This is a genomic window from Catenovulum sediminis (assembly GCF_007289895.1).
In the GTDB taxonomy this organism is placed as follows: Bacteria; Pseudomonadota; Gammaproteobacteria; order Enterobacterales; family Alteromonadaceae; genus Catenovulum; species Catenovulum sediminis.
In genome coordinates this window covers 3,690,977-3,806,319 of sequence record NZ_CP041660.1, presented here as the reverse complement: position 1 = coordinate 3,806,319, position 115,343 = coordinate 3,690,977, and the positions used below count along the sequence as shown (strand labels likewise).

Below are 115,343 nucleotides of genomic sequence, written 5' to 3'. Positions count from 1 at the left end.
TCGCTACCTTAAATCAAGCGGTAACGCGTATTGGTTTAAGGCAAATTAAGAATATCGCAACCGCATTGGCAATGGAGCAATTATTCGTCTCTAAAAACGATACGGTTAAAGCTGCTTTAGATAAAGTCTGGGGGCTCACGGTTGAAGTTTCATCAGTTGCGATGGCGCTGTTAAAACATTATATCAGCCGTAATAAACACACATCTTTAAATTTAGATACCATTACGCTAGCTGCGATGGTTCATAATATTGGCGTATTACCGATATTAACTGAAGCGGAAAGACATCCAGATGTTTTTGCGAACCCAGCGTTTTTAGAAGGCGCAATATCCAGATTAGCGGGACGTGTTGGTGGTTCTATTATGCGAGCGTGGGATTTTGGCCCTGAATTTGTGACAGTTGCAGAGCGTTGGAATGATAAACGTTATGAGCCTGAGTCAATTGCTTATATTGATTTTGTTAGGGTAGCTGCGATATATGCTGATGTCATGCCAGTAGACGGTGAAAAGTCTGAAGTCTACGCTTCGTATGTTGCCAAAGGGGTTATTCCGGATGTTGAGTATATGGAATCGGAAGAGTTTATTGAGCAATATACAATTGCAAAATCTATTTTTGCTGATTAATTTAACAGGATAAGTTGTTTTTGTGGGTCAACATGGTTGGCCAATAAAATATCGCGGTGTTTATTGCAGTCGGTAGTACTGCAATAAACAAACACTGCGATATCTTAATCATCAAATTGTATTATTCTGGGGTTGTAAGCTCTAATACTTCAGTTAAACGTTCTATAAACCTTGTTAACTCACCGGCCATGAGCGCGAAATCTGCATCTAATCTTGCCAGTTTATCTTCATCCGTGATGTCTTCGTTCTGCTCTTTCATTACATCGCTGAATTTAATGCGCTTTATAGAGTTGTCTTCACATAAAATGCATGAAAGGGTTTCACCCCAGTCAACCGCGATTTTAGTTACGTGTTTTCCATTATCTAAATGATTTTGCAAATCTTCAGAATCGAGTGCTAGGTTTTTACACCTTAAAATGCCTTCATCTTCAGCAAAATCTTTTAACTCAACTTCAGTACCTAAGATAAAGTCTGAAGGGTGGTTGCCACGCATCCATTCGTCAAAGGTGAGCATTAAAGGTTGTTCTGCTTCTGGCGGAACGACGGGTAAAGTACCTAAGCACTTTCTTAAATAGGCAGTTAGCTCTTCTGCCTTATTTGGGCTGGAAGCTTCTACAATAATCCAACCACTTTCTGCTGCAATATAAGCTTTGATAAAACTGGATTTAGTAAAAGCTTGAGGCAAAAGTGTATGGATGAGCTCTTCTTTAATGTTCTGCTTTTCTTTACCTTTTACTTTTCTGCCTTCCGCTTGTTCAATTTCTTCTAGCTTTTCTTCCAGCATTTCCTTTACGACAGATGCTGGCAAGACGCGCTCTTGCTTTTTCAAACAGACTAAGTGAAATTCACCAGCACTGTGTACTAAAGCATTTGCTTTTGGGCTTAAAGCGGGCGACCATCCAATGGTATGCATTTCTGTTTTGCTAACGGGTTTAAAGCAAAATTCTTGTAATTTTTCTTCCAGTTGTTCAGCTGTGAACTCAAATTTTTGACTAAATTTGTAGTACAAGGCATTTTTAAACCACATTGTTTTAATCCTTACTCGATTGATATTTTGTTTATTTGCGCTTTTCTGCTTCGATCACTAAATCACTTGAAGGTTCGCTGCAGCAAGGTAAAAATTCTCCACGGCGAATAAATGCCAAAGGCTCTTTGGGATAGCTGACTTGACCTTCACACAGTACGGTGCGGCAGGCACCGCAATAACCATCACGACAATGGTAATGTACTTCAAGGTTTTGCGCTTCGAAATATTCTAGGAGGCTGTTTTTGCCGGATGATTGATAGTCAGAATAATCAATCCGGCATTTTATTGGTTGACTCATTGACGCTGCGATTACAGCTCAAATTCGCCAAAGTCGTCGGTGTTGACTTCGCTGTCAATTTGGCCAACTAGATATGAACTTATTTCTGCTTCTTGCGGGGCAACCTGTACGTTGTCACTGATTAACCAAGCATTAATCCATGGAATTGGATTTTGAGTTTGAGAAAATATAGCCGGTAAGCCAATTGCCATCATGCGAGTATTGGTAATGTATTCTACATATTGGCTTAATATTTCGACGTTCAAACCAATCATAGAGCCATCTTTAAATAGGTACTGAGCCCATTCTTTTTCCTGCTCGGCTGCACTGCGGAAAATTTCAATAATTTCTTCGCGGCACTCTAGTGCAATTTCTGCCATCACAGGATCGTCCTGACCATCAGCCATGATGTTTAACATGTGCTGAGTGCCAGTTAAATGTAATGCTTCATCACGCGCAATCAGCTTGATGATTTTAGCGTTACCTTCCATCAGTTCGCGTTCAGCAAATGCAAAACTACAGGCGAAACTGACGTAAAAACGTATTGCTTCCAGTACATTTACTGCTGCAATACATAAATAGGTTAGGCGTTTTAGCTCGCGCACAGTGACAGTTACTATTTGATCGCCGACTTCGAACTCACCTTCACCGCGAGTATGGTAAAGCTGACAGCACTGTATTAGATTATCGTAATATTGAGATATGTCTTTCGCACGTTTTAAGATATGTTCATTAACGACAATATCGTCAAACACTAGACTCGGCTCATTTACAATATTTCGGATAATATGTGTGTACGATCGGCTATGGATCGTTTCGCTGAATGCCCAGGTTTCAATCCAAGTTTCCAACTCGGGTAATGAAACAATCGGCAACAAAGCGACATTGGGCGATCGGCCTTGAATACTATCTAATAAGGTTTGGTATTTTAGATTGCTTAAAAAGACGTGTCTTTCATGCTCAGATAGCTTTTGAAAGTCAGCTCTGTCGCGGCTTACGTCTACTTCTTCCGGTCGCCAGAAAAAGCTGAGTTGTTTTTCAATTAAGCGCTCGAATATCGGATGTTTTTGTTTATCGTAGCGCGCTACATTGACTAGGCTGCCAAAAAACATAGGTTCAGACAGGTAGTTCGTGTTGTTTTTGTTAAAAGTAGTGTAACTCATAGGCTCGACAAATTCTCAATGAAAGACAAAAAGGCCGTTGCTAAAACGGCCTTTAAATTATACTTATTTAACCCTGAATTGGATTAAATTTTACATGCACCGCCTGCGCAGTCATCATCTTGTGCTGCAGCTTTGGCTTCTTTTTGCGGATCTTCTGCACCATCACGCGTGTTGTGATAATACAATGTTTTTACCCCTAATTTGTAGGCATACAGCAAATCTTTTAATAATTGTTGCATTGGCACTTTGCCACTTGGGAATTTATTTGGATCATAATTGGTGTTTGCCGAAATTGTCTGATCAACAAATTTCTGCATCACTGCAACCAATTCCAAATAACCTTTGTTGCTAGGTATATTCCACAATAATTCGTATTGATTTTTAAGTGTCTCAAACTCTGGAACAACCTGTTTTAAGATACCGTCTTTACTGGCTTTAATACTGATATACCCACGAGGTGGTTCAATACCATTGGTTGCGTTAGAAATCTGAGAAGAGGTTTCAGACGGCATCAATGCAGACAATGTCGAGTTACGTAAACCAAACTGCTGAATACTTTGACGCAGCGCTTCCCAATCTAATTTTAATGATTCACTACACACAGCATCCAAATCTTTCTTGTAAGTATCTATTGGTAAAATACCTTGAGCGTATGTTGTTTCATTAAATTTAGGGCAGGCACCTTGTTCTTTGGCCAATTCATTTGATGCTTTCAACAAGTAATATTGAATAGCTTCAAACGTTCTGTGGGTTAAGTCATTAGCACTGCCATCTGAATAACGCACACCATTTTTCGCTAAATAATAAGCGTAATTAATAACACCTATGCCTAAAGTTCTGCGGTTTAAACTTGAGTTTCGAGCCGCGGGTACCGGGTAATCTTGATAATCTAACAAGCAATCAAGTGCCCGTACGGCTAGTCTCGACAATTCTTCAAGCTCATCTAAGCTTTTAATCGCACCTAAGTTAAATGCAGATAAGGTGCAGAGTGCAATTTCAGCGTCTTCGTCGTTGATATCGTGTAATGGTTTAGTCGGTAGCGCAATTTCTAAACACAAATTACTTTGTTTAATCGGTGCAACTTTGGGGTCGAATGGACTATGCGTATTACAGTGATCAACATTTTGTAGATAAATTCGACCCGTACTTGCGCGCTCTTGTGCAAATAAGCCAAATAATTCAGTGGCTTTAATCGACTTTTTACGAATTGACGGATCGTTTTCGTATTTAACGTATAACGTTTCAAACTCAGCTTGGTCAGCAAAAAATGCGTCATACAAGCCAGGTACATCACTTGGGCTAAATAAGGTGATGTTTTCATTTTTAATTAACCTATGGTACATCATGCGGTTAAATTGAACACCATAATCTAAATGGCGAACACGGTTGTCATCGACACCACGGTTATTTTTTAAAACAATTAAAGATTCTACTTCTAAATGCCATAAAGGATAAAACAGGGTAGCAGCACCACCACGTACACCGCCCTGAGAACAGCTTTTAACGGCCGTTTGGAAATGCTTGTAAAACGGAATACAACCTGTGTGGAAAGCTTCACCTCCACGAATTTCACTGCCTAGTGCGCGAATTCGACCAGCGTTTACGCCAATCCCCGCTCTTTGACTGACATATTTAACAATGGCACTTGACGTTGCGTTGATAGAATCAAGGCTATCCCCACATTCTATCAAAACACATGAACTAAACTGACGGGTAGGGGTGCGCACACCAGACATAATAGGTGTTGGCAAAGAGATTTTAAATTGAGAAATAGCATCATAGAAACGTTGAACATAATCCAATCTAGTTTCTTTTGGATAATTGGCAAACAAACAGGCTGACACTAATACATAAAGGTATTGAGGACTTTCATAAATTTGTCCAGTCACTCGGTTTTGCACCAAGTATTTACCTTCTAACTGTTTTACGGCGGCATAAGAGAAATTTAAATCGCGGGAATGATCGACAAAATCATTCATTGCATCAATTTCTTCTTTGCTATAATCCGCTAATAAATGCTGGTCATATTTTCCAGCTTCACATAACTTGACTACGTGATTGTATAATTGCGGCGGCTCAAATTGACCATACGCTTTTTTACGTAAGTGGAAAATGGATAAGCGAGCCGCTAAATATTGGTAATCCGGAGATTCTTCCGAAATAAGGTCGGCAGCAGATTTAATAATTGTTTCATGAATATCTTCAGTTTTAATGCCATCATAAAACTGTATATGTGACTTCATCTCTACTTGAGAGACGGAAACATTATTTAGCCCTTTAGCAGCCCAAGAGACAACTTTATGCAGTTTCTCTAAATCAAGAGGTTCTTTAGATCCGTTTCGCTTAGTAACAAAAAGCTGGTCAGTCATGCGAGTCTATTATCCTGTTCTTTTAATTATTGCCCAGTGGACATTGTTTAAATGTCATACACTACATATTGGGGCTGATTTCAGAATCAACACAAGATAATGAGGTTTGTTCCTGAAAGCAAGTTGTGATTTTACTTATTCTGTATGAAAATTTTATCGCAAACAAGGCTTGTTAGTGCCTGCTCACTTTGTCGAATCTAACGAGACTTACAATTAATTTTTTTCAATCAGTTTTGCTGTTTAGTTTATATTCAGAAATTTGTATATTTTATCTTGAGCTGCTTTATTTAAAAAAAATATATGAAATTTGTTGCCTTCTCAATTGCGATTAATTGCTGTGCATATTGCTTGAATTTAATGCAGTTGGCGGTTATTTGTATTTGTCTATAATTTCTAACGGGTGCTCGATGATATAATCAGCCTGCCACTCAGAAACTGGGATAGGGTCATATGTATAACCCCAGTTGGCAACCAAAGTGGTCATTCCTGCTCGGTTACCTGCTTCGATATCTCGTTGTGCATCGCCAATATACCAACAATCTTTGGCATCTATATCCATTAATTTACACGCGTGAGTTAATGGTGCAGGATCAGGTTTACGCACTGGGAGTGTATCTCCGCTTATATTGGCACCCGACAATGAAAATTCAGGATAATGAGCTAAAAGTTGAGTCGTTAAAAATTCCGGTTTGTTGGTAACTACGCCCCAGCGGAGCTGATCTTGCTGTAATTGCTTTAAACACTCACGCATACCGTCAAAGAAACGTGTATGTAAGTTAATATTAGCCTGATACGTACTGAGAAACTCTTTTCTCAAAACTTCGATATCATAGGCTTTAATATTATCACCAAGCCCGAGCTTAAGTAGCCCCATTGCGCCATGAGATGCAACTGGACGATAATCATCATAGCTGACGGCCGGTAAATCTAACTTTTTCAATATTAGATTGAGTGTTTCGCCCAAATCTTTGGCTGTGTCGAGCAAAGTGCCATCTAAATCGAACAAGATTGCTTTTGGTTTAGTTACAGTTTTTGTGCACATAAAATATAGTTTACACCTAGGTCGGAATTTAGCTTGAATGTGTCGAAGATTGGATTGTAATGAATGCCGCTTGCATTTTGTACTTTACAACCTTTAGATTCAATCATATCGATTAACTCGGATGGCCGAATAAATTTTTCGTGCTGATGGGTGCCTTTGGGGACAATATTTAAAATGTATTCAGCAGCGACAATACCTAAAAGGTAGCTTCGCATATTTCGGTTTAATGTGGATGCAAACAAAAAGCCGCCGGGTTTTAACATTTTGATACTGGCAGCGATAACAGAGTTTGGGTCAGGGACATGCTCTAACATCTCCAAACAACATACAACATCATAAGCTTGAGCCTTTTTTAATGCATGTTCTTCTGCGGTGATTTGTGTGTACGAAATTTCAAGTGATTGTTGTTGAGCGTGTTCTTGGGCGACGATTATAGAGTCAGGAGCCGCATCAATGCCTTCGGCCAATGCGCCTTTTTGAGCAAGAGCTTCTGTTAAAATACCGCCGCCACAACCCACATCTAAAACTTTTTTAGCAAATAAACCTTGGCTTTGCATTTCAATATAATTCACTCGGTGGGGGTTCATTTTATGCAAAGGTTTAAACTCGCCAGTTAGGTCCCACCATTTACCAGCGATGCTGTTAAATTTTTCTATTTCACCATCATCTACGTTGTGAATTGAATTGCTCAAAATTTACTCTCTTTTGCCAATTGATAATGCATTTTTATACCCATTATAAAAAGATACAGCGCTTCGACAAGCTAAAGCGTATTTTTTCAATGGTATGAAACTGGGTTTGTGGTAGAATTGCTGGCTAAAAAACGGTTATGCAAAAAATCGTGATGCAATAACAAGTATTACAAATTAGGGAATTGTCCTGTTTATGAGCGATTTGGCGAAAGAAATTCTTCCAATCAATATAGAAGATGAATTAAAAGAATCTTACCTTGCTTATGCAATGAGCGTAATTGTCGGGCGTGCTTTACCGGATGTGCGAGATGGTTTAAAGCCAGTGCACCGCCGCGTTTTGTTCGCGATGAACGAACTAAAAAATGACTTCAACAAGCCTTACAAAAAATCAGCACGTATTGTTGGTGACGTAATCGGTAAATATCACCCACATGGTGATAGTGCTGTTTATGACACTATAGTCCGTATGGCTCAGCCATTCTCTTTGCGATATATGCTAGTGGATGGACAAGGTAACTTTGGTTCGGTCGATGGTGATTCTGCGGCTGCAATGCGTTATACCGAAATTAGAATGGCAAAAATTGCACATTCTTTACTGGCTGATTTAGAAAAAGAAACAGTCGACTTTGTTGATAACTATGACGGCACTGAGCAAATTCCAGAAGTTTTACCGACTCGCGTTCCCAATTTATTGGTCAATGGCTCTTCAGGTATTGCGGTTGGTATGGCAACAAACATCCCACCTCATAATTTAAATGAAGTGATATCTGGCTGTTTAGCTATGATAGCCAATCCGGATATTAGCATCGAAGAGCTGATCGAAATTATTCCGGGTCCAGACTTTCCAACAGCTGCGATTATCAGTGGCAGAGCGGGTATAGAGCAGGCTTATCGCACAGGGCGTGGCAAAGTATATATTCGCGCTAGAGCTGAAATTGAAGTTGCTGACAATGGTCGTGAAACCATTATCGTAAACGAGATCCCTTATCAGGTAAATAAAGCACGATTAATTGAAAAAATAGCCGAGCTCGTTAAAGAAAAGCGTATTGATTCGATTTCTGCGCTGCGAGATGAATCCGATAAAGATGGGATGCGTATCGTAATTGAAGTTAAGCGCGGCGAGTCGGGTGAGGTTTTATTAAACCACTTATATTCATTGACTCAAATGCAGGTTGTATTTGGCATGAATATGGTTGCTTTAGAAAATAACCAACCTAAAATTTTCAACTTGCCGGATATGCTCAAAGCATTCCTTAATCACCGCCGTGAAGTTGTTACCCGTAGAACCATTTTTGAACTGAGAAAAGCACGCGAGCGTGCACATATCTTAGAGGGTTTGGCGATTGCGTTGGTTAATATCGACCCTATCATCGAACTTATCAAACGTTCAGCATCGCCTGCCGATGCGAAGAAAGGGTTACTCGCACAGCCTTGGGCTTTAGGTGACGTGGCGGATATGCTAGAGCGTGCAGGTACACACGCGGCTCGTCCAGAGTGGTTAGAAGATCAGTATGGCATTCATGATGGTATGTACCATCTGACAGAGCAACAGGCTCAAGCCATTCTAGACCTTCGTTTGCACAAGTTAACAGGTCTTGAACACGAAAAAATTCTGGACGAATATAAGACATTATTGGATGAAATTGCTGCGCTACTACATATATTATCTAGCGCAACACGTTTGATGGAAGTTATTCACGACGAGTTATTGGCGATTAAGGAAGAGTTTGGTGACGAGCGCCGCACCGAAATTACAGCCGCAGCGCACGATATCAATATGGAAGATTTGATCGCAGAAGAAGATGTAGTCGTTACTTTATCACATGCGGGTTATGTCAAATATCAACCACTGACAGAATATGAAGCGCAGCGACGTGGTGGTAAAGGTAAAGCTGCAACCAAAATGAAAGATGATGATTTCATTGAGAAATTATTGGTTGCAAACACGCATGACACGATTTTATGTTTCTCTGATTTAGGCCGTTTGTATTGGTTGAAAGTTTATCAATTACCACTTGCTACGCGTACTGCAAGAGGTCGCCCAATTGTTAACTTATTGCCACTAGAAGAAGGTGAGCGTATTAGTGCGGTATTACCGGTTCGTGAATACGAAGAAGATAAGTTTATTATCATGGCTACGGCTAATGGTACGGTTAAAAAGACAGCCTTAACAGAGTATTCGCGTCCACGTAGTAACGGTATCATTGCATTAAACCTAAATGATGGTGACCATGTTATTGGTGTTGATATCACACATGGTGATAGTGATATTTTATTGTTCTCGAATGAAGGTAAAGTTGTGCGCTTTAACGAGCAACAAGTACGCTCTATGGGACGGACCGCAACAGGTGTTCGCGGCATCAAACTAGGGGATGAGCAAAAAGTCGTTTCCATGATAGTGCCGCATGGAGATGGTCAAGTCTTAACTGTAACCGAAAATGGTTTTGGTAAACGTACGCCTTTAGAAGAGTATCCAGCCAAGAGCCGAGCTACACTTGGGGTTGTTTCAATTAAAGTGAGCGAGCGAAATGGCTTGGTTGTTGGTGCTGTCCAGGTTAACGATGGTGACGAAATCATGTTAATCAGTAATAAAGGCACTTTGGTTCGTACACGTGTCAGTGAAGTTTCCAGCGTGGGTCGAAATACGCAAGGTGTTAGATTGATCAGAACTGGCGAAAATGAACTGGTTGTTGGTTTAGAGCGTATTGATGAAATTGAAGAAAGTGAACTGATTGAAGAAGGTATTGTCATCGAAGGTGATAGCGGTGAAAACGAAGCTTCATCGGCAGATGACAATACACCTGATGCAGATAATAACGAGAATCTAGATGACTAAGCAGATTTATAACTTTTGTGCCGGTCCTGCAATGTTGCCGCAGGACGTAATGCAAATTGCACAAAAAGAATTTGTGAATTGGAAAGACATGGGCTGCTCTGTGATGGAAGTCAGCCACCGCGGTAAGGATTATGTTGCATTAGCTCACGAAGCTGAACAAGACTTGAGAGATTTGATGAATATCTCTGATGAATATGCGGTATTGTTTATGCACGGTGGTGGACGAGGTCAATTTGCCTCAGTTCCAATGAATTTGTTGCCCGAAAATGGTGAAGCAGATTATGTTTTGACCGGCTCTTGGTCAAAATCTGCATTAACAGAAGGTCGTAAATTCGGTCAGATCAATGTTGCAGCTGATATGCATGTTGAAAATGGCATGCGCTCAATATTACCTCAATCAGAGTGGAAGTTGAGCGATAAAGCCGTATACGTACATTATTGCCCCAATGAAACGGTCGATGGCGTTGAATTTGATTTTATTCCTGAAACAGATAAACCGCTCGTTGCGGATATGTCATCTTGTATCTTGTCACAAGAAATAGATGTCTCAAAGTTCGGAATTATTTATGCCGGCGCACAAAAAAATATTGGGCCATCTGGTTTAGCTATAGCGATTGTGCGAAAAGATTTGATGGGTAATGCGAGAAGTGGAACACCATCAATTTTCGACTACGCATTGCAAAATCAAAACGACTCAATGTTTAATACCCCGCCGACATATGCTTGGTATCTAGCCGGGTTGGTATTTAAGTGGTTGAAAAAGCAAGGCGGTATTTCTGCTATACAAGCCATAAACGCAGCGAAAGCAGAAATGTTATACAGCTTTATTGACAATAGTGATTTTTATCATAATCAAGTTGTTGCGCGTTATCGTTCAAAAATGAATGTTCCGTTTATGTTAAAAGATGAATCTCTCAATGCAGTTTTCTTAGCAGAAGCAGAAAAAGTAGGTTTATTGGCATTGAAAGGACATCGTTCAGTTGGTGGTATGCGAGCAAGTATATATAATGCTATGCCATTATCTGGTGTTGAAGCATTAGTCAAATTTATGCAGAGCTTTGAAAAAGCACATGCATAACAGTTAACGTTAAAAAATATGAGGTTAGGGATGGCGGATCAGATTCCGGTCATAACGATAGATGGACCAAGTGGTGCAGGTAAAGGTACGATCAGCAAACATATTGCTGATAAACTTGGTTGGCATTTTTTAGATAGTGGCGCAATCTACAGAGTATTGGCACTAGCGACCATTCATCACGATATCGACCCGACAGATGAAGACTCTGTCGCTCCTTTAGCATCTTGTTTAGATGTACACTTTGCGTCTTCTAGTGAATCTGATGATACTCGGGTCATTTTAGAAGGGGAGGATGTTTCAGGTTCTATTCGCAATGAAAAAGTCGGCGCGGTAGCATCAAAAGTAGCTTCTTTACCTAGGGTTCGAGAAGCCTTATTAAGACGCCAACGTGCATTTAAAGAAGCGCCAGGTTTAGTTGCAGATGGTCGGGATATGGGAACAGTTGTCTTTCCAAACGCCGAAGTTAAGATATTTTTAACCGCATCTGCACAAGAAAGAGCAAAAAGACGCTATCTACAGTTGAAAGATAGCGATCCTACAGCTAAAATTGAACACCTTTTAGCCGATATCCAAGCACGGGATGAAAGAGATGCAAACCGTAGTGTTTCACCTTTAGTTCCGGCAGACGATGCGCTAGAAATAGATTCAACATCAATGTCAATTGATCAAGTTGTCGATAAAGTTTTTTGCTATATGCAAGAAAAGTTAGGGCAGTAATTAATATTTTTGTATGAGTCTGGAAGCTGGCTAGGGAGGCCGGTTATTTTTAACAACCCTGAGTTAGCCGGATATAACTCGGATTATTATTCAAGAAAACTTTATATATGACAGAAAGTTTTGCACAGCTTTTCGAAGAAAGCTTAAACGAAATCGAAACCCGTCCTGGTGCCATCGTTAAAGGTACTATCGTAGCAATCCAAAAAGACGTAATTTTGGTTGATGCTGGTCTTAAGTCTGAAGCAGCTATCCCTGCAGAGCAATTTTTCAATGCGCAAGGTGAAGTAGAAGTTAGCGTTGGTGATCAAATCGACGTTGCTCTAGATGCTGTTGAAGATGGTTTCGGTGAAACTATCCTTTCTCGCGAAAAAGCGAAGCGTCACGAAGCTTGGATCCGTTTGGAAAAAGCTTGTGAAGATAACGAAACTGTTACTGGTTTGATCAGTGGCAAGGTTAAAGGCGGCTTCACTGTTGAAGTTGAAGGCATTCGCGCATTCTTACCAGGTTCTTTAGTAGACGTACGTCCAGTACGCGATACTACTTACTTGGAAAACGCTGAGCTTGAGTTCAAAGTTATTAAGCTTGATCAAAAGCGCAACAACGTAGTTGTTTCTCGTCGTGCAGTTATCGAGCAAGAAACAAGCGCAGAGCGTAGCGAATTGTTGTCTAACCTTGAAGAAGGTCAAGAAGTTACAGGTATCGTTAAAAATCTTACTGACTACGGTGCATTCGTAGATTTAGGCGGTTTAGACGGCCTATTACACATCACTGATATGGCTTGGAAGCGTGTTAAACACCCAAGTGAAATCGTGAATGTGGGTGATGAAATCACAGTTAAAGTATTGAAGTTTGACAAAGAAAAATCACGTGTTTCTCTAGGTCTTAAGCAATTGGGTAGCGATCCTTGGTCAGAATTGGCTGCGCGTTTCCCAGAAGGCACTAAGCTTGAAGGTCGCGTAACTAACTTAACTGATTACGGTTGTTTCGTTGAAATCCAAGAAGGCGTTGAAGGTCTTGTTCACGTTTCTGAAATGGATTGGACTAACAAAAACATCCACCCATCAAAAGTTGTTAACTTAGGTGACAGTGTTCAAGTTATGGTTCTTGAAATCGACGAAGAGCGTCGTCGTATTTCTTTAGGCCTTAAGCAATGTAAACCAAATCCATGGGAAGAGTTCGCTAAGAACTTCGCTAAAGGCGATCAAGTTTCTGGTAAGATCAAGTCAATCACTGACTTTGGTATCTTCATCGGTCTTGATGGCGGCATCGATGGTTTGGTTCACTTGTCAGATATTTCTTGGAATACTGCAGGCGAAGAAGCTGTTCGTAACTACAAAAAAGGCGAAGAGCTTACTGCTGTTGTATTACAAGTGGATGCTGAGCGTGAGCGTATTTCTTTGGGTATCAAGCAAATTGATGAAGATCCGTTCACTAACTACCTGACTGTCAACAAAAAAGGTGCTATCGTTACTGGTACAGTTACCAATGTTGATGCAAAAGGTGCAACCATTGAATTAGCTGATAGCGTAGAAGGCTACATCCGTGCAGGTGATATTTCACGTGAACGTGTTGAAGATGCATCTACAGAGCTAAACGTAGGTGATGCAGTTGAGGCCAAGTTCATGGGCGTTGACCGTAAAAACCGCGTAGTAAGCTTATCTATCAAAGCTAAAGACGAAGCTGACGAAAAAGCAGCAGTTGAATCTGTTAATAAACAGCAAGAAACTGCGGTATTCAGCAGCGCAATGGCTGAAGCATTCAAGAATGCTCAAAAAGGCGAGTAATTTCGCTTAAAAGAGAGTAGATATTCTACTCTCTTTTCTCCCACCTTTGTTATACTTTGGTAGTTGCAATAATTTATACGGACCGGAGTATATAGCATGACCAAATCTGAATTAATCGAGTTAATGGCAACTAAACAGCCTAGCCTACAATTGAAAGATGTAGAAGCGGGTGTAAAAGAATTGCTTGAGTATATGGCTGAATCTCTATCGGAAGGTGATAGAATTGAAATCCGCGGCTTTGGTAGTTTTTCATTGCATTACCGTGCACCTCGAGTAGGGCGTAACCCTAAAACGGGCGAGACTGTTCATTTAGATGGTAAATACGTACCCTATTTTAAGCCGGGTAAAGAGCTTCGAGAACGCGTCAACGCTAGCTTATAGAGTGTAAATATTGTGAGAGCAGCAATATCATTGATACTCTTGTTTATAGTGGCTGCCATTTTATTATTGTTGTCGTCCTATAATACAAGCACAATCGAATTCAATTATTTATTGGCAGTTCAATCAATGCCATTGGCCGTTGCGTTAGCGATTTGTCTCTTTGTAGGGATTATATTGGCCAGTTGTGCATGGTTTTATTACCTTTTTAAACTTAGGTATCAACTGCAGAAAAAAAATTGGAAAATCAATAAACTTAATCGAGAAATTGAACTGCTTAGATTGCAGCTAAAAGACCAATAAATGCCTGAATTACTGTTTTTACTCTTACCTGTTGCTGCTTTGTATGGTTACATTATGGGGCGCAACAGTTATCGCCAAGCCCAATTAAAACAACACGAAAAAATCAACCAAGACTTTTTATCAGGGTTAAATCTTTTTTTAAACAATCAAAGAGATAAAGCTATTAATGTTTTGATTGAAAACCTTGAAGTAAATAATGAGACCTTCACGACCCATATTGCACTGGGAAAGCTGTTTAGGGCGAAAGGTGAAAATGATAGAGCGATAAAAATACATCAATTTTTAGCCAAACAAGATATCTTAACCCCTGAACAAAGACGTACTTCGATAATGCAATTGGCTCGCGATTATATTGATTGCGCATTATATGATAGGGCAGAAGCACTACTATTGCCGCAATTAGACGATCAAATTTGTGCGCGTGAAGCAAGAGTACTGCTATCGCGGATTTATCAGGTGTTTAAAGACTGGCAAAAAGCATATGAGGTGATAGAGCCTGTCGAATCAATCGAAGGTGAAAACTTAGACAATACTAAAGCGTATCTATTGTGTGAACTGGCATCGGTTAAATCTGGAGAAGAGCGAGAAGCAATGCTTAAGCAAGCACTGCAATACAAAACAGATTGCGCGCGCGCTTATCTTGATTTGATAGAGTATTATTCAGTCAACCAACAAAAAGATAATGCCCAAGTGATGGCCAAAGCCTTGGCTGAAACCTGTCCTAAATTTTCCACTATGTTGGTTGAACGGTTAGACAAAATCTTTGAATCGGATGAACAACAACTTGCCTTTTTAGAAGCGATTGCCGATAAAACAAAAAGTACTTCCGTCATTGCCTCTATTGCGCGCATTTACGAAAAGCAGTCGCGCAATACAGATGCCAGAAAAAAAGTTATCGCTTTATTAGAAAAACACGCGACCATTGCCGGCTTTGCAAATTTACTCAGTTTAAATGCGAAAAAAATTGAAGCGCCTGAAGCACAGCAAATGATGATCAATTTAGAAGGCATGGTTCGCAATAAGATTAAACAATTACCTAAATACGAATGCGAGCAGTGTGGCTATCAGGGCAGTTTATTATTTTGGCAATGCCCGCGTTGCAAGTACTGGGGAAGTGTAAAACCGATAGTTGGACTAACTGGAGATTAATATTAAATGCAAAATTGTAACTCACCCGTTGTTGTCGCACTAGATTTTAACGATGCGCAAAAAGCACAACAACTCGTTTCACAATTAACCCCAGCAGACTGCCGCCTGAAAGTGGGTAAAGAGATGTTTACTTTATTTGGTCCTGAATTTGTCAAATCACTCACTAGCAAAGGCTTTGATGTTTTTTTAGATTTGAAGTTTCATGATATCCCAGCAACTACAGCCAAAGCCTGTTTAGCGGCTGCTAACTTAGGTGTGTGGATGCTGAATGTGCATGCAAGCGGCGGCGTAAACATGATGCAAACCGCCAAGAATTTATTACAGGACAATTTTCAAAATCCGCCTCTTCTAATTGGTGTAACCGTATTAACCAGTATGGATGATCAAGACATACAGTCGTTGGGTATTCAACGCAGTGCGGGCGAGCAAGTGATTCATCTTGCAGGTTTAGCTCAACAGGCCGGTTTAGATGGTGTTGTTTGTTCAGCTCAGGAAGCCAGTGCACTTAAAAGCGAATTTGGTCAAGATTTTAAATTGGTCACACCCGGTATTCGCCCTGAAGGTGCAGATGTAGGAGACCAAAAACGCATCATGACACCTAAAAAGGCTATCTTATCGGGCTCTGATTATTTAGTCATAGGTCGACCTGTTACACAGGCAGACAACCCTAAAGCCGTGTTAGATGCAATAAACCAAAGTTTAAATATTGCTTAATTCAATAAAATTAGGTTTTTGTGCTTAAATCTCAAGCTGATTTGGGCACGCATTATTTTCATTTAAGCATTTAATATTTTCTAAAGTCGTTGTTGCAATAGCGGTTAAAGCTTCTTGAGTGAAAAAGCCTTGATGTCCCGTGATTAAAACATTTGGAAAAGTCAGCAGCCTTTGAAAAATATCATCGTCTATAATTTCGTTAGACAAGTCTTCAAAAAATAAATCTGATTCTTGCTCGTAAACATCTAACCCCAAATAACCAATCTTTTTGCTTTTTAATGCTTGAATTGCAGCTTTGGTATCTATTAGGCCACCGCGACTTGTATTAATCAACATTACGTTATTTTTCATCATTGAGATAGCTTTGTCGTTGATTAAATGCTGTGTATCCTGTGTTAGCGGGCAGTGCAATGAAATAATATCAGCTTGAACGATTAAACTATCCAACTCTACATATTTAAAGTGTTCATTCTCAAGCTTATTTTGCGGGAAAGGATCGTACGCGAGTACAGTACAACCAAACCCTTGCAGTATTTTACTGGTTGCTTGGCCAATTTTTCCAGTACCAATTATACCTACTGTTTTTTTGTGTAAGTTAAAACCGAGTAAGCCGTTTAACGCGAAGTTATCTTCTTTTACTCTGTTGTATGCTTTATGAAATTTACGGCTTAATGTGAGCATTAAACCAACCGTATGTTCAGCAACCGCTTCGGGACTATATTCAGGTACTCGGACAACTTTAATGCCCAGTCTTTTTGCAGCGTTTAAATCGACATTATTGTAACCAGCACAGCGCAAAGCCAGCGCTTTAACGCCTTGTGCTTTTAACTGTTCTAAGATTGGCGCATCTACATTATCATTTACAAACACACAGACAACATCAAAGCTTTTTGCTAAAACCACCGTTTTTTGATTTAATTCACAGTCAAAAAAGCTAATGTTAAATCCATATGCATTATTAGCTTGTTCAAAGAATGTTTTATCATATGGTTTAGTACTAAACAGACACAGTTTCCACGGGCTCATTTTATATACTCTTTCAGATCTTGGCCGATTTTTTCAGGTTTAGTGGTTGAAGCATACCGCTTAACAACATCGCCTTTAGGCGAGATAAGAAACTTGGTAAAGTTCCATTTAATTGATTCGCTGCCCAGCACACCTTTTTGTTGGTGTTTTAAAAATTGAAACAATGGATCTGCATTCTCACCGTTTACATCTACTTTTGCAAAAACCGGAAATTCAACCTTAAACATCAAATTGCAAAAGTCTTGGATCTCCTCGTTGTCTCCAGGTTCCTGCTGGCCAAATTGATTACAAGGGAAAGCCAGTACCGTTAATTTATCTGAAAATGCCTGATATAAATTTTGTAGCCCTTCATATTGCGGGGTAAAACCACATTTACTCGCGGTATTGACAATAAGCAGCCACTTTCCTTTGTATTGAGCGAGTGAGACAAGCTCGCCTTGTGCATTTTTAACACTAAACTGGTATATATCAGACATAATATAGCTAATAGATTAAGAAGTTATATTAGTTACTATGCCTGCTATTGGCTAAAAATCAACCTAGGGCGTGTTTATCTTTGCTGTATGATTTTGCAGCGAGTTGTGCGGTATTTATACAACAAAGCACGATTGTGGTGTAGTTGATCTACATAAATGAGTGCTGAGGCAGTAGAAATGCCGCACAAACGCTGCCCGAAGGGTTCGTCCTAAACGCTTTTTACTCTTTGTTGCTGATTTTTGACTTAGCCCACTAGGCCTACAACCCAGCGCCGCGATTAAAAAGCGTTTAGTTAGAACAAAATTTATACAGCAAAGGTCAACACGCCCTAGCTTTAAGCTGATTTTTTTAATGTACGTTTACGACGAACTTTTACATATTCAAACGGCGGGTGACCTTCGTTATAAAGGCGCACTTTTTTCCATTTTTTATACTTTTCTTCGTTCATATCGTTACCGAGCATATCCCACTCAGAACGAAATTGAATCGCAGTGCGATAAGCATGCAGTTGCAATTCTGGCCCGTACTCGGTGTAGCCTAATGAAAATGTTTTGACAGCCGGTTTACCATTTTTGCGATAACTTACCCAATAAAAACGTTCAACTTCATCTCGTCTTTTATCCAGTTTTTCGCGAAAACCGACGCCGTTAAAGCCACAGCTGGTATTGGGGTTGGGTTTATGTTTACGTTTTATTAAGTGGCTGGGGTAGAGCGCTTTAAGCTGCTTATTTCGATTCATTGCAGCCTTTATCGCTTTTTCTACACTTCCCCATTGCTTGTAGGAATAAAAGCCACCTAAATCTTGTTTATTGCGAATAAACCGCATTTGGCAGCCAGAGTTACAGGGGAAACTAATTCCATGCGGATCTTCATTCAGTATCACTTTCAGATGATCTGGGATGTAGTCAGGTACAGGCACAGTGGTTACTCATCAATGTCTAAAACGAAATACAAAAACCAACGGCGACTTTTACAATCGGCGCATGATAGACGCGTGAATAGCAAAAAATTTACAAACAGTTTGTTTGCAGGGCTAATCATTTCACGAACACTAAAATTTTAGTCAATAGATGGGGGTTATGTCTAATTTTTTAGCCTTATATTTCCTGAACAAAGCGAAAAAGCGCCTTTAACACGTTCATGTTGCGCTCATTGCTTGAATTTTCAACAGCAAGCGTATCTAGTTTGTTTATAAATTGGTCAATAGTCAGTCCCGCATAATTTTGCTCGCCGGTTAACCGTGCCTGACAATGAGCCCTCCATGCTTGCACTTCAGCAGGAGACAAAAATTGTAAATAATTTCTTGCTTTAAACCTAAACCACAAGGTTGCATAACGCTCGTCTTCAAAACTGGGGGTAAACTCAGCCAATGCAGGTTCACTTAATTGTTGTATTTGTTCCATTTGCGCTTGGTCGTGTGAACTAGCAAACCCGTCATACAAAGCAAAATCAGGGTCAGTTTCTGAACTAAAGTCCATTTGTTCGTAGAGTTGAGTGAGTTTTTCCCGAATAATTGGGTTCTGTTTGATTATTTTTAAATGGGCTAAACAAGCTTCTCTATCAATTTTTAAACGCTCAGCGTTCTCAGGCAGTAACGTTTTAGCTGTGGCCAAAACAGGGCATTTATTTAGCTGAATCAGTTTAATGGGAAGTCGCTCTTCGTTTTCTGCCAATTGACTTGTAGGGGTAAACATTTTTTCTTTAATTTGTTCTACCGTCATATTCAATAAGGGGCTGGGGTCTTGCATCAAATTAAGTGCTATGACGGCATTATTATTGGTTGGGTGCCAAGCTATCGGGCATATCCAAGTGCAACAACCATGCACAGATTTAATTTTAGAAGAAACGTGCACCAAAGGTGTCATATTATTGATATCAATTAACTCAGCCACTTTTCGTTTGTTGCGAATACTAAATATGTACTGGTACAACTTGGGCTGCTTTTCTTTGATCAATTTTGCCATGGCAATTGTCGCGCGAACATCTGAAACCGCATCGTGCGCACTTTCGTGTGCTAACCCATTTGCTTTTGTTAAATCTTCTAGTTTAAAACTCGGCGAACCATCTTCTTTTTTAGGCCAGTTAATGCCCTCTGGTCTGAGCGCATAACAGGTGCGCACTAAATCAATAATATCCCACCGACTGTTACCATTTTTCCATTCACGTTCGTAAGGGTTAAAAAAGTTACGGTATAAACTATAGCGGGTTACTTCATCATCAAAACGTATTGTGTTGTAGCCTGCGCTGCAGGTATTGGGTTGAGCCATTTCCTGCAAAATTAGACGCATAAATTTATGCTGATTAAGCCCTTTGCGCTGCGCCTGCTGTGGCGTTATACCGGTAATTAAACAGGCTTCTGGATTTGGTAAATAATCTTGTGGTATCTTGCAAAAAAGCTCAACAGGCTCACCAACTTCGTTTAAATCCAAATCGGTACGAATGGCTGCAAATTGCGCTGGGTGATCAATTTTAGGATTGGCCCCCCAAGTCTCAAAATCATGCCAGAGTATTGTTTGTCTTTTTAAATCATTCATATTTATTCGTTGGCTTTCTTAAATCTCTTTAATATCATTTGATTAGATATTCATAGTCATTCGCTTTTATCCGCTTTAATTCTTATTTGTGTTTTAACATACGGCGTAAATCGTGTAAATTAATGTGTATATAACTCTTACATGCTGTGTATATACGTTTATGCCGCTAACTGATGCAAAACTAAGAAGTCTTCTTAACAAAAAAAATGACTCTGTAAAAACGGTTGCTGATCGCGATGGTATGTCAGCGCGGGTGTCAAAGCAAGGTACCATCGCATTTCAATACAGATATAGAATAAACGGCAAACCCGTTTGTTATACAATCGGCCGATATCCAGAGCTAACACTAGCAGAAGCGCGTGAGCGTTTGTTACCGCTGCGTAAACTTGTTATGGATGGCGTTGATCCGCGTTATGCGAGCGAAACGAAGCCCAAGAACAACATTGACGATTGCTTTAAAGCTTGGTTTTCAATTCATGTAAATGCTAATTTACGCAAATCAACAGTTGGCGTTTACAAACAAATATACAATAAATATGTAGTTGGGTTATTTCCAACTAGATCGCCGTGCAAAGTGCGAACAGACGAATGGCTGCAATTTTTTGATAGAATTTCTATACAAGAAAATAAGCCGGTTGTTTCATACAATGTACTGCGTGTAATGAAAAACTGTTTAAGTTGGTGTTACAGGCGTTCTATGATCCAAAGGCCCGCGCTGTTAGATATCCAGCCCCGCGATGTTGGGCAAACGCCCAAGCAGGGCGACAGGGTTTTAACACTGCCTGAGTTATATAAAATTTGGGTGGCGCTTGAGCAAACTAAATGCGGTTTAAATACTAAATCTATTGTTCAGCTTACAATGCTTTTCGGTTCGCGAGTGTCAGAAATTAGATCTGCATTAAAGTCTGATTTTGATTTAAACGCTCGAACTTGGACAGTTCCAGCGGAACGTTCAAAAATTAATAAGCCAATACGTCGGCCAATTCCCGAACGATGTTTACGAATTATCGAAACGTTAATAACTGCATATCCCGACACTGAGTATTTGTGTCCTGGGCAAAGCTACACTAAACCGTTGGATGTTCATTCTGTTCATAAAATGGTTGCAAGGCTCAGAGTAAAGTTAGATATTCAGCATTGGCGTATTCATGATTTTAGACGAACGCTATCAACTCGTTTATCTGAAAAAGGTGTTGAGCCGCACGTAACTGAAAAAATGTTAGGCCATGTTTTGGGTGGGGTAATGGCCGTTTATAATAAGCACGATTGGATTGATGAACAGTTAGACGCGTACGAGCGTTATCATGAGTTGATTTTTAAGAATAAATGTACGCTTTATAAGTAATATATACTAAATAGCATTAGTTATTCGCAAAATTGATTTCAAATCTCTTCAATTTTGCTTTAATATCCATCGCCTAACATGGGAATGGATAGAATGACTACAACGATATTTAGGAACGATGGTGACGAAGCTAGAATGGCGTCAGATAGTAGGGTGAGCCTAGTTAGTAATGGATTGCTTGTTAAATGGATAGATTCACCTGATTTTTGTAAAACTATTGTTATCAACGGGGTGTTGTATGGTTTTGCTGGAGCAAATATTGCGTTTAAGTGGTTTTTGTCGCTTTACGATGAGGTTTTACAAAATGCGGATCACGTTCTAGACTTAGTAACATATAAATCTAAATTGAATAATATTCAATTTAATATTCTAAAGTATGATGGTGAGCTAAAGTTATTCGCCAATTCACCAAAAAATGATTTTGGTCAAGACGAAATTTATAGACTTTCTACTGATGCGCCTTTAGACGTCAAAGTTTTTGCAATTGGTTCAGGTAAAAACTCAAAAATGTACAAAGCGCATAAAACGAATAGAAATATTCAACTTCCAATTTTTAAGATAAAGACGGCTAATGAGAGAGCTTGTAAGCAAAAATCTTTAAAAGAGGCCATTTCGAATATTTTAAATACTGGGCTGGATGCTGAGGTTTCGAAATCAATAGTACAAGCATGTCATAGCAAAGGCGGCGATATATTTACTGGAGGCGAGGTCAAGATGACTAACTTAAACAAAAACGTTGTAATGGGAAGTAAAACCGATGCTTTACAGCAAGTACAGGTAATGGACGAATTGGATAAAATCGCTCGTAATGCCGGGGCTGTTTGTGCTAGTCCCATCGATGCGGCTTATGAAATTAGGCAGTTAAAGAGACTAGGGCAGAGTCCAGTTTCTAAGGGAACAGTTACAATAAATGAAAAAGATAGAAAGTTGCTTAAAAAAATGGATGATATTCTTTTAAACTCTATTAATTAGTAAAAGGCGGCTAAGCCGCCTTTTTCAATATAATCTCTTTTCCTTTTAATCCATTTACAATGTAATCATCTACCTGTTCGTCTAGCCATAGTTTCGTCGTACCTATGGTTACATGTGGTTCTGGGAAATTTGGATCTTGCTTAGAGATTTGCCAAAACTTAGTAGTTCCACAGTGTAAACGCTGCATAAATTCTTTTTTATCAAGTAATTTAGCCATTTTCATCACCTTCAATAATTTCAGCATCTTCATACTGAACAAAATTAATGTAACCCTCGGGTTCTTTGCTTTTGTATTCGGTACCAACATCACCCAAAAACGGTACAGTTTGTCCGATTAACCTTCGGTACCAGCGAAGCGGATCAGGGCATTGTTTGATTAATAGTTTTTTCACATCAAAAATCCCAATTCAAATTGCGTAACATTTTTAGGTTTAAAGAATTCATCAGGCAATAAAGACGAACGCCAATTAGTGCCAGTGAACTCGATAAAGTTTATTTTTCTTTGCCAAAATAAACTTTCGTTAGAGTCATGCACATTGTATTGATGTATACAATATGCATCGGGCTGGTTACTGAATTGATGATAGTTATTATCTACATCTGAACTTTTAAGCGTTTCTCGTAATGTAAGAATATTTCCTTTTTTCATAAGCTGTATTGCTTTATTTGGCTCGGAGTAGTGAGTTGCCAAAATCGCACATATATCTTCAATGGGGCGTGGATCTAATATCTCATTTGCAGAATGCCAATAATTAGTTTTATCTTCCGCAACAATCGCAGTTAAAAACCATCGATATCGATGGTACGTGCCGTTAAATACAAAACTGTTCTGTTGATTAAATTTCATGCCACTTTACTCATTTTGTAATTCATATTTCTAACTTTTGCGAACGCTTGCAGTTTATCTTTAATAACTTTGCCGCCGGGTTGGGTCCACTCGTTTTCACCCGTGCAAACAAGACAAGCGACGCCGCAATACAGGTGGCCGTTTTTATCTTGCGCTATATCATTCGGTAAGCTTTGCTGTTGTCGGCTAGTATCTAACCGCTCTGATCTGGTGGGGCGCATCACGCGGCCTCCTTGCTGCTAGAACCTTGCAGGTTATTTAACACGTTCAAATCTTCAACAATGCTTTCTAATACATCTGCCACATCGTCACGACATGTTGTAATAAAGTGCTGCAAAACTCTTGTTTTCACGTCTAGCGAGTGTTTGTTGCTGTGTTTTGATTGTACGAGTAAGTCAACAACAAACGCTAGGCGCGAATATTCACGATACAAATCTGTTAATGTAAAACCGTTGTCTGAATTTAGCTTTTTCACTACACCTGCCTTAACTAAATTGCCGATGCACATTGCAGCTTGGTGCTGGCTCTCCAGTTCTGTTACTTCGTGAAACAAATCAGCTGTTAGCATTGGTCTGTTTGTCAATGCAGCGATTATTTTTAGTTCGAGTAGCGAGGGTTTAAAGCTCATAATAAATTCCTAAATTTCATTTGCTTCAATCTGACTGGCCGGTTCTGTCGGTTCGTCTGATTTAATAAGTTGATCACAGATTTTCATGTATCGCGATAGTTGTTTTTTGGCTGCTCTGAGTGCTGTTACTGTGTTATCAGATGCAGAAAGCTGAATCATTTCGCCCGTTTCGGTGTCCCGTATGCACACTTCGCAGTGTTCTGCTACGTCAAAAACATCTAAAACGTTACGCTGCGTTGTCATAGCGTTTTTCCTGTTTTTTCAGTTCAATGTAGCTTTCTTGTACAAGTGTTATTTCGTGCTTGGTCATGCCAGCATTAAGCATGTCTCGCGTTTCTATCAGCGATAACATTTTCAGCATGGCTTTTGTTTGGTTGGCGCTCAGGTGAATCATGCTGCAGCTCTCATTCGTTTGTCATCAACTTCAAATTGATGCGCTTTACAGCATGCAATTAGGTGTTCGTCACTTGAAAAGTAGGTCACAATTTTTACGTCGTTAATTTTCGTAATTAGTTTTGCGACATCAACGCCAGACATGGGCGCTGAGAATATTTCACCCCATATACAAGGGGCTTCATTTTCTTCTAATTGCACGTCTATTTTTGCGGATAGATTTTTCATTGCGTGTTCCCCAGTTGTTCGGTTTTTCCGAACATGTGAAAGTTGAAGGAAATCGAACTATCTGGTAATTCCGGATAGTTCGATTGGTGTTAGCTTGAAAATGTGCCGATAAACGTATGTACCTCGGCTTCGGTTAATTTGTCGTCTAGCACGTTTTTAAATTCTTCGGCCAGTTCTTCTTTTACCGCTTCAAACCCAATTACGCGGGCGACTAGCATGGGTTGGGTGCCGCCAGTTTTTAAGCTGATGCGTAATTCAAAGACGCGTTCTTCTAGCTCTGCATAGGGGATACAGCAAAAAAGTATAGTGGCGGGCAGTGTTTCGGCATTACGCGTTTCTACTCTTTCCATTGCACTGGCTGAGCTGCTAAAGTTTTGCACGTCGCTTTCTATTGAGCGGGCGCTGTCGATGGTAATTTTGCGCACCCGGGCAATCGCGGCTATTACGTTTATTTCGTCTTCTAAAATATCAAAGCACTTTATGTTGTGACGCCAATCTTCTAAAAATTCGGCAAATTCAGATTGAGTTAACGTTTCGCCGTTAAATTCAAGCAGGGCTCTGTACGGCGCTGTTCTGGGTAAATCTAAATGCGCTTTGTGTTCGCAGTGCAGCGGGTTTACACTGCCGCCTAGGTCGAATATGCAGCTGGCTGTCATACGTATGTCGTCAATAAAAACGGTGCTGTTTGTTTCTGTTTTTGCTTTTTTTGCTACGTAGTCTGTAAACGCATCTAATGACAGTGTGTTAAATTTTCCGCGAAAGCGTTGTCGAGTCGGTTGATACTGCTCAATACTTTTAATTGAAAAGTCGTTGGGTACCGCAATGGCGGCATTATCGACTAACTCGAGTAAGTCTCCATTTAGTGCTCTCGATGTTTCGCTTTTTTGAATCTGTAAAATTGCTGATTGATCCATTGACATACTGTATTCTCTCTCTTTTGGTTAGGTTAAAAAATTAGCGCTCAAACATATCGTTTTGAGTTTCACTAAATAGGGTGATTTTGCCGCCGTGGCCCACGTACATTGGTGTACTTGTGGTGTCTTCTTCGCTGAATTTCCCAGTACGTCGGGGGGCTGTGTACTTGAGTTTGTGGTCTATGTGTACGCGGTCTGAGTTGTTGATTTGTTTAAAATCAAACTCTAGTGTCACTTTGCCTTTGCCGCCGTGATTCACGACGGCTAGTGCAACTTGGCTCAGTACGTGCTGTACTTTGTCTTTGTATACACCTGCATTTAACTCGCTTAAAAAGTCGTTAATGTCGGTGTCGTTGTTTTTTGGCTCAACTTTTGGAACCGTTGAAAGCGTTGGTTTTTGCTCTGTCATTGCTGTATTCCTACTGTTACCTTTTCTTCATTTAACTTTGCGTCTATCGCTAACAGCGTGATAAGCGATAACACAACACATACGCACGTTACGTAAGCTTTTAGTATGCGTTTTAGTCGTTTGTTCATGCCGCTACACTCATTCCAATTACAACTTGGCTGTATAAGTGGCGCGCTGCAAAATCCATCGCGGCGTCGTGCGCTTGTGGTTGATTAAAATCAAACGTTTTTTCTGCAATGATTGTCCCGGGCGTTGGGCCAGCGCTTAAGCAAACGTAAATCAGTCCATCATCGACAGTGCGCACGTCTAATTGCTTGCCGTGCGGCATTTGTGTTGCTAGGCCTTGAAAGTGCTCTTTAACAGAGCGCATTTGTTGTAAATGCTTCATTTGTTTACCCCTTTGTTTTTGAACTATTCGGAATTTCCGAACAGTTGGTTATGCCGCATCACCGCCAAATGGCGGGGTTGGCGGTGTTGGTTTTTTAGGTGCTTTGCGCTTGTTTACGCAAAACACGGTGGTAACAGCAGCTAACTGTTGAATTCGGTTTTTGTTGCATGTGGGTAGTGCGATTACTTGAGCCATTTTTGATGCTCCTATGCAATTGTGTTGTTTAAGTTTTCGCGGCGGCGTGTTCTGTTGTTTCGAACGTGCCGCGAACCGATGCGAACGCGCGCCGTTTGGTTGCGTATGGGTTGGTCTGTTTGCATGTAACTAAACAGCACTAAACATATGGCGCACAGGTAGCGCATGTAACCTTGGGTTACCGCTATGTAGATGGCGTCTATGATGTTTCTTGCGCCCAGCTGAAAATAAAGTGCATCAAACAAGCTGCTAATTGAGGATTGTTTTAATCCCAATTCTTTTGCTATTTGCTTGCGCGGCATACCCGTTGCTGCAAGTGTTAATGCTTGCGCGCTGCGCGGGCTGAGTCGGTTTTTTATGTCAACTTCTACTTTGTCGTAGCGATAGCCTGTAGGTGTTCTTTCCATTACTTGTCTCTAAATGTCAATTCTTCATCAAATATAACGCAGCGTGTTATTTTATGTCAACACGAATCGTTATATTTTAGTGTTTGAATGTATTTTTTTTTGAATTTAAGCTAGGGGTAGTCTAAATAACTAAAATTTTAGGTATAAAAAAACCGCCATGATGGCGGTTTATAAGAAATTTAATGTTAGGTTGGGTTATTTGATACTCTCTAAAAACTTTAGCATTGCTGATATTTGATATTTGGGGACTTTTATTATAGATTTTTGCTTACCGTAAACCTGTATTTCGAATCCATCTTTGTTGTTTTTTACATAATCCAAAGGAACGGTCACGCCGATTGTTTCATAAACCCAGCAACCGAAAGTGCCATCACAATCCCTAACATCAGTGTCTATCTTGACTAGTTTTCTCGCTTGACCATCATCACTAATAGCCCTATCAAAATAAGACCAATCTTTTAAAGATATTTCTTTATAAACTTGAATTTGGTCTGGCTTTTTAGATAGCTCGCTGTCACTCCAAGCTCTCAGCATTAAACCATCAGTATACTTTGTTTTAATAGTCGCTCTTTTGGAGAATTTATCTATATCAACTACTGCGGTTGCTTCATACGGTGTGACATTGCTTTTTCCGTAGATAAACTGAAAGTCATTCAAATCTACTCTTGAACCGTCAGTCTTTTTAAATATTTGAGCCCCTCTTCCTAAAGTATTGTTATAGTTAACATGCCCGCTAAACCAAAATGGCTTGCAGGACTCAGTAACAACCAAACTATTTACATTTGATTTAAACTGAACGGCAACGCCGTCAACTTCTAAAACCTTAATGTATGGGTTGTGGTATTTGAATTCATTTGGAGCTAAATCCCCGGTAAATTTGAATTTACTTTCAATCAAAGGTGTGTAGTAATCCTTTCCATATTTATAATTTGAGCTATCAGGGACGACGTTAAAATAATGGTTTACATATCTCGCTTCGCCAGTGTAAGAAAATTCAGGGCCGGGCAAATTATTGTAACTTTCCGACGTGCAGTCATTTAAGTTTTTAGCCGTTGACTTGCTGGTATAAGTATTTTGACTGGTGGGCCCAGTGGCTTGACAGCCCATTAAGACAAGCCCTATCAACAGAATGTGGAAATTTTGATGCTTCAAGTGCTACTCCTTTAGTTTGATAATTTATTAAATTCTTTTTCTATAACTGCCAATCACAACTCCGCTAATCACAGCATCGGGCAGCAGTTCAATATACTTAGGTTTCCAGTCGGGATTCAGGGCTTTCAGTCGCTTTCCGTCAGTGTCAATTATTAATTGTTTAAATGTCGATTCTGTATTTCCATTTTGCCTAACAATTACGCACGACCCATGTCTAGCCTCAACTTCTGGATCAACAAATATGATTTCACCCTCTATAAAATCGGGAGACATTGACTCACCAACAACTTTTAAAGCATAGGTATAGGGACTGTGGTTTTCTGGGCATGGGTAATATTCATCTGCATCCCCTGGCTGAAAAACATCTATTATATCGTGCCATGCTCCTGCCTGCACCCAGCTAATCAGTGGGACTGAACTTTTCACCTTTGGTGTCGCCATTGCTATTGAATAATCACCAGTTAACTCTTGGATACCAACACCTAGTGCTTTACTGATTGTATATAAATCATCAACACTCGGTTGCCTAAAGTCACGCTCATAATTGGATACACGACCTTGGCCTTCATCCCATTTGCAGTGATCGGCTAATTGTTTTTGTGTCCACCCCTTTTTTTTGCGGGCAGCTTTTATGTTTTCGGAAATTTTTTTCATAAGCGAATAAAACAACAAAACGTTATAGTTGACAATAAACGTTTCGTTATGCAAAATATAACGAAACGTGTTGTATTTGGTCGGTGAAATGAACAATATTAAAAGCTTAAGAATTAAACTTAATCTCACTCAAAGCCAACTGGCGTCTGCCTGTGGATGGTCTGGTAGTCAGGCTCGAATATCTAATTATGAGCTCGGGCTAAGGACCCCAAACATGAAAGAATGCAGAAACATCGTTTCAGCATTAAACAAACATGGTGCTAATTGTGAATTAGATGATGTATTTCCACCTGAGGATGAACCAGCTAAGGCGGCTTAATTCATTTCTTTTGGTTTCGTGTGACCAAGACGCGCTCGCGCAAGCGGGATACTGCGTTGAATCGCCTGCGGTTCTTCGACCAAAATTGCCGCCGCAACAAGACGCGGCTTAACGATTTGTTTTTCATGCTGCCTCCTTTTTTCATTGCACTTAGTTTAGGGGGGCAGCATGTTTTTTATGTTTTTTGATTTGGTGTATGAATAAACAGGGGTAAGTATGAAATTCAGATTTCCAGACTTTAGAAAATTAGATTTTAGACGCTGGTTTAAGTGTCGATGTTGTGTGTGCAATCGGGAAGTTAATGTGAATTTAACGCGTCATAACGAAACTCTTTATGACGCGATTAATATCTCAATTACGGAGCGGGGACGGCGGTTGTGAAAGTCCCTGTAAGTCTTGGTTATTTAAAGCCTGATAGGCCATTTTTTGCCATTTTTAGAAACTCATTCAGTTCTGATTTAAACTCTTCTGAAACTGTTTCACTTTCTAAAAATGGAACTGCCAGCGTCTCTAAGTGTTTGTCTGTGTCCATTTTCACCGCTTTAAGCATTGCCATAAGTGACATTATCACTGTTTGGTGGACATTGGCGGTCGTTTCTAACCTTGCTAAGCGATCGCTTAGTTCTTGTATTTCGTTACTCATTTTCACCTCTTGGTTTGGGTTTTGTTGTTGGTTGGCGCTTATAACATTAGCAGACTCAAGGGGTGATCTCTATCGTTTTAAGGGGGTGCTATGAGTCAGTTTATTTTGTGGCTTGATTTAGAAACCGGCGGGTTGGATGGCCGGTTAGATAATGGCAAGTTGGGGATGGAGTTTTACCCAATTTTAGAAATTGCGTGTGTGTTAACCGATACCAATTTAAATCCGGTTAGTGCGATTCGTATTCCGCTATTTCAGCCGGAGTCTGAGTTAAATAAATTGTCTAACTGGGCCGTGCAAACGCATCATGAGTCGGGTTTGCTGGCTGAGTGTATGCAGTCTGACATTACGTTAGATAAAGCCGAGCGCATTGTTTTGAACTGGCTGGCATCGAACGGTTGTGATGCGTATGACAGAGCAGCTAAAACAGGCGCGGTTTTGGCGGGTAATAGTATTGGGTTTGACCGTAATTTTATTCGTTGTCAAATGCCAAAGTTGCATAGTTATTTGCATTATAGAATGTTAGATGTGTCGGCGGTGGCGTTAATGTGTCGATTCTCTCGGCCTGAGCTTGAGGCTTTAGCTGTGGAGCATAAAACCTATAAGCACGAGGCGTTAAGCGACATTTTTGAGTCGATTAAAGAGTATTTTGTTTATAGCCGTTTTGTTATTTGTTCCAAAGACTTCGATACAAGCCGGCTAGGCTGGCTTGCGGCGTTTAACCCTTCTATGCAGGTCGATCCTAGTGATTTTGTTAATCCTAAGCTTGAGGGGGCGGCGTGAACCAAGCTGAGATAGCCGCCGTTTGGCAAAACAATATACCGCTGGTCGATCGTTTGTTTTATCACTACTTGCGCGATGTTGTGAGCGATTACGCTACAAAAACTATTGGCGTTCATTGTGCTATTCGTCAGTCTACTATTGCTGCGGCGTTTGAGTTTATTCCAGATCGGGGCAGCAAGCTTCCCCCCCTTAAATTGACTAACAAACAGGTTGAAAAAATGTGTGAACGTGCCGTGGCGCGTGGTTGGATTAGTCGTCGGTTAGATCATTTAGGCAATGCTATTCCTATGCAGTTTAGGCTGGAATTGGTCGACTCTGCATTTTTCCGTCCAAACGAGGAAGGGGCGCGGAAGGGGCGCGGAAGGGGCGGTAATGACGGGGGGGAAGAATTTAAAAATAATCATTTAAATTCAGATGCTTATCGTAATCAGGCGAGCAATGAAGGGGGCATGAAGGGGGGCGCTAAAAACACCGATGACGGGGGCATATCTAGTATATCTAGTAATAATACTCTCTCTAACGCGCGCGAGGGTGTTTCGTCTATTTCAGTTGATGATTTTCAGATTGATGATTTGTTGTTAAATCAATTAAAAATCTCAGCGATAAATTTTGATAAAGATTTTCTTCAAACTGTTCTCGTTAAGTTTCAATCGCAAGAGAAGTTTTTTAACCAGTTAAAACCTATCCAGCATTGGCGCAAGCTTTTTGTCGGCTATTGCGCAAGTTGGAAAGCTAATCAGAGTAATCAGAGGGGTCATCATGCAAATCAAGACTTTTCAAAACACAACAGCAGTCAGTCGAACAAGCAAGCAGTTAAAGCCGCCATCTATGCCAGCAGCCAAAACAGAATCATCGACGTCAACTAGGCCTGTGTTCGCTGAGTCTAAACTGGCGGTTGATCGCTGGTTTGAGTTTTCAGTAAATTTTTGGGATGCAAAGTTCACGTCTAAATTTGATTCAGTCGAGCAGTTAGATTCTGCGAAAAGTGACTGGTTTAATACGTTAGAAAAACATCGTATTTCGATTGCTGATGTTGAGCGTGTTATTTTGATTACTCAAGCCGATAAAACAATCTGGCCTCTGTCGTTACCTGAGTTTTTGCGCGCGTGTGAGCCGGTACCTACGGATTTCGGCTATCCTTCTGTTGACCAAATCTGGAAGCAGCTGATAAATCCTTATGCGCATGATGATTGGACGAAGGTGCATTTGTTTGCGTTTTTCATCGCGTGCGGTAAAGACCCTAATTTGCATCATAGCGAGATTGTCGCTGCGGGTCGTTGTTCGCCAGACACTAAGCGCTATAAAGCTAAATTTCATGCTGTTGAGCGGGTGTATCTCTGGTATGTACGTCGGGCGATTAATGGTTGTAATTTTAATGATCCTCGCTCTAAACCTGTCGCTCGATTGGGTGTTTGTGATGATGCACATCGGCAGAAAAATTTATCTAAGATTGAAGAGTTACGGGAGAAATTTCCGTTTCTAAAAGCTAGCTGATTAGGGGGCGCTGTGGGGAATATTGGGGTGTTACTTGAGCGTTGGGCTGTTTGGGTGAGGCAAGATGGGCGCGGTTCGCTGGGGTATGGTGCGCCCATGGCTTGTTTGATTCGTGATAACGTTCATGCAAGTTCAGGTGATGTTGAGCCGCTGGGTGATGATTTGGCGATTGTTGTTGACAGGGCGTTGAATGTGTTGAAAAAACGAGATTTGATTTGTTATCAAGCGTTGTTGTTGTATTACGTTGATAAGCATTCGATGCAGTATGTCGGTAATATAATTTACAAAGAGAAAAAGATCAGTTCTTATCGTTGTCGTATTAAAGCGTCTGAAGACGTTAGAAATGGCGAGCGGTGGCTTAATGGTTTTTTATCTTGCTTTAACGAATTTGAAAATTTAGCAGCGTAGGGGTTGCATGTTGAACATGATAGTTTTAAAGTATGGCAAAATCTGAGAAGAAATGTATTTAAAGCCCTAGCAAATTGCTGGGGCTTTTTCGTTTCTGCATCACTATAAATTTACCCCTTAGCCTCGCTCGGCTTATGCCAGCGGGGCTTTTTCGTTTCTAAGGATTGTTTTCATGGCGTTAGACAGTGCGAATATGGCTTGGTTAATCCCGCTTCTAATCGCTGTGTTTCAGGTTGTTAGTAATTTTATCTCGCGAACTAAGCAGCGTGAGTATGAAGCAACTGATAAGCGTTTAAATGCGATTGAAAAGTTGGCTGATGAAAACAATCGATACATTGCAGCAGTTGAGAAAAAAACCGAAAAGCTTGAGCTCGAATTCGCCGGTACCTACTTACCACGAACCGAGTTTGCAGAGTTTTTAAATCAGTTAGATGAACGTTTCGAGCGAGACAGAATTGAAACTGTCTCTCAATTAAAACTTGAGCTAAGAGCTGCGCTTGCAGAGTATCGCGTGCAGTTTTATGACCAGCGTAAGGATCAGAGGTAACACATGAATATTGCATTGTATGGCTTGGTTGATGCAACTCACGCTGAATCTGTTGCGGTTGCGGTTTGTGATGTGTTGGGTTACGGCAGCAATAACAATGCTCATGTATTAATTTTAGAAACAGCTGCTCAAGAAACACAGTTAGGTCATTACTTAGATCATACCTGGCGAAGTGCTGGCATGGGGTTAACTCAAGTCGATTTCTCTACATTCAATTGGTTACAAAATGAAAAGTTCGAACGTTATCAAGCAAAGGTTAAGCATGCTTTTGGTGTTGATCTCATGCAAGTGCAATGGGAAGAGCTGGACCAATCACCATTGCTTGCGTTCATTGTGTGTCGTATTCGTTATTTGGTTGTGCCTAATCCCATTCCGACCAGCGTTAATTGGCGTGCCAGATATTGGAAGCAGCATTACAACACTCAAGCTGGTAAAGGTAAGCCATCTGAGTACATAGAGAATGCTAAGCGTTATGCGCATTACATCCCACAATCAGAGCAGTTGTGCACTGGTTAGTCGCTTGGGCCATGCGCTATGGCCTGTCTAATTTAACTAGGTTTATTATCGTGGAAACTATTAAAAGATTCTTAAAAACTCGTAAGGGTAAAGCGGTTGTTATTTCATTAGTGCTGGGGATTGCAGGCGTTACTGTTCCACCAGAAGCGGTTGAGGCCGCTGTAACATTCATTACGGCTCTAGGATTCTAATGATTCTGTTAGCAATCATTGAGCTGAACTTACTAATAGTTCTGCTAATGATTGTTTGTCGTGAGCTGCAGTTAAACGATGACAATAGGCAAAGGTTAAAGCGTTATGGCGATTAAGCGCCCATGCAGACAAACAGGTTGCCGTAATACTGTAAGTGGTAAAGCAAACAATGGTTACTGTGATAAGCACAAGGATAAGGCAGGCTGGCACAAGAACGAACGAGACAAGGGTAATAGACATCAAAGAGGTTATGGTAATCATTGGTCTAATGTGATTCGTCCAAGAGTTTTAAAGCGTGATGATTATTTATGTGTTGAGCATCGTAAGCTTGGCATTGCGGTACCAGCTGACTGTGTTGATCACATCATACCCAAAGAGCATGGCGGAACGGATGACGATTCAAACTTACAATCGTTATGCAATGCATGCCACAACACCAAGACAGCTACTGAAAGATTAAGATAAACCCATTTTTCAATTCAAATATAGGGGGGCGGGGTCAAATCTCTACAGCCTTTTGGCCTAGTACCGCCGCCATAATTTTTCTTACGTAAATGCCAAAACTAAAACTTTTTTTTGAGAGTTAATTTAATTATTGAGAGGTAACTAACATGGCAGGAGGTAGACCAAGAAAACCTGATGCCATTAAAGCTGCGTCAGGCACTTTAAGGGCTGATCGCAAAATTGACGAAATGAAAAGCACAGAAGGGATTGCCCCTTATTCGCATACCGAGCTTGCAGACGAAAAAGTTGTTTATAGTAAGCTCTCTGAAATGTTTCAGCATGCAGGGATTGCTGGTCGCGAAGATTCTATTGCGCTTCGCCAACTTGCCAATGCATTTGTTCAGTGGCACAAGACAAAAAAAATGGTTGATGATATGGGTGAGTTTTACGAAACCACCAGTACCAGCGGCCATAAAATTATAAAAGAAAATCCAGCCGCAAAAGCGTTGCGTGATTGGGATAAACGACTGTCCGAACATTTAGCAAAGTTTGGTGCAACGCCAGCTGCCAGATCATCTATTGCAAAAATGAATAGCGAGACTGATGCGGCCACCATGTTACTTGACATGTTTAGCAATAAATTTCAAAACACGGGTAAACAAAACGACATGTTTTCAGTTACAGCAACATTACCCGCCGAACGGGCCATTAATTAATGGACTTAATAGACAATATTGAATCTGCACTGGAAAAAAACGCAACGGTTGACGATGGTATTCAATATGCAATGGATGCCGCAAAACCAGACTCAAATCAATGTGTTTATGTTCGTCAGGCCGCACAGCGTTTTTTAAATGACTTACACCACGGCCAAGAGCGAGGATTAGCTTTTTCGCGCCAGCATGCAGAAAAAATACTAACGTATTTCCCGTTCTTTTGTGTGCATGTAGAGGGCGAGTTATCCGGTCAGCCGATCTATTTAGAGCCATGGCAGTCATTTGTCTTAATAAATGTTTTTGGCTGGTACCGGTTTGATGATGAACTTGACCGCTGGGTACGTAGATTCGACAAATTGTACTTAGAAGTACCTCGAAAAAACGCTAAATCAATGTTGCTGTCCGGCATTGGCACTTACATGACAGCGTTTGACGGTGAAGGCGGTGCACAGGTTTATTCTGCAGCAACCAAAAAAGACCAAGCCAAGATTGTGTTTGATGCTGCCGCCGAAATGGTTAAAAAAAGTCCAGCGCTTAAAAAAATATTCTCAGTTCAAAAAATTGAATTAACGGTCGAGTCGAGTTTTAGCAGGTTTAGACCGTTAGCGCGTGATGCAGACTCGCTCGATGGTTTAAACAGCCACTGCAACATTGTCGACGAACTACACGCACATAAAACCCGTGAACTATGGGACGTTTTAATCAACGGTACCGCCGCTCGAACGCAACCATTAACAGCTGCAATCACAACCGCCGGTACCAATCGTGAGGGGATTTGCTACCAACAAAGAGAATACGTTGCCAGCATATTAAAAGGCAAAATAGAGGACGATAGTTACTTTGGTGTTATTTACACCATAGACGACAACGACGATCCTTATGATGAATCAAACTGGTTTAAAGCAAACCCAAACCTGGGTAAATCAAAAAAGCTAAAAACCATGCGTTCAGAGGCCAAACAAGCGCAAATATCCGGTGAAGCAAAGATAAACTTCTTAATAAAACACTTGGATTACTGGACAGACGCAGCAGTTGAATGGATAGACAGTATCAAATGGCAAAATTGTGCACAAGAATTTCCAGAAAATGTACACGAACTACCGTGCTGGGTAGGTGTTGATTACGCCCCAATGCACGATGTGACAGCTGTAATATTGCTATACAGCGACCAAAGCAGCGGAAAATTTTACGTAAAAAGCGAGTTTTACTACGCAACAAATAGCATTGACGAACTACCTGAGGCCATTCAAACCAAATTTAAGCGCTGGGAACATTCCGGCCACTTAAAAACAGTGGCTGGTTCAATGATGGACTTAGACACAGTTGAAGCAAGAATACTTGAGCTCAAAACTCACCCCAACGTTAAAGAAATCAATCTGGACCCGTGGAATACATACCAGCTAACCGCGCGGTTAGATGATAAAGGTTTAGATGCAGTACATGTACCGCAAACGGTTAAAAACTTTAGTGAATCCATGAAATTCACTGAAGCATTGGTATTTGAGCAGAAGCTTATTCACGACAACAACCCAATGATGAATTGGATGATCGGTAATTTGCAGGTTAAGCCAGATCTAAACGGTAACGTATTTCCACGCAAAGCAGATAATAAAAGCGAAAACAAAATAGACGGCCCCGTTGGCCTATTCACCGCCATGAACAGAGCAATGATTAACGCTGCAGAAATTAGCGCTCAACCATCAATACGAGTCTTATAATGGGTTTTTTTAACAAGATATTTGGTTCAAACAACACCAAGAGCGAACCAATCAATACTTCGGCTGAGCTGTTAGCCCAAATTAATAGCGTACTAAGTGACGCGGGTATTTCAGTGACACCTGAAAATGTAAAACGCATTGCAACAGTATTTAGTTGTGTTCGTGTGCTTTCTGAATCAATCGGTATGTTGCCACTTAACTTAAAAGAGCAAAAAGGCCGAGTAAAAGAAACACTAACCGGCCACAAACTGCACAAGCTAGTTCACTCTAAACCAAATGGTTTTATGACACCGATCGAGTGGAAAGAGCTAGTCGTTACACATTTGTGTTTTCGCGGAAATCATTACAGCTACATTAATAAAATTAACGGTGTAGCCCGCGAACTTTTACCGCTAAACCCGGACAACGTCGAACCTAAAATGGACGAAAACTGGGAAGTTGAATACAAAGTTACTTTCCCAAACGGTCATGTTGAAATGCTCAGTAAAGACGAAATACTACACATAAAAATATTTAGTGAAGATGGCTTAACGGGTATGAGTCCAGTTCGCTACTGTGCAAACACGTTTGGTCTAGCAAAAGCCACCGAACGCCACGGTAATTTATTGTTTAAAAATGCGGCAATGCCGAGTGGCGGTTATAGCACCGAAGGTAAACTAACGGATGAACAATTCAACCGTCTAAAATCTCAAATGGATGAATTTAAAGGCGAGGGTAATCATAAAAACCTGATCCTAGAAGGTGGCCTAAAGTGGTTTACCGTAACCATGACAAGCGAAGACGCACAGTTTTTAGAAACGCGAGCTTTTCAGCAAGCTGAAATATGCGGAATTTATCGGGTACCACCACACAAAATAGGCATATTAGACAAAGCGACTTTCTCAAACATAGAGCATCAGGGCCTCGACTTTGTTACTTCATCACTCATGCCGTACTGCATCCGAATAGAAGAGCGTTTAAACATTTCTTTGCTTAATGAAAATGAAATTGGAAACAAATTTTTTAAATTTAATGAACGGGCTTTATTGCGGGGCGATATGAAAGCCCGAGCCGATTTTTACACAAAAATGTTTAACGTAGGTGCTTATTCATCAAATGATATTCGAGACTTTGAAGATGAAAACCCACGAGATGGCGGCGACGTCTACCTTGTTCCACTTAATATGACAAACAAACCAGGACAGCAAGATGACTCTAAAAACTAAATTCGAAGCGCCTTTTGAGGTTAAATCAGTACAACAAACAGGTGAATTTGAAGGATATGCATCTGTTTTTGGTAATAAAGACTCACACGATGACGTAATCGTAAAGGGCGCGTTTAGTAAAAGCATTGCTGAATGGAAAAGCAAAGGACGAATGCCAAGTTTGCTATGGCAACACAAGCGAGACGAGCCTATCGGGGTTTACACCGAAATAAAAGAAGACGACTACGGCCTATATGTTAAAGGAAAGCTATTAGTAGATGATGACCCGCTGGCTAAACGTGCTCATGCGCACATGAAAGCAGGCTCAATAAGTGGTTTGTCAATCGGTTATCGGTTAATGGATTGGGAATATGATAAAGAAATGGAAGCGTGGCGGTTAAAAGAAATCGATTTACGCGAAGTTTCATTGGTTACGTTCCCCTCAAATGACGAAAGCAGAATTAATAATGTAAAAAGTTCTTTTGAATTGGGCGAGATACCCAAACCCAAAGAACTTGAGCGTGCCTTACGAGACGTGGGCATGAGTCAAAAACAAGCCAAGGCATTCATGTCTGGCGGATACAGCGCAATTACCCAGCGAGATGTTGAGGATGAAACGGCGCAAGCTCTTGAATTACTAAAATCAATCAATTTCTAACTGGAGAAATAACCATGCCTGTAGAATTAAAAGATGTTCAGCTGGTCGCTGACGAAATTAAACATAAGTTTGAAGAATTTAAAACAACCAATGACAAACGTTTTGACGCAGTTGAATCTGAAAAAGGTAAACTAGCAGGTCAGGTTGAAACACTAACAACAGAGTTAAAAAGCTTTGAGAAAATTAAAATTGATCTCGAAAAGCAATTAGACGAGATTCAACTTAAATCAAATCGGATAAACTCGGGCGCAAATGCTAAATCTAAAGATGCGATTGAACATGAAAAAGCTTATACCAAGTTTATGCGCAAAGGCTCTGAAGATGGATTAGCCGAACTTGAAACCAAAGCGCTGAATTTGGGTACAGATGAAGATGGTGGCTTTGCAGTACCAGAAGAATGGAATCGAAATATACTTAAAGCAACTGAAAATATGTCTGTTATGCGTGGTGTTTGTAGTCAAATGACTATCGGCACAGAAGATTACAAACAGTTGATGGACATTGGCGGTACCACATCAGGTTGGGTTGGTGAAACCGATGCTAGACCCGGTACCAATAGCCCGCAATTAAAGCAATTATCTGCAAACTTTGGTGAAATATACGCTAATCCAGCGGCAACACAAAAATCATTGGATGATATTTATTTCAATGTTGAACAATGGTTAATTGACTCTATTCAAGAGGAGTTTTCAGACAAAGAAGATGAAGCATTCACAATCGGTGACGGTACAAACAAACCAAAAGGCTTGTTAACGCATACCATGGCAACCGAAGCGGATGGTGTGCGAGCTTGGAATGCGTTTCAGTACCGAGAAACATCCACCGTTGGTCAGGTTACCGCTGATGATATTGTTAAAGCGCCGTTTATGCTTAAACAGCGTTATCGTGGTATGGCTAAATGGATGGGCTCAACTGACTTACTTGCAAATTTAATGGTGCTTAAAGATGGTAATGACAATTACTTATGGCGCCCAGGTTTAGAAGTGGGTGAATCATCAACATTGCGAAATCGTGAGTATATCGAAAATGATTACATGCCGGGTGTTGCAGCTAATGCGAATGCGCTTGCATTGGGTGACTTCAGCCGAACAATGATGATTTTAGATCGCATTGGTATTCGTATGTTGCGCGACCCTTACACCAACAAACCATACGTACAGTTTTACACCACAAAACGAGTAGGCAACATGGTTCGCAACTACAACGCAATGAAGTTCTTGCGCGTTAAAGCGGCTTAACCAAACTTAATTAATCACTGATAAAAGCCCAGTTCCTATGAATTGGGCTTTTTTATTTTGGAGCGTTAAAGAATGACAAAAGTAGCGATAGCAGCGGCCATCTTGGTAAATGAAAAATTTGAATTCAGTGAAGACCACTGCACAGTTCAAACCTATGAACCCGGTGAGTACGCAGAAATGCCAGATGGAGCAAAAGCATACGGTATTTCTCAGGGGTATATTGAATTGTCCGGTGAATTGAGTAAATCCGACAGCACAGAAAACAAAAAACAAGATAAACCGGAAGAATAAACAATGCCTGCATTTATCACGTTGGAAGAAGCAAAACAGCAGTTAAATATAGAAGAATCTGACACATTAGATGACCCCTATATAGCAGCACTCATACCAGCGGCCAGCGAAGTTATCGAGCGAGAATGCAACCGCAAAATATATTTAACACAAGAAGAATTAGATGCAGATTCCGAAGCACCTGAATATGCAATGGTGTTAAACGAAACGCTAAAACTGGCATGTAAATTAACAGTCGGGCACTGGTTTAACAACCGAGAAGCAACCAGCGAACTCACAATTAAAAAAGTGCCGCTATCGTACGATCATCTAATCAACTTATACAGGATACCGTTCGCATGATAGGTGCAGGCAAGCTTAAAGATAGAATCAGTATAGTGACGCAATCCGGTGAAGATGATGGCTTCGGACATAAAAAATGGCAAATTATTCAAACAGTGCGGGCCAATGTAGACGTTAAAAACGGCACTGAAACTAGCGACAACTCAGCAGGACATCTAGTTTACGAAATCAAATGCCGTTTTCGAAAAGACATTACCTACAAATCTAGAATTCGTTATCAAAATAGAGACTTAGAGTTAACTCAACCCCCGCAAAACGTACGGGGTTTAAGTCGAGAAATGCTGCTAGTGTGCAAAGAGGTTACGCGTGACTAACTCTATTTCGCTGCAAATAAATGGTTTAAAACAATTAAACAAAAACCTCGAAAACATAGCTGACGAAATTGGCAGCTCAAAAGCAGCAGGTATTTTAACTTCCGCACTAAGGGTGGGTGCAAAAGAATTTGAAACAGAGCTAAAAAACACCGCGCCAGAGTCACCCGAAAACAAAATAAGAATTGTGAAAAAACGGGATAAAAGCACCGTTGAAATAAAACCCGGCTTTTTGAAATCACGAATAAAAATAAGAGCCTCAACAAATCGAAAAGGGCGAATTAACAAGAGATTTGGAAAAAAAGACATATCACTTGTAAGAGTTGGGGTTTTTAAAGTGCCGTACATCGTTCAAGTTGAATATGGCACTTCCAAACACCAACCGCAGCCATTTATGAGAAATGCTGCAAAATCGAAAGCGCAGCCCGCAGTGAAGCGAATCGAATCCGAACTCAACAAAAAAATAAAAGCGGCAACCAAGCGCATTGCTAAACAAAAGGCTAAAAAATGATAGAAAAATCAATTCGAGATTTTCTAATTTCAAAGCCCGAACTGTTAAACGTAGCAACGGGCGGTGTTTATTTAGATCGAAATCATTCAGCCAGTGACAACTATATTCAAATCGACGTGACATTTAATAACTTTGAGTATTCAAACCACGGCGAACAGTCTCAAATTGACAGCGATTTGCAAATAACCTGCTTCAGTTCAGATAAAGCAACGGTTAAAAACATGGAAAAAGAACTAAAAAAAGCGATAAACCTGGCAAGTTTTAAAGATGAATATGCCAGCGTACAGTCCATATACAAGCAATCCAGCATCCCAGATTATGAAGACGACACACGACTTTATAGCGAGACGTGTAATTATTTACTCTACTACAATGAGGTATAACCATGCCAACACCCGCAACCGAATTAGCCAACGACGTTATTGACTCGCAAGGCGCAACGCTTCAATTTTGCTCGTCAGGAATAGGAACAGTCGACACATTTTTGCCACACATCATCGGCTCAATACCGCAAATCAACTCAGGTAAAGCATACGATGACGTGACCGCAGTAGATGACGACAAACGAAAATACGGCGAACAAACATTACCGGAAGACCAAGATTTTGAACTGGTTTTTGCAGATGTACCCGCAAATTCAGATCAAAAAACATTTACAGACTTGGTAGAAGCCGGTACCGAAATAACAATCAAAATAACGCGAAAAACGGGACGAGTTCAAGAAGCTGTATTTGTACCGCACGACCACTTCAGCGGTGAGTCAGGTAAAGATGTGGGTAAACAAATGTACGGCTGTATCGGTAAACTTCAAACTGTTGCCTTTTCAACTGTACCAGTGGTGTAAATAAAATGATAACACTAACAACAATACTCGCGGGCGAAATAGCCCGCACAAAGCGCACGTTCAATGTAGACGGTATAGGAGAGTTAGAGCTCACAAAACTGCCAGTTGCACAGCAAAAACTAGCAGCACAAGCAATGGCTAAAAAACCAAAAACAGACAAAGAAGCTGAAGAAGTAGAAAAAGTAATTCTAAACTCGGTATATCAAATGTTATCTGGTGAAACTAACGAACAAGAAGCAGAAAAACTGCTCGACTCGTTAGACGAAGTACAAATAAGCCGAATTTTCTCAACTGGCTATTACTGGGCCGATCTAACCGTTAAAAATTTAGAGCAAACCGAAAAAAACTCGCAAAGCAGCCCGAAGTCGGAGCCTTAATTGAAATAAGCGCCAGTTTGGGCTGCACCTTACAAGAATTAACAGAAAAGCTACCGCCGGAAGAGTTAGAGCTCAGGCTCGTTCACCAAATGAACAAGCTTGGGTATTCGTACGATCAAACCAAACGAATAGAAGCACAGCGCAAAGCCAAAGAAGCAGAGCGCAACGCGTTTTTACAAACTTGCCCGTGGAATAAAAACAACCGCACGCAATAGAGGTTAAACAATGGGAACGCTCGCAACACTGACAATAGATCTGGTCGGCCAAAGCGCAAAATTGCGTGCAGATCTCGCAAAAGCAAGCAAGCAAACAAAAAGCTGGTCAGAAAAAACAAGATCGTTTGTAAATACAGCGGGTAAAGCCTTTGCAGCAATGGGGGTTACCGCCGTTACAGCGTGGGCTGCCATTTACGTAGAAACATCTAAAACAGCAGATTTACTCGCAAAAACAAGCGACAAACTCGGTATATTGCCCGAAAAACTACAAGCATTGCAGCATGCGGGCGAGCAAACGGGAGTAGGTGTTGAAACAACCAACATGGCACTGCAGCGAATGGTTCGCCGAGTCGCAGAAGCCGGACAAGGCACAGGTGAAGCAGTTGGCGCATTAAAAGAACTCAATTTAAATGCAACCGAACTAGCACAAATGTCGCCCGACGAACAATTTAAAGCCATTGCAGAAGCCATGTCAGGCGTTTCAAACCAAGGCGATAAAGTTCGTCTAGCAATGAAGTTGTTTGACAGCGAAGGCGTATCACTTGTCAATACATTAGATTTAGGTCGTGAAGGCTTAAATGCAATGGAACAAGAGATTAATGATCTCGGTATAGCAATGGACCGCCTTTCTTTAGCTAAAATAGAAATGGCCAACGACGCATTCGACAAAGCAACCAAGTCAACAAGCAGCTTTGGCAATGCATTAACAACGTCAACAGCCCCAATTGTTGGCGCATTGTCAGATATGTTTACGCAAGCAGCCATGGAAGCTGGCGGTTTCGGCAACATTGCACAAAACGTAATGAAAGCAACCGTCACATCAATTGGGTTTGTATCCGATGCGGGCCGCGGCTTAAAAGTTGTATTTATGTTGATTCGTCAAGCAGTTGCAGAGCTTGCAAACGAAATCATACAACTGGGTACAACTGGCTCTAAAGTAGGGGCTGCACTTGCTGAATTTTTCGGGTTTGAAAGCAGCACAATAAATCACATCAACAAATTTGCTGAAAGCTTTTCTGGCACAACAGAACGACTCAAAAAAGAGCTGCAAGATACAGTAGCAGAGCCAATGCCCAGTGAAAAAATTAAAGCATGGTTTGATGACGTACAGCAAAAATTTGAATACGAAGCACAAAAAATTGCTGATGATAAAAAGAACAACATAAATTTAGGCGCAACAATTTCTACGTCTACAAGCGACGACTCAAAAGACAACAAAAGTGACGAACGCCTCGTTGAATCAGCTCGTAATCGCTATCAACAAATATATGATGCAAAGCTACTGCAAGAAGAACGATTGCAGGAACTCGAAGAACGCAAATACGAACGATTGCAAGAAGAAATGGAGCGCGAAATTGAGCTATTGCGCAGCAAGAATTTAGCGACAGCTGAAATTGAAAGTAATTACAGAATAGCCAAAGAACAAGCAGAAGAACAACACCAGCAAAAGATAGCCGACATCGAGAAAAACAGACAGTTGCAACAAGCACAACAACGTGTTGTTGAGTTACAAAACTATTCTCAGTTGTTTGATGGTATGGCCGGAATTACTGCATCATTTAAAGGCGAACAAAGCGGAATGTATCGGGCAATGTTTGCCGCGTCAAAAGCGTTCTCTGTTGCTGAATCCATTATTAAAATACAGCAAGGTATAGCCAATGCAGCGTCATTGCCATGGCCTCAAAATTTAGCTGCAATATCATCTACTGTAGCAACTACAGCAGGGGTCATTAGCACAATACAAGGCACAAATTTACAGGGCATGGCTCACAGCGGCATCGACACTATCCCGCGTGAGGGAACCTGGCTACTCGACAAAGGAGAGCGGGTTTATACGCAGGATTCAGCGCGTCAGCTAGACGAAATGTACAATGCCACTGTAACGACCAACAACACCCCAGTAAACATAACATTAAATTACGATATCAAAACCAACTCAGCTAAAGACTTCAGACAAGTGCTAATGGAAAACAATCAGTACGTGTTTAATGCTGTTGAATCTGTAATGAATAAAAAAGGTCGTCGATTATAATGAGTGCAATACTAAACCAGTTTTGTCGAAGCATAGAGCTTAAATCAAACACCCCAAACACCTTTTTTGAATCACAATCATTACACATTGAAACGTGGAGCATACCATCGCATCGTTGGGAAGTTGAATATAAGTCTAACCCAATCAACGGAACCGAGAACCAGCGAAAAATGTGGGTGTTTTTAAACTCGCTAAAAAGCGGCTCAGTAGAATTCGATTGGGAAATACCCATTCATAGTGTGCCGCAAGGCAGTGCGCACTCAAACGCAATGGTTTTTCAAGATTACAACGCAGGGGTAACAGAGTTTAGATTGTTGGGTACGCTCGGCGACAACTTTTTAATCGCTGGCGATTTATTAAAATTTAGCAATCATAATAAAGTTTATATGGTCGTAGAAGATGTCAGCGGTACAAACCCAATCGTTAAAGTTAACTGTCCCCTTAAACACGCTGTTACATCTAGCACGATAGTAATCACACGAAATGTAGCATTTAAAATGATACTAAAGCCCAATACGCAAATTGTGAGTTACTCGCGTTCCGTCGGCTCATTTTCAGAACCTTTTTCAGCACAGTTTATAGAGAAATTATGAAAACATATCCGCAAGCTGTCGAAGACATGATCGCATCCGGCCATGTTAAACACGCATATTTACTATATGTCGATTTTGAAATACCCCTTTCATTTACAAACGCAGGGTTTGACATTGAAGCAGACGGAGTAACGTACTATTCGTCAGATATATTGCAAGGCGTAGACAGGCTGTCAAAACAAGCATCGTTAACTGTTACAGAGATTAAACTAGCGTTTTCACTTAAAAATCAACAAATGGTCAGCATTGCGTTTAGTAAAAACTGGCAAAACAGAAATGTGCAAATAAATCGCGTTTTTTTAGGGGAGCAAAACGAAGTAATACACAACGAAAATGTATGGAAAGGAAAAACAACAGAACGATCAGACAGTGATCAAGAGCTGCTCATAACATACACAGCTAAAAATATATTCGGTGCATTCGAAACAACTAATTCTTGGCGAACTACACTCGCAAGCCACCACCGCCGCCATCCAACTGACGATTGTTTTAAATATGCTCATAAAGCACAAGAGGTTCAGTATTGGGGCGGCAAGGGTAACCGAATTAATAAAACAGAAAGTAATGATTCACTGGGAGTTAAGTAAGTAATGGCTGATTTCTGGACAATTTTAAGTATTGTTTCTGCAGTATTTTCCGTTCACACATCTATAAAAGCAAAAAATGCAGCAAAAAAAGCGGCAAAGCAAAATAAATCAGCTGGTTTTCAGGTTAACCGCTTTGGTACAGATGAACCGATCCCCGTCGTTGTCGGAAAATTTAAAGTCGCGCCAATTATCACGTATCAGTCTGTTGTAGACGTGCCGGGAGATAAAAACGGTGGTATAGATAATGAGGTTTGGTATGGCAGTATGGTGTTTTCCGTTGGTAAGTGTGGTCGTGTTGAAAAAATCTTCTTTGATGATTTTGACATGGCAAACAAATTCAAATACGCAAACTGGCAGGAAATGGACGGAAACATAAACGAAGGAGTTGTAAGCGAAATAAATCCCGGCTATTGGATTAGATGGTATGTCGGGCAACACCTAAACAGCAACGGAGACAATTGGGATGAAGGCGACGGTACTAAGTATTTTTATCCAACCGCCTCTGAGGAATTTGATATCACGCCGGATTCGGGTTTGCCATGGTGGTTGGGGTACGACGGTACCAGCCAAATTTATTGGTCACCTATTGATAAATATATAGATCCGCTGGTTACCCCAATAGATCCGGGCGACGACTTTTCTAATATGCGTTACGAAGGGTTACGAGCTGCTCACGCATGGTTGATCATGGATGGCGAATACACACGTTATCCGCAGGGTGTACCCGAATTCAAAGTGGTAATGGAGGGCTACGAGTTTATGAGTCTCGCAACCGACACGCCCACACATTACCCAAACTTTGCCGACGTTATTTATTGGTATTTAACAAATGAAGAAGTCGGAATGGGGCGACCGGAATCTGAATTAGACAAAGCCGCATTTGCTGAGATGTCTCAGTTTATGAATACACTGGTACCAACACCGGATGGCGACATGACGCTAATGCGATGCAACGGCGTAATTGACACAGGCAAGCCGATTTTTAGCAACATCGAAACAATGTTGCACAATTGTCACGGCCGACCCGTAGACGGGATAAATGGCTTTCGTATCGAAATCATGCGCGAAAAGCCGGTTGTAATGGATTTACACATTGACGATTTTAAAGATGGTATCAACGTAAGCTCCAACAGCATCAATGATAAATACAACCAAGTTATCGTGCGTTATAGAGACGAACAGCTGGGTTGGGAAGTTAACGAAGTTGTTTTTCCGCCAGAAAATTCAGAATTACACGAGCAATGGTTAGCCGAAGATAACAACATTCATAATCGACTAGAAGAAGATCTAGACTTTGTCACAAACCAGCATCAAGCGCTACAGTGGGCTGAAACAACAGCAAGAACGTCACGCGAGTTTGAAATTGTTGAAGGTGCAATTGGTGCAAAAGGATGGAAGCTGGAAGAATTAGATGTTATTTCAATAACGCATCCACTGCGCGGCTGGGACAAAAAACCATTTTACGTTGACGAAATAACATTAGCAGACGACAGCGTAGAATTGGTTTTAATAGAGTACCAGCCAACGAATTATGCGTGGCATGATAAAACCAATGCGGTCGTATACCCGGATACTAATTTCACACCTATTGAAATAGAAACGCCTGAAAACGTATCGGTTAACTATAACGACAAAAAAGAGCTTGTTGTAACATGGGATAAGCCAAATTCACTTGTTAATTTCTATCGTTTTAGCTTGTATGACGAAAACGACAATGTACTAAAAACAGAGCGTGTATTCTCAAACAATTACACACTGCAAAACTTAAACTCTGGCGCTTACAAAATACAATTAGAAACCGTAAACCCCAAAGGCACATCTGATACAGTAACTCTGTCGTTTGAAATCGGGGTACCGCAGGCGCCAACGCTAGAATTAATAGCCGGTAATTTAGAATTTACGGTTATCGCGCATATTCAAGGTGGATATCTAGGTACTGCGTTTGAGTTACTCGTTAACCATGAAAACGAGTTTGAAACAGCTGAAAACTTAGGTACCGGATCGGGCCACTGGATAGTTTCCGGCAGAAAATCAAATACTCAATATTTTGTGTGGGTTAGAGTAACCACGCCCGCCGGACAATCTGACTGGGCAAACGCCAGCGTGACAACAACACACGACCCGTCAGACATAATCGACCTTATCGAAAACAACGGCGGTTTGCCCTTTAACGCAATTAACCCGCAAACGCGCGATGTTATTAACCAACTGGGCGTTGAGGTGGGTACAAACATACCCAACTTAATTACAGAAATTAACGAAAATCTATCCGCGCACGATACGCTGATAACCGATGTAGATAACAAAATAGATAGCCAAGTTGCGCAAATGCAAACCGACTTGGACAACGCAATACAAACAACCAATACTGATTTTTCGCAGCAAATATCATTGATTGATCAAAAGCTAGAAGATGAAGTATTGCAAATAGAAAGCGCGTTAAGTGGCACGAACCAATTTATTGTTGACGAAACCCAGCGCCTAGACAATGCATTTCAGCTCACCCACTCGGCCATTGAAGAAACCGAAAACGCCCTGCAAACCACACTAGGGGCCGTGTCAGAGGCGATATTAACAGACAGAGACAATATAGCGCGCGTATTAGGTCTGCAGGCAGATATTACCAACATAAACAACACCCTGTCTGTTGCACTAACAGACATACAGCAGACCGCCAGTAAAATAGAACTCACCGCATTAAGAACAGAGTTAAAAGGCGATATAAATAATGCCCTGTTTGGTGATTTATCAGAGCAGCTAAACGTCGCACTGGGTGATATAGAAGGTCGAATTGATTTAGTTGAATTATCTGTATCAGCAGACGCGATACAATCACAAGTTGACGCGATCTTGCTAGCAAAAGACTATGCCACGGTGAGCCATGTTAGCAGTGTAATCGACAGCTTAGGCATAACAAATTTTGTTACACAAACCGATTTTAACAACCAAATAAGCCGCATAAACGCCGCCGAAGAAGTGCTACACAGCAACCTGTTTAAACGCTCACTAACCAGCTTTGCAACCGTTGCAGACGAAACCCAATCACTAGGCGAGCGCTTGTTAGCAGCAGAAGCGGCCAAAACCCTATTTGAAGCCGGCACAGAAACCGCGCTCGGATCATTAGCCTATGCAAACGAGCAAACCAAAACAGCGACCGAGTTAAACAGTGCGGAAATAGAATCAACCAAAGAGCTAATCGCACTCACAAACAACGGATTAGCATTAGCATATCAGGCCATTAATGTAACCAGTAATGACATAAAACAAGCGGCCAATGAGCTAACACAATTTAAAACCGAAACGGGCGATAATTTATCGACAGTAACCAACAGCATACAATCGGTGAGCAATGCGCAAAGCGCAACGGCCAGCGAGTTAACGCAATTTAAAACTGAAACGGGCGATAATTTATCGACAGTAACCAACAGCATACAATCGGTGAGTGATGCGCAAGGCGCGACAGCCAGCGAGTTAACGCAATTTAAAACCGAAACGGGCGATAACTTATCCACAGTAACCAACAGCATACAATCGGTGAGCGATGCGCAAAGCAGCACCGCCACCGAATTAACACAATTTAAAACCGAAACAGGCGATAACTTATCCACAGTAACCAACAGCATACAATCGGTGAGCGATGCGCAAAGCAGCACCGCCACCGAATTAACACAATTTAAAACCGAAACAGGCAATAGTTTTTCAACGGTTAACAACAGCATACAATCGGTGAGCGATGCGCAAAGCGCCACGGCCAACGAATTAACGCAATTTAAAACCGAGACGGGCGATAACTTATCTACAGTTAGCAACAGCATACAATCGGTGAGCGATGCGCAAAGCGCCACGGCCAACGAATTAACACAATTTAAAACCGAAACGGGCGATAACTTATCCACAGTTAACAACAGCATACAATCGGTGAGCAATGCGCAAAGCGCCACGGCCAATGAATTAACGCAATTTAAAACCGAGACGGGCAATAGTTTTTCAACGGTTAACAACAGCATACAATCGGTGAGCAATGCGCAAAGCAGCACGGCCAGCGAGCTAACACAATTTAAAACCGAAACGGGCAATAGTTTTTCAACGGTTAACAACAGCATACAATCGGTTAGCAATGCGCAAAGCAGCACGGCCAATGAGTTAACGCAATTTAAAGCTGAAACCGGCGATAATTTTACGGCTGTAAACAGTAGCATACAGGCTGCCAGCAATGCGCAAAGCGCCACCGCCAACACCTTGTTTACAATGGCCTTGGGCGTTTCGGGGGCAGAAACCGCACAAACAACAGAGCAGCTACTAGCAAAACAGGCAGCAGATATACTTGATCAAGCCGATCAAGACGCCCAAATGCAAGCCTTTGCTGCAGTTACCGATGCGTTAAATGCAAGTGTAAGTGAAAACCTAGCCGAAATTGAAAAAACCAGCATATTGTTTGCGCAAACACAAAGCGGTTTATCAACCGCTTACGAGCGAATTAACATTGTAAGCAACGCGCAGCAAAACACCGCCAGTGCGCTAACACAGTACAAAGTAGAAGCGCAAACGTCTATTAACGAAGCGCAAGCAAACGCCGTATCAGAAGCGGTTGAATACACCAATGCAAGCGTTGGATATTGTGTAATTGATGATGTGATATCTGGGCACACAGATAAAAGCGCATGTGAAGATGCGGGCGGAACCTGGGAACGCTTGCCACTTGCAGAGGCGCAAAAAAAAGTCACGGTAAGTTTTGAAAAACCAAACGGCGATATTGTAACCGGCAGCGCGGGCAGCTTTTTACAGGCCCTAACAAACGATGTGGGCGAATTGTCGTTACGCGCGTTTTTTGGTTTAGACCAAAACGGCAGGGTATCTGGGCTGGTCGTAACTGATACAGAGGGCAACCAGTCAAACGCCAGTATTGAATTACTCGGTGACCGGGTCAGTATTGTAAAACCAGATACGTTAGAGCCTATTTTTGTATTTGATACCGAAACCGAACGCGCCCAGTTTTTTGGTGAATTGGTACTCGGTGATAATTATCCGGTACGGAGCGAGCAAGACATACGCGCGCTAGACGGTGAAAAAGGTGATAAGGGCGATAAAGGCGACAAGGGCGACCAAGGTGATCCTGGGCAAAGTGTCACGGTAACGGAAAACAGCCCCGGCGTTTACACCATTACCGGCGCGAATGGTTCTGTTGTTGTTAGGGACGGGCAAAATGCACCAGTGCCAGAATTACATGATTTGGGTAATGGCAATTATTCAATGACGGTAGACGGTGAAACAATAGAGTGGCACGACGGCGAAGCGGGCCAAGACGGCCAAGACGGCTACACACCGCAACTGGGCGTTGATTATTTTTACAATGGCCGTTTTTACAGTGTTATTTATAAAGCGGCCCTTAGCCAGCCCAGCACCCCAAGTGGCGGTAGCTTTAACGGCACAAATGAAACCATGCCGACAGGTTGGAGCGATGCCCCTGTCTATGTAAACGGCCAGATAACATACGCCAGCCGTGCAATATATACACAAAACCCCAATACAGGCGCATGGTCGCATTCGGGTTGGTCTGTACCTAAAGCGCATGTTGTAAAAGGCGACAAGGGCGACAAAGGTGACCCTGGGCAAAGTGTCACGGTAACGGAAACCAGCCCCGGCGTTTACACCATTACCGGCGCGAATGGTTCTGTTGTTGTTAGGGACGGGCAAAATGCACCAGTGCCAGAATTGTATGATTTTGGTAATGGCAATTATGCAATGACGGTAGACGGTGAAACAATAGAGTGGCACGACGGCGAAGCGGGCCAAGACGGCCAAGACGGCTACACCCCACAACTGGGCGTTGATTATTTTTACAATGGCCGTTTTTACAGTGTTATTTATAAAGCGGCCCTTAGCCAGCCCAGCACCCCAAGTGGCGGTGGTTTTAACGGCACAAATGAAACTATGCCGACAGGTTGGAGCGATGCCCCTGTCTATGTAAACGGCCAGATAACATACGCCAGCCGTGCAATATATACACAAAACCCCAATACAGGCGTATGGTCGCATTCGGGTTGGTCTGTACCTAAAGCGCATGTTGTAAAAGGCGACAAGGGTGATCAAGGCCCATCCGGGCAAGACGGCCAAAACGGGCAAGATGGCGCAGATGGCGCAGATGGCAGCAGAGGCGCAGGCCGCTATGAAACCGGCACAAGCACCGGGGTATGGAGTAATACAACAGCCACCAACGCCACGCCAAACCAAACACCGGTTGAAGGTGATGTAGTCACCATTTACAAAACAACCGAACCCGACACGCAAACGACCAAAATTTATCAATCGGGCAGCTGGTCTAATTTTGCATTGCATATACACGGCAGCGCATTAATAGAGGGTACAGTTGTAGCCGATGAAATACGTGCCAATTCAGTAGTAGGTGAAAACGCAACCTTTGCCGGTAATTTCTTTGCCGACAAAATAACGGGTGACGTAGTAGAAATGGATGCATTTCAAATACCGTCTGGCCCAACGCTGAATCACACAAACGAAGTGTTAATTTGTGAATTTGAGGTGGATACAGAAAGTTTCGATAGAACAATTCTGGCTTCATACCCGCCAATAAATTTTTTGGGTTTTAATGAAGACAAACAAAACCCACGGGTATTGAGTGAGTTAAGGTATGTAGAAGAGGGTAGTGCAACAGAAACTACCGTTTCAAACTCTAATATGTACTCAAACAGCAGTAAATCTCATGCGTTAACCAACATTCCTGCAGATTCAACCAAGAGAACCTACCGATGGTACAGCCGAAAAGTGGATAGCGGTGGTAGCGGTACACCCTATGTATTCGGCGTAATGCACATTTTGTCATTCAAAACCGCCAACACCGTTCAAGAAAACAAAATTCGTTTCGTAAATAATTAAAAACAAGAGGCTAACTTATGATAAAACTCACCAGCGTTGATTTAACGCAGGACAGCCCAATTGTATCTGTAAATGATGCAATTGATTTAAGCACATTGCGCGCCGGTTGGTCACTGCACGTAACAGGCGCAGACCTGCCACTCGAAATACAATCAGGCAGCAACCAGCAAATAACACTGGTAGCCCCATATACAGGCGTATCAATTAGCGGTCGAGAAGCCGCTATTGTGCAGACCAGCGCCCCGCTTAATGCGGCCATTGATAACGTAAACGAACTAGGCCAATGGGCTAAATCTGTATTTAATAAACAAAACGAATTATATTCAACAGAGCAAGAAACGGTTGATATAACAGACAGCAACGGGGTTACCCGCACCTACTCAACCGCGCAGCGTGTTACAAATTTAGCAGACCAAGCCCAAAGCCTAATCGGCAGCCTTGGCCTACCCACTAAAGCCGAGTTTGAAGCGCGGCACGAAGGAGTGTATGCCGGTAGTGGGTTTGATCAGTGGGGTAAGCATTCTAATAGTGCGGGAGAGGCTAGTGTTAATGAGGGCTTGTGGACTGTGCCTGCATCTGCCACTTATGCTAATGGATTTTTGCTCGGTTATCAGTCGGAATCATCCTCTGGTCTAGGGTCGTCCAAAACGAACCACCCTATTGCATACCTAGCTGCCTGTATTATTAACCTTAACGGTTCAGCAGGGCTATACGGATATTTGGACGGTAGAAGCGAAGTAAAATTACCCCCGCGCCGGATGGTTTAGATAAAGCAGACGGAACAGGGCGTTTTGCAAGTATTGCAGAGGCCGAGGCCGCAGGCGGTAGCTCATTAAGTGCCAGTGTGATTCACAGACAGGATTTATGTATTTTAGAATCCTTTGATGTGAATATTACACAAAGCGGGTTGCCCTTGTACCCTTACGGTAATGTTCAATATGGTGGTACTTGGTCTGGCATTGCGTTAGCGGATAATTTAGTTGCTCAGGGATACAGTGCGTATCATGTTGGTGATACAGTTACCAAGGGTAAAGGCTTTTTACCTGATTTAAATAACGCAGAGCATGTTAAGTTTTTGCAAAACAAGGACAACAACTGTTATTCCGACAATGGCGATATTATCCAGCGCCAATTTAGAATAAGAACCATTGCGGGACTTGAGGGGGCGTGGAGACTAACCGAAGTCAAAACAACTAAGTCGTCTGGTTATGGGCTTAGGTTCAGAACTTCCCCAAGCAAATTTGTTAGACCCCAAGGTATTAAAACAACACCGCCATCTTGGGGGCTTGAATATACTGACGCTGTTTATTACAACAAGACCACCGCACTTGAAAACTCGCCCACTAAGGATAGAGCAGACGACAGTCATTATGTTGTTCAGTGGGGTTCACAGGAAACCAGCAACATGGTCGCACATAACGGCAATTGCTGGGCCATCCCAATTTGCCTTGTACAAAGACGTAATAAAGGGGCGTATCATCTCACGTATAATGTTGCGGGCAGTGACACCTTAACCGCAAATGTCGCGCAGGGCGGGTTTAATTTCGACAATGGTAGAAAATGGTATAATTCAAACACATACCAGCCCGTAAGCTTGTCAGACTGCTTTAATGTTGTCTCTGGCAGTGCAGAGGGGGTATCTGGGTTAGGTCGTATCGGTACTGTGTCAGGCAGACCAGACGGAAAATTCTACGATGTAATTTACGCCAGCGATGTAGATGATTTACGAAAGTCAGCGCTGAAAAAATCCGCACACGACATTCATAAAGAGTACAAAGATAGGGTAAGCGCTGGAAGTACATTAAGAGGGAGGGAAGCTCAGCCCTTCACAAAACCTCTAGCTACCTACACGTTGGCTTATGACACAAATTACACTAATGTTAGATTTCAAACTGCGTTGAGTGGGGGTAATACACGGATTCAGTATAACGCGCTGAGTGGGGATGAACCTTTAAGCAAGCTGGCAGCTTACGACTATGTTTTTATTGGCGGTAAAAAGTATACGGTAATTCAAATAGACCCGGGCAATAAAGAGGTTACGGTATTGGGTGTAGTAGATGTTTCAGGATACACACTAGAAGGTAGCGCTTCTGGTTGGAATGTGTACTCGGGAGGTATGCCCGTTCTCATTACCTATAAAGTTCCTTATTTTCAAGAAGAGCCTACATGGACTGATATTATATGTACCCCTTCTGTTTTTGAGGCAACCTTTCCAGAGGGTTCGGCGGGGCAATGGATACCGCAACTTACTGGGCCAGGTACTCAAGTCTGGAACTTAAACAGAAAGAGCATACAAGCAGCAGATGTACTGAATTTAGCGAGTAGCGATAATGGGGTTAATTGGGGAGTTAGTGGGTATTCGTCTGGATCAAACACAATGAACGCTTTGAAAGCGAGTGGTGAGCCTAACATTGAGATACCAGATACGTACATATACTTGCTAACTTACAAAACCAAAGGGCGGTTTACGAGTTTCACAGCAAGAGACCTGAATTTAACTGAGAAAAGCGAAGTCACAGCGGATACTAGCGCTTTTACTTGGAATTTAGGTCAATCCATCTTGGGCAAGGTACAAACCAATGTAGCCCATCCAGCCTATGGCGATTTTCCTTGGTTGCAAAGTGTGCCTGCTTACGGGCAAAGAGCGTTGGACTCATCGGCCTTATTTACCCATAAACACGCGGATATTGGTTCTATAACAGGTGCTTCCCCTGCTATAAAATACTTTAGTTATGTAACTAATAGGTTTGGAAATTATCACTTAGATATAGAGTTTAATGAGATGGTTTGGGACGGAACTAACTATGGAGATGAGCAAGTTTTTTATTCTATAGATAGCCTATCCCTTAGAACTAACATTAATGGTGACGCTGAAATGTTTGGCACGGCCACTGTTGAGACAGAATATTGGAGCTACTAACATGCAATTTATCAGTAACCTATTTCAAACCCAAACCGAAGACGGGGACGTTGTTGAAAAACAGCGCCCCCAGTGTGAAACACAGGAAGCTTTGATTGCTGTAATTAACAAACATTACGGCAAGAAAAACCACTTAGTTAATCTGTTTGCTCAGTTTTATATAAACCACTTACAGTGGTCTGTATGGGACGAATACAAAGCCGCATTTGCTGAATACGAAGCTGAAAAGTTGCGTATTGAGCAGGAAAATGCAGATAACATTGAAGATGAAGAATATCAGGTACAAGTGCCGCCGGTTGAACCGGAATTACAGCCCGTGCCTAATTTGTCTGTTGAAGATGTACTGGCGCAAGCGCCTTTTGCTGATGTAATACAGCAAAAGAAAAAAGCGATTCGCTCAACTGAAATTGAAAACATTGTGGTGGTGGTGGATGACATGCAGTTTGACGGTGACGAAACCGCACAAACTCGTATGGCCCGCGCCATTGTTGCGCTAGACGCAGCAGGCCAAACTGAAACCAATTGGAAGTTGGCCGACAATCAATTTGCGCTCGTGAGCAAAACGCAGCTTGCACAAGCCTTGGCATTAGCGGGGCAGGCGCAAACTGATATATGGCTTGCGCACGGTTAATACTACCTAATTTGTACCGCGAAACTTAACAGCCCCGCATTGTCGGGGTTTTTTTATGGGAAAAACAAAATGAAAAACTATTTGTTAGCTGCCACATCGTTACTGGGTTATCTGCTTTGCGGTCTGGTTTTGCTGGGCGTAAACATACCGATTTTGCATCCTGATACCGTTTTAAATGCCGTTTTTAAACAGCGTTTTGAACTGATATTTATTGACATATCGGCCGTGTATTTGGTGCAGAGTTATTTTGCACTATTGGTTGTGGGCGCATTTACACGGGGTGGGTTTGGCACGTACTGCGCACAGGTTTTATACCAGTGGGACGTGTTAATTGCATCGATATGCCATGGCACAAAAAACCGTAGTATCAGTGGCTTAGTGGGTGAGCGGGCGTTAAGCGGTAGTTTAAGGTGGTTAGCCGCCGAAGCGGTGATTGATTTTATATTTATGTGGGATGAGTCGCACTGCAAACGAACATTTTACTGGGAACGCAGAATGGGGTTTGTTGCATAAATGGCAACGCTTATTCAAAAAACCGTTAGTAGCTCGTATTTAAATTTTGCGGGCTATGCACCGGTTGTTGCGGCGAATACTGAATTTGAGATTGAGTATTTGTTCCGTTTTGATAACAGCAATGATTACGGGCGTGTGGTTGGCAATGGCAGTGGTTATGTGTCTCGTATATTGCACTGGCATAACGGCAGTGATGCCATCCGCATAACTGACCATAGCGGCACATCTTACGATTTTTCGCCCAGTTATACGCATACAGATTTGGTTAAATTTAAGTTTGTGCGCGGTGCTGATATGAAAATCAGCTTGCATATTGATGATGTGTTTGTTGAAAAAAGTAACGTGGTTATCAGCGGTGAATTTAGGTTTGAATACTTTTTTAGACAGAGCAATGCGGTTGCAAATGTGCATATGTCGCTTGGGTATTTCAAGGTTGATGTAAACGGTAGCCCGTTTTTGCATTTTTCGCCGGATGATTCTGATACCAGCAATACAGGGAGTCAGCCGGTTGTTACCGAACTGATTAACGGTTATGACGCCGCGGGGCAGAGCTTTGCAACTGACGGTAGCGTTTGGCATGTGGAAAATACCGCCGAAGCGGTTACGGTAACGCTAGAACCGGCAGAGCAGCTAAACGAGGGCGCGATATTATCCGCTGTCGAGCAGGTTGGCTTAACCTTATCAGCAGGTGAGCAGCTAAACGAGGGGTCGATATTATCCGCCGCCGAGCAGGTTGGCTTAACCTTATCAGCAGGTGAGCAGCTAAACGAGGGGTCGATACTATCCGCCGCCGAGCAGGTTGGCTTAACCTTATCAGCAGGTGAGCAGTTAAACGAAGGGGGTCAACAGAAAAGCGCATTAAATCAGGTGTTTTCTATACAACCGGCGCAGCAGCTAAACGAGGGGTCGATATTATCCGCCGCCGAGCAGGTTAGTTTAACCTTATCAGCAGGTGAGCAGTTAAACGAAGGGGGGCAACAGCAAAGCGCATTAAATCAGGTGTTTGCTATACAACCGGCGCAGCAGCTAAACGAGGGCGAGATACTATCTGCCGCCGAGCAGATTAGTTTAACCTTGTCAGCAGGTGAGCAGCAAAACCAAGCCAGCCAGTTAACCCTAATAGCTCCGCTTGATCTTGTTATACAACCGGCGCAGCAGCAAAACCAAGCCAGCCAGCTAAGCAGTTTAGCAAACCAAACTTTTGTAATGCGGCAAAGTGAGCAGCTAAACCAATTTACCCAATTAACCACGGCCACAACCGGTGTTTTTGTGGCGCAGCCTGCAGAGCAATTAAACGAGGGCGGCGCGCAGCAAAGCCCCATACAAATGCAGTTTGTTATACAAGCCGCCGAGCAGCTTAACCAGGCAATTAGCGCATTGTTAAGCGAAGGCATACCGCCGGTTGTGATCACAAGCGCTAAAGTGATTAACAAAAGTTATTCAGCGAGTTTAGTACAAACAAGTTACACAGCACATTTAATTAAAAACCAACTAACAGCGAGAGTGAAATAAAATGGCACATTACACGCATAGCAAAGTAAAACGAAACGGCTACCAGTACATAAAAGATAACGGCGATTTGGTTGTCATACTAAAAGGCCCGTTAAAAGCGGATAACTGGGCGACAACCCAAAGCAAGATATTGGCGCAGTCGGCTATTGCAACCGGTGATATGTTTTTAACAGACGTGGGCGACGACCTGCAATTTACAAGCAACCCAAAAAGTGGGGTTGATCCAGATCTCAGCGCAGTCAACACAGATGATATTGCCGCCGCGATATTAGACACAGTTAATCAAGAGGTTTTAATTGTGCAAGATATTGTAGATAAAGACATTTTAAACGCCGACGGCGATACAATTACAATACCGGGTTTATCGGTATTTAGCCGCGAGTTATCACTTATATAATTAAGGGGCGCAAATGGCATTAACAATTAATGTTTATTGTGGTCAAGCGGATATTGCTGAAATAGCTGTAAATGATGAAAACGGACCCCTCGATTTTACAGCAGCGGGAATAACAAAGGTTTCAGTTGTTATTCCCGGGCTATTGACTGCAGACAGCAGCACCAACGCTGTGAATTTCAAAACGGGCCAAGTTGATCTTCAACTTGGGCTTATTACAGAGACTAATTGCATGTGGAACGGTCGATTAGTAGAGCACAGAGCAGAAAATGACGAGGGCCGAACGCTAATAGATGACATCATATTTAATTTCAAATATTAAATAAAACCTGCCAATTTATCACATCACCAAAATATTAAAATTCATAGGGATTTTTGTAAAAATCCCTTTCAAATCAGAAATATGTTGTATGTATGATACATAATGTCCCTCCTGAATGACGAGTCAATTTTGTTCTGCTAATTTGCTAACGGAAATTAGCTGGCCAGCTTTTTCATAATCGCTCTAACGAGCATCGTTTTGTTATGAAAATAGGAATTCAAAAATGACTGATACTCAAAAAATTATTGATGATTTAATTAAAGATCTGGAGAACGCGCAAAAAAACGGTCGGCTGACAGAATCAACAGTAGAACAGATTAGAAAGCTGTTGCAAGTACCTGAGCGGTAGTTTGTAATTACTGCTGCTCACACCAATTTTTTTTCGTTCGCTTTCCATCATAGCGAACTGCAAGGTTGTTGCTGATCAATAATTCAGAAATATTAACGCTGTCTACATAAACATCAGCAACAATTCTAAAGTATTTGCCGCGCCGGATATTTTTCAGCTCTATTTTTTGAGCTGAACGTAATTGATTTACAGTAAACTGTTTTGCTTTTCTAGCGAGCTGCTTTTCATTCTCACACTTACCGCGAATTTCTGGCGTATCCACACCATTTACACGAATTGGTACTCTTTTACCTATAACATCCGGCCAACTATCAATGTCAACTCGAAAAGTATCACCATCGTAGATGCTAGTTACTCTTGAAACTGTAATATTTCCGTATGTTTTTGCAAAGCTATCCATGCAGATAGCAATCAACATTATAGTTACAAATATCCGCATAAGTTAATTTATGAAAAGATTTCAGAATACTTTACACTAAATTCAAAATGAAAGGCTCAAAATGGGTTTAATGTGTTCATATATAATTTCCCTAAAAAATAGTTTAATAGGTCTGATTAAGGGGGCGAACCTCAGCTCACGTATACCCATAGATTGTTTCAATAATTTGGGCTATGTTATTCAAGTATCCTAGCTCCGATCTTCAAAAAAAGTTTTTAATTTAGTTTTATGCTTAGCCATTGAAGCTAATATATCGTCACTTTCAAATCCTTTTTTGAAAGCAATAGGATCTAGGACAAATACTGTATTTTTTGCTGTGCCTGAATATTTTTCTTGCTCGTGAATACCTACAATATTACAGTATTTATACCAGTTGTCTTTATTAAGATTTGGGGTATAAAGCTTTTTTAAATCACCTGATTTAAATGCAAATGGATATCTAACTTCAAATCTATGAATTATATCTAATGTTTCATTAACTTCAGTATATGGATCGTCTATCGCTATATCGGTTATGCCATTATTAATCTGCACTGGTTGTTGGGCTAATGGTTGGACTATATAACTCCCGTTGCTATTATGTCCTAAGTGGCAAAAAACTAGAGATTTTTTATTAAGTCTTTCTAATACTAAAAGTAAGTTTTCGAAATCCTCAATAAAGCTTAAATCCAAACGCATAGAGTGTACTAGTACGAATTCTTGTAACTCTTTTTTTAATAACTCGATTTTTGGGGAAGTAATGCGATTAATTTCAGGTGAGCTAATTTTAGGGTCAATGGACGTGATAAAGAAGCCATAAACTTTATTTGTATATTTTAGCATCAACATAAGGCCTCTCAGTTTGGCTTTGTTATTTGTTTTTTCTTCAGAAAATTTCGTGATCGCAGCGAAAAGAATTGCCACATATATTGACATAAACAAATATCCAAATATTGCTTGGCCTGCAGCCCAAAGCCTAATATGTTCGCTTGGTTGAAAATCGCCATAGCCAAGTGTTGTCCATGTAACTACGCTGAAATACAAAGCACTAAAAAAATCATGTACTTGTACCTGATTGTAAAGCAAGCCTGTGTGAGTATAAAACCAAGAATATAACCCTAATATGTAAGGTAAGTAAATAAGGGGCACTAGGAATGAGGAAATTAGGCCACTCAATTTTCCATGTCTTTTGTAAATAAAGAGAAGTGCAGGAATGCTGCTTAGAAAGCCGAAAACAATAGAAGCCTGAAAAAGCTCAATAAAGGGAAGTAATATCGAAATAGCTAGTAAAACCACGAAATAAAACTCTGGTTTTTTGCATAAGTTTAATGCCTGCTTGAATAATTTAAAGTTTTTGATTCTACTGGGCATTCCTTTGTGTCTCGTTTTATGTTCGCATTTATTAATAAATATATAATCAAATCAAATCTGTAATATTTTAGTTTATAGTTTAATTCAATTACATATTAATCAATTCCATTTGGTATTGAGAGATGGGGGAGTCGAACCCCCTCATAGCGCTCTTTTAGGGCATTGTTTGTTTATTTTCAGTTAAGAGACTCGCTCCAAATAGAATCTGCTCCATAGCATCCCTCAGACACGCCACGATTCTTTTTTTCACGCTTTTTAAAATTTTACTCGTCATATTCGCTTTCCTCTAAAATAAAATGGTTAATTTCAAATTTGAGGTTTACATCTATTTGGAGTGTCACTTCAACATCAACATTGACGCACAATGTTATTCCTAAACTGGTTTTATTTTTTAACTCGTCTACTGTTTATAACAGTTAGATACCGAGAGTTAAAAATTGTTCAATAACAAATGCTAACTTAGTGAATTGAATGTGTCAACATAGTCACGATACAGTGATGTGTATATGAATGTGTATACTATTTTTATATTTGTTTTAATGATTTGATATTTAAGGTTTTTTATTTATATCTCAAAATCATGCCAGAGGATGGTAGGTTGTATAGTGTTGTTCATAAATACAGTGTTTTATACCTGTGCTTTTTATAATTGCAAAATTGCTAAACTGAAAGCGCAATTATGGCGCTGCTAAGCGCGCTAAGCAACCGTGAATTTAGAATAGGTAATTATACAAGGCAAATTACAGACAGTTATAAAGCCTATCAGTATGATGTGTTGATAAATATTTTAGGTGACTGGGTTAGAATTTCAGTAAACTATTGATCATAAAGCGAAGTTTACGGGGTAGACAGAAAGGGCTAAGGACATGAAAAGAAATCTGTATCATTACGACGCCTTTGGCAATGCGTTGGGTAATAGCATTGTTGAGGGGATGAGTGCTGAAAAAGATTTAACGGCAGCAGAGCAAAAAGCCATTGAAGACCGAGCTAATAAGTTAATTAATTTGGACAAGCTCGGTAATATTGATGAGCCAATGGCAGATATCGCCAAAAGTACGACTGCTGGCGCTGAAAAAGAATCAACAAACAGCATCAACAAAACAGGCCAAGCGCAACGAGATAAATTTGATGCTGATTTTGAAGTAGCGCAGGTTGTTAGAAGTCAAAAAGAAAGCCAAAGACGAAGTGATACTGTTTCGTATAAACAAAATTTAGATGCAGATTTGAGCGCGAAAAAAGTTAGCGTCCCTTTGGTTGATGAGTGGGTATATCAGAATACCTTTAAGCCAGAAATTGCGCTACCAGATATGTTGTCAAACGGATTTGATCTAGAAGGCAGCATATTGTTGAACACAGAGTGGGTGCGTGATCCAGTATTAAACGATCCACGCATGCTCAAAACAGAAAACCTTACTTCTGCAGGCGAGTTGTATCAGAAATTGAATAATACAAGGTATGCTGAAACCACCTCTACCAGTGACTTTGAAAATGTTGTTTTATCAATGCTAGGTGGGGCTGCTGATAGTAACGTTCCAGCGACACAATTATTGAATACAGGCTTAGTTTCAAAAGGCGATCTGACGTATTATGCAACACTTGTAGACAAAAGAAGTTTTTCATCTTTGTTTATGGAACCAGCAAGTCAGTTACCGAACAGTTGGGATATTAATTCCGAAACTAACATGGATAGCTCTCGCAGCTTAAAACGCGGCGTAGTTAGCGCTGTTGATGCATTGTCTACTGGGGCTCACAAATATGCGAATGTTAGTCGACAAATAGCTCTGGGTAATGATCGAGTTACCACCATTGACTTCTATCGTGATTCAACTGGAGTAAACCATGCTGATGTTTCAGGTCACTTTAAGTATTCGTTAAATCCTGCACCAGGGTATTATCCAAAAGAGCACGTTAACCAAGCGGTTTATTTATCTCCGTTACAAGCGGCTTATCGAATTGGTATTCCTGAAAGCGGCAATGGAAACCCTTATATACGCCCGAGAGGACTTTTTGAATAGCAATGTATAAATTAATGAAGGTTGTTACTCTTCTACTGTCGTTGCTGTTAGCTTCTGGTTGTTCTGATTATAAAGATAAAAATCTTGAATTTGCTGAACAAGCAGAAACAGCAGTCGCGTTTTATTCTAGAGGTGATGTGTATAGTGCTAAGCGATTGGCTGAAACACTACTTAAAGAATATCCTGAACGGTTTGAACCATATTTTATGGTTGCTATTTTTAATACTGCGCAAATACAGCCAAATAAAAACTTGCAAGAGCTAGATGAAAATACCCAGAAAATTGTAAGAGCATCTGTTTTATTGGGGCGAAAGGGGTTGGACGTATATAAGAGTATCGATAACTCAGGGAAGCAACGCAATTTGCGAACATTTATGGAGTTGAATGGTTTTTCATACTTAATATCGTATGCAATTTTGTTGTATGACTTTGGTTTTTTTGAAGAGTCGATAGCCGTATATGAAAGATATTATGACGTATCTAAATATGTTGAACATCCACAATATCGGTATTACATCATCCAATATGCTGATGCGTTGGCTTATGCAGGTCGGCTAGAAGAAGCCAATGCGATCTACATCGAAGCTTTTGAAAAAAATGGCAACGATTTAGCGATGTTAGAGTCTTATATACAATTTATTGCAGACCATGGAGGTTTAGAGAGAGCAACTAAATTTGCATTAAGTTACATGCAGAATAACGGCAAATCCGGACGTGTTATGTATGCTTTGTGCGGTGTTTACGAGCAGATGAAAGATAGAGAAATGTCGAGAAATTGTTATTCCGAGTTGGTTGAATATTCGAAATCTAATATGGTTTTACCTGAACAATTAGAGCATGCTAAACAAGTGCTAGATCAGAGCTAATAATGCTTTGTAAGTTTGATTGCTTTTGGCAATGCGTTGGGCAATAGCATTGTTGAGGGGATGAAAGGGGATGGCAGTAGCAAGGCTGCAGCAAAAATCCAAGAAATCCAAAATAGTGACGCAGACGACACGACTAAGAAATTAGCCATTCAAAAAGTGTACGAAGATGAGGGGGTGTCGTTTGAGGATATCTCAGATGACATTGGCTCATCAGGCGGAAGCGATAAGCGTGGATTTAGTGGTATTCACGGTGCTTACGACAAAGACGGAAACGTTCATTTTACCCGATACAAAGATGGTAATGCTATGAGTGATATATTCCGAGGTCGAATTGACGGCACGTTTGATACTGCGAAGCAGATCCATAGTTCCTTCTTAAATTGGGCTGGTAACGACTTATCGACAAGTGGTTCGGCATTGGGGATTAGCTCAATGATGTACCACCACAGAATCGACACACAACAAAATGCCTTAGCAATTAGTTCCGCAGAGCGCCAAGCTATTTATGAAAGTAGAATGCGTAGAGTTGATCTTGGTAGGCCGACCGGTGGAATTATTGATATGAATGATTCAGCTACACGAATGGCTTTTGCGCGTAATGAAGGTTTTAAAACCACTCAACAACTTCAATCAACAGCTATTAATATCATGACTGCTGTTGCGACAGTTCCGTTACTTGGCGGCGTTAGCGTATTAGCAGGACGAGGGCTAGTTTCTTTAGGCCGAGCTTCAATGAACCTGGTTGATGATGTTGGTCGTCATGCGTACTCTCAATTTCAAGCCTACGGCTGGCGTGGTGCGGGCGGAACTCAGTTGAATGGTTTGGCTCTTAATGGCACTAGAGGTTTAAACGCAGTTAGGCTTGGCCAAGTTAATTACACAGGATTTGCTGCGACATTAAATAATGGGCTCGGAGCTCTTGCTCGAAATCCGTATATTAAACCTGTTGATTTTGGCGCAGGTATACTTTCGGGCAGTTTAAACGCAGGCTTGGAACGCATGTATAATCCCAATGCAGGTATAGATGATTTGGCTATTTCGTTTGGCTCTGGTTTTGTTGGTGGTTTTGGAGCAAATTCTACTACGCGATTATTAAATTCGAAGGGAGTTGTTGGCTCTGCATTTATAGGTGGTTTTGGTGGCGGGGCTTTAAGTAAATTTTCAGAGCAGTTAATGACAGGAGAGGGATTTAACGCAAACGATATTCTTTATTCTGGTGTTATAAGCTCACTGACCGCCGGTGTATGGGCGCCTAAATACCAATTTACTTTGCAAAATGACAAATTCAATCGTTTTTTCCCGCAGCAAGAGCTACAGCGTGTGTTGGATAATGGCTCAAGTTGGTTTCTGGGTAAAGCTTATAATAATGGTGTTTCTCAATAATGAAGCATCGACCCACCAAGCAATTGCTCGAGAAAACCTACAGGTGCCAGCCTAAGTCGTTCTGGCATTTTGTGAATCGTAATTTGATTGCAATAGCCTCAACCACAGGATTGATGATTTACTCGCTTAGTATTGAAAATGAATGGGAATTTGATGCTTTAAGTGCTTTTTTTGCACTTTTAATGTGGTGGACCGCGTGGAGTAGTTATCGACACGTAAAAAAACAAAAAATTACGCTATCAAAATCGGGTATAGATGTGCTCAAAAATGGGGAGCACTCTTGGGAAGAAGTGAAAATGGTTAAGCAGGAACCATATCAAGAATCTCGAGCCTATCATTCATTTTTCCCTGGTTACATTATTCATTTTACAGATGGAAAAACATATAAGGTTCAACAGACAATAGAAGGTTACACCGAGTTATATAGACAACTTTATTTGCGTAAAATACCGGGGACGGAAAAAGCACTTTATTTGTATGACACAACAGTGGAAGGGGAAAATGGTGCGTGGGATTTTTTATGTGACTCTGTTTACTACCCAGAAAAAGACATAATCAAAAAAGAAAAACTAAAGCCGGTTTGATGTCAATTAAATGCCTTTGGCAATGCGTTGGGGAATAGCATTGTTGAGGGGATGAGTGCTGAAAAAGATTTAACGGCAGCAGAGCAAAAAGCCATTAATGACCGAGCTAATAAATTAATTAATTTAGACAAGCTCGGCAATATTGATGAGCCAATGGCAGATATAGCCAAAAGTACGACTGCTGGCGCTGAAAAAGAATCAACAAACAGCATCAACAAAACAGGCCAAGCGCAACGAGATAAATTTGATGCGGATTTTGAAGTACTGCAAATAGCTCGTAGCCAAAAAGAAAGTATGCGCCGAGAACACACTGTTGCTGAGAGGCAGCGCATCGATGCTGACTTCAAAGCATATGAAGAGCAATACAAAGACTATCGCCAAAATAGCGATTTAGCTAACTCAGAATGGATTCAGAAAAACACTCTAATACCTGATTTAGAGCTGGATATTGCTAAATATACACCTTGGGTTGATTTAGGAATGGATACAACGAGGATGGATCAAGGTATTGATCTAGAAAGCTCTATTTTAAATGATTCATCTATTGATTGGATGTCGGTTGAAAATTCTGGGTTTACGTTTGCTGTTGGTTCTTCTATCAGCGGTGATGCTGGTATAGGGGGAGCTGGTGCCGCAGGTATTTTCTTTAATATGGATTTCTCTAGGCAGGAGGTGTCATTTGGAAGATATTGGAGTGCTCAAGGTGGCGCTACTGTTGGAGTTCCTGGGGTTGATGCTGGCATTGAATTTACCTTATTTAATACATCAGATTGGGCTAGCACTATGGAAGGTATGTACAACGCAAGTGGTGGACAAGTCGCAGCGTTATTTTCTGGGACGGTCGAAGCTATTACGACTATGCCTTCTCTAGGGCAAAAGAGCCATACCGGCATCCAGCTTACTTTGGGATTAGGCACACCTACAATCGAAGGTCATACGCAGTTTGGTTATGGCGCTCCTATATCCCCAACTACGTTGAAATATAGAGAAATACCAGGATATATCTGGGAAAAAATATGGGACTAGAAATGACTAATTTTAGTTTACATAAAGTGCTCTTCATATGCTTATGGGTTGTAGCTTGTGTACCAAATCTAGATCCATATCGCAATGTTTTAAATGGGATTTCTAGTGAGTCTAAATTTTGGTTGTACTCAGATTTGAATGAATTAAAAACTGGTGGGCGGCCATTTAAACAAGGTCTTTTAGGTAACACTTTTTATAGCTGTATGGAAGTGGCAACAATTCGCTACAATGTGGGCCATACGACAGTGAAGTATTATCTAAAGATCGAAGGTGTTGAGGATAATTATTATTTTACTGTTGCAGGCAATGGCGCTCAAATCCACTTTGCTGAGATGTGGGATGGTTATAGTAAGTATGGTTATACAGCAACAAGGCCTTTGTTGGATTTTAATTGCCTGATTAGTGATCTTGGTCAGTGATACTTTATTCATGTAGTCGCCAAGTTAAATTGACCACTACACCAATTGATTAAGATTAAAGTTTCAGGCTTGATGTATTTAGTTATTTTATTGCAAGCAGCCATTGGCTGCTTTACTTGTTTTTAGACCCTAAAAATCTTCGATTTTAGAATAGAATGATTATCACACCCTATGCAGCACCTGCATTAGGTGTTATGCATTTGAAATATATACAAAAAATGGGTTCGTTTCATCTGATATATATATAAATCGTTAGGTGCGCGTTTTTAGATAAGGTATTGAATTTAATGGCTAAATTCGAGTGCGCTTATCTAAATGTTAAGCACTACCGTTTTTTCTTAGCGGCTATCTCTTAGCCGCTTTACCTCAAGAGTTTTGCTGTATCACAGCATCTAGCATTTCACTCACAAACTTCTGTTTAGCTCGGGGCAATTGGCTTACCTGTTCAATTTGTTTTTGCAGCAAAGAAGTTGGTCCACGCTTAGTTGTTTGATTCGGCACAGGCTCTTGCAGTAATTGCTCAATACCAATGGTTAAGGTTTGTGCCAATTTACTTAATAGCTCAACAGAAATACGTAAACGTCCCACCTCGTAGTGCGCCATAGTTTGTTGAGAAATACCCAATAACTCAGCCAACTGAGACTGAGTTAAATCCGCTTCTTTCCTAAAAAAAGCAATACGTTGACCTAATTGTTGATAAAACAGTTTGTCTATGGTTGGCATATGCCGAGTCCAATAATGAATCGATGGCATGATAATAACCCCTGTTTTTAACTTGCAATTTAATGTACTCTAAAATAGAGTACTCTTCAACAGAGTTATTTTTACTCTTTAGGTATTGACAGGTTTTTTAGGAAACACCCAAAATGGCACGACTTTCAGATGAATTAATCAACCAAATCAAACAACAAGTCGATTTATGTCGCTTGGTTGAATCACAAGGCTATAAACTCAAAAGTCATGGCGTAAAAGACAAAGCGCTGTGCTGCCCATTTCATGATGATAAAACGGAAAGTTGTGTTATTACCCCATCTAAAAACTTGTTTAACTGTTTTGGGTGCGGTGAAAGTGGCTCAGTGATTGATTGGGTGATGAAAACACAAGGCGTGAGCTTTCGTCATGCAGTTGAAATACTAACCGCTTCCGATATCCATTCTCACGCGGCACTTGCACATCCATGTGCATCGCAAGATATTTCTTCCTTAGTCGCTAGTGAGGCTGAGCCAACGACAAAGGCGGTAAAATATGGCACCACACAAAAATTGCCAACGCCGTTAAGTGGTGATGCCGACTCACAAGCGACGCTTCAACAAGTGGTGGGTTATTATCACCAAACGCTCAAACAATCACCTGAAGCCTTGGCGTATTTAAAACAGCGCGGCCTTGAACACCCAAAGCTGATTGATACCTTTCAACTGGGTTTTGCAAATCGCACGCTCGGTTATCGCCTACCACAAAAAAATCGCCAAGCAGGGGCTGATATTCGCGGCAAGCTGCAACAACTTGGCATATTAAGACAATCAGGCCATGAGCATTTTAATGGCTCAATTGTGGTGCCCGTGGTCGATGAACAAAACCACATAGTCGAAATATACGGCCGCAAACTATTAGACAACTTACGCAAAGGCACCCCCAAACACACCTACTTACCAGGCCCACATCAAGGGGTATGGAATATTCAAGCACTGAGCGCCACAGATGAAATTATTTTATGTGAAAGCCTAATTGATGCCATGACCTTTTGGGTACATGGTTTTAGAAATGTCACCGCAAGTTATGGCACCAATGGTTTTATAGACGACCACTTACAAGCCTTTAAACAACATCAAATTAAACGTGTGTTAATTGCCTACGACAGAGATGATGCAGGCAATAAAGCCGCAGACAGTTTAGCTGAACAACTGATGAATCAAGGCTTTGAAGTATTTAGAATATTATTTCCAAAAGGCATGGATGCCAACGAATATGCCCGACAAGTTAAACCTGCACAAAAAAGCCTTGGCCTTGCGATAAGAAAAGCACAGTGGTTAGGAAAAGGTGTAGGGCCAGAAAAGATGTACCCAACCGAAGCGGCTGCCATACCTGAGCAAGCAATGCCCACACAAACAACGCCAGAACAAAACATGCCAGAGCAAACCGATTTAGATGAAAACGCCAGTGCATCCAATGAACTTATCATCACCTTAGACAATCGCCGTTACCGCATCCGAGGTTTAGATAAAAACCAAAGTGTCGAGCAGCTAAAAGTAAATTTACTGGTGAGTTTAGAGGATAGCTTCCATGTTGATAATTTAGATATTTACTCAGCGCGTGCCAGACATTTATACATCAAACAAGCCAGCTTAGAACTCTGCGTATCAGAAGATGACATTAAAAAAGACTTAGGCCATATATTACTTAAGCTTGAATCGCTGCAAGATAAAAAACAACAAAACAAACAAGCCCAAACCAGTCAGCATAATCATTTAACCGAAGCAGAGCGCAAAGCTGCCCTTGAACTTTTAAATTCACCTTCTCTTCTTAGCCGCATTTTACAAGACTTCGAGGCCTGCGGCGTTATTGGAGAGGAAACCAACAAGCTTGTCGGTTACTTGGCCGCGGTTAGTCGCAAGCTCGATAAACCGTTAGCGGTTATGATCCAATCTAGCAGCGCCGCAGGCAAAAGCTCATTAATGGATGCAGTGTTAAATATGACACCAACAGAAGAGCGCATCCAATTTAGCTCAATGACAGGCCAAAGCCTGTATTACATGGGCGAAACCAACCTAAAACATAAAATACTGGCCATATCAGAAGAGGAAGGAGCAGACCAAGCCGCCTATGCATTAAAACTACTGCAATCAGAAGGTGAGGTGAGTATCGCTTCAACAGGTAAAAACCCAGTCACAGGCAATTTAGAAACGCAGCAATATAAAGTAGAAGGGCCTGTGATGTTAATGATGACCACCACAGCGATAGATATTGATGAAGAACTGATGAACCGCTGCTTAGTGTTATCCGTCAATGAAACCCGCGAACAAACCGAAGCCATCCACAAAATGCAGCGCCAGCGCCAAACCATAGAAGGCCTGCTTGCTGAAAACAACAAAAAAGACGTGATACACCTACACCAAAATGCCCAACGACTATTACGCCCTTTACTGGTCGCCAACCCCTATGCCGAGCAATTAACCTTTTTATCGGATAAAACCCGTACGCGCCGCGACCATATGAAATACCTAACACTTATCCGAGCCATAGCGTTATTACACCAATACCAACGCGAGATAAAACGCATTGAGCACAAAGGCCAACTACTAGAATACATAGAAGTCACCCACAGCGACATTCAAGTGGCTAATCACCTAGCACATGAAGTACTCGGGCGCACCTTAGACGAGCTGCCACCGCAAACCCGCAAACTGCTGCATTTTATCCATAAAATGGTCTTGGATGCCTGCCAAACCCAAAAAATACAACAAAGTGATTACCGCTTTACCCGCAAAGCTGTTCGAGACTATAGCGGCTGGGGCAATACCCAACTGAAAGTACACATCAAACGATTGGAAGAAATGGAATACCTGCTTGTGCACAGAGGCAGTCGCGGACACTCATTTATTTATGAGCTGCTCTACACAGGCGAACATGAAGGGCGGTTTTTACAGGGTTTATTAGACGTTGAAAACAACAGTCAATACCAGTGTGATGCAAGCAAGTCGGGGTTGCAGGCTTTGCTGTCGGGGGAACCTTCGCACCTGTCGGGGGCTGGTCACCCCCAAGTCGGTACTAAGTCGGCAGGTAGTCACCCCACATCAAGCCAGCAACCGCAGGCAATGGCGCACACTTTACCCAAAATAGAAGAAAATGAACCTATAGGGGTAAACGGACAAATCCTGTCGTACCTACAAAAAGGAGCTGCCCGTGCCTAAACGAGAAAAACGTTTTATTAAACAGGTTGGCGACCCAACCGACCCCAATGGCCTGCTTGCCTTTATGCACCATTATTTAGATGCACTACGCATCAAACACTACACAGAGCAAACCCTGTGGAATAATGAACGCTACATACGAGATTTTATTGAATGGTGTGATGGCCGAGCCCTGCGCCAACCGCCAGAAATCACCAAACCCATATTAGAGCGCTACCAAAGGCATTTATATTTATACCGCAAAGCAGACGGCAAACCACTGTCCATCTACTCACAACGGGCTAAATTAAGCCCACTTAAAAGCTGGTTTAAATGGTTAACCAAAAGCAACTACCTGCTGTATAACCCAGCCAGCGAACTAGAGCCACCCAAAATACGCCAACGTTTACCCAAAGCCATATTAAGTGAAAAAGAAGTTGAAAAAGTGATGCGCCAAGCCAACAGCGCCGAGCCACTGGGTATTCGAGACAGAGCCGTAATGGAAGTGCTGTATTCAACCGGCATACGCCGAATGGAAGTGGTTAACCTAAGCGTATTTGATATCGATTTAGAGCGGTTAACCATACTGGTACGCCAAGGCAAAGGCAAAAAAGACCGCATGTTACCGCTTGGCGAGCGAGCCGCACACTGGATAAGCTGCTACCTAAACGAAGTGCGCCCAGAGCTGGCACTGGCCAGTGACGATGGCACATTATTTTTAACTAGGCTCGGTGAAAAGTTTAATGAAAACTGGCTGTCACGCACCATAGCCCAATATGTTGAAAAATCAGGTATACCCAAACAAGGCAGTTGCCATTTATTTAGGCACACAATGGCCACGCTAATGTTAGAAAATGGCGCAGACATTCGCTTTATCCAAGCCATGCTAGGTCATGCAGAGCTGAGCACCACAGAGATATACACCCAAGTGAGCATCAAAGCTTTAAAAGACGTTCACACACGCTGCCATCCCGCCAAACTGAAAAAAGCCTCAGAAGCCGAAGGAGAGGATATGGCCGAATTACAGCAAATGTTAGAGGATGAAGAAGATGAAATTTAATCGGGCGAAACAATATAGGCTGTCAAAAGTGACAGATAACTTCACTAACACTGTATAATTGCATACACTGAACCAAAGGCTTGAATATCGGAGGCTATAGGTATGCCCATAACCATGATTGATTACACTAAGCAATTACACGCTGAAATCGACCAAACTCCTGAAGAATACCGTCCGTTACTATTGCGGATTGTTCATTCGTTTAATGAAGGGGTTTCATCTGATTTGCCATCAGCAGAAGCCAGCTTCAAAGAAGGCTGGAAAGAGGTCGTGGCTGGTAAAACGCATCCAATAGAAACCCTGTGGGATGGCATTGACGTTGATTAAATTAAAATGAATATAGAATACACAGAAGGGTTTAAACGCCAGCTAAAACGTTTATCACGTAAATACAAACGAATAAAAACAGATGTGAGTCCAATTTTACGAGCGCTTGTCAACGGTGAAACACCAGGTTCACAAATAACAGGTGTTCCTTACACCTTGTATAAAGTTAGAGCGCAAAATAGCGACAGTAAACGAGGTAAAAGTGGTGGTTACCGAATAATTTATTACCTTAAAACAGACATACGTTGCATACTGGTGACCATATACTCAAAAGCGGAACAATCGGATATAACAGCAGAAGCTTTAAAACAAATATTAAAAGAGTTTGAGTAAAATAGAGTCGGCACTCGAACATCATCATTATCGGCAAGCCCCAGAAACAAAAAGGCAGCTTGCTCACCTTAAAGCGCAGTCACAGGCCTTGCAACAAAAGCCCTAGCAAACTTAAGCACTAAAGCAGCAAGGCCAGCGCCCACGCTTAAAGGTTCACTGCGGTTTTTTTATTTACCAAACCCCACATCTCCAGTCGCAAGCTCCTTCCAATGCGCCTTCTGTAGCTTCACAGTCCTGCTACGCAACGCCAGGCACCCTACGCCATCCATGGCTTCGGTGTTCACAGGGCAGAAGTAAACTTCTGCTAATCCTGTTCACCCCTAAGCTTAGGGCTTAACCAGCTTTAGGCAATCAAGCCCTTCGGGTTAACATAATGTAAAAAATTATAGGCTGTACCCAATAAAGTGGCCGAGCCACATTGTTGGGTACAGTCCGCTAGCGCCCTATAATTTACATTATGTATAAATTGCCTAAAGCCTACAAAGCTGGCGCAAGCGCCAACACTTTATAACCCCCAACCCCAACCCCAAGGGGCAATAGACGGTTAAATGGCTATGTTGGCCTAACGGCCAACCCAGCCATTTACCCGCCACTAAGAAAAAAAAGTGCATCTAGGGCAAAAAAGTAAGATACTGCACAAATGAACCAGATATCCGCTCACAACAACCTGAAAATAAAAGGGAAAATGCCTCTATGCGTAGGACTGCATGGCGGGGTGATTGCTTTTGGCAATGCGTTGGGGAATAGCATTGTTGAGGGGATGAGTGCTGAAAAAGATTTAACGGCAGCAGAGCAAAAAGCCATTAATGACCGAGCTAATAAATTAATTAATTTAGACAAGCTCGGCAATATTGATGAGCCAATGGCAGATATAGCCAAAAGTACGACTGCTGGCGCTGAAAAAGAATCAACAAACAGCATCAACAAAACAGGCCAAGCGCAACGAGATAAATTTGATGCGGATTTTGAAGTACTGCAAATAGCTCGTAGCCAAAAAGAAAGTATGCGCCGAGAACACACTGTTGCTGAGAGGCAGCGCATCGATGCTGACTTCAAAGCATATGAAGAGCAATACAAAGACTATCGCCAAAATAGCGATTTAGCTAACTCAGAATGGATTCAGAAAAACACTCTAATACCTGATTTAGAGCTGGATATTGCTAAATATACACCTTGGGTTGATTTAGGAATGGATACAACGAGGATGGATCAAGGTATTGATCTAGAAAGCTCTATTTTAAATGATTCATCTATTGATTGGATGTCGGTTGAAAATTCTGGGTTTACGTTTGCTGTTGGTTCTTCTATCAGCGGTGATGCTGGTATAGGGGGAGCTGGTGCCGCAGGTATTTTCTTTAATATGGATTTCTCTAGGCAGGAGGTGTCATTTGGAAGATATTGGAGTGCTCAAGGTGGCGCTACTGTTGGAGTTCCTGGGGTTGATGCTGGCATTGAATTTACCTTATTTAATACATCAGATTGGGCTAGCACTATGGAAGGTATGTACAACGCAAGTGGTGGACAAGTCGCAGCGTTATTTTCTGGGACGGTCGAAGCTATTACGACTATGCCTTCTCTAGGGCAAAAGAGCCATACCGGCTGTTGTTTACATAAATAACGTCATATTTTTTACCAATCAAAATATCGTAAGATTTGGGCAAAATATGACGTTTTTACCACACTGTTATCGAACAATTTTTTAGCGTCACCAAATTCATATCGTACAATTTACCAGTATCAATCATACAATTTCCCAAGCTGAATCATACTCTTAACCAATTTATCGTCGTATTGGATGGAGTAGGCAATTTTCCAAATAAGGTCAAGTTTCACTTCGATAAAACGTAAAACGCCCGAGTATTTAACTCAGGCGTTGGGGTATGATGCTCTGGCGCATGGGGTTTAACTATTCGTTTTTCTGCTCATTTTCTTCGAGTTTTAAGCGACTACGATGATGTTGGCGTATTTCCTCACCGTAATGAGTGATTAGCATTTCACGAATATCATCCAAGAAGTGTATGATTGGCTCGGCGTCTTGCGCACTTAGGTATTGGGTGGTTTGTAGTATTTTCATGATACCACCTGTTGCTTAATCAATTCTTCATGGCTGCGCCAATGTGGTTGAATCAGTACGTTGTTCACATGACTGATGGTGACAATCTTTTTAGCCTCGCGACAGGCTTCAATCAAACTGGCATAACACAGATTACGGCATAAACGTAAGTTACCATTTGCCGAGCGTAATATGACCTCAATGGCAGCAGAATCAAAGGTGTTGATACCCATTTTAGCGGCTTCTAATTCCTTTACAATATAGCGTTCAAGGTCACCATCATTCAGAGGTTTAATAGCTTGAGAAAAAGTAATACGCGACTTGATATCCGCATTAATATTCAGCGATAGATAGTGCAATAAATCTGGCTGCCCCAATAAAACTAAATTGTGTTTTTTCGGGAATTTCTCAAACAACAAACGCAATTTACGTAATGTTTCCATGTTCAACAAATGCGCTTCATCAATTAAGGTGTATAGCGTTTTACGTTGACGAACATGCTCAAAGGCGGCTTTAATCAGCTCAGTTTCTAAATCTTTAGCAGGCACATCTAATTTAAATGATAAGGCCAATTGCTTTAAAATATTCAAGTAAGTATGCATGGTTCTGGAAACTGAAACCACAGAGGTGTCACGCTCATTGCACCAACTTTCAATATGTTCGCGCAATACACTTTTACCGACACCAGGCTCACCAATAATGACAGAAAACCCGCCTTGCGCGGCGTGAATTTTAATAATATCAACAATGTGTTTTTGCTGCGGTAACAAAGCCAAATGCGTGCGATTAAACGGCTCTTTAGTAATGGCAAATACAGAAGAAATCATGCATCACCTCGCATATGTCTGATGGCATTGGCGTGTAAATCTAAACAACTGGCTTGCCCCATGCGTTTGTCTTGGTAATAGACAATAAACTTGTCTAGTGCGCTGCGGTTAAACCTAACCTGTATCGTTTTACCGCGTAAATCAACAGGGCATTCGAATTGTTGTTTATGAATGGAAAAGACATTGGTTTTAGACACCTTGCGGTCTTGCTCCACAAAAAACACCTCTTCGGTAAATTCATCATCGGCAATAAATTGAATGCGATTTAAGTCCAAACAAAACCTGTCCAAAGGGGTCATTTGAATACCAGAATGAAATTGACTGTTATAACAGTGTTCAACCCATTCATTGGTTTTATCATTGAGCTCATCTAGAGAGGTGATGTTAGGGTTGTCCACTAAAAACTGGTCACGAAAACGCCGAAAGAATCTCTCTATTTTCCCTTTGGCCGCACCATCTCGAATGGGGGCATGGGACAGATGAATATCCAAGCGCACACAAGCTTGTAAAATTTCTTTAGACGAATAATTACTGCCATTATCAAAGTACAGGCGTTCAGGTTTACCGCGTTTAAATAAAGCAGTTCTAAAGGCATCACACATATTGGTGGTATTGTCGGCATAGAAAAACTCGGCATGAATAATTAAGCGCGAAGCATCATCAATAAAGGCGATTAAAAAGGTTTTGCGTAGATTGCCTTGTTCATCCTTTACCCGAATACCGTGCATCGTGTCTGCCTGCCACAACTCATTGCTAAACTGCATAGCAAAAGACTGGCGCAGTTTTTGACATTGCTCACTGTCTAACAAGCCATGTGTACTGACCATTCGATAAAAAGAGGTTTGTGATAATTGTGAACGTTTAAACAACCCATTGGCTAATAAACGCCGATATAAAGCCATTTTAGGCACATGACCATTTTTACTGCGACCAAGGGTTGGCAGTACCTCATGAATGGCCTCGGCAAGCTCATTAGGTTGCACTTTGCGGTAGTGGTTTTTATCTATGCGGGTTTTATTGTCTAACGTGGTTACGCCATGTTTTTTAAAACGATACACCCAAGTGCTAATGGTACGCCAAGTAAATTGGTAGTGAATATTGGTTTGTTTATCTACAAAAGTGCGTGTCGCGACATCTTGAATACGCGCTTTAATGGTCGCGCCTTTTGCATAATCGACCGCGCTTAACACTTGCAAACGAATTTCTAATGGTGGTTTGTTGGCTTTTAACTGAGTCATAAAAGAGAAGTCCTTGTAATTGATTAAAAGATTCACGCGACCTTAATAAAAAACAACAAGGCAGCCGACTGACCGCTTATGTGGGGCAATTAAATGAAGCTCTGATGAGCAAACAATGCGACAACAATATTGGAAATTCACGGCGACAAAATCTGGAAATCAGGAAAAAAAGGCCAATGAAGAAGCTATATAAAAGCCCGTTGAGCATGAAATTGAAACTCAAGACAGACTAAGCCTGCAAATGTAGCGTACTTTTTTCCCATCATAACTTTTCCCAAATTATCGGTCATACGATCGGCTAAAAAATACACTACTTTACCGCGCTACCATCATAACAATTTTCAACTCAGCCAAATTGCTGTCATAGTTTGAACCGAATTGGCGTCGAACGCCCTGTGGATAGGGGTTTAAACTAATTTTTCGACACAAAAAAAAGGGCTTTCGCCCCTGAGTGTTTTCTGCTTAAATGCTCGCGTAGCGAGCATTTAAAAGCCCTGTTTTCTCGATCGTTCAATCACAAAACAAGGTTAAAGTTAAACGCAAGCATCAAGTCACCTGTTGTTTAATCAGTTGCTCGTGGTTACGCCAGTGCGGCTGCACGAGCACTTGATTAACATGGGTTATGGTGACCGTTTTTTTAGTCTCTCGTGCAGCCTCTATCAAACTGGCTAAACATAAGTTTCGACATAACCTCAAATTGCCCTCACTTGAACGAATAATTAACGCCATCGCATTTTCATCAAAGGTATTTATGCCCATTTTGGCTTGCTCAAGCTCACGGATAATAAAGGCCTGTAGGTCATCATCATTCAAAGGTTTAATGTGGGCAGAATAGGTAATGCGGCTCTTAATATCTTGATTCGCCGTCAGCGATAACGCATGCAACAACTCAGGTTGGCCAAACAATACCAAGTTATGATTTTTTGGAAAACGCTCAAACAACAAACGTAATTTACGTAAAGCTGCAATTTCCAATAAATGCGCCTCGTCAATTAAAATATACAAAGTTTTATGTGCTTTCACTTGGCTAAACGCGGCGTTAATGAGCTCTTTTTCAATGGTTTTATCAGTGCAATCTAACTTAAATGCTTCGGCTAATTGCCTAACAATTTGCCGGTAAGTATGCATAGTACGCGAGCAAGAAACGACAGTGGATTCACGTGTCGCGTCCAACTTTTCAATATGCTCACGCAATACAGTTTTACCCACACCAGGCTGGCCTAATACCACAGAAAACCCGCCTTGTTTGGCATGAATTTGAATGATGTCAAAAATGGTTTGCTGCTGTTTTAATAATTGGTTTGGCTCTCGCTTAAATGGCACATCACGAATGCCCCAAATTGCATTAATCATGTTTATACTCCCTTGCCAATTGAGCGTTTAAATACAGGTTCAATGGCATTGCATCGCCCATTCTCTGGTCTTTGTAATAAACAATAAACCTATCTCGGGCGCTGCGGTCATAACGAATTTGTACGGTTTTACCGCGTAAATCGACAGGGCATTCAAATTTACAACTGTTGATAGAAAACACATTCACTTTAGACACCTTGCGTTCTTCCTCAATAAAAAACACCTCCTCGGTAAATTCATTATTGGGTAAATATTGAATGCGCCGATAATCTAAATTAAACCTATCCAGTGGCGTCATTTGAATGGCCGAATGTGGCTTCGAATTATATTCATCTTCCACCCACGCTTGTGCTAACTGATTTAACTGCTCAAGCGAAGAAAACTCAGTATGCATGACTAAAAATCTATCCCTAAAGCCACGAAAGAACCGCTCAATTTTACCTTTAGCTGCGCCATCTCTAACGGGTGCATGAGACAAGCGAATATCCAATCGCACGCACGCCTGTAAAATCTCTTTCGCGGTGTAATTTGCACCGTTATCAAAATACAAACGCTCAGGTTTACCGCGTTTATACAAAGCGGTTCTAAAAGCATTAATCATATTCTGTGTATCATCACGGTAGAAAAACTCGGCGTGGGTAATTAAGCGTGATGCATCATCAATAAAAGCAATGAAAAAGGTTTTTTTATACTTGCCGTCAGGCTGTTTAATGGCGGGGCCATGCATGGTGTCCCCCTGCCATAACTCATTGGCATGCAACATCGCAAACGCCATTCTAAGCTTGTTGGTTGACTCTAAATCCAACAACTCATGCTCACGCACAAAGCGATAAAAGGTGGTGGGGGCTAACTGTGCACGGGTAAAATAGTTACGTGCCAATAATACGCGATAAATCGTACTTTTAGGCACAACACCAACCTTGTTGGCTGATAAACTCGGTAAAACCTCACTTAATGCTTCAGCGAGCTCAGCCACTTGCACTTTACGTTGCGCATTTTTATCTGCACGGGTCTTCTTCTCAAGCGTGGTAATACCATCTTTTTTATATCGGTAAAGCCAGGTGCTAATGGTGCGCCAAGTAAACTTAAACACATGATTGGACTGATGGCAGGTAAAAGATTGCTGACTAACGTGTTTAATGCGCTCACGAACCGTTGCACCTTGCGCCGCATCAACGGCGGCGAGTACACGTAAACGCACTTCTAATGACGGAATGGGCATAAAAAATCTCCTAAAAATATTAAATGCAATAAAGCATCAGGAGACTAAAACAAGGCTAACCCTCGCAAAATGACAAAATCGGTTGCAACGAAAATAAGATGAAAATTCAACAAAATCTGTGATTTAAACCAGCTTGAATAGACGAGATATTGGTAAAACGCTGAGCTAAAGTTGCCAACGTCGGCAGTAACACAGCCAAACGAGCGGAGCGAAAATGCACAAAATTACACTCAAAAAATCTTAAATTAAATCGAGCTAAGCAACTACGAAAGAAACCTAATTGAGCATACAAAACAGAGAGCCAACGATAAGCTTGCCTGTGCGAAAAGTGACAATGACCAATAGCCGAATAATAGGCTAGTTCAACGGTTGAGCCTTGTAGCAGTGACAAAACAAATGCCCAAATCACACTAAAAGAATAACGACGATTAGGGATGACATCAGCCAAGTACAAAGCCAAAGTACGACCACAACCAGATTTACCATAACGATTGGCACACAAAATACGTTTACCGACTTTCAATCCTGACTGACGATAAATAAAACCATGAGATACCCAACTGTTAGAGCACGCACAATGCTGGCAAGTTTGATTAGAATTTAAGCTATCTAACGATTGAGTAAAAACGTCCAACTCAAAAAGTGAAGAAAAAAATCGCTGCATGAAAATTAACCATTTAAGTAAAAGTTAAAATTCTACACAGAAATTCAGTTTACCAAATTACCATAATAATCATGGATTTAAAGTTGATGATAATTTGGTAAAAAATCGCGGGATCGTTCGATAGAAGTTAGGTAAATTACAGCAAACACCTGACAAAGTGACGCCAAGGTTGCAAAAATAGGATGTTGAGTGCCACTTGAGTGATGTAACGGCAAAGAAGATTGCAACAATAAACGATAATGGGTGATATTGATTTTTAAACACGCAAGCCAACGCCAAGCATGGCGGGCTTCAAATTGCTGAGTGACCTGCTGATAAGCTTTAACAACAGAGACATTAGCCAGCAATAACAGAATGAATAAACTTAAATGCAGAGCATTGTATTGTCGATTGGGTATGTGCTCAGCCAAAACCAATTGTGTAGTGCGACCACAGCCGTTGTGACCATGGCGGTTAGAGCAGACAACGCGCTTACCAACCACTTTGTGCTCGGACATCGAAAGCTGTTTGTAGATAAAACCATGGCTAATCAAATGCCCTTGTAAATCACAATGTTTGCAGCGCAAAGTGTAGTGTCGGTGACAAGGCTCTAGATAACGTTCGATAGCGGCGATGTTTCGAAAGAAAGTTTGCATCCGTACATCAAACAAAAAATATCGAATTGGCTCAAGAAAAATTATTTAGCGGTGGGACAAAAATTTTGATTTACCGAATTACGCGTTATAAATCATTGGCTGAAGTGGATTGTAGTTTGGTAAAAAATCGCGGGATCGTTCGATAGAAGTGAGGTAAATTACAACCGGCATCCAGCTTACTTTGGGATTAGGCACACCTACAATCGAAGGTCATACGCAGTTTGGTTATGGCGCTCCTATATCCCCAACTACGTTGAAATATAGAGAAATACCAGGATATATCTGGGAAAAAATATGGGACTAGAAATGACTAATTTTAGTTTACATAAAGTGCTCTTCATATGCTTATGGGTTGTAGCTTGTGTACCAAATCTAGATCCATATCGCAATGTTTTAAATGGGATTTCTAGTGAGTCTAAATTTTGGTTGTACTCAGATTTGAATGAATTAAAAACTGGTGGGCGGCCATTTAAACAAGGTCTTTTAGGTAACACTTTTTATAGCTGTATGGAAGTGGCAACAATTCGCTACAATGTGGGCCATACGACAGTGAAGTATTATCTAAAGATCGAAGGTGTTGAGGATAATTATTATTTTACTGTTGCAGGCAATGGCGCTCAAATCCACTTTGCTGAGATGTGGGATGGTTATAGTAAGTATGGTTATACAGCAACAAGGCCTTTGTTGGATTTTAATTGCCTGATTAGTGATCTTGGTCAGTGATACTTTATTCATGTAGTCGCCAAGTTAAATTGACCACTACACCAATTGATTAAGATTAAAGTTTCAGGCTTGATGTATTTAGTTATTTTATTGCAAGCAGCCATTGGCTGCTTTACTTGTTTTTAGACCCTAAAAATCTTCGATTTTAGAATAGAATGATTATCACACCCTATGCAGCACCTGCATTAGGTGTTATGCATTTGAAATATATACAAAAAATGGGTTCGTTTCATCTGATATATATATAAATCGTTAGGTGCGCGTTTTTAGATAAGGTATTGAATTTAATGGCTAAATTCGAGTGCGCTTATCTAAATGTTAAGCACTACCGTTTTTTCTTAGCGGCTATCTCTTAGCCGCTTTACCTCAAGAGTTTTGCTGTATCACAGCATCTAGCATTTCACTCACAAACTTCTGTTTAGCTCGGGGCAATTGGCTTACCTGTTCAATTTGTTTTTGCAGCAAAGAAGTTGGTCCACGCTTAGTTGTTTGATTCGGCACAGGCTCTTGCAGTAATTGCTCAATACCAATGGTTAAGGTTTGTGCCAATTTACTTAATAGCTCAACAGAAATACGTAAACGTCCCACCTCGTAGTGCGCCATAGTTTGTTGAGAAATACCCAATAACTCAGCCAACTGAGACTGAGTTAAATCCGCTTCTTTCCTAAAAAAAGCAATACGTTGACCTAATTGTTGATAAAACAGTTTGTCTATGGTTGGCATATGCCGAGTCCAATAATGAATCGATGGCATGATAATAACCCCTGTTTTTAACTTGCAATTTAATGTACTCTAAAATAGAGTACTCTTCAACAGAGTTATTTTTACTCTTTAGGTATTGACAGGTTTTTTAGGAAACACCCAAAATGGCACGACTTTCAGATGAATTAATCAACCAAATCAAACAACAAGTCGATTTATGTCGCTTGGTTGAATCACAAGGCTATAAACTCAAAAGTCATGGCGTAAAAGACAAAGCGCTGTGCTGCCCATTTCATGATGATAAAACGGAAAGTTGTGTTATTACCCCATCTAAAAACTTGTTTAACTGTTTTGGGTGCGGTGAAAGTGGCTCAGTGATTGATTGGGTGATGAAAACACAAGGCGTGAGCTTTCGTCATGCAGTTGAAATACTAACCGCTTCCGATATCCATTCTCACGCGGCACTTGCACATCCATGTGCATCGCAAGATATTTCTTCCTTAGTCGCTAGTGAGGCTGAGCCAACGACAAAGGCGGTAAAATATGGCACCACACAAAAATTGCCAACGCCGTTAAGTGGTGATGCCGACTCACAAGCGACGCTTCAACAAGTGGTGGGTTATTATCACCAAACGCTCAAACAATCACCTGAAGCCTTGGCGTATTTAAAACAGCGCGGCCTTGAACACCCAAAGCTGATTGATACCTTTCAACTGGGTTTTGCAAATCGCACGCTCGGTTATCGCCTACCACAAAAAAATCGCCAAGCAGGGGCTGATATTCGCGGCAAGCTGCAACAACTTGGCATATTAAGACAATCAGGCCATGAGCATTTTAATGGCTCAATTGTGGTGCCCGTGGTCGATGAACAAAACCACATAGTCGAAATATACGGCCGCAAACTATTAGACAACTTACGCAAAGGCACCCCCAAACACACCTACTTACCAGGCCCACATCAAGGGGTATGGAATATTCAAGCACTGAGCGCCACAGATGAAATTATTTTATGTGAAAGCCTAATTGATGCCATGACCTTTTGGGTACATGGTTTTAGAAATGTCACCGCAAGTTATGGCACCAATGGTTTTATAGACGACCACTTACAAGCCTTTAAACAACATCAAATTAAACGTGTGTTAATTGCCTACGACAGAGATGATGCAGGCAATAAAGCCGCAGACAGTTTAGCTGAACAACTGATGAATCAAGGCTTTGAAGTATTTAGAATATTATTTCCAAAAGGCATGGATGCCAACGAATATGCCCGACAAGTTAAACCTGCACAAAAAAGCCTTGGCCTTGCGATAAGAAAAGCACAGTGGTTAGGAAAAGGTGTAGGGCCAGAAAAGATGTACCCAACCGAAGCGGCTGCCATACCTGAGCAAGCAATGCCCACACAAACAACGCCAGAACAAAACATGCCAGAGCAAACCGATTTAGATGAAAACGCCAGTGCATCCAATGAACTTATCATCACCTTAGACAATCGCCGTTACCGCATCCGAGGTTTAGATAAAAACCAAAGTGTCGAGCAGCTAAAAGTAAATTTACTGGTGAGTTTAGAGGATAGCTTCCATGTTGATAATTTAGATATTTACTCAGCGCGTGCCAGACATTTATACATCAAACAAGCCAGCTTAGAACTCTGCGTATCAGAAGATGACATTAAAAAAGACTTAGGCCATATATTACTTAAGCTTGAATCGCTGCAAGATAAAAAACAACAAAACAAACAAGCCCAAACCAGTCAGCATAATCATTTAACCGAAGCAGAGCGCAAAGCTGCCCTTGAACTTTTAAATTCACCTTCTCTTCTTAGCCGCATTTTACAAGACTTCGAGGCCTGCGGCGTTATTGGAGAGGAAACCAACAAGCTTGTCGGTTACTTGGCCGCGGTTAGTCGCAAGCTCGATAAACCGTTAGCGGTTATGATCCAATCTAGCAGCGCCGCAGGCAAAAGCTCATTAATGGATGCAGTGTTAAATATGACACCAACAGAAGAGCGCATCCAATTTAGCTCAATGACAGGCCAAAGCCTGTATTACATGGGCGAAACCAACCTAAAACATAAAATACTGGCCATATCAGAAGAGGAAGGAGCAGACCAAGCCGCCTATGCATTAAAACTACTGCAATCAGAAGGTGAGGTGAGTATCGCTTCAACAGGTAAAAACCCAGTCACAGGCAATTTAGAAACGCAGCAATATAAAGTAGAAGGGCCTGTGATGTTAATGATGACCACCACAGCGATAGATATTGATGAAGAACTGATGAACCGCTGCTTAGTGTTATCCGTCAATGAAACCCGCGAACAAACCGAAGCCATCCACAAAATGCAGCGCCAGCGCCAAACCATAGAAGGCCTGCTTGCTGAAAACAACAAAAAAGACGTGATACACCTACACCAAAATGCCCAACGACTATTACGCCCTTTACTGGTCGCCAACCCCTATGCCGAGCAATTAACCTTTTTATCGGATAAAACCCGTACGCGCCGCGACCATATGAAATACCTAACACTTATCCGAGCCATAGCGTTATTACACCAATACCAACGCGAGATAAAACGCATTGAGCACAAAGGCCAACTACTAGAATACATAGAAGTCACCCACAGCGACATTCAAGTGGCTAATCACCTAGCACATGAAGTACTCGGGCGCACCTTAGACGAGCTGCCACCGCAAACCCGCAAACTGCTGCATTTTATCCATAAAATGGTCTTGGATGCCTGCCAAACCCAAAAAATACAACAAAGTGATTACCGCTTTACCCGCAAAGCTGTTCGAGACTATAGCGGCTGGGGCAATACCCAACTGAAAGTACACATCAAACGATTGGAAGAAATGGAATACCTGCTTGTGCACAGAGGCAGTCGCGGACACTCATTTATTTATGAGCTGCTCTACACAGGCGAACATGAAGGGCGGTTTTTACAGGGTTTATTAGACGTTGAAAACAACAGTCAATACCAGTGTGATGCAAGCAAGTCGGGGTTGCAGGCTTTGCTGTCGGGGGAACCTTCGCACCTGTCGGGGGCTGGTCACCCCAAGTCGGTACTAAGTCGGCAGGTAGTCACCCCACATCAAGCCAGCAACCGCAGGCAATGGCGCACACTTTACCCAAAATAGAAGAAAATGAACCTATAGGGGTAAACGGACAAATCCTGTCGTACCTACAAAAAGGAGCTGCCCGTGCCTAAACGAGAAAAACGTTTTATTAAACAGGTTGGCGACCCAACCGACCCCAATGGCCTGCTTGCCTTTATGCACCATTATTTAGATGCACTACGCATCAAACACTACACAGAGCAAACCCTGTGGAATAATGAACGCTACATACGAGATTTTATTGAATGGTGTGATGGCCGAGCCCTGCGCCAACCGCCAGAAATCACCAAACCCATATTAGAGCGCTACCAAAGGCATTTATATTTATACCGCAAAGCAGACGGCAAACCACTGTCCATCTACTCACAACGGGCTAAATTAAGCCCACTTAAAAGCTGGTTTAAATGGTTAACCAAAAGCAACTACCTGCTGTATAACCCAGCCAGCGAACTAGAGCCACCCAAAATACGCCAACGTTTACCCAAAGCCATATTAAGTGAAAAAGAAGTTGAAAAAGTGATGCGCCAAGCCAACAGCGCCGAGCCACTGGGTATTCGAGACAGAGCCGTAATGGAAGTGCTGTATTCAACCGGCATACGCCGAATGGAAGTGGTTAACCTAAGCGTATTTGATATCGATTTAGAGCGGTTAACCATACTGGTACGCCAAGGCAAAGGCAAAAAAGACCGCATGTTACCGCTTGGCGAGCGAGCCGCACACTGGATAAGCTGCTACCTAAACGAAGTGCGCCCAGAGCTGGCACTGGCCAGTGACGATGGCACATTATTTTTAACTAGGCTCGGTGAAAAGTTTAATGAAAACTGGCTGTCACGCACCATAGCCCAATATGTTGAAAAATCAGGTATACCCAAACAAGGCAGTTGCCATTTATTTAGGCACACAATGGCCACGCTAATGTTAGAAAATGGCGCAGACATTCGCTTTATCCAAGCCATGCTAGGTCATGCAGAGCTGAGCACCACAGAGATATACACCCAAGTGAGCATCAAAGCTTTAAAAGACGTTCACACACGCTGCCATCCCGCCAAACTGAAAAAAGCCTCAGAAGCCGAAGGAGAGGATATGGCCGAATTACAGCAAATGTTAGAGGATGAAGAAGATGAAATTTAATCGGGCGAAACAATATAGGCTGTCAAAAGTGACAGATAACTTCACTAACACTGTATAATTGCATACACTGAACCAAAGGCTTGAATATCGGAGGCTATAGGTATGCCCATAACCATGATTGATTACACTAAGCAATTACACGCTGAAATCGACCAAACTCCTGAAGAATACCGTCCGTTACTATTGCGGATTGTTCATTCGTTTAATGAAGGGGTTTCATCTGATTTGCCATCAGCAGAAGCCAGCTTCAAAGAAGGCTGGAAAGAGGTCGTGGCTGGTAAAACGCATCCAATAGAAACCCTGTGGGATGGCATTGACGTTGATTAAATTAAAATGAATATAGAATACACAGAAGGGTTTAAACGCCAGCTAAAACGTTTATCACGTAAATACAAACGAATAAAAACAGATGTGAGTCCAATTTTACGAGCGCTTGTCAACGGTGAAACACCAGGTTCACAAATAACAGGTGTTCCTTACACCTTGTATAAAGTTAGAGCGCAAAATAGCGACAGTAAACGAGGTAAAAGTGGTGGTTACCGAATAATTTATTACCTTAAAACAGACATACGTTGCATACTGGTGACCATATACTCAAAAGCGGAACAATCGGATATAACAGCAGAAGCTTTAAAACAAATATTAAAAGAGTTTGAGTAAAATAGAGTCGGCACTCGAACATCATCATTATCGGCAAGCCCCAGAAACAAAAAGGCAGCTTGCTCACCTTAAAGCGCAGTCACAGGCCTTGCAACAAAAGCCCTAGCAAACTTAAGCACTAAAGCAGCAAGGCCAGCGCCCACGCTTAAAGGTTCACTGCGGTTTTTTTATTTACCAAACCCCACATCTCCAGTCGCAAGCTCCTTCCAATGCGCCTTCTGTAGCTTCACAGTCCTGCTACGCAACGCCAGGCACCCTACGCCATCCATGGCTTCGGTGTTCACAGGGCAGAAGTAAACTTCTGCTAATCCTGTTCACCCCTAAGCTTAGGGCTTAACCAGCTTTAGGCAATCAAGCCCTTCGGGTTAACATAATGTAAAAAATTATAGGCTGTACCCAATAAAGTGGCCGAGCCACATTGTTGGGTACAGTCCGCTAGCGCCCTATAATTTACATTATGTATAAATTGCCTAAAGCCTACAAAGCTGGCGCAAGCGCCAACACTTTATAACCCCCAACCCCAACCCCAAGGGGCAATAGACGGTTAAATGGCTATGTTGGCCTAACGGCCAACCCAGCCATTTACCCGCCACTAAGAAAAAAAAGTGCATCTAGGGCAAAAAAGTAAGATACTGCACAAATGAACCAGATATCCGCTCACAACAACCTGAAAATAAAAGGGAAAATGCCTCTATGCGTAGGACTGCATGGCGGGGTGATTGCTTTTGGCAATGCATTGGGGAATAGCATTGTTGAGGGGATGAGTGTCGAAACTGATTTAACGCCAGCAGAACAAAAAGCCATTAATGACAAAGCCAACAAGCTAATCAATTTAGATAAGCTCGGTAATATTGATGAGCCAATGGCTGAAATTGCAAAAAATACAACAGCAGGCGCGGAAAAAGAAGCAACAAACAAAATCAACAAAGCAGGCCAATCGCAAAGAGATAAATTTGATGCAGATTTTGAAGTAGCGCAGGTTGTTAGAGAGCAAAAAGCAAGTGAACATCGAATTCACACGATCTCAGAACGTCAGCGTATTGATGCTGATTCCCAAGCATATGATAAACAATACGCTCAATACCGTGCTGAAATGGATAACCAGCTAGAGCAGTCTTATCAAAATGGTATAAACCGAGGTGGATCTGCTTATTTGAAAGGGCGTCAAACCTCAGCTATTGGTGGTGATTTTGCGACTGAATATGATTGGAAAACTTTGCAAGCAGATGCGGAGACAGCCAAAAGGAATGCTAATAGACAGATGAGATATGCTCTAGATTATGGAGAAACCAATGCGATTGAAGTTGAACTAAATTTCGATGCTGACTTTTATTTCTTTGGTGTCAGTTTCGGCTCTTCGCTAACTTTTGATAATGGCGGTGCATTGACTTGGGCTGTTTCAGAAGCTCCAACATTTCGAGGGAGTACCAATGCTACTCTTGCTATGAGTCTATCAGGGGGCGTTGTAAAAGGCTTTGGTACGAAATCATCCCAATTGGGTACTGGCGTTGCTAGCTCTTGGTTTGTTGGCGGTTCAGTTAGCGATGCAGCCAATAAAGTCGTTGGGAGTGTTGCTGAATCATCGAAGTTTATTAGACCTGAAATTGGAGTTTTTTACGAGAGTGGATATACGCTGAATTCCAATTACCAGGCTGAGTTTAAATTTGAAGGTTATGGGGCTGAAATCGGGTATGACCCACAAGGTAAGCTGTCACAAATAAATTCAAACTCTATGACGTCGAGAGTATTAGAGGCTCCATACGGTTTGACTGGTGGTGCAGAGCAAGAGCGGGCTCAGGCCATATTTAATGTAAATAATATGGACACAGGAGCATTTGGTCGAGGAGCTTATGCAATGTTGAATCGGTTTATTTTCAAGTAGGCACTTATGATTATTTATGAATTTCAAGGCATTCAGCCGCTTGATTGGCTTAAAAGCCTTGCTCTTCTGTTGATATTCTTTGTATTAATTAAATTTCGCTCTAAATTGAAGTGGCCGTATTTATTCATTGCATTTTGGGCGATTTTTACTTTTTCAAAGTTTTTTGAACTTTCTCAAATCTATTTATTGGCAGAAACATACAAGGACAAAAAGTTGTTGTTAAATATTGAGGGGCAAGTTAAAGACATAGAGGTCAGAGGGCATTATGAGTTTATAGATATTGGCAACTACAGGTTGAAAAACAAGGTTCTTGGTGGGGGAAATTGCTTTTATAATAAGTTGTCAGACCTTCAAGGCTACGAAAACTTTCATTTTAAAATTAAGTCTGTTCATAAAAAAATTGGTGGAGAATCGTATGACTGTATTTTATATATTAAAAAATTGACGGAGCTATAACAGTTTTAGTTGCATATTCAAGTCAATATTGGAGTTAGGTGACCTTATTTAATCAATACATTTGGCAATGCATTGGGGAATAGCATTGTTGAGGGGATGAGTGCTAAATCAACACCGACAGCCAGCTTAAATGACAGAGGCAATCTCAGCGAAACCGCTTACGCTAACTATATTAGAGATGAACTTGGCGTTGACATTATGCCTGGTGATCAGCTTGATGCTTTACCTTACCGTGAATGGAAAGAGGGAGAGCTAGCGCGAACAAGAATGTTGCCGACTGAACACTACTACGGTGGTGTAGCTGATTTCATGCCAAGAGAAAGAAGCGCCGTAGATCAAATGCTCGACAGTATTTACAGCGAACCGTTAGATACATCGTCGATTGCGTATCAATCACCAATAGATTTAGAAACTGTTATTGCTAATCGTGTTTCTTGGGAAAGTCTATCTGTAGAAGGGACATCGTCTTTTATCCAGCAAGTTGAATTAGGCTTTTCGCAAAAGAATAATTATGACGTGATTAAAGACGGCTGGTCGACATTTGGTGAGCAAACGATACAAAGATTAGATCAAGCCGCGATTCAAGACGGTGGTGGCATTTTAACTGGAATAGCTGCGTTTGTTCGCATGCCTGCACAAATTGGATTTGCATTAGGTGATTTGGGCTTAACGCTAGGAGAGGTTTTGTATGATACCACTCAATATGTTTTTGGTGATTCAACGCTTGATTTCAGCGTTTTTGACGGAGCTGATGTTAGATGGGCTGTTGGTTTCAAAAGTGGAAATGTTGGCTCGGAAGTTAAAATGTATGGTGGTACGGACTTTGATTTAGCATTTTCAGCCAAGAATATCGATTCTTTACAGAGCGTCATTCCAAATAGGTTTATAAATACAAAAGAAAATGTTTCAGTGCATTTGCGAGCTCCAGATTTACTTGATCCAGATACATGGAGAACAGATTTTATGGCTGAAATTGACCAGCCTAAGGCTATAGATTTATATAATTTTAAACGGTATCAAGCTACAACTTCTTTGACTTTAGGTACTCGTGGAAATATATATTCTGGCGATTTGCGGGGATCTGCAAATTTCAAACTGGAACTACCTAAGAGTGTTACAAAGTATACTTTCGGATGGACGCCTTCAGTTGGCATCGAGGTTCGTAAGTGATGTCGTATTTTAAGGTTAACTATAAAAAATCCGAGTTCAAAAACGGGAAAAATATTACCCCATATGAAACGGATACAAACCTAAATGTGCAGGTTTTTACTTCCGATTCAGGATCGGGTTATCAAATATATTCGGGCGTTGATTTGGTGGCAGAAATTGAGCTAGGTGAATTTCTCTTAGAAGGAAATAAGTTTACTTCGCTTAAATCAAGTTATGGTTGGGTGAGTACCGACGATCCAAAATTCATTTTAGAAGCACTGGAAGGTAACTCTTATTTTATTAACAATGAAAAGGTTTGTACTATTGATTACGGTGATGGGGTTTTCAATTGGCTAATCGAAATAGTAAAAAACAGGCGGTTTGAATCTTATAAACCGTCAATCGAAATTAGGTTTAATGCTGGTAAAGTAGAGCCACTTATCGCTTTATGTATATTATTTGCGGAAATTCGAGCTGATAACAGTGGAGATTAGCTATTAAGACGCATTTGGCAATGCATTGGGGAATAGCATTGTTGAGGGGATGAGTGCTAAACCAACTTCTAAAACTCAAGCTAAAAAGACTGCTGAAGAAGCATACACAAATGCGATTCAATCGGGTGCTTCAGAAAAAGAGGCAACCTATGCAGCGGCTAAAGCGGTTGCTGAACAAAACGGTGGCACAATTTCGAATGGTGGTTCAGGTGGCAACAGTAACTCAGGCGGTTCGGGGTCGTCAGGTAGCGGCCCTAAATTAAACGGAAGTATTGTTGGAGTTGATGAAACCAAAGGGTTTTATTTATCCAATGGTTCAGACAATGCCTTTTTCAACTACGGTGATGGTGTGCTTAACCATGTGGCTGATTTCTTGAAAGGCAGTCCTGCAGCAGGACTTGCCTATAAATTTGCGTTTACTAGTGTTCAAGGCAATCAACGAATTGAAGCGTCCTATCAAGCAGGCATAGCCAGAGGAATTCATAACTACAACGTCGGCAAAGCTAACCGGGTTACTACAGGCAATATCATTGATATGAATGATTCTGCTACACGAATGGCCTTTGCACGAAATGAAGGGATGAAAACAACACGCGAGTTGCAAGCCGTTTCATTACAGTTGGTTGGTGGAATTGCAACACTACCGAGTTTGGTGACGGGCATTGGTGCTTTAGGAAACTTGGCGCTTCGTGGAATGGTCAATTTGGTACCTCAAGTCGGGCATGGGTTAATGACATTGGGCAGAGCCAGCGTAAATCTTGCCGATGATATGGTTTTACATGCAGGCACTTACGCAAGAAGCGCGATTTGGCAGGCTAATCCATTGAGCTTAGCTCAAACTGAAATAACAAAAGTTGCATTAAGAAAAGTTGCGTTACAAGCAGGTCAAAATGCTAGAGTTGGATTAACAGGTGCGGCAGGATCACTCAATACCCAACTCGGGAACTTGGCGGCAAAAGAGACATTTATTTCAATGATGCAATCAGGCAGCGTCAATGGAGCGACTAACCTTGCGGCTGATGTGCTCTATCACCGAGGTTTAGATGGCGCAAATCCGTTCAAATCTTTCACGACTGGATTTTTGGGCGGAATGATAGGTGGGAGAACTACTAATCCAGCTCTTGGTGGTCTATTGGGGAGTGGCTTTACTGAATTTTTTGATCAAAGTTGGGACTCGATAAAATATGAAGAGAACCGTTATAGTGGTCGCGATATTGTTTTAGCTGGAGGTTTTGGTTCTATTGCTGGCCATGGCGCGAGTAAGCTGTTTTCCAATTCAAATTGGGTGCCAAAAAATTTAGGTGCATCAGCCGATGATTGGGTAAGTAACCTATGGGGTAACTATTCGAATAACACATTTTCAGGTTATTGGTAAGCGCCATGTTTGTTAAACCAAAGATTGAATCCACAACAAAAAGTACAAACCAATATAGACTACACCGATTCACATGGTGGCAATGTTTTTTTACTGACCTACCGTTTACGGTCATGATTATTGCCTTATTCTTATTTATGGTTGTCGTCTATGTAAAAACTGGCTATCTAGAGGTTTTTATAGGCTTTATTGGTATTCTTGCTTTTATGTTAGAAAGAACTAAGTTTTGGTATGAGGGTGGCAAAATTAGGCTTGAGATTGATGATAACGGAGTTCGACTATCAAATGGCAAGTATTATAAGTGGGGGGAAATAGACAAAGTTGACATCCCCCCTTGCCTGTTTCTCAATATGGTATGCCTGTACCTAAATACAAGCTTCACTTTAAAGATGGTTATAAATTTTCTATTGATCAGCGTTTAATGGGATATACCGACCTTTATCTGAAATTGTATAGGAGAGGTATAGAAGGTGCTGGTAAAGCTTTACCAATTTATTTTGTAGATTTATCAAACGGAACAGCCCCAGGTGGATTAAAACCTAAACCTGTTGCTATCTATTATCCCGATAAAAACATTGAAGTTCCAACGGAACCCAAAAATAGTGCAAATGTACGCCGCAAGAGAAGGAAACCAGCGTCAAGAAAAAAAGGCAGGTAATCTGTAACAGGCATACTTAAAGAACAATAAAATCAATAGATTATGCATTTGGCAATGCATTGGGGAATAGTATTGTTGATGGGATGAGCGCCGAAACTGACTTAACGGCAGCGGAGCAAAAAGCCATTAATGACAAAGCTAATAAGTTAATCAATTTAGATAAGCTCGGTAATATTGATGAGCCAATGGCAGAGATAGAAAAAAATACGACTGCTGGGGCTGAAAAAGAAGCAACTAACAAAACCAACAAAACAGGCCAAGCGCAACGAGACAAATTTGATGCAGATTATCAATTTGAAATTGGTGAAGGTGTTGCGTTTGCTTCAGAGTTTATTCCGGATCTGCAAGAGGTAAACTACCAAATTCTTGACTCACTGCCACAAGAAACTCTGCGTGATCTATATGTATTTGACTATTGGATAAAAAATGCTGACAGAAATTTAACAGTACTCGGTGGTAACCCAAATTTATTTTATGCTCAATCAAATTTGGCGGTAAAGGTGCTAGATCATAATCTCGCTTTTGATGATGATTTTTTAATTCAAGAGCATCAGCAATTACATGTAAGTAGTGATTATTGGCCTGCTCAAATAGATTATTGTGCGCTACAAAACTATGAACGAAGAATGGGGGAGGCCTTGTTAAAGTGGCAAGAATTAGTTGCACAGATTCCTGAAGATTGGCAGCAGGGCGCGTTTGATTATCATGGCATTATTCAGCAAATGGCGTTAAGATTAAAAGAATATCTGGATCAAGAATTTTGGGAGGGGCTTAAATGAGTGAATTGAATAATACCAATACACAATGCATGTATGTAGTTGTGCGCTTTATGCCTTTTGCCGAAACCAGAGAGTTTGCTAATGTAGGTGTGGTGGTTATTGCACCAAAATTAGGCTTGTACGAGTTTAAATTAGCGCCTAAATCATTTAAAAGGGTAAACCTAGATGGTGTTATTTATCGCCATGCGATTGAGGGTTTTGAAAGCGAATTGAACCGTATTCGTCATTATTTAGCACAGCATCATATTCAAAAACATGAGCTAGTTAATTATTTTAAAGAAGTAACGCGCACTCGAGAGTCTATATTACATTTTGGCGAAATTGGCACTTTATTAACGCCAGATATTCACCTAGCTATTGAGCAATTATATGAGCGGTTTATCGGTAGAAATTTTGCTGATGCAAAAGAATATAAAGAGCAGCAGATGGTTAAAGCATTAAAAAGCCAACTAACTGCTCAATTACCAAAAGGTGTTCGATATACCAAGCAAATAATTAAAGCAGGTATGTTTGATATTTCTGTTCCGTTAGCCACTCGAATCAATAATAATTATCGTATTATACGGCCATTAGCATTTGAACAACAAAATGTTTTATTAGCGATGGAGCATGGTGAAACTTGGGTTAGCCGGTTAAATAAATTAATTAATTCAGGGGGGGCAAGCGGATAAAGCTTTAGTTGCGATAGAAAAGCCAAACCATCGAAAATTAGACTTTGTAAAAGTTTACGAAGATGTTGTTGGTGAAATTAAACATATAGGCGCGCAAGTGAAAAATTATAGTGATACCAAAAGTATTATTCAGTTTGCCGCTGCCGACTTAACACCAGAAAGTGTTGAAAGCGCATTTCATCATTAATTTTTAATAATAAGCTTAGGTGTTTACCTGAGCTTATTATTCTTTTTAATCCTGTAAAACTCATTTATAGATTCTTACTAAAATGGCAAACGTAAAAACGCTTCAGTTCCAGTTAGCAGCTTCAAACGCTTTAAACAAATATTTAAAAGCGGATTTACCTCGTTTACCTGTAGAGTTAGGTAAACAAGCAGGGGTCAATACGCTAACAAGCGATGATAAAATTTTTAATTGGCAATTGCAGATTATTGATAATAGCTATCAATCTTGTGAAAAAACCATTATTGCTTGTGAGGCGAATAGTCGGTTCACATTTTTTATTCCTGTGCTATTTAAGTTAGATATAGATGAATTAACTAAAATACTTACCATAGAATGGCAGTCAACCCTAGCGGCGACACTTGAGGTATATCCGCTTATACCCAAAAGTGATATTGCTGTGTTATTAAGTGACTTGTCGCAGATAAAATTTGCTCCCTGTTGGGTTAAAAACACGGATTTAAGCATAAGTGGGCACATTAGTGATGCAAGCCTGTGGGTAACGCAAACGTTAGACAATTTAGGCCACAAAAATTTATCTACACAGCTCGCTATTGAGTTGGCTCTGCATTTAAATACCCAGCCCAAACGTGTAACCAACAAAAAGACTAAACGCAAAGAAAAGTTTATCCCCGTTGAGCGTTTGTTGAGCCATTGCCAAGCACTTATCGGCAATAAGCTAAATAGTGATATGAATGATAAATCAGTCGATACAAGCAATATTATTTCTTTTAGCGATTATATTAAAAGATAAATATTACAAAAAATAACGTGGAGCAAATAAGAGTCATCAATTAGTTGTAATAAGTTATGTAACGAAAGCGGCTTAATGTCGTTTTTAAAAATTTAAAGGGTTATTAAATGCCGGGTTGTTGTTATAATGCCAACGCAGAAAAATAAACAATAACAAGGAGCAGGAAATGAAGTTTAGTTTAGTGTTAGTCGGTTTATTGTTTTTAATCTCATGTCAATCAACCTCGCAGCAACCCGCAAAACAAACCGCCAATACCAGTACCAATAAACAAGTTGGGCAATTGGGGAAATTACCGGTAAAAAACCCACCTGATTTGTCAAAGGCAGTCGCTGTGAATAATAATCCCATTATTAGAGTTCACCCCAGATATCCGGTGGCAGCTTCTAAAGCAGGGCAAGAGGGTTGGGTCGTATTAGAGTTTACTATTAATAAATATGGCGGCACTGACAAGATAAAGATAGTCGATGCCAGCCCCGAAGGGATATTTGAAAAAGACGCAATTAATGCTTTGAAAAAATGGAAATACAAACCCAAGGTTATAGCTGAAAAGGGCGTCGCTCAACCTGGGCAGCGAGTCCTTATCCATTTTAATTTATAAACAGAGGCCCAATTGTTTACGCTATATCCCTCAAACCGCCTTGAAGATCTGGCTATCTTATTAGCCAAAGTTCTGGAAAATCGACAAGGCGGCGTATTGTCGCAAGATGTCATTCTCGTTGAAAGTCAGGGCATGCAACATTGGCTGAATATGCAATTAGCACAGCAGCACAATATTGCCATGAATATCAGCTACCCAATGCCGTCAAGATTTATCTGGAATACCGCACGAAAAATATTGGGTTCAGATAACATCCCGCAACAATCACCTTATCGCCGAGAGGTTTTAAGTTTTCGCATTGATGCCATCTTACAAAGTGCAACATGGGCGGAAAATAGCGCAGCAACAAAAGTTAATCAATACTGGCAAGACAGAGCCGACAGTGTAAACGTAGATAATTTCGCACTCAAACGTTTTCAACTGGCGGGCCGTTTAGCCGATTTGTTTGAACAGTACATGCTTTACCGACCCGATTGGATACTGGCATGGGAAGCTGGTGAGCGTGTAGCCGAATCAGAAGAAGAAATTTGGCAAGCTGAGCTGTGGCGTTTGTTGGTTAAAGAAAACCCGTATCACCCTGTTTATTTGCAAGATCAAGCGCTTCTGCATATGGCAAATCATGCTGAAAAGTTACCCAAACAAATATTAATTTTTGGCGTAAACACCATGCCGCCAAAAACATTAGAGTTCTTTCAGGCCATTGCTGAGCATATCCATGTGCATCTTTTCCATTTGAATCCTTGTGTCAGTTATTGGGGGGATATTAAAAGCGAAAAAGCCCTTGCACGACAACAAAAACTGGCACAGTTAGATAACTGGGTAAATGCAAAAGAAAGCATTGGAAATCCGCTCTTGGCTAATTTAGGTGGACAAGGACGCGCATTTTTTAACAGTTTACAGAGTATAGATTCGTTTGAGATCAGTGCATTTGATATCAGTGTTGAAGACAAATCAGAAAAAACAGCGCCCGCAACAGAAAACGATTCACCTTCTGTGCTGTCTTATATTCAACAAGATATTTTACACTTAACGGACAAAAAACAAGCGCCGGTAAAACTTGTTGACGATTCTATTTATGTGGTCAGCGCGCACAGTGCATTGCGTGAAATTCAATCATTGCATGATTATTTGTTACACCAGTTTCAACAAAACCCGGATCTAAAACCGCAAGACATTATTGTAATGTGCCCAGCGATTGAAGACTACGCACCGTATATTGATGCTGTGTTTAAACACCCGCATGATGAATTTTCAGATATATCACCAAGATTACCCTGTTCAATTGCGGATCGCCGTTACTCTGACAGCGAACCATTGGTGAATAGTTTTCTCGAATTGCTGCAATTACCTGATAGCCGGCTGGAGATCAGTAAAATACTGGAGTTTTTACGGTTACCTTCACTGCAAGATAAATTTGCTTTAAGTGAACATGATTTACCCGAGATCGAATGGTGGCTGCAAGAGGCACACATTCACTGGGGGCTAAATGCTCAGCATAAACAATCTGCCAGCGGTGTTACTCAGGCCAGTGATATGTACACTTGGTCGTGGGGGCTTGAAAAACTCTTGATGGGCTTTGCTTGGGGGGATAGCACGCATTTAACAGATGATGCTTTATTTATACCACACGTAGAAGGCCAGCAGGCGTTATTGTTAGGCCGGTTATGCCATTTACTAGAGCGTTTAAAGCATTACAGTGAAAACCTAAATAAAGCGCGCAGCATTAAACAGTGGCATGAATATTTAAGCGATATGTTGTCTGCTTTTTTCACACAAAACAAAGAAGAAGAGCAAGCATTCTTAATTATTCAAAATGCGATAAACTCATTGTCAGAACGGGCAATACAAGCCGAGTATCAAGAACAGGTCGAGCTAGATGTTGTGCGTTATTACCTGCAGCAGCAATTTAATCAGGCAGATGATAAAAATCAGTTTTTAACCGGACAAATTACTTTTTGTTCAATGGTCCCGATGCGCAGTATTCCGTTTAAAATTATCGCCGTATTGGGTTTAAACGAAGGTGTTTACCCAAGGCAACAAACACCTATCAGTTTTGATTTAATGGCAAAAAGTGAAATTCGTTTAGGTGACCGTTCAAGGCGCGCGGATGACAGGTATCTTTTTTTAGAAGCGCTTATTTCTGCTAGACAGTCTTTGTACTTAAGTTATCAGGGTAAAAATATCCGTAATAACGAACGCCGAGAAGCGAGTTTGGTACTGAAAGATTTAATGGGCTATTTACAGCAAGGTTATCAATGGTCGTTTGACGAAAAGCAGGCCAATACCCAAACAAGCAGTCAATTAATACAAAGTACTTTACATCCTTTTGCGGTAGATAATTATCTGCAGCCTGCGAGTTTTGATAAAGGCTGGTTCAGGCTGATTAAAGCCCAGCAGAAAGCCAATATACAAGTACTCGCACAAGCGGCTAAAAAAGAATTAAATTTTGTCCATTTATCAGAGCTAATAAGTTGGTTTAAAAACCCGTTAGCTGGTTTTGCCAAGCATAATTTATCTCTTAATTTAGAAATAGAAACAAAAATCAACTTAGATGTAGAGCCTTTTAGCGCCAATAACCTAACCCGTTACCAATTGACACAAGCGTTAACCGAAGCATATTTAGATGCGTCGGAAAGTTTAGACAGGGTAAAAAAATCTTTTAGTGTAAGTGGGGTATTGCCAGAAACTCCGTTAAAAAATGATATCTTAGAAGAGGGCCAGCAAACTGCTGAGCTGATTGCCAGCGAACTGCAGGCGTATTTACCCATTGAGCGACAACAGATTCATTTAAGCTTAACAGAGCTTTTTCCTGAACTGCTCAAACAAACCGGTGAATCAGAGATAAAAGAAATCACCGAAGCAACTTTAAATGCCGCTTTTGATGTGTCCGAAATGGGGCTTGTGATATCACGGCCAGCGACGCGTAAAAGCAAAGATGATTTAACTTTATGGTTGCATCACCTGTTGGTTAACAGCCAAGCACCAGGCAATACGTTTGGGTTTTTCTTAAATTACGATAAAACTAAAATTGAAAAAGTAATGTTGCATGCCATTTCCGATGCCTCAGACGCTCAACAGTTATTGCAAAATTGGTTGAAATACTGGCTTAAAAGTCATCGCACACCTATGTTGTTGCATGCAGATATCGCCAAAAATTTATTTAAACCTTACCTTAAAAGTTTACCTACTATCAGTGAGCTTATGCAGGATGAAAAGTTGGTTGATGCTTGGCTTGAACAATTAAAACAACTGCATGATTCAGATCCTTATTTTAGCTGGTTCTACCCTCAAGCGGATAACTTGCCATTGGATGAGCTTAAAATAATCATTGAGCTTTATTATCCCCTATATGAAAACCTGATAACGCAGAATAAAAAGACCAAATCATCATGAAACAATTGCAAGCGCACATACTTCCTTTATCGGGCACGCATTTAATTGAAGCCAGCGCCGGGACGGGGAAAACCTTTAATATCACACGCATTTATTTACGTTTGTTATTAGAGCGTAATTTATCCGTTCAGCAAATATTGGTGATGACCTTTACTAAAGCGGCGACTGAAGAGTTAAAAGGCCGTATTGAAAAAGAGTTAAGACAGGCAATTGATTTATGGGGGACAAGAGGCGAGAAAGATCCATTTTATCAAGCACTAGAATCTACAATAGAGTCGCAAACCGCAATAAATAGATTAAACGCAGCAATTTTAGAATTAGACGAAGCGTCAATTTTTACCATCCATGGGTTTTGCAAACGGGTACTCAGCCAACAAGCGTTTGACAGCGGATTAGCCTTGGATGTCAGTATGGAGGCTGATACCAGCGATATATTGTTGCAAGCAGTGCAAGACTGGTATCGGGAAGTGGCAAATCAACAGGCCAACTTTGCATTATTGCAACAACAAAACTGGCACACACCAGAGCTCTTTATGCAAAGTTTTTCGGCAGCATTGCGCAGTGACGCGCCATTAATTGCCAGCACACAAGCCTCTATTAACGCAGGTTTTGAAACTGTTTTAGAAGCTTATTTGCAACAACTGTTTATGGATAAGCAGCAGGTAAAAGAAAACTTATTAGATAATCAGGCCTATCTGCGAGAAGTGCTTATCGACAGTAAAAAAGGCGCAGAATTTAACAAACGACAGGACGAGTGGTTACAAATAATAGCTTGGTTAGATCAGGTACATACAATCGAAACACCCAAGGCAATTGGTGACTTTTGTAACGGCAACCGTTATCGCGGCAAATCCGATATTAAAGAAATCTTATTACCGCTGAATGATCTTCGAAAGTCAGCACAAGCGAAAATCTCAGCATTGCATGAAGAAAAACAAAAACAACTTGATGCAGTAGAGGGTAATCAGCTGGTTGTTGACGCAATCAACAATATTAGAAAGCGCTTTAAAAGTTATAAATTAAAACAATCCCTAATGGATTTTGACGATTTAGTCAGTGTATTGGCCAATCTACTGAATGAAGAAGCAAAAAAGCCGTTTACCGAGCGCGCTTTAACCCAAGCACTTAATCAGCAATATCCGGTCGCATTAGTGGATGAGTTTCAAGACACAGATGCACATCAATACAGCATACTTAAAAATATTTATCAGCTTAAAGATAATGCGCTTTATATGATAGGCGATCCAAAACAAGCGATTTATGGTTTCCGTGGCGGTGATATTTTTACTTATTTAGCGGCCAAACAATCGGTTGACCAAATATGGTTGATGGATACCAACTGGCGCTCTTCATCGGCAATGGTGACTGCGTACAATCGGCTTTTTTGGGGCAATGCATTAGAGCAAAACAGTCAGGATGTTTTTGGTTATTCAATAGAGTATCAACAAATTAAATCAACAGAACACTCAGCCGCAGCGAAAAAGCCGTTAACCGATCAGGCGAATACCCGCGCCGCAATGAATTATCTTTGGTTAGCCGAAGATGGTACCGAAAAAAGCAACAAAGCCGATAAGCAAAACCAGATAGCGATTTGGTGCGCACAAGAAATCAGAAGGTTATTACAGCAAACTCAGTTAGGCGGTGATGCATTGCAACCGGCCGATATTGCGGTGTTAGTGCGCAGTACTAGCGAGGCTCAAATCGTTAAACAGGCATTGTTAGAATATCGTCTACCTTCAGTCTATTTAAGCGAACGCAGTAATGTACTGAAAAGCGATGAAGCCGTTAGTGTGCTAATTGTGCTAGAAGCATTGTTAGATTGCGACAACGAGGCCTTATTAATCCGTGCTTTGGCCTGTGAATTATTAAATTACTCGGCTCAACAGTTAAGCCGTTACCAAATGGTTGAATACCAAGAGGAGTGGGAGGAAGCCATTCAGTTTGCCTATTCACTCAGACAACTCTGGTTTAAACGCGGGGTACTTTCGCTGCTGCTGAAATTAATCAAAAACTATTATCAGCCAACCGAGCAGAATCATGAACGTGGATTAACCAACATGATTCATTTAGCTGAAATATTGCAAAAAGCCGCCCGAGAGCACAAACATCCACAACAGTTAGTGAAGTGGCTCAAAGAGCAGATTGTGCTTGATGTCAGCCAAAGTGAAGCCGAATTGCGATTAGAAAGTGATGCGAACTTAATTCAAATTATCACGCAGCATAAATCTAAAGGGTTGGAATATCCGGTTGTCTTTATACCTTTTGCCAGTCATTACACAGATCCGACTAAGTTTGGCAATAAAGCAAAACACTATTTTAATTACCACCACCTGGAATTAGCACAGTCTGTTCATCAAATTGGCATAGATGAGTATGCAAAATCAGCCGTAACGCAAGAAGCTTTGGCTGAGTCGATGCGTTTGTTATATGTGGCTGTCACGCGCGCCGAACACAGATGTTATATTGGCTTAACGCATTTTGACAATAGCCAGTATTCGGCTGTTGCCAAAGCCTTGCAGGTAGAAAATCAAACCCAGTGGCAGGATAAAATTAATCAAATTGTCAATACGTCCAATGGCACAGCGATAGCACTTAGTGCCAATGACGAGGTTGAATTTGATTCATCTATCGTTAGCTTAGATATCCAAGGCGCTCAACCTGAACAGGCGCAGCCGGCTGAATTCAGCGCTCAAGTAGAGCAAAATTGGAGATTACATTCGTTTTCCGGCATAACACGTAACGCGCATAGCAGTGTTAAACAGCTAGAACGTTTTGATGAATTGGATAATGATGGATTTTTGCAGGTCGAAGCCGTTAAACAACCGGATATCCAACAATCATCTTTAATCCGCTTTAGTCTTAAAAAAGGCGCTGCTGCCGGCGACTTATTACATGATATTTTAGAACATACCGATTTTTCTGCACCAGACTGGCTTCTGATAATTAAAGATCCCATCGCACGTTTCGGCGCTTTAGAAGACAACCAACAAGAATTTTTAATTGAATGGTTAGAAGAGGTTTTACAAACACCACTGCCGGATATGTACAACACTGACAATCAAGCGAGTACAGATTTTTGTTTAGCAGATTTGGGATTCGAGCAAACCTTACGTGAAGCTGAGTTTTATTTTCCGTTGCAGCGAGCAGATCTTAAACAATTAATGTTTTGTTTAGCCCAGCATAGAGAAACAAACGACGTACCTGTCTTGCCTCAACAGCAAAGCTTACAAGGTATGATGCATGGGTTTATCGATTTAATATTTGAACATCAAGGACGTTTTTATATCGCCGATTATAAATCAACGCACTTGGGTGAAGATTATTTTGAATATAATCAGGCCGCGCTCAAGCTCAATAACGAAGCGCATTATTATGATTTACAATATTTGATTTATGCGCTGGCTCTGCATAGGTATTTGAATAAACGCCTGCCAAATTACAATTTTAGCCAGCATTTTGGCGGTGTTTATTATCTCTATTTACGTGGCATGCATCCAGACAATCCAGACTATTTGGGGGTTTATTATAAAAAACTCGAAGAAGATTTAGTAACCAAGCTGGATAGCATCATGCAAAATAACGATGAGGTCGGTTGAGGTGACAGTCTTGTATCATAGTTTTGAAAACTGCAAACAACATTTATTGGATGTTGAAGCCATTGATTATTTTTTTGCGGAAAAAATAACTGAGAAGTATCTATCGCAGGACAGTGACAACCACCGAGTTTCGCAACTTTTTCATGTGTTTTTAGCGCTGCAATATTACTTAAGGCAGGGGCACACATGTTTACCGCTTAATGATATTGCCGAAACGGTTTTATGGCAGGATCAAGACAACCTTGAAACGACAGGTTTTAAATTTGCATCGCTAGCGGTTTTAAGCTCAGCACTGGACACGTTAGACATTGAGAATAACGAAAATTCTGTACTGGTGTTGGAAAATCAGAGTTTGTATTTGCGTCGATATTGGCAATTTGAAAATGATGTTGCACATTGTTTATTGCAAAAAATGCAGCATAAATGCCTGAATGCATCAGAAAATGAATCAGAAAATGCATCAGAAAATGCATCAGAAAATGCATCAGAAATCGAAAATCTTAAGAAAACGATTAAACAATTGTTTCCGACAGCACAACAAAACGATGAAATTGATTGGCAACAGGTTGCCGTGAGTAATGCGATAGGGCGTAATTTAAACATTATTTGTGGCGGTCCGGGAACCGGAAAAACATACACGGTTGCACGCCTACTGGTGATGCTGCAAGCCGCGCACCGGCTTAAAGGGGCAGACGTTCAGTTAAATATACAGATGGCAGCACCTACGGGGAAAGCCGCGCAGCGTTTAACTGAATCTATTGTTGGCGCTAAAATGCAACTGCTTAGTCAAAATGTCGATTTCTCTTTATTAACTTCTATACCCGAAGAAGCGAAAACCTTACACCGACTTTTGGGTTATCGACCACGTAGTTTGGATTATCGCTTTAACGAAAATAATCCATTAGATTGTGATGTTTTGCTGGTTGATGAAGTATCGATGATTGATATTGCCATGATGAGTCGTGTTTTAAGAGCACTTAACCCTGACGCGTGTTTAATCTTATTGGGAGATGCTGATCAACTGCCGTCGGTTGAAACCGGAAACTTAATTGCAGATTTAGCCAACAAAAACCATCAGGGATACGATCAAGCTTCCGCGCAGCAAATTCAACAAATTAGTGGTCAAAGTGTACCTGTTAACAACGCTTCTTCGACTTGTAATCATAGCCATATTACTTTTTTACTTAAAACCCATAGGTTTAAAGGCGAAATAGCAAGGCTCGCGAAAGCTGTGATTAATCGCCAAGCTAACACCAGTTGGCAGTTACTGGAATCATACACATTTGTACCCACAAGCAGTGCCGACGTTATTAAATTTGCCGGCGAAATAAACCATTTTATGCCAACAATTAAAGACGCCTGCTTGTTATCTGCCTGTCAAAATTATTATAAAAAAATAGCGCGTTGTTTAGAGGTCGAAAGTGCGTTTGCAATTTTAAATGCTTTTCGAATACTCTGTGCCACTCGCGCTGGTAGTTTGGGTGTCGAGCAAGTCAATCTGATTATTGAGCAGCAACTTGCAAGAAATAATGCCGCTATCAGAATAGGGCGGCATTACCATGGGCGACCCATTATGGTTGTGGAAAACGATTATCGCAGTGGTCTGTTTAATGGTGATGTGGGCATTGTCTGGTCTGATACACAAGGTCGCTTGCAAGCTTGTTTTGAAAATGCGAATGGCATTAAAAAAGTCAGTTTGGCGCGTTTACCCAAAGTTGAAACCGTGTATGCAATGACAATTCATAAAACACAAGGCTCTGAATTTTCACATGTGTTATTAATGCTACCCGAGCAAGACAACAAAATTTTAAGCCCTGAATTGATATACACTGGAATCACACGCGCAAAAAAGCAAGTTAGCATACTGGCAGCAAAACATGTTTGGTATCAAGCGCTCAATAAAAAGTTACCCCGACACTCGGGGTTGGCGATGAAATTGGCAAAAATTATTTAAAAGGCAATCTTTTTAGACAGGCTTGGTAGTAATTTTGAATCCATGCCCTTTCTTCAGCGCAGAAGTTTTCGATGGCCCAACGAAAACCTGATTCAAACTGGTGATGGGCCGAATAGGTCAGGGTCGGCTCAAAACCGCGTAATAATTTATGTTCACCCTGAGTGCCCGGATTAAAGCGCGTCAGTTTGTTTTTAATACAAAAATCAATACCTTGATAAAAGCACAGTTCAAAGTGTAAAAACTCTATTTCTGAAACACATCCCCAGTAACGACCATACAAGGTCTTTTCGTCATAAAAAAACAATGCTGCTGCAACTATTTCTGATGATTTTTCGGCGGTAACAAGCAAAATATGTTCGCCCATGGTTTCAACTAGTTGTTTAAAAAATTGATAAGTTAAATAGCCTTGCCGGCCACGTTTTAAATACGTCATTTGGTAGCAGTAATAGAAAGCTTGCAAAGTTTTTTCTGTTATCTCGCTACCCGTTAACTGTTGAATAGAGTCAATTTGTTGCTGTGCTTTTTGTCTTTCTTTTTTGATCATCTTTCGTTTGCGCGACATCATTAAACTTAGATAGTCGTCAAAGTGAGTGAAATTTTTATTGTGCCATTCAAACTGTACTGCGTGACGAATATGAATAGTTTCATTGGCAAAAGATTGTGCCTGCTGCGCCGTTATAAAGTTAATATGCCAACTGCTTAACTGTTCGTCGCGACAGACATTATTCAGATTTTGGACGATCTTTTGCGTTGCGATATTATCTAGTTTCAGACCTGAAAATTTATCCGTCGCGACAGGGGTAAATGGGATCGCGCACAGTAGTTTCGGGTAATAGTCTAACCCATATTTTTGATAAGCTTCAGCCCAAGACCAGTCAAAAACGTATTCACCCATGCTATGCTCTTTTATGTAGCAGGGCAGCGTGATATTTTCTGTGCCTAATTCGATGTAATGAGCTTGCCATCCCGTATTGTTACCAATACAGCTATTGTCAGCCAGTGCTTGTAAAAACTCAGCTTTTAGAAAGACTTCATTGCTCGGGTTTTGCCAATCAGACGGAAGCTCTTTATGAATTGTGTAATCTTTAATATTTGTATCCATAAATGAATTTTTTTAATCCCAAACAGTTACCAGATATAACAGATAAAATTCATGCGCGACAGTATGTTTTAAATCTTTTAAGTCGCAAAGAGTATGCGCGATCCCAGTTAGAAAAAAAGCTCACTGCCAGAGCTTGTCCGCACGAAATTATTAAAAGTGTACTCGATGAGTTTAACGAAAATAATTGGCAAAGTGATCAAAGATTTGCCGAAGTAACGTTAAAAAGTAAAAGTGCTGCCGGTTATGGCCCTAAGTATATTCAACAACTGTTTTATCAGCATCAGGTTGATTGTGATGTAAATCAGTTGGCGGACAGTTTAGAAATCGACTGGGTTGAAATAGTGGTTCAACTTATTCAAAAAAAATACACTGATCCGTTAACCAAAGACTTTAAAGAAAAGCAAAAAAGAATGCGGTTTTTATATTCACGAGGATTCTCTGGTGAATATATCTCTGCAGCGCTGGCTCAAATAGAAGATATGGATTAATTTGCAGTCTTAGGGTTATTCACTAAACAGTGTCATTGTGGTACATTTCACCACCATTTTTGTAATTGTTTTTGTTGTATAACGTTTTGTATAACCACCCAACTCGCTAGATTTCTGCGGGATATACCTAACAGTGGTATATAATCACGACAATCGTAGAAAATTTGCAGCATTTTTAAGTGAATAGGAATTTAGAATGAAGATGACTACTGCTGAAATTAGGCAGGCATTTTTAGATTTTTTTGCCAGTAAACAACACCAAATCGTCGATAGTAGTTCATTAGTACCCGCAAACGATCCAACTCTGCTGTTCACCAATGCGGGCATGAACCAATTTAAAGATTGCTTCTTAGGTCTGGAAGATAGAGGATATTATCGTGCCACTTCTTCTCAGCGCTGCGTACGTGCAGGTGGTAAACACAACGACTTAGAAAATGTCGGTTATACGGCAAGACACCATACATTTTTTGAAATGTTGGGTAACTTTAGTTTTGGTGATTACTTTAAAGAAGAAGCCATTCAATTTGCTTGGGCGTTTTTAACCGATGTTCTAAAACTTCCCAAAGAAAAATTATGGGTCACTGTTTATACCGAAGATGACGAAGCTGCCGATATTTGGATTAATAAAATAGGTGTTAATCCAGATCGTGTTTCTCGCATTGGCGCGAAAGATAACTTTTGGTCAATGGGTGACACGGGCCCTTGCGGACCCTGTACTGAAATATTTTATGATCATGGTGAACATATTTGGGGCGGACCACCGGGTACACCTGAAGAAGATGGCGATCGCTATATCGAAATCTGGAACCTTGTGTTTATGCAGTATAACCGTCATGCAGACGGAAAAATGGAGCCTCTGCCCAAACCCTCAGTCGATACTGGGATGGGCTTAGAACGTATTGCAGCCATATTACAAGGTGTACACAGCAACTATGAGATAGATATTTTTGAGAATTTAATTAAAGATATTGCTGAGTTGCTTCAAGTAGATGATTTATCGGTAAAATCTTTACGTGTTATTGCCGACCATATTCGTTCTTGTGGTTTTTTGATTGCCGATGGCGTCATGCCATCCAATGAAGGACGCGGTTATGTATTGCGTCGTATTATTCGACGCGCAATCCGCCATGGAAACCAATTGGGTGCAAAAGAAGTCTTTTTCTGGCGTGTTTACCAATCACTTATTAACCAAATGGGTGACGCTTATCCTGAACTTAAAACCCAACAAGTCATGGTTGAAAAAGTTTTACGCTTAGAAGAAGAGCAGTTCTTAAAAACGCTTGATCGAGGCCTGGCCATTTTAAATGATGCCTTAGCTGATTTAAAAGGGGATGTGATCCCGGGGGAATTGGTATTTAAGCTGTATGACACATACGGATTCCCAGTCGATTTAACGAATGATGTTGCGCGCGAAAGAAACTTTACTTTAGACGAAGCTGGCTTTGAAAAAGAAATGGCGGCTCAACGAAAACGCGCCCAAGAAGCCAGTAATTTTGGTAAAGATTATAACGCCGAAGTTGCAAGTGAAAGTGTTTCTGAGTTTACCGGTTATGAGCTAGAAAAAGACAGCTCAGAAATCATTGAGATCATTCAAGACGGGCAGTCGGTGCAATCGCTTGCAGCAGATCAAAAAGCTTTAGTCATTTTAAAAAATACGCCATTTTATGCTGAGTCTGGTGGTCAAGTTGGCGACACCGGTTACTTTACATCAGAAGGTGATGTTTTTGAGGTTCAGGATACCATTAAGCTTGGTAATGCGTTTGCACATCAAGGCGTGGCTTTAAAAGGTTTATCCGTTGGTGATAAAGTTGAAGCTAAAATTGACGCGTCGCGTCGTCAGGCGATAAAACTAAATCACTCAGCAACTCACTTATTACACGCTGCATTACGACAAGTTTTGGGTGAGCATGTTAGTCAAAAAGGCTCATTGGTATTATCTGATAAATTACGTTTTGACTTTTCCCATTTTGAAGCGGTAACAGCTGATGAGTTAAAACAAGTAGAAGATATCGTGAATCGACAAATTCGCGAAAATCATCCATTAACAACGCGTTTAATGGCGATTGATGAAGCTAAAAAAGCGGGCGCAATGGCTTTATTCGGAGAAAAATACGACGATGAAGTGCGTGTTGTTTCAATGGGCGAATTTTCGATTGAACTTTGTGGTGGCACACACGTACAAAGAACAGGTGACATTGGATTATTTAAAATAACCTCTGAAGCTGGTATTGCTGCAGGTGTTCGTCGTATTGAGGCGATTACAGGGCAGGCAGCTTGTGAGTACGTAAGTCAATTGCAAAATACCTTTGCGCAATTGTCAGCAACTTTGAAAACTGACTCTAATAGTGTTTTAGAAAAACTGACGCAAATGTTAGAGAAAAATAAAAAGTTGGAGAAAGACTTACAAAAACTACAAGACAAGTTGTCTAGTCAGGCTGGAAGTGACTTATTGTCTTCTGCCACCGAAGTGTCAGGTGTAAAGTTGTTAGCATCTGAAATATCAGGTGTCGCACCGAAAGCATTGCGTACAACATTAGATCAGTTAAAGCAAAAAATTGGTTCTGGTGTGATAGTACTCGGGTTAAAAGGCGACAATAAAGTTAACCTGATTGCTGGGGTAACGGATGACTTGACGTCTAAAGTGAAAGCTGGCGAGTTAGTTGCAATGGTCGCAGCGCAAGTTGGTGGTAAAGGCGGTGGTCGTGCTGATATGGCCCAAGCAGGGGGTAGTCAGCCTGACAATTTAGGAAAAGCACTAGAAAGTGTACATTCTTGGCTTGCAACAAAATTGTAAACAAGTAATATATCGATTCTTTGGTATTGCCCCTATTTAATTGGTTAAGAAAAAGTTAAATATTTTTTTGCGATTAATTATTTTTGAGCTAACTTTAGCAATAGGGTGCAACCGCTGTTGACGGTTTAGGACATTAGGATAGGAGCTGCAAATGCTAATTTTAACTCGACGTGTTGGTGAAACACTTATGATCGGTGATGAAGTTACCGTGACTGTATTAGGCGTGAAAGGTAATCAAGTTCGTATAGGTGTTAACGCACCGAAAGAAATCTCAGTCCACCGAGAAGAAATTTATATGCGAATTCAAGCAGAGAAAAATCAAGCGTCGGGTAACAACGATTATTGATATTTTTTAAGCAAAAAAAAACCGGCTCTGAAGCCGGTTTTTTTGTGTCAAAATTTGTATCTAGATTATTTACTTTGTTTAACGAACGGCGATGCGTCGCTTTCGATACAAGTGAGGAAATATCTTAACCTGTTTCACCATGTTATCTTTGATGTCTAATACTTCTATCGGGTAACCAAATAATCTTAGACATAGATTGTCCGTTGGGATTTCCTCTAAATGCTCCAATATCAGCCCATTTAACGTCCTTGGCCCATCTTCTGGTAACTTCCATTTAAATTGTTTGTTTAAATCCCGAATACTGCTGCTGGCATCAACTAAAAAACTACCATCTGGTTGTTTGATATTATTGGCTGATGGAACGTCCATTGTTGTCGTAAAGTCACCGACAATCTCCTCTAGTATATCTTCAAGTGTAACCAACCCTTGGATATCACCGTATTCATCTACCACTAAACCAATGCGTATTTTGTTACGTTGAAACTTTAATAACTGAACGTTTAAAGGTGTACCTTCTGGCACAAAATAGATTTCACGAACGGCTCTTAATAAGGTTTCTTTACAAAACTGTGTTTTAGATAAAAGCCTTAAAACATCACGAGAATGCACAAAACCCACAGCATCATCCAGAGTGTCTCGGTACAATAATATGCGAGTGTGCGTGCCGTGGGTGAGCATTTTAACGATGTCTTTCCAGTCGTCATTGATATCAATACCCACAATTTCGTTTCGTGGAACCATAATATCGTCCACGGTTACATTTTCTAAGTCTAAAACGCTTAACAGCATATCTTGGTGACGGCGCGGGATTAATGCACCCGCTTCATTCACCACGGTTTTAAGCTCTTCATGTGTCAACGAATCTTCTCGATTATCCAGATTAATTCTAAATATTTTAAGTACCCCATTAGTAATGAGGTTTAAGCCCCAAACAAACGGATAGAAAGGCACTAACAAAGCCGCCAATACATAAGATGCTGGAAAGGCTATTTTTTCAGGGAAGTAGGCCGCTAATGTTTTAGGGGTTACTTCTGCAAATATTAACAGCACGATGGTTAAACCAATGGTCGCTACAGCAACACCATAATCACCGTATAATCTTAAACCTATGATCGTCGCTATTGCAGAAGCCGCTATATTAACTAGGTTATTACCAATTAAGATTAAACCAATCAAGCGGTCTGGTCTTTCTAACAGTGCGCTGACTTTTTTTGCCGTTTTGTGTCCGCTTTGGCTCAAATGCCTGAGCCGGTATTTATTCAGAGACATCATGCCCGTTTCTGAACTTGAGAAAAAAGCAGATACTAAAATGAGTACGCCCAATATAATAAACAGCGTACTAGTGGAAATGTCGTCCAACAGGAATGTCCTTTAAAACTAAAATAAAAATACGTATTTGGCGACTATATGTGGGTATTGATCGCCCAACAACAAGCCTTAGTTTAAAATAATTTCTCGCATTAAACGAGAGCCAAAATATCCGATGGTTAATAATAGACTACCACAAGTCGTAATCACTAGTGTGATTCGTCCTCGCCAACCAAATTTATGATGACCGATAATAACACCAATAAACATTATCCAGGCAAATAATGACAATATTGTTTTATGGGCTTGCCCTGAACCAATAAAGTTTTCTAAAAAAATAAATCCACTGACAATGGAAAGTGTTAATAGCCCAGAGCCGACTTTAAGTAGTGTGATAATTTGGTTTTCAATAGAATTTAGCGCTGGCATAGGTAAGCTTAAAACCGATAAATCATGGTGTTTAAGTCGAGATGCAACAAAATTGTATTGGTAAGTTAAAAGTGTCGCAATAACTAACACACCATAGCTTAAAAGAGCTAGGCTAATATGCGACAAGGTTTCTAATGTCCAGCTCGCAAAATTGGTCACTTCTGCTGGGATAACCATGCTCAAGGCACAAATCGTCGCGGCAAAGATTAAATTAACCGGTAGCGCAAAAACATTACCACTGAATATCGAAAAAAACAGAGTCAGTATATTTACGGTAACTACAACGACATTAGCAGCCAGTAGTAACGAATAAGCATGCTCGTCGCTTACCTGAAAATGCATAAATATATAACTAATATGCAGCGCGGTGCCTAATATCCCAATAGAGATAAGAAGATTAGTAACATTTTCGAGTTTATTGAACAGGCGCATAAAAAGGCCAGTTGCGCTTGTAATATATGACAATACGGCTAAAACGGCCAAAATCATCCGAATTCCTTAATTTATAATATTTTTTTACGCAATCTCAGTTTAACTACATTTTCCATTGAAATCGATTAAACGCAAGTATTACCGCAAACGTATATTTTCTATCTACTTACGTATACAATACATAAAAATATTGGTTTACAACACATTCCTGTAATCGGGTAGTCATTATTTATGTTTGAAAATTTATCTGATCGTTTAAGTCAGACGTTACGCAATATCACGGGCAAAGGACGTCTAACCGAAGACAACATTAAAGACACATTACGTGAAGTGCGTATGGCTTTGTTGGAAGCCGACGTTGCTTTACCTGTTATAAAAGAATTTATTAACAACGTAAAACAAAAGTCAGTTGGTTTAGAAGTTAGTAAAAGCCTGAATCCTGGACAAGCTTTTTTAAAGATTGTAAACGCCGAGCTAGTCTCAGCTATGGGGGAGGCGAACGAAAGCTTAAATTTAGCGACTCAAAAACCAGCTGTACTTATGATGGCAGGTTTACAAGGGGCTGGTAAAACAACCTCGGTTGGTAAACTAGCGAAGTTTTTAAAAGAGCGTGAAAAGAAAAAAGTTTTGGTTGTGAGTGCGGATGTATATCGCCCCGCTGCAATAAAACAATTGGAAACTTTAGCAACAGACATTGGTGTTGAATTTTTCCCAAGCACGGTTGAACAAAAACCAGTCGACATTGCATCTGCAGCAATAAGTCATGCTAAATTACAGTTTTTCGATGTAGTCATTCTTGATACCGCCGGTCGTTTGCATGTCGATAACGATATGATGGACGAAATTAAAGCATTGCATCAGTCTGTTCAGCCCGTCGAAACTTTGTTTGTTGTAGACGCTATGACAGGTCAGGATGCTGCGAATACGGCAAAGGCGTTCAATGAAGCCTTACCTTTAACCGGTGTGATTTTAACTAAAGCCGATGGTGATGCACGTGGTGGTGCGGCACTTTCAATTCGTAGTATTACCGGTAAACCGATTAAATTTATCGGTATGGGTGAAAAAACAGACGCATTAGAGCCTTTCCATCCAGATCGTATTGCATCTCGAATACTTGGGATGGGCGACGTTTTATCTTTGATCGAAGAAGTTGAACGTAAAGTCGATAAAGATAAAGCGATGAAGCTTGCAAACAAAGTCAAGAAAGGAAAAGGCTTTGATTTGGAAGATTTTCGTGACCAGCTAGCGCAAATGCGAAATATGGGTGGGATGATGTCGATGATGGGCAAATTGCCAGGTATGAGTCAATTACCGGATAATGTTAAAGATAAGGTAAATGACAAGCAGTTTGTACAAATGGAAGCTATTATTAATTCAATGACGCAAAAAGAGCGAACGCACCCTGATTTAATCAAAGGTTCGCGTAAAAAACGTATTGCCGCTGGATCGGGCACTCAGATCCAAGATGTCAATCGTTTGTTAAAGCAATTCACTCAAATGCAAAAAATGATGAAGAAAATGTCAGGCAAAGGCGGCATGAGTAAAATGATGCGTGGTATGAAAGGTATGATGCCGCCAGGTGGATTTGGCGGGCCGGGTGGACCAGGCGGTATGTTTGGACGATAATCTTTTGTAAAAAAAACCGGATCTTTCCGGTTTTTTTTCGCGTAATTTAACTTGACATTATATGTCTTATGTAAAGAATGGAAACAACTGGTGTTTTGGAGAAACATAAATGATAAATAAAAACAGCGAAACTCAAGCAAGCTTTTTCAGCTCCGAATCTGCAGGTGGTATTGTTTTGATGATAGCGGCTTTCTTAGCTATTGTTATGGCAAACTCTCCTTGGAGCATATATTACGACCTTTTGATTACAACCTCAGTTGAAGTATGGATGGGAGAGTTTGGCATCGCTAAACCACTCTTGTTATGGATTAATGATGGCTTAATGGCCATTTTCTTTTTTCACGTTGGATTAGAACTCAAACGTGAGGTGTTAGAAGGTGAGCTGTCAGATAAACGCAATATTATTTTACCCGCCATCGGTGCCATCGGGGGTATGGTTATACCAGCATTGGTGTATTTAATTTTTAATCATGATAACCCTGATACCGTTCAAGGTTGGGCAATACCCGCAGCAACAGACATTGCTTTTGCATTAGGTATTTTGTCGCTACTCGGTAAAAATGTGCCTGTATCTTTAAAGATATTTTTGACTTCATTGGCAATATTTGACGATATCGGTGCCATCATTATCATTGCTATCTTTTATACCAGCCAGATATCTGCAACCTCGCTTACCATTGCATTATGTTGTTTGCCAGTGTTGTATATTCTCAACCGTAAAAACGTAAGCTCAACGACTATGTTTGTTATTGTCGGTTTGATTATGTGGGGGGCATTATTAAAGTCTGGCGTACATGCAACATTAGCTGGGGTCGTGTTAGCACTATTTATTCCAATGAGATCGTCCGTTAATCCCGATTATTCGCCACTCAAAAGTTTAGAGCGTGATTTACATGGTACAGTGGCATTTTTCATTTTACCTGTCTTTGCGTTTGCCAATGCCGGTTTAGATTTAATAAGTCGTGATATTAACCAACTCCTACACCCAGTGCCTATTGGTATTGCTGCTGGTTTATTTGTTGGTAAGCAAGTTGGTGTGTTTGGTTTCTGTTGGTTGGCGATTCAGCTAAAATTAACTAAGTTGCCAACTGGAATGAACTGGAGCGCACTGTACGGTATAGCGGCTCTATGTGGGGTTGGTTTTACCATGAGTTTATTTATTGGTTCGCTTGCGTTTGGAGAAACCGGCATTAGTTTCGCCTTTGATGATAGGCTTGGCATTATTGTCGGCTCACTATTATCCGGTATATTGGGCTATGTTGTTCTGAGCAAACAATTTAAAAATAAAAAAATTGCCAATTAAAACTGTCACAAAACCTGCTTTAAGTTGCATTCAGGCTTAATCTGTGTACAATTCACGGGCTTTTCCAGCCGAGCTGGAAAAGCAGCCAATTTTTTAAACATTAACTTAATCAACTATGGGTACGATATGGTAACAATTCGTTTATCTCGTGGTGGTTCTAAAAAGCGTCCTTTCTACCAAGTAGTAGTAGCGGATAGCCGTAGCCCTCGCGATGGCCGTTTCATTGAGCGTATTGGTTTTTTCAATCCAATAGCTCGTGGTCAAGCAGAGCGCCTACGTCTTGACTTAGCACGCGTAGACCACTGGATCAG

The 115,343-nt window shown here is 41.0% G+C and carries 120 protein-coding genes (2 of these 120 running past the window's edge); 80 read left to right on the top strand and 40 right to left on the bottom strand.

All coding sequences use genetic code 11. The features are described from left to right. Nucleotides 1-623, top strand: the 3' portion of a protein-coding gene (locus tag FNT16_RS16230) for an HDOD domain-containing protein (RefSeq protein WP_143872567.1). Its footprint begins 223 nt before the window's first position; 623 of the gene's 846 nt are visible here — the last part of the coding sequence; the start codon falls outside the window, past its left edge; it ends in the stop codon at nucleotides 621-623. 121 nt (nucleotides 624-744) lie between these two features. Here FNT16_RS16230 and rdgC read toward each other — a convergent pair whose 3' ends face one another. The 6 genes from rdgC to ubiG form a co-directional block, all read right to left on the bottom strand. Beyond that, on the bottom strand, nucleotides 745-1,650 hold the full coding sequence (gene rdgC / locus FNT16_RS16225) for a recombination-associated protein RdgC (protein ID WP_143872566.1): 906 nt from the start codon (nucleotides 1,648-1,650) through the stop codon (nucleotides 745-747). Nucleotides 1,651-1,681: 31 nt separating this feature from the next. Next, nucleotides 1,682-1,948, bottom strand: a complete 267-nt coding sequence (gene yfaE, locus FNT16_RS16220; protein WP_143872565.1) for a class I ribonucleotide reductase maintenance protein YfaE — start codon at nucleotides 1,946-1,948, stop codon at nucleotides 1,682-1,684. Nucleotides 1,949-1,959: 11 nt separating this feature from the next. After that, entirely contained in the window at nucleotides 1,960-3,090 is a 1,131-nt protein-coding gene (gene nrdB, locus FNT16_RS16215) for a class Ia ribonucleoside-diphosphate reductase subunit beta (RefSeq protein WP_143872564.1), read from the bottom strand. A gap of 83 nt (nucleotides 3,091-3,173) precedes the next feature. Continuing rightward, the gene (gene nrdA, locus FNT16_RS16210) at nucleotides 3,174-5,459 is read right to left on the bottom strand and encodes a class 1a ribonucleoside-diphosphate reductase subunit alpha (protein ID WP_143872563.1); all 2,286 of its coding nucleotides are present in this window, start codon (nucleotides 5,457-5,459) and stop codon (nucleotides 3,174-3,176) included. A gap of 370 nt (nucleotides 5,460-5,829) precedes the next feature. Next, nucleotides 5,830-6,501, bottom strand: coding sequence for an HAD family hydrolase (locus tag FNT16_RS16205; RefSeq protein WP_143872562.1), 672 nt, complete (start codon nucleotides 6,499-6,501; stop codon nucleotides 5,830-5,832). Next, on the bottom strand, nucleotides 6,483-7,193 hold the full coding sequence (gene ubiG / locus FNT16_RS16200) for a bifunctional 2-polyprenyl-6-hydroxyphenol methylase/3-demethylubiquinol 3-O-methyltransferase UbiG (RefSeq protein ID WP_221935037.1): 711 nt from the start codon (nucleotides 7,191-7,193) through the stop codon (nucleotides 6,483-6,485). Before ubiG ends, FNT16_RS16205 begins: the two co-directional genes overlap by 19 nt. Nucleotides 7,194-7,386: 193 nt before the next feature. Here ubiG and gyrA point away from each other — a divergent pair, with 193 nt between their 5' ends. From gyrA to pyrF, 8 genes are all read left to right on the top strand, one after another. After that, a complete protein-coding gene (gene gyrA / locus FNT16_RS16195) occupies nucleotides 7,387-10,029 on the top strand; it encodes a DNA topoisomerase (ATP-hydrolyzing) subunit A (RefSeq protein ID WP_143872561.1) in 2,643 nt (880 codons plus the stop codon). After that, a complete protein-coding gene (gene serC / locus FNT16_RS16190; protein ID WP_143872560.1) occupies nucleotides 10,022-11,107 on the top strand; it encodes a 3-phosphoserine/phosphohydroxythreonine transaminase in 1,086 nt (361 codons plus the stop codon). Before gyrA ends, serC begins: the two co-directional genes overlap by 8 nt. A gap of 30 nt (nucleotides 11,108-11,137) precedes the next feature. After that, nucleotides 11,138-11,824 carry a (d)CMP kinase gene (gene cmk, locus FNT16_RS16185; protein ID WP_143872559.1) on the top strand — a complete coding sequence of 229 codons (687 nt, stop codon included), beginning with the start codon at nucleotides 11,138-11,140 and terminating at the stop codon, nucleotides 11,822-11,824. Between the two features lie 107 nt (nucleotides 11,825-11,931). Beyond that, a complete protein-coding gene (gene rpsA / locus FNT16_RS16180; RefSeq protein ID WP_143872558.1) occupies nucleotides 11,932-13,608 on the top strand; it encodes a 30S ribosomal protein S1 in 1,677 nt (558 codons plus the stop codon). A gap of 96 nt (nucleotides 13,609-13,704) precedes the next feature. After that, nucleotides 13,705-13,989: an integration host factor subunit beta gene (locus FNT16_RS16175; RefSeq protein WP_143872557.1), complete on the top strand. Its 285-nt coding sequence runs from the start codon at nucleotides 13,705-13,707 to the stop codon at nucleotides 13,987-13,989. A 12-nt stretch (nucleotides 13,990-14,001) separates the two neighbouring features. After that, a complete protein-coding gene (locus FNT16_RS20875; RefSeq protein WP_143872556.1) occupies nucleotides 14,002-14,289 on the top strand; it encodes a lipopolysaccharide assembly protein LapA domain-containing protein in 288 nt (95 codons plus the stop codon). After that, nucleotides 14,290-15,438 carry a hypothetical protein gene (locus FNT16_RS16165; RefSeq protein WP_143872555.1) on the top strand — a complete coding sequence of 383 codons (1,149 nt, stop codon included), beginning with the start codon at nucleotides 14,290-14,292 and terminating at the stop codon, nucleotides 15,436-15,438. A 6-nt stretch (nucleotides 15,439-15,444) separates the two neighbouring features. Continuing rightward, entirely contained in the window at nucleotides 15,445-16,152 is a 708-nt protein-coding gene (gene pyrF, locus FNT16_RS16160) for an orotidine-5'-phosphate decarboxylase (protein WP_143872554.1), read from the top strand. A gap of 24 nt (nucleotides 16,153-16,176) precedes the next feature. On the opposite strand, the gene FNT16_RS16155 is transcribed toward pyrF, so the two are convergent. The 4 genes from FNT16_RS16155 to sbcB all read right to left on the bottom strand — a co-directional run bounded on the left by FNT16_RS16155 (nucleotide 16,177) and on the right by sbcB (nucleotide 20,189). Further along, nucleotides 16,177-17,178 carry a 2-hydroxyacid dehydrogenase gene (locus FNT16_RS16155; RefSeq protein WP_143872553.1) on the bottom strand — a complete coding sequence of 334 codons (1,002 nt, stop codon included), beginning with the start codon at nucleotides 17,176-17,178 and terminating at the stop codon, nucleotides 16,177-16,179. Beyond that, nucleotides 17,175-17,654, bottom strand: coding sequence for a glutathione peroxidase (locus tag FNT16_RS16150; protein WP_143872552.1), 480 nt, complete (start codon nucleotides 17,652-17,654; stop codon nucleotides 17,175-17,177). Before FNT16_RS16150 ends, FNT16_RS16155 begins: the two co-directional genes overlap by 4 nt. Nucleotides 17,655-17,989: 335 nt before the next feature. Further along, the gene (locus FNT16_RS16145; protein ID WP_246072254.1) at nucleotides 17,990-18,574 is read right to left on the bottom strand and encodes a hypothetical protein; all 585 of its coding nucleotides are present in this window, start codon (nucleotides 18,572-18,574) and stop codon (nucleotides 17,990-17,992) included. Between the two features lie 178 nt (nucleotides 18,575-18,752). Beyond that, nucleotides 18,753-20,189, bottom strand: coding sequence for an exodeoxyribonuclease I (gene sbcB / locus FNT16_RS16140; protein ID WP_143872551.1), 1,437 nt, complete (start codon nucleotides 20,187-20,189; stop codon nucleotides 18,753-18,755). 160 nt (nucleotides 20,190-20,349) lie between these two features. Here sbcB and FNT16_RS16135 point away from each other — a divergent pair, with 160 nt between their 5' ends. Together FNT16_RS16135 and FNT16_RS16130 are read left to right on the top strand one after the other, a co-directional pair. Continuing rightward, nucleotides 20,350-21,534 carry a tyrosine-type recombinase/integrase gene (locus FNT16_RS16135; RefSeq protein ID WP_143872550.1) on the top strand — a complete coding sequence of 395 codons (1,185 nt, stop codon included), beginning with the start codon at nucleotides 20,350-20,352 and terminating at the stop codon, nucleotides 21,532-21,534. A gap of 93 nt (nucleotides 21,535-21,627) precedes the next feature. Then, on the top strand, nucleotides 21,628-22,506 hold the full coding sequence (locus FNT16_RS16130; RefSeq protein ID WP_143872549.1) for a hypothetical protein: 879 nt from the start codon (nucleotides 21,628-21,630) through the stop codon (nucleotides 22,504-22,506). Nucleotides 22,507-22,516: 10 nt separating this feature from the next. On the opposite strand, the gene FNT16_RS16125 is transcribed toward FNT16_RS16130, so the two are convergent. The 15 genes from FNT16_RS16125 to FNT16_RS16065 form a co-directional block, all read right to left on the bottom strand. Then, the gene (locus FNT16_RS16125) at nucleotides 22,517-22,723 is read right to left on the bottom strand and encodes a hypothetical protein (RefSeq protein WP_143872548.1); all 207 of its coding nucleotides are present in this window, start codon (nucleotides 22,721-22,723) and stop codon (nucleotides 22,517-22,519) included. After that, nucleotides 22,716-22,898 carry a hypothetical protein gene (locus tag FNT16_RS16120; protein ID WP_143872547.1) on the bottom strand — a complete coding sequence of 61 codons (183 nt, stop codon included), beginning with the start codon at nucleotides 22,896-22,898 and terminating at the stop codon, nucleotides 22,716-22,718. The genes FNT16_RS16125 and FNT16_RS16120 overlap by 8 nt, the downstream gene beginning before the upstream one ends. Next, nucleotides 22,895-23,353: a hypothetical protein gene (locus FNT16_RS16115; protein WP_143872546.1), complete on the bottom strand. Its 459-nt coding sequence runs from the start codon at nucleotides 23,351-23,353 to the stop codon at nucleotides 22,895-22,897. Before FNT16_RS16115 ends, FNT16_RS16120 begins: the two co-directional genes overlap by 4 nt. After that, the gene (locus tag FNT16_RS16110) at nucleotides 23,350-23,574 is read right to left on the bottom strand and encodes a hypothetical protein (RefSeq protein ID WP_143872545.1); all 225 of its coding nucleotides are present in this window, start codon (nucleotides 23,572-23,574) and stop codon (nucleotides 23,350-23,352) included. The genes FNT16_RS16115 and FNT16_RS16110 overlap by 4 nt, the downstream gene beginning before the upstream one ends. Beyond that, nucleotides 23,574-23,981, bottom strand: a complete 408-nt coding sequence (locus tag FNT16_RS16105) for a hypothetical protein (protein WP_143872544.1) — start codon at nucleotides 23,979-23,981, stop codon at nucleotides 23,574-23,576. The genes FNT16_RS16110 and FNT16_RS16105 overlap by 1 nt, the downstream gene beginning before the upstream one ends. 9 nt (nucleotides 23,982-23,990) lie before the next feature. After that, a complete protein-coding gene (locus tag FNT16_RS16100) occupies nucleotides 23,991-24,224 on the bottom strand; it encodes a hypothetical protein (RefSeq protein WP_143872543.1) in 234 nt (77 codons plus the stop codon). Beyond that, a complete protein-coding gene (locus tag FNT16_RS20425; RefSeq protein ID WP_185976621.1) occupies nucleotides 24,208-24,375 on the bottom strand; it encodes a hypothetical protein in 168 nt (55 codons plus the stop codon). Before FNT16_RS20425 ends, FNT16_RS16100 begins: the two co-directional genes overlap by 17 nt. Then, nucleotides 24,372-24,602, bottom strand: a complete 231-nt coding sequence (locus FNT16_RS16095) for a hypothetical protein (RefSeq protein WP_143872542.1) — start codon at nucleotides 24,600-24,602, stop codon at nucleotides 24,372-24,374. The genes FNT16_RS20425 and FNT16_RS16095 overlap by 4 nt, the downstream gene beginning before the upstream one ends. 89 nt (nucleotides 24,603-24,691) lie before the next feature. Continuing rightward, nucleotides 24,692-25,522: a DUF2303 family protein gene (locus FNT16_RS16090; protein ID WP_143872541.1), complete on the bottom strand. Its 831-nt coding sequence runs from the start codon at nucleotides 25,520-25,522 to the stop codon at nucleotides 24,692-24,694. 34 nt (nucleotides 25,523-25,556) lie between these two features. Continuing rightward, nucleotides 25,557-25,925: a hypothetical protein gene (locus tag FNT16_RS16085; RefSeq protein WP_143872540.1), complete on the bottom strand. Its 369-nt coding sequence runs from the start codon at nucleotides 25,923-25,925 to the stop codon at nucleotides 25,557-25,559. A gap of 124 nt (nucleotides 25,926-26,049) precedes the next feature. Beyond that, nucleotides 26,050-26,313 carry a hypothetical protein gene (locus FNT16_RS16080; RefSeq protein ID WP_143872539.1) on the bottom strand — a complete coding sequence of 88 codons (264 nt, stop codon included), beginning with the start codon at nucleotides 26,311-26,313 and terminating at the stop codon, nucleotides 26,050-26,052. A gap of 48 nt (nucleotides 26,314-26,361) precedes the next feature. Beyond that, nucleotides 26,362-26,508, bottom strand: coding sequence for a hypothetical protein (locus FNT16_RS20420; protein ID WP_185976620.1), 147 nt, complete (start codon nucleotides 26,506-26,508; stop codon nucleotides 26,362-26,364). 11 nt (nucleotides 26,509-26,519) lie between these two features. Beyond that, nucleotides 26,520-26,915 (bottom strand): LuxR C-terminal-related transcriptional regulator, encoded by a 396-nt coding sequence (locus FNT16_RS16075; RefSeq protein ID WP_143872538.1) that lies wholly within the window; start codon nucleotides 26,913-26,915, stop codon nucleotides 26,520-26,522. A 195-nt stretch (nucleotides 26,916-27,110) separates the two neighbouring features. Next, complete coding sequence (locus FNT16_RS16070) at nucleotides 27,111-28,067, bottom strand: hypothetical protein (protein WP_143872537.1); 957 nt, start codon at nucleotides 28,065-28,067, stop codon at nucleotides 27,111-27,113. 27 nt (nucleotides 28,068-28,094) lie between these two features. Next, nucleotides 28,095-28,721 (bottom strand): LexA family protein, encoded by a 627-nt coding sequence (locus FNT16_RS16065; RefSeq protein WP_143872536.1) that lies wholly within the window; start codon nucleotides 28,719-28,721, stop codon nucleotides 28,095-28,097. Nucleotides 28,722-28,809: 88 nt separating this feature from the next. Between FNT16_RS16065 and FNT16_RS16060 the strand changes: the two genes are divergently transcribed. Further along, nucleotides 28,810-29,040 (top strand): helix-turn-helix transcriptional regulator, encoded by a 231-nt coding sequence (locus FNT16_RS16060; protein ID WP_143872535.1) that lies wholly within the window; start codon nucleotides 28,810-28,812, stop codon nucleotides 29,038-29,040. Nucleotides 29,041-29,440: 400 nt separating this feature from the next. On the opposite strand, the gene FNT16_RS16055 is transcribed toward FNT16_RS16060, so the two are convergent. Beyond that, nucleotides 29,441-29,683: a hypothetical protein gene (locus FNT16_RS16055; RefSeq protein WP_143872534.1), complete on the bottom strand. Its 243-nt coding sequence runs from the start codon at nucleotides 29,681-29,683 to the stop codon at nucleotides 29,441-29,443. Between the two features lie 90 nt (nucleotides 29,684-29,773). On the opposite strand from FNT16_RS16055, the gene orn reads away from it, so the two are divergent. The 33 genes from orn to FNT16_RS21025 all read left to right on the top strand — a co-directional run bounded on the left by orn (nucleotide 29,774) and on the right by FNT16_RS21025 (nucleotide 59,212). After that, complete coding sequence (gene orn, locus FNT16_RS16050; RefSeq protein WP_143872533.1) at nucleotides 29,774-30,463, top strand: oligoribonuclease; 690 nt, start codon at nucleotides 29,774-29,776, stop codon at nucleotides 30,461-30,463. Continuing rightward, nucleotides 30,460-31,329, top strand: coding sequence for a hypothetical protein (locus FNT16_RS16045; RefSeq protein WP_143872532.1), 870 nt, complete (start codon nucleotides 30,460-30,462; stop codon nucleotides 31,327-31,329). Before orn ends, FNT16_RS16045 begins: the two co-directional genes overlap by 4 nt. Next, a complete protein-coding gene (locus FNT16_RS16040; protein ID WP_143872531.1) occupies nucleotides 31,292-31,957 on the top strand; it encodes a hypothetical protein in 666 nt (221 codons plus the stop codon). The genes FNT16_RS16045 and FNT16_RS16040 overlap by 38 nt, the downstream gene beginning before the upstream one ends. 12 nt (nucleotides 31,958-31,969) lie before the next feature. Then, nucleotides 31,970-32,365, top strand: coding sequence for an antiterminator Q family protein (locus FNT16_RS16035; protein WP_143872530.1), 396 nt, complete (start codon nucleotides 31,970-31,972; stop codon nucleotides 32,363-32,365). Nucleotides 32,366-32,537: 172 nt separating this feature from the next. After that, nucleotides 32,538-32,912, top strand: a complete 375-nt coding sequence (locus tag FNT16_RS16030; RefSeq protein WP_143872529.1) for a hypothetical protein — start codon at nucleotides 32,538-32,540, stop codon at nucleotides 32,910-32,912. Between the two features lie 3 nt (nucleotides 32,913-32,915). Continuing rightward, nucleotides 32,916-33,428 carry a hypothetical protein gene (locus tag FNT16_RS16025; protein ID WP_143872528.1) on the top strand — a complete coding sequence of 171 codons (513 nt, stop codon included), beginning with the start codon at nucleotides 32,916-32,918 and terminating at the stop codon, nucleotides 33,426-33,428. Nucleotides 33,429-33,478: 50 nt separating this feature from the next. Then, nucleotides 33,479-33,619 (top strand): hypothetical protein, encoded by a 141-nt coding sequence (locus FNT16_RS20415; protein ID WP_185976619.1) that lies wholly within the window; start codon nucleotides 33,479-33,481, stop codon nucleotides 33,617-33,619. A gap of 105 nt (nucleotides 33,620-33,724) precedes the next feature. Then, entirely contained in the window at nucleotides 33,725-34,084 is a 360-nt protein-coding gene (locus FNT16_RS16020) for an HNH endonuclease (RefSeq protein ID WP_143872527.1), read from the top strand. Nucleotides 34,085-34,230: 146 nt separating this feature from the next. Continuing rightward, a complete protein-coding gene (locus tag FNT16_RS16015) occupies nucleotides 34,231-34,779 on the top strand; it encodes a P27 family phage terminase small subunit (RefSeq protein ID WP_143872526.1) in 549 nt (182 codons plus the stop codon). After that, the gene (locus FNT16_RS16010; RefSeq protein WP_143872525.1) at nucleotides 34,779-36,497 is read left to right on the top strand and encodes a terminase large subunit; all 1,719 of its coding nucleotides are present in this window, start codon (nucleotides 34,779-34,781) and stop codon (nucleotides 36,495-36,497) included. Before FNT16_RS16015 ends, FNT16_RS16010 begins: the two co-directional genes overlap by 1 nt. Next, complete coding sequence (locus tag FNT16_RS16005; protein WP_143872524.1) at nucleotides 36,497-37,702, top strand: phage portal protein; 1,206 nt, start codon at nucleotides 36,497-36,499, stop codon at nucleotides 37,700-37,702. Before FNT16_RS16010 ends, FNT16_RS16005 begins: the two co-directional genes overlap by 1 nt. Next, entirely contained in the window at nucleotides 37,686-38,339 is a 654-nt protein-coding gene (locus FNT16_RS16000; RefSeq protein ID WP_143872523.1) for an HK97 family phage prohead protease, read from the top strand. The genes FNT16_RS16005 and FNT16_RS16000 overlap by 17 nt, the downstream gene beginning before the upstream one ends. A gap of 14 nt (nucleotides 38,340-38,353) precedes the next feature. Beyond that, entirely contained in the window at nucleotides 38,354-39,577 is a 1,224-nt protein-coding gene (locus FNT16_RS15995; protein ID WP_143872522.1) for a phage major capsid protein, read from the top strand. 72 nt (nucleotides 39,578-39,649) lie between these two features. Next, entirely contained in the window at nucleotides 39,650-39,868 is a 219-nt protein-coding gene (locus FNT16_RS15990; protein ID WP_143872521.1) for a hypothetical protein, read from the top strand. Nucleotides 39,869-39,871: 3 nt separating this feature from the next. Next, a complete protein-coding gene (locus tag FNT16_RS15985; protein WP_143872520.1) occupies nucleotides 39,872-40,210 on the top strand; it encodes a head-tail connector protein in 339 nt (112 codons plus the stop codon). Next, the gene (locus tag FNT16_RS15980) at nucleotides 40,207-40,524 is read left to right on the top strand and encodes a head-tail adaptor protein (RefSeq protein WP_143872519.1); all 318 of its coding nucleotides are present in this window, start codon (nucleotides 40,207-40,209) and stop codon (nucleotides 40,522-40,524) included. Before FNT16_RS15985 ends, FNT16_RS15980 begins: the two co-directional genes overlap by 4 nt. Further along, nucleotides 40,517-41,032, top strand: a complete 516-nt coding sequence (locus tag FNT16_RS15975; RefSeq protein ID WP_143872518.1) for an HK97-gp10 family putative phage morphogenesis protein — start codon at nucleotides 40,517-40,519, stop codon at nucleotides 41,030-41,032. Before FNT16_RS15980 ends, FNT16_RS15975 begins: the two co-directional genes overlap by 8 nt. Further along, nucleotides 41,029-41,415 (top strand): hypothetical protein, encoded by a 387-nt coding sequence (locus FNT16_RS15970; protein WP_143872517.1) that lies wholly within the window; start codon nucleotides 41,029-41,031, stop codon nucleotides 41,413-41,415. Before FNT16_RS15975 ends, FNT16_RS15970 begins: the two co-directional genes overlap by 4 nt. Nucleotides 41,416-41,417: 2 nt before the next feature. Beyond that, on the top strand, nucleotides 41,418-41,876 hold the full coding sequence (locus tag FNT16_RS15965) for a hypothetical protein (protein ID WP_143872516.1): 459 nt from the start codon (nucleotides 41,418-41,420) through the stop codon (nucleotides 41,874-41,876). A gap of 5 nt (nucleotides 41,877-41,881) precedes the next feature. Then, the gene (locus FNT16_RS15960) at nucleotides 41,882-42,253 is read left to right on the top strand and encodes a hypothetical protein (protein ID WP_143872515.1); all 372 of its coding nucleotides are present in this window, start codon (nucleotides 41,882-41,884) and stop codon (nucleotides 42,251-42,253) included. Nucleotides 42,254-42,270: 17 nt separating this feature from the next. Further along, on the top strand, nucleotides 42,271-42,468 hold the full coding sequence (locus FNT16_RS15955; protein WP_143872514.1) for a hypothetical protein: 198 nt from the start codon (nucleotides 42,271-42,273) through the stop codon (nucleotides 42,466-42,468). 10 nt (nucleotides 42,469-42,478) lie between these two features. Next, nucleotides 42,479-44,500, top strand: coding sequence for a hypothetical protein (locus FNT16_RS15950; protein WP_143872513.1), 2,022 nt, complete (start codon nucleotides 42,479-42,481; stop codon nucleotides 44,498-44,500). Beyond that, a complete protein-coding gene (locus tag FNT16_RS15945) occupies nucleotides 44,500-45,093 on the top strand; it encodes a hypothetical protein (RefSeq protein WP_143872512.1) in 594 nt (197 codons plus the stop codon). The genes FNT16_RS15950 and FNT16_RS15945 overlap by 1 nt, the downstream gene beginning before the upstream one ends. Next, the gene (locus tag FNT16_RS15940) at nucleotides 45,090-45,680 is read left to right on the top strand and encodes a DUF2163 domain-containing protein (protein ID WP_143872511.1); all 591 of its coding nucleotides are present in this window, start codon (nucleotides 45,090-45,092) and stop codon (nucleotides 45,678-45,680) included. Before FNT16_RS15945 ends, FNT16_RS15940 begins: the two co-directional genes overlap by 4 nt. A gap of 3 nt (nucleotides 45,681-45,683) precedes the next feature. Then, complete coding sequence (locus FNT16_RS15935) at nucleotides 45,684-52,571, top strand: fibronectin type III domain-containing protein (protein ID WP_143872510.1); 6,888 nt, start codon at nucleotides 45,684-45,686, stop codon at nucleotides 52,569-52,571. A gap of 17 nt (nucleotides 52,572-52,588) precedes the next feature. After that, nucleotides 52,589-53,338 (top strand): hypothetical protein, encoded by a 750-nt coding sequence (locus FNT16_RS15930; protein ID WP_143872509.1) that lies wholly within the window; start codon nucleotides 52,589-52,591, stop codon nucleotides 53,336-53,338. Nucleotides 53,339-53,415: 77 nt separating this feature from the next. Continuing rightward, complete coding sequence (locus FNT16_RS15925; protein ID WP_143872508.1) at nucleotides 53,416-55,491, top strand: hypothetical protein; 2,076 nt, start codon at nucleotides 53,416-53,418, stop codon at nucleotides 55,489-55,491. A 1-nt stretch (nucleotide 55,492) separates the two neighbouring features. Continuing rightward, on the top strand, nucleotides 55,493-56,122 hold the full coding sequence (locus FNT16_RS15920) for a DUF4376 domain-containing protein (protein ID WP_185976618.1): 630 nt from the start codon (nucleotides 55,493-55,495) through the stop codon (nucleotides 56,120-56,122). A gap of 69 nt (nucleotides 56,123-56,191) precedes the next feature. After that, nucleotides 56,192-56,635, top strand: coding sequence for a hypothetical protein (locus FNT16_RS15915; RefSeq protein ID WP_143872506.1), 444 nt, complete (start codon nucleotides 56,192-56,194; stop codon nucleotides 56,633-56,635). After that, nucleotides 56,636-58,147, top strand: coding sequence for a hypothetical protein (locus FNT16_RS15910; protein ID WP_143872505.1), 1,512 nt, complete (start codon nucleotides 56,636-56,638; stop codon nucleotides 58,145-58,147). Between the two features lies 1 nt (nucleotide 58,148). Continuing rightward, a complete protein-coding gene (locus tag FNT16_RS15905; RefSeq protein WP_143872504.1) occupies nucleotides 58,149-58,544 on the top strand; it encodes a hypothetical protein in 396 nt (131 codons plus the stop codon). A 13-nt stretch (nucleotides 58,545-58,557) separates the two neighbouring features. Beyond that, nucleotides 58,558-58,863, top strand: a complete 306-nt coding sequence (locus FNT16_RS15900) for a hypothetical protein (RefSeq protein WP_143872503.1) — start codon at nucleotides 58,558-58,560, stop codon at nucleotides 58,861-58,863. Nucleotides 58,864-59,086: 223 nt separating this feature from the next. Continuing rightward, nucleotides 59,087-59,212 (top strand): hypothetical protein, encoded by a 126-nt coding sequence (locus FNT16_RS21025; protein ID WP_281281863.1) that lies wholly within the window; start codon nucleotides 59,087-59,089, stop codon nucleotides 59,210-59,212. A 7-nt stretch (nucleotides 59,213-59,219) separates the two neighbouring features. Here FNT16_RS21025 and FNT16_RS15895 read toward each other — a convergent pair whose 3' ends face one another. Continuing rightward, nucleotides 59,220-59,630, bottom strand: coding sequence for a thermonuclease family protein (locus FNT16_RS15895; RefSeq protein ID WP_246072252.1), 411 nt, complete (start codon nucleotides 59,628-59,630; stop codon nucleotides 59,220-59,222). Between the two features lie 210 nt (nucleotides 59,631-59,840). Beyond that, on the bottom strand, nucleotides 59,841-61,001 hold the full coding sequence (locus FNT16_RS15890; protein WP_143872501.1) for a potassium channel family protein: 1,161 nt from the start codon (nucleotides 60,999-61,001) through the stop codon (nucleotides 59,841-59,843). Nucleotides 61,002-61,867: 866 nt separating this feature from the next. On the opposite strand from FNT16_RS15890, the gene FNT16_RS15885 reads away from it, so the two are divergent. From FNT16_RS15885 to FNT16_RS15860, 6 genes are all read left to right on the top strand, one after another. Continuing rightward, entirely contained in the window at nucleotides 61,868-63,016 is a 1,149-nt protein-coding gene (locus FNT16_RS15885) for a hypothetical protein (protein WP_143872500.1), read from the top strand. A gap of 2 nt (nucleotides 63,017-63,018) precedes the next feature. Next, nucleotides 63,019-63,882: a tetratricopeptide repeat protein gene (locus FNT16_RS15880; RefSeq protein ID WP_143872499.1), complete on the top strand. Its 864-nt coding sequence runs from the start codon at nucleotides 63,019-63,021 to the stop codon at nucleotides 63,880-63,882. A gap of 15 nt (nucleotides 63,883-63,897) precedes the next feature. Continuing rightward, nucleotides 63,898-65,265 carry a hypothetical protein gene (locus FNT16_RS15875; RefSeq protein ID WP_143872498.1) on the top strand — a complete coding sequence of 456 codons (1,368 nt, stop codon included), beginning with the start codon at nucleotides 63,898-63,900 and terminating at the stop codon, nucleotides 65,263-65,265. A gap of 71 nt (nucleotides 65,266-65,336) precedes the next feature. Beyond that, the gene (locus FNT16_RS15870; protein ID WP_143872497.1) at nucleotides 65,337-65,849 is read left to right on the top strand and encodes a hypothetical protein; all 513 of its coding nucleotides are present in this window, start codon (nucleotides 65,337-65,339) and stop codon (nucleotides 65,847-65,849) included. A 51-nt stretch (nucleotides 65,850-65,900) separates the two neighbouring features. Next, nucleotides 65,901-66,875, top strand: a complete 975-nt coding sequence (locus FNT16_RS15865) for a hypothetical protein (protein ID WP_143872496.1) — start codon at nucleotides 65,901-65,903, stop codon at nucleotides 66,873-66,875. Continuing rightward, nucleotides 66,866-67,294 carry a hypothetical protein gene (locus FNT16_RS15860; protein WP_143872487.1) on the top strand — a complete coding sequence of 143 codons (429 nt, stop codon included), beginning with the start codon at nucleotides 66,866-66,868 and terminating at the stop codon, nucleotides 67,292-67,294. The genes FNT16_RS15865 and FNT16_RS15860 overlap by 10 nt, the downstream gene beginning before the upstream one ends. A 366-nt stretch (nucleotides 67,295-67,660) precedes the next feature. On the opposite strand, the gene FNT16_RS15855 is transcribed toward FNT16_RS15860, so the two are convergent. After that, nucleotides 67,661-68,047, bottom strand: a complete 387-nt coding sequence (locus tag FNT16_RS15855; RefSeq protein WP_143872486.1) for a helix-turn-helix domain-containing protein — start codon at nucleotides 68,045-68,047, stop codon at nucleotides 67,661-67,663. Between the two features lie 113 nt (nucleotides 68,048-68,160). Here FNT16_RS15855 and FNT16_RS15850 point away from each other — a divergent pair, with 113 nt between their 5' ends. The 5 genes from FNT16_RS15850 (at nucleotide 68,161) to FNT16_RS15830 (ending at nucleotide 74,519) form a co-directional block, all read left to right on the top strand. Beyond that, on the top strand, nucleotides 68,161-71,202 hold the full coding sequence (locus FNT16_RS15850; protein ID WP_143872495.1) for a CHC2 zinc finger domain-containing protein: 3,042 nt from the start codon (nucleotides 68,161-68,163) through the stop codon (nucleotides 71,200-71,202). Beyond that, a complete protein-coding gene (gene xerC, locus FNT16_RS15845) occupies nucleotides 71,195-72,241 on the top strand; it encodes a site-specific tyrosine recombinase XerC (RefSeq protein WP_221935036.1) in 1,047 nt (348 codons plus the stop codon). The genes FNT16_RS15850 and xerC (FNT16_RS15845) overlap by 8 nt, the downstream gene beginning before the upstream one ends. 102 nt (nucleotides 72,242-72,343) lie before the next feature. Then, complete coding sequence (locus FNT16_RS15840; RefSeq protein ID WP_221935035.1) at nucleotides 72,344-72,568, top strand: hypothetical protein; 225 nt, start codon at nucleotides 72,344-72,346, stop codon at nucleotides 72,566-72,568. A gap of 6 nt (nucleotides 72,569-72,574) precedes the next feature. Then, nucleotides 72,575-72,901, top strand: a complete 327-nt coding sequence (locus FNT16_RS15835) for a type II toxin-antitoxin system RelE/ParE family toxin (protein WP_143872483.1) — start codon at nucleotides 72,575-72,577, stop codon at nucleotides 72,899-72,901. A gap of 640 nt (nucleotides 72,902-73,541) precedes the next feature. Beyond that, the gene (locus tag FNT16_RS15830) at nucleotides 73,542-74,519 is read left to right on the top strand and encodes a hypothetical protein (protein WP_143872494.1); all 978 of its coding nucleotides are present in this window, start codon (nucleotides 73,542-73,544) and stop codon (nucleotides 74,517-74,519) included. Between the two features lie 288 nt (nucleotides 74,520-74,807). On the opposite strand, the gene FNT16_RS20410 is transcribed toward FNT16_RS15830, so the two are convergent. The 7 genes from FNT16_RS20410 to FNT16_RS15800 all read right to left on the bottom strand — a co-directional run bounded on the left by FNT16_RS20410 (nucleotide 74,808) and on the right by FNT16_RS15800 (nucleotide 80,893). Then, nucleotides 74,808-74,975, bottom strand: coding sequence for a hypothetical protein (locus FNT16_RS20410; protein WP_185976617.1), 168 nt, complete (start codon nucleotides 74,973-74,975; stop codon nucleotides 74,808-74,810). After that, nucleotides 74,972-75,781, bottom strand: coding sequence for an ExeA family protein (locus tag FNT16_RS15825; protein WP_143872493.1), 810 nt, complete (start codon nucleotides 75,779-75,781; stop codon nucleotides 74,972-74,974). Before FNT16_RS15825 ends, FNT16_RS20410 begins: the two co-directional genes overlap by 4 nt. Further along, entirely contained in the window at nucleotides 75,778-77,019 is a 1,242-nt protein-coding gene (locus tag FNT16_RS15820; protein WP_143872492.1) for a DDE-type integrase/transposase/recombinase, read from the bottom strand. Before FNT16_RS15820 ends, FNT16_RS15825 begins: the two co-directional genes overlap by 4 nt. A gap of 546 nt (nucleotides 77,020-77,565) precedes the next feature. Further along, nucleotides 77,566-78,372: an ExeA family protein gene (locus tag FNT16_RS15815; RefSeq protein WP_143872491.1), complete on the bottom strand. Its 807-nt coding sequence runs from the start codon at nucleotides 78,370-78,372 to the stop codon at nucleotides 77,566-77,568. Then, nucleotides 78,365-79,594: a DDE-type integrase/transposase/recombinase gene (locus FNT16_RS15810; protein ID WP_143872490.1), complete on the bottom strand. Its 1,230-nt coding sequence runs from the start codon at nucleotides 79,592-79,594 to the stop codon at nucleotides 78,365-78,367. The genes FNT16_RS15815 and FNT16_RS15810 overlap by 8 nt, the downstream gene beginning before the upstream one ends. Nucleotides 79,595-79,700: 106 nt before the next feature. Continuing rightward, nucleotides 79,701-80,258, bottom strand: a complete 558-nt coding sequence (locus FNT16_RS15805; protein WP_143872489.1) for a hypothetical protein — start codon at nucleotides 80,256-80,258, stop codon at nucleotides 79,701-79,703. A 77-nt stretch (nucleotides 80,259-80,335) separates the two neighbouring features. Continuing rightward, nucleotides 80,336-80,893, bottom strand: coding sequence for a hypothetical protein (locus FNT16_RS15800; protein WP_143872488.1), 558 nt, complete (start codon nucleotides 80,891-80,893; stop codon nucleotides 80,336-80,338). Nucleotides 80,894-81,187: 294 nt separating this feature from the next. Here FNT16_RS15800 and FNT16_RS15795 point away from each other — a divergent pair, with 294 nt between their 5' ends. Then, nucleotides 81,188-81,616: a hypothetical protein gene (locus FNT16_RS15795; RefSeq protein ID WP_143872487.1), complete on the top strand. Its 429-nt coding sequence runs from the start codon at nucleotides 81,188-81,190 to the stop codon at nucleotides 81,614-81,616. Nucleotides 81,617-81,982: 366 nt separating this feature from the next. On the opposite strand, the gene FNT16_RS15790 is transcribed toward FNT16_RS15795, so the two are convergent. After that, a complete protein-coding gene (locus FNT16_RS15790) occupies nucleotides 81,983-82,369 on the bottom strand; it encodes a helix-turn-helix domain-containing protein (RefSeq protein ID WP_143872486.1) in 387 nt (128 codons plus the stop codon). 113 nt (nucleotides 82,370-82,482) lie between these two features. On the opposite strand from FNT16_RS15790, the gene FNT16_RS15785 reads away from it, so the two are divergent. From FNT16_RS15785 to recD, 17 genes are all read left to right on the top strand, one after another. Next, nucleotides 82,483-85,452, top strand: a complete 2,970-nt coding sequence (locus tag FNT16_RS15785) for a CHC2 zinc finger domain-containing protein (protein WP_143872485.1) — start codon at nucleotides 82,483-82,485, stop codon at nucleotides 85,450-85,452. A 63-nt stretch (nucleotides 85,453-85,515) separates the two neighbouring features. Then, the gene (xerC, locus tag FNT16_RS15780) at nucleotides 85,516-86,562 is read left to right on the top strand and encodes a site-specific tyrosine recombinase XerC (protein ID WP_221935036.1); all 1,047 of its coding nucleotides are present in this window, start codon (nucleotides 85,516-85,518) and stop codon (nucleotides 86,560-86,562) included. Between the two features lie 102 nt (nucleotides 86,563-86,664). Then, nucleotides 86,665-86,889, top strand: coding sequence for a hypothetical protein (locus tag FNT16_RS15775; protein ID WP_221935035.1), 225 nt, complete (start codon nucleotides 86,665-86,667; stop codon nucleotides 86,887-86,889). Nucleotides 86,890-86,895: 6 nt separating this feature from the next. After that, the gene (locus tag FNT16_RS15770; RefSeq protein ID WP_143872483.1) at nucleotides 86,896-87,222 is read left to right on the top strand and encodes a type II toxin-antitoxin system RelE/ParE family toxin; all 327 of its coding nucleotides are present in this window, start codon (nucleotides 86,896-86,898) and stop codon (nucleotides 87,220-87,222) included. A 640-nt stretch (nucleotides 87,223-87,862) separates the two neighbouring features. Then, nucleotides 87,863-89,104, top strand: a complete 1,242-nt coding sequence (locus tag FNT16_RS15765; protein ID WP_143872482.1) for a hypothetical protein — start codon at nucleotides 87,863-87,865, stop codon at nucleotides 89,102-89,104. 6 nt (nucleotides 89,105-89,110) lie between these two features. Next, a complete protein-coding gene (locus FNT16_RS15760; RefSeq protein ID WP_143872481.1) occupies nucleotides 89,111-89,560 on the top strand; it encodes a hypothetical protein in 450 nt (149 codons plus the stop codon). A gap of 72 nt (nucleotides 89,561-89,632) precedes the next feature. Beyond that, nucleotides 89,633-90,730, top strand: a complete 1,098-nt coding sequence (locus tag FNT16_RS15755) for a hypothetical protein (RefSeq protein ID WP_185976616.1) — start codon at nucleotides 89,633-89,635, stop codon at nucleotides 90,728-90,730. Continuing rightward, entirely contained in the window at nucleotides 90,730-91,203 is a 474-nt protein-coding gene (locus tag FNT16_RS15750) for a hypothetical protein (protein WP_143872479.1), read from the top strand. Before FNT16_RS15755 ends, FNT16_RS15750 begins: the two co-directional genes overlap by 1 nt. Nucleotides 91,204-91,252: 49 nt before the next feature. Then, complete coding sequence (locus FNT16_RS15745; protein ID WP_143872478.1) at nucleotides 91,253-92,578, top strand: hypothetical protein; 1,326 nt, start codon at nucleotides 91,253-91,255, stop codon at nucleotides 92,576-92,578. A 334-nt stretch (nucleotides 92,579-92,912) separates the two neighbouring features. Continuing rightward, nucleotides 92,913-93,236, top strand: a complete 324-nt coding sequence (locus tag FNT16_RS15740) for a hypothetical protein (RefSeq protein ID WP_143872477.1) — start codon at nucleotides 92,913-92,915, stop codon at nucleotides 93,234-93,236. Nucleotides 93,237-93,295: 59 nt separating this feature from the next. Beyond that, nucleotides 93,296-94,015 (top strand): HipA family kinase, encoded by a 720-nt coding sequence (locus FNT16_RS15735; RefSeq protein WP_143872476.1) that lies wholly within the window; start codon nucleotides 93,296-93,298, stop codon nucleotides 94,013-94,015. Next, nucleotides 94,012-94,686: a DUF3037 domain-containing protein gene (locus FNT16_RS15730; RefSeq protein ID WP_246072249.1), complete on the top strand. Its 675-nt coding sequence runs from the start codon at nucleotides 94,012-94,014 to the stop codon at nucleotides 94,684-94,686. Before FNT16_RS15735 ends, FNT16_RS15730 begins: the two co-directional genes overlap by 4 nt. Nucleotides 94,687-94,955: 269 nt before the next feature. After that, nucleotides 94,956-95,663, top strand: coding sequence for an amino acid adenylation (locus tag FNT16_RS15725; RefSeq protein ID WP_143872475.1), 708 nt, complete (start codon nucleotides 94,956-94,958; stop codon nucleotides 95,661-95,663). A 166-nt stretch (nucleotides 95,664-95,829) separates the two neighbouring features. Then, on the top strand, nucleotides 95,830-96,261 hold the full coding sequence (locus FNT16_RS15720) for an energy transducer TonB (protein WP_143872474.1): 432 nt from the start codon (nucleotides 95,830-95,832) through the stop codon (nucleotides 96,259-96,261). Nucleotides 96,262-96,273: 12 nt separating this feature from the next. Beyond that, nucleotides 96,274-99,654: an exodeoxyribonuclease V subunit gamma gene (gene recC / locus FNT16_RS15715; RefSeq protein ID WP_143872473.1), complete on the top strand. Its 3,381-nt coding sequence runs from the start codon at nucleotides 96,274-96,276 to the stop codon at nucleotides 99,652-99,654. Continuing rightward, nucleotides 99,651-103,250, top strand: a complete 3,600-nt coding sequence (recB, locus tag FNT16_RS15710) for an exodeoxyribonuclease V subunit beta (protein WP_143872472.1) — start codon at nucleotides 99,651-99,653, stop codon at nucleotides 103,248-103,250. Before recC ends, recB begins: the two co-directional genes overlap by 4 nt. Before the next feature lie 10 nt (nucleotides 103,251-103,260). Beyond that, nucleotides 103,261-105,204 carry an exodeoxyribonuclease V subunit alpha gene (gene recD / locus FNT16_RS15705; RefSeq protein ID WP_185976615.1) on the top strand — a complete coding sequence of 648 codons (1,944 nt, stop codon included), beginning with the start codon at nucleotides 103,261-103,263 and terminating at the stop codon, nucleotides 105,202-105,204. Here the strand turns inward: recD and FNT16_RS15700 are convergent. Continuing rightward, entirely contained in the window at nucleotides 105,197-106,306 is a 1,110-nt protein-coding gene (locus tag FNT16_RS15700) for a GNAT family N-acetyltransferase (RefSeq protein ID WP_143872470.1), read from the bottom strand. The genes recD and FNT16_RS15700 overlap by 8 nt on opposite strands. 2 nt (nucleotides 106,307-106,308) lie before the next feature. On the opposite strand from FNT16_RS15700, the gene FNT16_RS15695 reads away from it, so the two are divergent. The 3 genes from FNT16_RS15695 (at nucleotide 106,309) to csrA (ending at nucleotide 109,934) form a co-directional block, all read left to right on the top strand. Continuing rightward, on the top strand, nucleotides 106,309-106,794 hold the full coding sequence (locus FNT16_RS15695) for a regulatory protein RecX (protein WP_143872469.1): 486 nt from the start codon (nucleotides 106,309-106,311) through the stop codon (nucleotides 106,792-106,794). Nucleotides 106,795-106,990: 196 nt separating this feature from the next. After that, a complete protein-coding gene (alaS, locus tag FNT16_RS15690) occupies nucleotides 106,991-109,588 on the top strand; it encodes an alanine--tRNA ligase (RefSeq protein ID WP_143872468.1) in 2,598 nt (865 codons plus the stop codon). A 151-nt stretch (nucleotides 109,589-109,739) separates the two neighbouring features. Then, nucleotides 109,740-109,934 (top strand): carbon storage regulator CsrA, encoded by a 195-nt coding sequence (csrA, locus tag FNT16_RS15685; protein WP_143872467.1) that lies wholly within the window; start codon nucleotides 109,740-109,742, stop codon nucleotides 109,932-109,934. A gap of 78 nt (nucleotides 109,935-110,012) precedes the next feature. On the opposite strand, the gene FNT16_RS15680 is transcribed toward csrA, so the two are convergent. Both FNT16_RS15680 and FNT16_RS15675 read right to left on the bottom strand, forming a co-directional pair. Continuing rightward, nucleotides 110,013-111,293: an HlyC/CorC family transporter gene (locus FNT16_RS15680; RefSeq protein WP_143872466.1), complete on the bottom strand. Its 1,281-nt coding sequence runs from the start codon at nucleotides 111,291-111,293 to the stop codon at nucleotides 110,013-110,015. A gap of 78 nt (nucleotides 111,294-111,371) precedes the next feature. After that, nucleotides 111,372-112,160 carry a cytochrome C assembly family protein gene (locus FNT16_RS15675; protein ID WP_143872465.1) on the bottom strand — a complete coding sequence of 263 codons (789 nt, stop codon included), beginning with the start codon at nucleotides 112,158-112,160 and terminating at the stop codon, nucleotides 111,372-111,374. A 174-nt stretch (nucleotides 112,161-112,334) separates the two neighbouring features. On the opposite strand from FNT16_RS15675, the gene ffh reads away from it, so the two are divergent. From ffh to rpsP, 3 genes are all read left to right on the top strand, one after another. Then, nucleotides 112,335-113,729 (top strand): signal recognition particle protein, encoded by a 1,395-nt coding sequence (gene ffh / locus FNT16_RS15670; RefSeq protein WP_143872464.1) that lies wholly within the window; start codon nucleotides 112,335-112,337, stop codon nucleotides 113,727-113,729. 109 nt (nucleotides 113,730-113,838) lie between these two features. Beyond that, complete coding sequence (gene nhaA, locus FNT16_RS15665; protein ID WP_185976614.1) at nucleotides 113,839-115,032, top strand: Na+/H+ antiporter NhaA; 1,194 nt, start codon at nucleotides 113,839-113,841, stop codon at nucleotides 115,030-115,032. A 126-nt stretch (nucleotides 115,033-115,158) separates the two neighbouring features. After that, on the top strand, nucleotides 115,159-115,343 hold the 5' portion of the coding sequence (gene rpsP, locus FNT16_RS15660; protein ID WP_143872463.1) for a 30S ribosomal protein S16. Its footprint extends 64 nt past the window's final position; the window shows 185 of its 249 coding nt (coding positions 1-185); its start codon is at nucleotides 115,159-115,161; its stop codon lies off the right edge, out of view.

Excerpts from the sequence above, each read along its gene's own strand:
- FNT16_RS15840 (WP_221935035.1), top strand. The coding sequence starts at position 72,344 with ATGCCCATAACCATGATTGATTACACTAAGCAATTACACGCTGAAATC.
- FNT16_RS15980 (WP_143872519.1), top strand. The coding sequence starts at position 40,207 with ATGATAGGTGCAGGCAAGCTTAAAGATAGAATCAGTATAGTGACGCAA.
- rdgC (WP_143872566.1), bottom strand. The coding sequence starts at position 1,650 with ATGTGGTTTAAAAATGCCTTGTACTACAAATTTAGTCAAAAATTTGAG.
- FNT16_RS15930 (WP_143872509.1), top strand. The coding sequence starts at position 52,589 with ATGATAAAACTCACCAGCGTTGATTTAACGCAGGACAGCCCAATTGTA.
- FNT16_RS20420 (WP_185976620.1), bottom strand. The coding sequence starts at position 26,508 with ATGGCTCAAGTAATCGCACTACCCACATGCAACAAAAACCGAATTCAA.
- FNT16_RS20410 (WP_185976617.1), bottom strand. The coding sequence starts at position 74,975 with ATGAAAATACTACAAACCACCCAATACCTAAGTGCGCAAGACGCCGAG.
- FNT16_RS16115 (WP_143872546.1), bottom strand. The coding sequence starts at position 23,353 with ATGAAATTTAATCAACAGAACAGTTTTGTATTTAACGGCACGTACCAT.
- FNT16_RS21025 (WP_281281863.1), top strand. The coding sequence starts at position 59,087 with ATGACTGATACTCAAAAAATTATTGATGATTTAATTAAAGATCTGGAG.
- FNT16_RS20425 (WP_185976621.1), bottom strand. The coding sequence starts at position 24,375 with ATGATTCACCTGAGCGCCAACCAAACAAAAGCCATGCTGAAAATGTTA.
- orn (WP_143872533.1), top strand. The coding sequence starts at position 29,774 with ATGAGTCAGTTTATTTTGTGGCTTGATTTAGAAACCGGCGGGTTGGAT.
- FNT16_RS15995 (WP_143872522.1), top strand. The coding sequence starts at position 38,354 with ATGCCTGTAGAATTAAAAGATGTTCAGCTGGTCGCTGACGAAATTAAA.
- FNT16_RS15935 (WP_143872510.1), top strand. The coding sequence starts at position 45,684 with ATGGCTGATTTCTGGACAATTTTAAGTATTGTTTCTGCAGTATTTTCC.
- FNT16_RS15880 (WP_143872499.1), top strand. The coding sequence starts at position 63,019 with ATGTATAAATTAATGAAGGTTGTTACTCTTCTACTGTCGTTGCTGTTA.
- FNT16_RS16105 (WP_143872544.1), bottom strand. The coding sequence starts at position 23,981 with ATGAGCTTTAAACCCTCGCTACTCGAACTAAAAATAATCGCTGCATTG.
- FNT16_RS15985 (WP_143872520.1), top strand. The coding sequence starts at position 39,872 with ATGCCTGCATTTATCACGTTGGAAGAAGCAAAACAGCAGTTAAATATA.
- FNT16_RS15895 (WP_246072252.1), bottom strand. The coding sequence starts at position 59,630 with ATGTTGATTGCTATCTGCATGGATAGCTTTGCAAAAACATACGGAAAT.
- yfaE (WP_143872565.1), bottom strand. The coding sequence starts at position 1,948 with ATGAGTCAACCAATAAAATGCCGGATTGATTATTCTGACTATCAATCA.
- FNT16_RS16015 (WP_143872526.1), top strand. The coding sequence starts at position 34,231 with ATGGCAGGAGGTAGACCAAGAAAACCTGATGCCATTAAAGCTGCGTCA.
- FNT16_RS15805 (WP_143872489.1), bottom strand. The coding sequence starts at position 80,258 with ATGCAGCGATTTTTTTCTTCACTTTTTGAGTTGGACGTTTTTACTCAA.
- FNT16_RS15915 (WP_143872506.1), top strand. The coding sequence starts at position 56,192 with ATGAAAAACTATTTGTTAGCTGCCACATCGTTACTGGGTTATCTGCTT.
- FNT16_RS16205 (WP_143872562.1), bottom strand. The coding sequence starts at position 6,501 with ATGTGCACAAAAACTGTAACTAAACCAAAAGCAATCTTGTTCGATTTA.
- FNT16_RS16060 (WP_143872535.1), top strand. The coding sequence starts at position 28,810 with ATGAACAATATTAAAAGCTTAAGAATTAAACTTAATCTCACTCAAAGC.
- FNT16_RS15810 (WP_143872490.1), bottom strand. The coding sequence starts at position 79,594 with ATGCCCATTCCGTCATTAGAAGTGCGTTTACGTGTACTCGCCGCCGTT.
- FNT16_RS16040 (WP_143872531.1), top strand. The coding sequence starts at position 31,292 with ATGCCAGCAGCCAAAACAGAATCATCGACGTCAACTAGGCCTGTGTTC.
- FNT16_RS15950 (WP_143872513.1), top strand. The coding sequence starts at position 42,479 with ATGGGAACGCTCGCAACACTGACAATAGATCTGGTCGGCCAAAGCGCA.
- FNT16_RS15900 (WP_143872503.1), top strand. The coding sequence starts at position 58,558 with ATGGCATTAACAATTAATGTTTATTGTGGTCAAGCGGATATTGCTGAA.
- FNT16_RS15820 (WP_143872492.1), bottom strand. The coding sequence starts at position 77,019 with ATGACTCAGTTAAAAGCCAACAAACCACCATTAGAAATTCGTTTGCAA.
- FNT16_RS15905 (WP_143872504.1), top strand. The coding sequence starts at position 58,149 with ATGGCACATTACACGCATAGCAAAGTAAAACGAAACGGCTACCAGTAC.
- FNT16_RS15760 (WP_143872481.1), top strand. The coding sequence starts at position 89,111 with ATGATTATTTATGAATTTCAAGGCATTCAGCCGCTTGATTGGCTTAAA.
- FNT16_RS15910 (WP_143872505.1), top strand. The coding sequence starts at position 56,636 with ATGGCAACGCTTATTCAAAAAACCGTTAGTAGCTCGTATTTAAATTTT.
- alaS (WP_143872468.1), top strand. The coding sequence starts at position 106,991 with ATGAAGATGACTACTGCTGAAATTAGGCAGGCATTTTTAGATTTTTTT.
- FNT16_RS16100 (WP_143872543.1), bottom strand. The coding sequence starts at position 24,224 with ATGACAACGCAGCGTAACGTTTTAGATGTTTTTGACGTAGCAGAACAC.
- FNT16_RS15795 (WP_143872487.1), top strand. The coding sequence starts at position 81,188 with ATGGGACTAGAAATGACTAATTTTAGTTTACATAAAGTGCTCTTCATA.
- csrA (WP_143872467.1), top strand. The coding sequence starts at position 109,740 with ATGCTAATTTTAACTCGACGTGTTGGTGAAACACTTATGATCGGTGAT.
- FNT16_RS15675 (WP_143872465.1), bottom strand. The coding sequence starts at position 112,160 with ATGATTTTGGCCGTTTTAGCCGTATTGTCATATATTACAAGCGCAACT.
- FNT16_RS15945 (WP_143872512.1), top strand. The coding sequence starts at position 44,500 with ATGAGTGCAATACTAAACCAGTTTTGTCGAAGCATAGAGCTTAAATCA.
- FNT16_RS15830 (WP_143872494.1), top strand. The coding sequence starts at position 73,542 with ATGAACCAGATATCCGCTCACAACAACCTGAAAATAAAAGGGAAAATG.
- serC (WP_143872560.1), top strand. The coding sequence starts at position 10,022 with ATGACTAAGCAGATTTATAACTTTTGTGCCGGTCCTGCAATGTTGCCG.
- FNT16_RS15700 (WP_143872470.1), bottom strand. The coding sequence starts at position 106,306 with ATGGATACAAATATTAAAGATTACACAATTCATAAAGAGCTTCCGTCT.
- FNT16_RS16165 (WP_143872555.1), top strand. The coding sequence starts at position 14,290 with ATGCCTGAATTACTGTTTTTACTCTTACCTGTTGCTGCTTTGTATGGT.
- FNT16_RS15960 (WP_143872515.1), top strand. The coding sequence starts at position 41,882 with ATGATAACACTAACAACAATACTCGCGGGCGAAATAGCCCGCACAAAG.
- FNT16_RS15815 (WP_143872491.1), bottom strand. The coding sequence starts at position 78,372 with ATGATTAATGCAATTTGGGGCATTCGTGATGTGCCATTTAAGCGAGAG.
- recB (WP_143872472.1), top strand. The coding sequence starts at position 99,651 with ATGAAACAATTGCAAGCGCACATACTTCCTTTATCGGGCACGCATTTA.
- FNT16_RS15865 (WP_143872496.1), top strand. The coding sequence starts at position 65,901 with ATGAGTGCTGAAAAAGATTTAACGGCAGCAGAGCAAAAAGCCATTAAT.
- ffh (WP_143872464.1), top strand. The coding sequence starts at position 112,335 with ATGTTTGAAAATTTATCTGATCGTTTAAGTCAGACGTTACGCAATATC.
- FNT16_RS15750 (WP_143872479.1), top strand. The coding sequence starts at position 90,730 with ATGTCGTATTTTAAGGTTAACTATAAAAAATCCGAGTTCAAAAACGGG.
- FNT16_RS15940 (WP_143872511.1), top strand. The coding sequence starts at position 45,090 with ATGAAAACATATCCGCAAGCTGTCGAAGACATGATCGCATCCGGCCAT.
- FNT16_RS16025 (WP_143872528.1), top strand. The coding sequence starts at position 32,916 with ATGAATATTGCATTGTATGGCTTGGTTGATGCAACTCACGCTGAATCT.
- FNT16_RS16065 (WP_143872536.1), bottom strand. The coding sequence starts at position 28,721 with ATGAAAAAAATTTCCGAAAACATAAAAGCTGCCCGCAAAAAAAAGGGG.
- FNT16_RS15920 (WP_185976618.1), top strand. The coding sequence starts at position 55,493 with ATGCAATTTATCAGTAACCTATTTCAAACCCAAACCGAAGACGGGGAC.
- FNT16_RS15800 (WP_143872488.1), bottom strand. The coding sequence starts at position 80,893 with ATGCAAACTTTCTTTCGAAACATCGCCGCTATCGAACGTTATCTAGAG.
- FNT16_RS16150 (WP_143872552.1), bottom strand. The coding sequence starts at position 17,654 with ATGTCTGATATATACCAGTTTAGTGTTAAAAATGCACAAGGCGAGCTT.
- FNT16_RS15890 (WP_143872501.1), bottom strand. The coding sequence starts at position 61,001 with ATGCCCAGTAGAATCAAAAACTTTAAATTATTCAAGCAGGCATTAAAC.
- FNT16_RS16080 (WP_143872539.1), bottom strand. The coding sequence starts at position 26,313 with ATGAAGCATTTACAACAAATGCGCTCTGTTAAAGAGCACTTTCAAGGC.
- FNT16_RS15730 (WP_246072249.1), top strand. The coding sequence starts at position 94,012 with ATGAGTGAATTGAATAATACCAATACACAATGCATGTATGTAGTTGTG.
- FNT16_RS16075 (WP_143872538.1), bottom strand. The coding sequence starts at position 26,915 with ATGGAAAGAACACCTACAGGCTATCGCTACGACAAAGTAGAAGTTGAC.
- FNT16_RS15860 (WP_143872487.1), top strand. The coding sequence starts at position 66,866 with ATGGGACTAGAAATGACTAATTTTAGTTTACATAAAGTGCTCTTCATA.
- FNT16_RS16030 (WP_143872529.1), top strand. The coding sequence starts at position 32,538 with ATGGCGTTAGACAGTGCGAATATGGCTTGGTTAATCCCGCTTCTAATC.
- FNT16_RS15790 (WP_143872486.1), bottom strand. The coding sequence starts at position 82,369 with ATGCCATCGATTCATTATTGGACTCGGCATATGCCAACCATAGACAAA.
- cmk (WP_143872559.1), top strand. The coding sequence starts at position 11,138 with ATGGCGGATCAGATTCCGGTCATAACGATAGATGGACCAAGTGGTGCA.
- FNT16_RS16095 (WP_143872542.1), bottom strand. The coding sequence starts at position 24,602 with ATGAAAAATCTATCCGCAAAAATAGACGTGCAATTAGAAGAAAATGAA.
- FNT16_RS15775 (WP_221935035.1), top strand. The coding sequence starts at position 86,665 with ATGCCCATAACCATGATTGATTACACTAAGCAATTACACGCTGAAATC.
- FNT16_RS15720 (WP_143872474.1), top strand. The coding sequence starts at position 95,830 with ATGAAGTTTAGTTTAGTGTTAGTCGGTTTATTGTTTTTAATCTCATGT.
- gyrA (WP_143872561.1), top strand. The coding sequence starts at position 7,387 with ATGAGCGATTTGGCGAAAGAAATTCTTCCAATCAATATAGAAGATGAA.
- FNT16_RS15970 (WP_143872517.1), top strand. The coding sequence starts at position 41,029 with ATGATAGAAAAATCAATTCGAGATTTTCTAATTTCAAAGCCCGAACTG.
- FNT16_RS16125 (WP_143872548.1), bottom strand. The coding sequence starts at position 22,723 with ATGGCTAAATTACTTGATAAAAAAGAATTTATGCAGCGTTTACACTGT.
- pyrF (WP_143872554.1), top strand. The coding sequence starts at position 15,445 with ATGCAAAATTGTAACTCACCCGTTGTTGTCGCACTAGATTTTAACGAT.
- FNT16_RS15825 (WP_143872493.1), bottom strand. The coding sequence starts at position 75,781 with ATGATTTCTTCTGTATTTGCCATTACTAAAGAGCCGTTTAATCGCACG.
- FNT16_RS16155 (WP_143872553.1), bottom strand. The coding sequence starts at position 17,178 with ATGAGCCCGTGGAAACTGTGTCTGTTTAGTACTAAACCATATGATAAA.
- FNT16_RS15725 (WP_143872475.1), top strand. The coding sequence starts at position 94,956 with ATGGCAAACGTAAAAACGCTTCAGTTCCAGTTAGCAGCTTCAAACGCT.
- FNT16_RS15785 (WP_143872485.1), top strand. The coding sequence starts at position 82,483 with ATGGCACGACTTTCAGATGAATTAATCAACCAAATCAAACAACAAGTC.
- FNT16_RS16005 (WP_143872524.1), top strand. The coding sequence starts at position 36,497 with ATGGGTTTTTTTAACAAGATATTTGGTTCAAACAACACCAAGAGCGAA.
- FNT16_RS15765 (WP_143872482.1), top strand. The coding sequence starts at position 87,863 with ATGAACCAGATATCCGCTCACAACAACCTGAAAATAAAAGGGAAAATG.
- FNT16_RS15695 (WP_143872469.1), top strand. The coding sequence starts at position 106,309 with ATGAATTTTTTTAATCCCAAACAGTTACCAGATATAACAGATAAAATT.
- FNT16_RS16135 (WP_143872550.1), top strand. The coding sequence starts at position 20,350 with ATGCCGCTAACTGATGCAAAACTAAGAAGTCTTCTTAACAAAAAAAAT.
- FNT16_RS16090 (WP_143872541.1), bottom strand. The coding sequence starts at position 25,522 with ATGTCAATGGATCAATCAGCAATTTTACAGATTCAAAAAAGCGAAACA.
- nhaA (WP_185976614.1), top strand. The coding sequence starts at position 113,839 with ATGATAAATAAAAACAGCGAAACTCAAGCAAGCTTTTTCAGCTCCGAA.
- FNT16_RS15850 (WP_143872495.1), top strand. The coding sequence starts at position 68,161 with ATGGCACGACTTTCAGATGAATTAATCAACCAAATCAAACAACAAGTC.
- sbcB (WP_143872551.1), bottom strand. The coding sequence starts at position 20,189 with ATGAATGATTTAAAAAGACAAACAATACTCTGGCATGATTTTGAGACT.
- FNT16_RS16000 (WP_143872523.1), top strand. The coding sequence starts at position 37,686 with ATGACTCTAAAAACTAAATTCGAAGCGCCTTTTGAGGTTAAATCAGTA.
- nrdB (WP_143872564.1), bottom strand. The coding sequence starts at position 3,090 with ATGAGTTACACTACTTTTAACAAAAACAACACGAACTACCTGTCTGAA.
- FNT16_RS15745 (WP_143872478.1), top strand. The coding sequence starts at position 91,253 with ATGAGTGCTAAACCAACTTCTAAAACTCAAGCTAAAAAGACTGCTGAA.
- FNT16_RS15965 (WP_143872516.1), top strand. The coding sequence starts at position 41,418 with ATGCCAACACCCGCAACCGAATTAGCCAACGACGTTATTGACTCGCAA.
- FNT16_RS16175 (WP_143872557.1), top strand. The coding sequence starts at position 13,705 with ATGACCAAATCTGAATTAATCGAGTTAATGGCAACTAAACAGCCTAGC.
- FNT16_RS16130 (WP_143872549.1), top strand. The coding sequence starts at position 21,628 with ATGACTACAACGATATTTAGGAACGATGGTGACGAAGCTAGAATGGCG.
- FNT16_RS16110 (WP_143872545.1), bottom strand. The coding sequence starts at position 23,574 with ATGCGCCCCACCAGATCAGAGCGGTTAGATACTAGCCGACAACAGCAA.
- FNT16_RS16085 (WP_143872540.1), bottom strand. The coding sequence starts at position 25,925 with ATGACAGAGCAAAAACCAACGCTTTCAACGGTTCCAAAAGTTGAGCCA.
- FNT16_RS15835 (WP_143872483.1), top strand. The coding sequence starts at position 72,575 with ATGAATATAGAATACACAGAAGGGTTTAAACGCCAGCTAAAACGTTTA.
- FNT16_RS15885 (WP_143872500.1), top strand. The coding sequence starts at position 61,868 with ATGAAAAGAAATCTGTATCATTACGACGCCTTTGGCAATGCGTTGGGT.
- FNT16_RS15990 (WP_143872521.1), top strand. The coding sequence starts at position 39,650 with ATGACAAAAGTAGCGATAGCAGCGGCCATCTTGGTAAATGAAAAATTT.
- FNT16_RS15855 (WP_143872486.1), bottom strand. The coding sequence starts at position 68,047 with ATGCCATCGATTCATTATTGGACTCGGCATATGCCAACCATAGACAAA.
- FNT16_RS15770 (WP_143872483.1), top strand. The coding sequence starts at position 86,896 with ATGAATATAGAATACACAGAAGGGTTTAAACGCCAGCTAAAACGTTTA.
- FNT16_RS16055 (WP_143872534.1), bottom strand. The coding sequence starts at position 29,683 with ATGAGTAACGAAATACAAGAACTAAGCGATCGCTTAGCAAGGTTAGAA.
- FNT16_RS16010 (WP_143872525.1), top strand. The coding sequence starts at position 34,779 with ATGGACTTAATAGACAATATTGAATCTGCACTGGAAAAAAACGCAACG.
- nrdA (WP_143872563.1), bottom strand. The coding sequence starts at position 5,459 with ATGACTGACCAGCTTTTTGTTACTAAGCGAAACGGATCTAAAGAACCT.
- FNT16_RS16020 (WP_143872527.1), top strand. The coding sequence starts at position 33,725 with ATGGCGATTAAGCGCCCATGCAGACAAACAGGTTGCCGTAATACTGTA.
- rpsA (WP_143872558.1), top strand. The coding sequence starts at position 11,932 with ATGACAGAAAGTTTTGCACAGCTTTTCGAAGAAAGCTTAAACGAAATC.